This window comes from Phaeobacter sp. JH20_29, from assembly GCF_048056175.1.
In the GTDB taxonomy this organism is placed as follows: Bacteria; Pseudomonadota; Alphaproteobacteria; order Rhodobacterales; family Rhodobacteraceae; genus Phaeobacter; species Phaeobacter bryozoorum.
The window spans coordinates 113,932-227,018 of record NZ_JAYMWO010000001.1 but is presented as its reverse complement, the minus strand read 5'-3'; the positions used below and the strand labels follow the sequence as shown (position 1 = coordinate 227,018).

The window sequence follows — 113,087 nt, the reverse complement described above, 5'->3', positions numbered from 1 at the left end:
GAAACTCAAATTAAATAATGTATCATGAGGCCAGATATCTTGTCGGGCGGCGCTTTCCTGCGATAAGTCGCCTGATAATAAGGGGGAAATACGGTGGTTAAATCGGACAGGCTTTCACATTCCGGCGAACTGCGTGAAAGCAGTCGCCTTCAGGTATTCGATACCATCCGGGCCGCAGGGCAAATCGCACGAATCGATATCGCTCAGGCCACCCGCATCAGCCCCGCCACCGTCACGGCGATCACCGCCGAACTGCTGGCCGCAGGGCTGATCGAGGAAGTCAGCCCGGATACAGCGCGCGGTGCCAAACGCGGCCGCCCACGGGTCGCCCTCAAAATCTGCGGCAGCGCCCATCGGATCGCCGGGCTGAAATTGTCGCATCACGCCATCACGACCCTGATCACCGATTTCGAAGGCACAGAGTTGGTCAGCCACGAAATGCCCCTGCGTGGCGGTCAGATGTCGCCAGAGGCCCTTTGCGAGAAAATTGTCGAAGCCCTGGACCAGAGCTGCGCCAAGGGCGGGTTCACCCGCGCGCACATCTCCGGAGTTGGCATTGGCATGGCCGGCGTTATGGATGCCGAGCGCAATTTCATCTACTGGTCATCGTCGCTCAACGTGCGGAATATCGATCTAGGCAGCCTTCTTGGCAGCTATCTGAGCATGCCGGTGTTTATCGACAACGACGCCAATCTGGTCGCCAAGGCTGAGCATCTCTTCGGTGAAGGTGACACCCGCAGCAACTTTGTCGTGGTGACCGTCGAACATGGTGTCGGCATGGGCATCGTCATCGACAATCAGATCTATCGCGGCGCGCGGGGCTGCGGCGCAGAATTTGGCCATATCAAGGTGCAGCTCGAAGGCGCGCTGTGCCAATGCGGCCAGCGCGGCTGTCTGGAAGCTTACGTCGGCGACTACGCCCTGCTGCGCGAGGCGAATATCACCAGTGGCGTCGAACGGCACAAGGATCTCGCCTCGCTTTATGCTGCCGTCGGCGACGGCGACACCATGGCGCAATCCATCCTTGACCGCGCCGGGCGCATGTTTGCCATGGGACTGGCCAATATCGTCAATATATTCGACCCGCAGATGATCGTTTTGGCGGGTGCGCAGCTGGCCTTTGGCTACCTGTCCTCCGACAAAGTGGTGGAGGAAATGCGCCGCTGGGTGGTTCAGGTGGACGGCCCCCTGCCCGAAGTGCGCGTCCATGGCTGGGGCAACAAGATGTGGGCAAAAGGGGCCGCCGCCTATGCGATTGAAGAAGTCTCCGCACTGACCATCCGCGAAGTTGCCAGCCATGCGGGATAAACTCTCATATATCCTCGCGCCGATCTGGCTCCTGCCGCAGATCGCGCTGGCGGACATCCCCGAGCCTCCGGTGTTCCGCTCCCAACCAGTTCCCGCGCATGTCTATGATGGCGGTTGGGAGCATTTCGTGGGTGGGGGGCTCGCCTCGCTGGATTGCAACGACGATAAATTCCCTGATCTGGTGGCGGCGGGCGGCAGCAACCCGGTTCAGCTGATGATCAACCAGAGCGAGGCCCCAGGCGCCACGCTGCGGTTTGCATCCGCTACACCGGCCGCCCTCGCACAGACAGGCGTCACCGGCGTCTACCCGCTCGACATTGATGGTGACGGTATTCTCGATCTTGCCCTGTTGCGCGTTGGCGCGGATCAGCTGCTGCGTGGAACCGGAAACTGTCAGTTCGAACCCTTCGATGGTCTGGGGTTTACCAGTGGTGACCACTGGACCACCGCGTTTTCGGCCACCTGGGAGCCGGGCGCTCAGCTGCCGACGCTTGCCTTTGGCACCTATGTCGACCGAAGCGACCCCGAGGGTCCGTTTGAGGCCTGTGACGACACACAGCTGTATCGGCCCGATGGTGACCGCTACGGCCCGGCCATCCGGCTCCAGCCAGGGTACTGCGCGCTGTCCATGCTGTTCACCAATTGGCACCGAAGCGTTGGGGCAACCGCCCGCGGTCGGGCCGATCTTCGGATCAGCAACGACCGACATTACTATGTCCGGGGTGGGCAGGAGCAGATGTGGAAAATGACCACGCCGCCAAGGCTCTACCAACAGGACGACGGCTGGCTGCCCTTTCACCTCTGGGGGATGGGGATAGCGTCTCGCGATCTGAACGGTGACGGGTTTTCCGATGTCTACCTCACCTCGATGGGAGATCAGAAACTACAGCTGTTTGATCCAAGCGGCACCGGCCCCGCCTACCGCGATGTGACTTATGATTACGGCACCACCGCCCACCGCCCAACCAGCGGCGGTGACGGGCGACCATCCACCGGGTGGCACGCGGATTTTGGCGATGTGAACAACGATGGGCATGACGATATCTTTGTCACCAAGGGAAATGTCGAACAGATGCCCGATGCCGCCATGCGCGACCCGAATACCCTGTTGATCCAAGGGGCAGATGGGCGTTTTGCCGACATGGCCGCCGCTGCGGGTATTGCCAGCATGGAACGTTCTCGCGGCGCCGTGCTGCGCGATCTCAATCTCGATGGGCAGCTTGACCTTGCCGTGATCAACCGGCGCGCGCCAATGGAACTCTACCAGAACACCACCAGCCCATCCGGAAACTGGCTGAGCCTGTCACTCAAGGGCACTGCCCCGAACACGCAGGCTATTGGTGCCTTCGTCGAGCTGGACACAGGCATAAGGATACACACCCGCGAGGTCACTGTCGGCGGCGGCCATGCGGGCGGCTCGGCCGGGGATCTGCACTTCGGTCTGGGAGAGAGCGATGATCTGCGGTTGCGCATTATCTGGCCGGATGGGGAAACAACAATCTGGCAAGAAATCACGCCCAACCAGCATCTTACCCGAACACAATAGACCCCTGGACCGGTAGATTAGCGTTCCACCGGCAGGCCCGATGGAACGCTATCCGGCACCCCAAGCCGCCCCTTGGCTGCGGCGCTGTCGGTCAGCGCTTCCAGAAAGTCCACGAGATCGGCAATATCCCCGTCACTTAGCGCAATCGGATCCAGATCATTCGCCGCCGCGATACGCTCCAGCTCGACCGGATCATCCATGACGGCCCAATCCGACACCCCATCAAGACCGGGCAAGACCGCCTGGCTGCGATCATAAGACATCAGCGCCGCGACGGGATCCAGATGGTGACGCACAACAGCCTCCAAAGTGGCATAGGCGCCGTTATGCCCATAGGGCGCTGTCAGCGCGACATTGCGCAGCGACGGGGTGCGAAAGCGGTAAGCGTCATCCGGGTTTCCAGTCACCCGCAACCGCCCCTCGTCGCGGGCGTGGGTTTCAAATCGGGCGGCCTTGCCCGGACCAAGCTGCGGCATCGCGATTGCATGAAACCTATTGTCCGTCTGCAACCAGCCTGTATGGCACTGGCTGCATCCGGCGCCCCCGTAGAAAAGCTCCTGCCCCCTTGCTGCTGTGGTGGGTAGGGCCTCTCCATGCAGCTGAGCACGATCAAACGGGCTGTCATCAGCCTGCCATTCAAACCGGATAAACGCCGCCAGCATATTGCCGATATCGGTAAAGCGGATGGGTTCTGCCACTCCCAGGACCTCATCGAAACGCTGCCGATATTCGGGGATCTCTGCGACCCGGCCCGCGATGATATCCCATGCCCCACCGGGATGGCTCAGCTGACCCAGACGTACCGCGCGCGAGACATCATTTTCGCCGTAGTGGCCGGCCATCTCATCTGCCGAAAGCACCGGAAACATCGCCTGTGCGGCCAGCGCGGAATCGAATCCTGCGACCATGTCACCTTCCAGCGGCGTGCGGATACCCGGCCCATATGCGGGGTCAGCCTCCAGTCGGCCGTCGTGGAACATCACATCCATATCATCAGCGCCAAGATTCCAGAGCGCAGGCGCATTACGTGGAATACGCTGTTCAGGACGGTTGTCCGGATCCGCGCGCCGCTCAGGGCCAAGCGTGGTTGCGCCCTCGCCAAGCGACAGGGAGACGCCGTCACCTGTGCCAAACCGTGGATGATGGCAGCTAGCGCAGCTGATGTTGCGGTTGCCCGATAGAATGGGATCATAAAATAGCAGTTGGCCCAGCTCGACCTCTGCCTGTATCTGCGGGGCAAAGCTTGGCCGCGGCCCCAGATCCAAATTCATGGACTGTTCCTCAGCGCTACCAGCACAGGCGAAAGTCGCGTTCGTTATGCAGATCGCAATCGCGCCACACAGGCGATATCGACGCCGGTATTCAGCCATCTTGCTCCCTCTCCGCTACGGAAAATTTCAGCAGCAACTTCTGGCGATACGGATGACCGGGGTCCACCAGAACACTCGGGAAATGGGGCTGATTTACCGCATCCGGCAAACCCTGCGGCTCGATACAGACGGCAGAAAATGGTTCCAACCGCTGTCCATCCCGCGCGGCGCAGGAACTGTTCAGATGACTCGCCGTGTAAATCTGCGCACCCGGTTGATCTGAAAAAACCCGCATGACAACACCATTGGAGGCGCCAAGATGGGCTACCTCGCGCATATCACCCGAAGCGTTCGGGGGGAAATTCACATGGATATCCGTGCCAAGCCGCTCTGGATCCAGCGCGGCAAAGCTCCGGCCAGCGCGATAGTCAAATCTGGTGCCGCTAGTTGGTGCAACTTCGCCCGTAGGCACCCCATCCCGGCGCAGCGGCAGATAGCTCTCGGCGCTGCTGCGCAGGCGATGCTCCCAGATATCGCCCTTGATACCAAGCGTATAATAGTTGTGCTGCGCCAAACTAATCGGGGTGAGCCGGTCCACCGAAGCTGTCATATCATAGCTGACCGTTGTGCCGGACACCGCAATCCTAAGCCGGATATCGGCACCGCCCGGATAGCCGTTTTCACCATCCGCGGAGAAGTGGCGCAATTCAATCGCCCCGGCCCCCAGCCGCCGCATATCCCAGAACACCCGTCCAAGCCCCTGCGCGCCGCCGTGAAGTTGGTTGCTCCCTTCATTGGCATTAAGAGAAATCTCGCGACCCGCGAGATGGAAACCCGCCCCGCCAATCCGATTGGCCACCCGGCCAACAATCGCACCCAGATAATACGGATCCCCCAGATAGGCCGCCATATCGGCATATCCCAGCACCATGGGTTGCCAGGTTTCACCATCGCGCAGATCCAGCCAGGCCGTTATGGCGCCAAGGTTCATCACCCTTAGCCGCAGATGATCATTTTCCAGATCGAGCCAACGCAATCTCTCGTCAGCATCGTCCCGCAGATGCGAGTGCTGCTGTAAGGCTCTGGAGCGAGGCTGGCTGGATGATGGCATACAGGGGCGTCCTTTGGGTGCAGAACCCCGGAAGTCCTGGTGATGATATTTATTTCACCGATCAAATTAATACGCCAAACGGCGGCTGTCAATTCAACTGTTCGGCCGCATCACCAGCTCGGGATCGCTTGTTCAGCCTGGCTGCCGATCTGCATACCCCGTCTTGAGAACGCCCCAGCATGACTTTGTTTACGACAAAATCTTGCCACGAATTTGAATCAAATCTTAGGAAAGGCGGACGAGATCGCAGCCAGAAAATCGGCCAGCGACCCTGTCGACATAAATGTCGACACCGCGAGGCTGAAGATCGGGGTAAGGCATGAGCGACATTACGAATTTTGACCACCTGCGCGCGCCATCAGACAGCGGTCAGGCGGCAAAACCGCGCTTCGATATTTATGCAAGGATCGGAAAGCGCCTTCTTGATATGTCACTTGCGCTGGCTCTTCTGCCCGCCCTCGCCCCGGTTATCGCGCTCCTCTGGCTCATCAGCCGACGCGATGGCGGGCCAGGGCTCTTCGGTCATACTCGTATCGGCAAGGACGGAATACCCTTCACCTGCTGGAAAATCCGTACCATGATCCACGGCGCGGAGGATATTCTGGCCGAGCACCTCAAGTCGGACGCTCAAGCGGCCAGCGAATGGGCCCGCGACCGCAAGCTCAGCCGCGATCCACGGGTCACGGGCTTTGGCCTGTTCCTCCGCCGCAGCAGTCTTGATGAGCTGCCACAGATCTGGAACGTGCTGCGCGGTGATATGAGCTTTGTCGGGCCGCGCCCGATCGTGCGCTGCGAACTGCACAGATATGGTCCAGCCGCTTCTGCATATCTGAGCCAAAGACCGGGAATCACCGGGCTGTGGCAGGTATCAGGTCGCAACGATGTCAGCTATGCTGATCGGGTCTCCTTTGACGTTGATTACCTGAAGCGGCGGACATTCGGCTTTGATATCAAACTGATCCTGCTGACCGGCCGCTCAGTCATTGCGCGCACGGGACGGTAAACGGGCCATTAAGCCCTCTGCGGTAATGTTCAGCCAACGGCGATAGGGATCAGGGTCTGTACCAAGGGTGACAGCCGCAGCAGATTATGCTCCCTAACTGCAAAAGCGGGACCAACAGAATGCACGACAGCAATACCGATGCTTCGACACTCAGCCATATATCGCAGGGCCGCGGCCGCCTGGCGCTGATTGGCGTGTTCTGGTCCTTCGTCAACATCATGGTCAGCAACGGCTTGACCGTGGTTGTGTTCCTGGTGACCTCTCTATTGCTGGAGCCCGCCGATTTTGGCGCCGTGGCTCTGGCCACCTCGATCGTCATCTGGGTCATGACATTGGTGCCGCTGCCGCTTGGAGACGCCATCATTCAACGCAGCGACCTGAGGCAGAGCCATCTGGACAGCGCATTCTGGCTGACGATGGTGATCGCACTTGCCACTATTGCGATCCTGGTTCTCTGTGCGCCGATGATCGCGTCCTGGACCAAACTCGAGGCACTTGCGATCATATTGCCGGTGCTGTCGCTCCGTATCCTGTTTGTATCACTTGGAAATATTCCCGCGGCACTGGTGAACCGGCGGATGGAGTTTCGTCATATTGCGTTGCGGACAACCCTTGCAAATGGGCTGGGCGCGGCAGGTTGCCTGCTGCTCGTGTTGCAAGGATATGCCATCTGGGCACTGGTCTGGGCGCAGGTCATTACCGCGATTGTCGGCTGCGTCGTCTCCTACTGGGCCGCTGGCTGGCGCCCTGGGCTACAGCTCTCGAGGGCCGCTTTGACGGATCTGCGCGGCTTTACCCTGTTGACGATGGGTGGCCGGATGATCGAACCGACCAAGATCAACCAGATCCTGCTCGGGATCGTCGCCGGCCCAGCAGTGCTCGGCATCTTCTTTTTCGCCCGCAGAATGTGTGAAATCCTGCAGGAGCTTACCATTGGCACGCTCTTGCCTGTCACAAGGGTCCTATTTGCCAGTCTGCAAACTGAAAAAGAACAACGGCGGGAAGCGTTTATCCTCAGCAGCTTCGCCGCTGCAACCGCCGCCTTGCCGCTGTTCATCGGCTTCATCATTGTGGCCCCGACGGCGATACCCTTCGTCTTTGGCAGCAAATGGCTCGCTGCGATCTACCCGCTCCAGTGTTTTGCAATGCTCAGCCTGATGATGAGTATCGGCGTCATGCAGGCCTCTTTGCTCAGGTTCTCCGGTCATGCACGTTGGTGGTTCGGATTTGAATGTGTCGTCAGCCTGTCTGGATTTGCAGCGATCCTGCTGCTTGCCCCGGAGGGTCTGAACAGGATCATGTCCGCATTGGTTGGCATTTCCTTCTTGCTCTGGCCGGTCGCCACGCGCAAAACTCTGAAAACCCTCGAAATCTCGGCGACAACCTATATCTTCGATGCACTGCGCCCCGCGCTGATTTCTGTCTCAATGATGTCCATTGCGCTCTTCGCGCTACGTGAGTTGGGGCCGCCGATGTATGGCACCCCACAGCTTATGGCTCAACTTGCGGTCGCAATCCCCACCTATCTGATCATGATCCTCCTCGTGGGCGGCGACCGCTTGCAGCAAATCCTGGGAAAGATCCGCAACAGAAGAGATAGCAATCCAATTGAGCCTGGCGCTCACCAGTAGACGTTTCCACCGGCGACTGCCGTCAGCATTCTGATTTGCACCCGCATCTCAAGTCGCAGGCCTACCGGCGTTCGCAGCCAAACAATGATCCGCAGCACCTCTCCAGCGGACGCCAGTCATCTCATGACGCCATGTCGAGGTTTCGAGGAGCTAGGTCGTTCGGTGCGCGCAGCGGACAAAAGCCGGTACCATGGTCAAAGGCGATACAGTGCAGCATCGGACACTCAGGAAGCAGAGGCTGCCTTGCCGCCCAGAACGATGGAAACCGCCGAAAAAGCCGCGCGGTATTGAAGCAACACCCGCCCATCTGCTTTGACAGGCTTCCGGTTGGCACCGCTCCCACCGCAGGGATGCCAACAGACCGCGAGCCAGCTCAGGATCGTCGCCCCGTCAGGATCAAACATCCGCTGGTCGTTTGCACGCTGATGGGCAGCGGACAATGGATGCTCCAGACTGAATGATCTCAATCGGGTGCTGCACCACTACCCGGCATGATAGGGATCTGGATCGTCAAACCTGCTTTGCGCCGCCCCGCAACAAACCACTTCAATCAACCAGAGTTGGCGTTAGCGTGTCATGCTTGCGACCTCGCTGATTGCGGGAAACTCAGATCACGGAAACGCTGCCGGACTGCAAACCATCCAGCTCAGGAATGACCCAAAGATCCGACACGGGGCCATCACCGGCAGCAACAGCGGACATCAAAGACGAGAGCCACCACTCAAAGGAGTGGTGGCTCTCAAGCATTTGGCGGAGCTACTCTCGGACTCACCGGCCCCGCTTGGACACCCATTGACGCTCGCGCCTCCAGAGCAGTCTAAGTCAGCGCCCTAGGCCGCAGCCGTATAACTGTGGTGCTGCGCACCCTGCACGGGCTGGCGGCCAGCATCTCCAGTCTGAAAGGCTGTGACCAGCCGCGACAGATTGGTTGTCTCATGGTCCAGCGAACTGCAGGCGGCGGCGGTCTCCTCGCACATGGCGGCATTCTGCTGCTGGGCAGCTTCCAGTGTGCTCATCGCGCCATTCAACTCCGAAATGCCCCTGGATTGCTCGTCGGCCTGTTTGGCAATATCGCCAACATGTTCCGAAATGCTGCCAATGGCATTCATAATGGTCTCCAGAGAGGAATTGGTCCTGCCGACCAGATCCACGCCATGGGCCACCTGCGCTGCGGAGGCGGTAATCAGCTTCTTGATTTCTAGCGCCGATTCAGACGAACGCAGCGCAAGACTGCGGACTTCGGCGGCAACAACCGAGAACCCGCGGCCGGCTTCGCCAGCCCGCGCGGCTTCAACACCGGCGTTCAGGGCAAGCAGGTTTGTCTGAAACGCGATATCGTCAATCATACCGGTGATCCGGGTGATCTGCTCAGAGGTGGCGGCAATCGAATCCATCGCATCAACCGTCTCCCGGGCAACCGCGGAGCTGTTTGTTGCACTCTGATTCACGGATGTGACCAATGCCTCAGTTTCGCGCGCGCCGCTGGCGACATGCTGGACGTTCTGCGTGAGTTCGCTCAGCGACGCCGCAGTCTCTTCCAGCTGAAGCGCGGATTGTTCTGTGCGCTGCGACAGATCGTTGGTTGCCGAGGAAATCTCCGTCAAACCGGTATCGATCGAACGTGCCGAGTCATTGACCGAGGTGATCAGCTTGCTCAACTGTTCAACAGTATTGTTGAAGTCCTGGCGCAGCCCCTCATACTGGCTGGGCATTTCATCGTGGATTTTGACATCCAGCCGCCCGGAAGCCAGCTGTTGCAAATTCTGGGCAAGGGCCTGAACAACCGCCTGCTGCTGCTGCTGATCGCGCAGCTGATTTGCTTCCAGCTCCTCCTTGGATGCCAAACCCTGGCGCAGGGTCTCGATGGACAGGGCCATCGCCCCGATCTCATCTTTACGCTTTGGAATATCAACGGGTTGATGCACCTTCCCGGCGGTAAGATCCTTCATGACCCCAAGCATTCGCCCCAGGGGACGCCGGACAAGCGAGCGCACCGAGAAAAAGATGGTGGCCAGCGTCAGCGCCAGCAAGAGAACATTGGCGATCAGCTGTTCGTAGATGCTTGCCTTTACCGGGTTGACGAAGACATGGCGTGGCACATCCAAGACGACAACCCAGGTCTTGTTCATGCCGTAGGCGGTGAAAGGAAAGAACAGGCGTGTCGACCCATCAGCGCGATCCGAAACAATCTGCACCTCTCCGGTTTCGACAGCGGCCTGGAAATCTGCCACCTCTTCCCCTTCAAAGGCCTGAATCAGCATTTCCGGGTCAGGATGTGACAACCATTTGCCGCCCTGGCCCAGCAGCATCACACTGCCGCCTTCATAAACCGACAGCCCCCGGACAAAATCACCGAGATTATCGAGCACGATATCGACACCGGCAACACCGACGATCTGGCCCTGTGCATTCACAGGCACCGACACCGATGTCAGCAGGCGGTTTTCATTTGAGAGATAAGGTTCGGTGATGACGCTCTCGCCACTGTCGATCGGCAGGCGATACCACTCGGATGTGTCATTGGGATCAACGTTGAACGTCTCGAAATTCAGCCCGCCGGACTCCGCTTTGGTCCAGTAGGCGGCAAAGATACCATCGGCATTTCGTCCCTCTTCACCGGTAATGAAATCTTCGGTGGCGCCGTCCGGAATCGCTGACATCCAGGAAGAGAATACAAGATCATAGCGGCCGGGGACGCCTTCCATGATCTTGATCAGATCGGCGGTGGTTGCATCGCCATCTTCGATATATCCGGATAGCGCGCCGCCTAGCGCCGCCGCAGCTGAGGTCGCTTCGACCAGTTGAGACGACAGGCTTTGCGCGATATCTGAGGCTCGCTGCGACGCGCCCTCCAATACCCGCTCCCTGACCTGTGCAGATTCATTGAGGGCCGTAAATACGCTGAAGCAGAGCATCAGCCCGGTAATTGCAACCGTGGTCGCGGCAAGTAGCTTGCCTGATATTGTGTTGAACAGAGCTGGCATTCATATCTCCACTTGGAAGGCTCGTCTTGCACAACCTCTCGCATATTCGCCTGAACAAAGTGTTGACCCACCGCGCCGGGGGCAGTCCCCCAACCGGTTTACCCAGCAGTTTTCAATTAGATTGAAGATATATTTTAGGCCAGCCCCGAACGAGGACTGGCCGCCGCGCAGCAAAGCGAGAGACAGACCTCTAGATCGGGGCCGTCGCCGCCGACAACCACCGGCCCGCTGCATCGCTGACCAAGGGCGATAACCGCTGCAGCACATCCTGATGATACGTATTCAGCCAACAGCGTTCGTCCTCACTCAGATCTGCCGGGATCAACATGTCGGTTTGTATTGGTGCAAGCGTCATATTGCGAAAGCTGAGGAACCCATCACTTTCTTCAATAACCTCAAAGATGTTCTCAATCCGGATGCCAAAACGCCCGGCCTCGTAATAGCCCGGCTCGATCGACACAACCATGCCAGGCACCAGATCCACCGGATTATAGGGCTTGCCGATGCGTTGCGGGTGCTCGTGCACCGAGAGCCGATGTCCGATGCCATGACCGGTGCCATGGTCGTAATCCAAGCCGAGGTCCCAGAGCGGTCGCCGACAGATCGCATCTATATGATGGCCCTGCGTACCCCGGGGAAACCGCAGCGTGGCCAGCGCATGGAACGCGCGAAACACCGCCGTATACGCCCGGTCATAGCCGTCGGGGCGCATCCCGAAGGCATAGCTGCGCGTGGCATCGGTGGTCCCGGTGTCATACTGGCCGCCGCTGTCCAGCAGATAGGGATTCTGTGGCATTATCGGAGCATTACGCCCGTTGGTGGCCGCGTAGTGGCACATTGCAGCATTGCCTGCCGCGGCTGAGATCGTCTGAAAGCTCTCGGTCAGAAAACCCGGACGCGCCTGTCGGCAGGACAGGATCTGTGCTTCCGCCTCACGCTCGGTCACTGGCTCACCAGCCGCCGCGCGCGCAGGAACCGTCTGCGCCAACCAGGCCGAGAACTCGACCCAGGCCACCCCGTCTTCCAGATGGCAATCATGCAGACCGGCGATTTCGACCGGATTCTTAACGGATTTGGTCCGGGTCAATATACTGGCCACCGCAGCCGCAGTCGCCCCGGCGTCGGCAATAGTATGACGCACCGCAACCGGCGAAAAATCCGGATCAAACAGGATCCGTTCTCCGGCGTTGCATCGGCTTTGAAGAGCGCCAAGAAACTGCGAGACCGGCTGGGCGGTCGCGATGTCCGGCAGGTGATCCTTGACCTCATCATCCAGCTTGGCCGGATCAACGAACCAAGTGACCGTCCCGTTTCTCTCGGCAAGGAGAAAGGACTGCGGCATCGGGTTGAAGGCCACATCATCCCCGCGCACGTTCAGCAGCCAGGCAATATTGTCAGGTTGTGTCTCAACCAGACATGCGGCGCCCTGCTCGCTCAGATATGCTGCAAGATCCGCACATTTCTCGGCACTGCTCCGCCCGGCCCATTGCACCGGAAAAACGCTGATCCGCCCGGTCGGCGCTGGCGGCTGGTCCGACCAGATCGCATCCACCGGATTGTCGCCTTGCGGCAACATCGTCGCACTCGCCTGCACAGCGGATGCGGCAAACCGATCGAACCAGCCGGGTGGCAGGTGCATCGGGTCGAACCCGATCTGCCAGCCTGCCTGCGCAACCGCGCCCAGCCAGTGTTCCGGTGGCTGTTCAAAAATGTGAAGCCGCGAAAACAGCGGTCCTGAGCATTCATTTGCGACCTGCACGGTATAGCGGCCATCCACAAACACGGCGACGGTCTCAGCCGTGATGATGGCCATTCCAGCCGATCCGGTAAAACCTGTGACATAGGCAAGGCGTTCGTCATGGGGAGCCACATATTCCCCCTGATGCGCGTCAAACCGGGGCAGGATGAAGGCATCCAGATCGCGGGCACGCAGCTCGCGGCGCAGATCGGCAATGCGGGCAGCGGCAGGGGGCCCGCTCAACATGTCATCCATTTTGATTGATCTCTTCCGCAAGATGGCAGGCGACCTCGCCACGGTCGCCAAGAGGACGCAGGTGCGGGACATCCCGCCTGCAAATTTCCGAAGCGTGGACGCAGCGCACATGGAACGGGCACCCTGGCGGCACGTTCAGCGGCGACGGCAGCTCTCCCTCCAACCGGATCGCATCCCCTTTGTCATCGGGATCAAGCGACGGGGCCGCACTCAGCAACGCCTGTGAATACGGATGCGCCGGATTGGCAAACAGGCGCTCGCTGTCGCCGATTTCCACGATGCGGCCGAGATAGATCACTGCGACACGGTGGGAAACATGGCGCACCAGCCGCAAATCATGGGCGACAAACAGGATGGTCAGATCCAGCTGCTCCTGCAGCTCCAGCAGAAGATTCACCACCTGCGCCTGAACCGAGACATCCAGCGCCGATACCAGCTCATCGGCGATCAGCACCTCGGGCTCCACCGCCAGCGCACGGGCAATGGCAATCCGCTGACGCTGGCCACCGGAGAACTCATGCGGCAGTTTCTGCGCCGCATCTGCGGGCAGCCGCACCAAATCCAGCAGCTCCGCGACTCGTGTCGGGATCTCGTCGGAGGGGCGCATCTTATGGACCTGCAAGGCTTCGCTCAGGATCTGACCGCAGGTCATACGCGGGTTGAGCGACGAATAGGGATCCTGGAACATCATCTGCACGCGCCGGTTATAGCTGCGGTCGCTGCGCGCGCCGTCGGCGAATATATCCTGCCCATGGTGGCGAATGCTGCCACCCTGCGGCTCGTAAAGCCGGACGATGCAGCGCGCCAATGTCGATTTTCCGCACCCCGATTCTCCGACAACACCTAGGGTTTCTCCCTTCCTCAGCGCCAGGCTGACGCCGTTCAGCGCGCGTACGGCGCGACCGGGTTGCTTGCGCATCACATCAATCAGGCTGCGCGGCAGATGAAACGTCAGGCTGAGATTGTCGATCTCCATCACCGGATCAGTCATGCCACCTCTCCCTGGACCGCGGGAACCGGATTGAAACAGGCCGCGCGACGCCCGGCACTGATCGCCTCCAACGGCGGGCGCGCATTCAGGCAGGCCTCAGTCCGTGCGTCGCAACGGGGCGCATATGCGCAGCCTCGGGGGAGCATCTCCAGACTAGGTGGCGTACCGGGCACAGAGTAAAGCGGCGTCCGTGGCGGCACATCCTGTGGCACCGACTGCATCAATCCGGCCGTATAGGGATGGCGCGGCGTGCGCAGCACCTGCCGCACCGCCCCCTGCTCGACGATCCGCCCAGCATACATCACCGCAACATTCTCACAGGTCTGCGCAACGACCCCCAGATCATGAGTAACGAGGATCACGCCCATGTTCATCTCTTCAGACAGGCGCAGGATCAAATCAAGGATCTGCGCCTGAATGGTAACATCCAGCGCTGTGGTCGGTTCATCCGCCAACAAAAGCTTCGGCTGCGCCGCCAGCGCAATGGCAATCATCACCCGCTGCCGCATCCCGCCCGAAAACTGATGCGGATAATCCTGCAACCGAGAAGCAGCCGCCGGGATACCGACATGATCCAGCATCTCGACCGCCCGGTCCCGACGCGCCGCACGCGGCAGATCGGTATGTGCCTTCAGTGTCTCGGTCAGCTGCAGGCCCACGGTCAATAGCGGGTTGAGCGACGTCATCGGCTCCTGAAAGATCATTGCAACCTCACCGCCGCGCACCTGGCGCAGCTGCCGATCCGACAGGCGGGAAATATCCCGCCCCTGCCAGCGCACCTCGCCTGTGACCTCTCCATGGCGACGGGTCAGCCCCAGGATCGACCTGAGCGTGACGCTCTTCCCCGAGCCGCTTTCGCCGACAAGCCCCAGAACCTCACCCTGTCGCACATCAAAGCTGACATCGCGTACCGCAGGCAGCATCACACCGCCGCGTCGAAACGTCGTACAGAGGTTACGGACCTCAAGTATCGGCTGGGTCTCTTTCATGCTCATACTCTCTTTCCCCTTAACCGCGAGGCCGCAACAGATCGGCCAGCCCGTCGCCGATCAGCGAGAACCCGATCCCGGTCAGCACGATGGCGATGCCCGGCATCAGGCTGAGCCACCAGGCCGTGGTGATGAAATTGCGCCCTTCGGCAATCAGGACACCCCATTCAGCCTGCGGTGGCTGCGCCCCCAAACCGAGGTATCCAAGCGATGATCCCAGAAGAATGGCCAGCGACATATCGGTCATCCAGTAGACAATCACCGGGGTGATCGCATTGGGCAGCAGGTGGCGAAAGATCACGCGCCGGTCAGAATATCCCATGACAATTCCGGCCGCCGCATAGTCATTGCCCATCTGGGTGATCACCTCGGCGCGCATCAGCCGGGCATAATAGACCCAGCCCACCGCCGTGATGGCGATATACATATTGACAAGCCCCGGCCCCAGCACCGCAACAACCGCGATCACCAGGACCAAAAACGGGAAGGTAATGACGGCATCCACGACCCGACCAAAGATCATATCGGCAATGCCGCGATAATAGCCCACCAACGCACCAACCGTGACCCCGATCAGCATGGCAAAGACCGTGGCCAGAACGGCCATCTGCATATTCACTGAATAGGCAGAGATCACCCGGCTGAGGCTGTCGCGCCCCAGCATATCGGTGCCGAAAGGATGCGCCCAGCTCGGCGGCTGCCGCACCGCGTTATAATCGATGAAATTGGGATCATATGGGGCGAAGAGGCCCGGCGCGATGGCCAGCAGCGTAGAGGCTGCGATAATCGCGACACCGATCATGAACCCCGGTTTGCGCAGCGCGATCTTCCACCGGCTCTGCTGCGGTCGCGTCGCCTCGGGCGACAGAACTGTGGCATCGGTCATGTCAGACGCATCCTCGGGTCTAGGGCGCTCTGGATCAGATCGGTCATCAGGAACACGATCGACACCAGCACTGCAAATGTCAGGGTCAGCCCCTGGATCAGCGGATAATCACGGGCAAAGATTGCCTCCAGCATCAACCGGCCAACGCCCGGCACCGCAAACACCGTTTCGGTGACCAGGGTTCCGCTCATCAGGTTGCCGATAGACAGGCCAAGCAGCGTGACTGTGGAAATCAGCGCATTGCGCAACACATGCCGCCCCAGGATCTGCCAGGCCGACAGTCCCTTGGCACGGGCAAATTCAACATATTCCGCATCCACCACCTCAACGATGGCCGACCGCAGATTCCGCATGATGATCGCAGAGGTATAAAGCGCCACTGCCACCGATGGCAAAAACAGATGGTAGAGCCGCTCGGAAAAACTGTCGCCATAGCCCCCCACCGGGAACCAGCGCAGCTGCGCGGCTAGAAATGTCAGCAAGATCAATCCGATATAAAACACCGGCATGGACAGGCCGACCTGAAAGACGGTGCGGATCACCGCATCGGGCCAGCGCCCCCGGTTCAGTGCAGCAACAAAGGCCAGCGGCCCCGCGATCAGCACCGACAATGCCACGGCATAAACCGTAAGAAACAGGGTCGTCGGCAGGCGGCTGGCGATCACATCTATCACCGGCGCTCGCATCAGGATCGAGCGCCCCAGATCCCCCTGAACGGTATTGGACAGGAACTGCCAGAACTGGACCACCAGCGGCTGATTCAGTCCCAGCCGTTCGCGAATAGCGGCCAGATCTGCATCCGACGCGCGATCCCCCGCGATGGCGATTGCCGGGTCTCCGGGTAATAGGCGCACCAGAAGAAAGATGATGATCATGACCAGAAAAAAGGTCACGGCCATCAGCAACAGGCGCTTGAGAATATATTGAATAGTGGCCATTCCGGCATCCGTTCGTCTGCACCGCCAGCCCCAGGGCTGACGGCGCTTTTACATTGCAGGGCGAAACTGATCAGCGGCTGATCGACGCTTCCTCAAAGAGGTTGTTGCCCAGCGGTGTCTGCACGTAGCCGCTGACCTTCTTTGACAGGGCCACCGCAAACGGGGTCTCGTACATGAACAGCAGCGGCGCCGCCTCGGCATAGATCGACTGCATCTCGGCATATTGACCAGCACGCGCACCCGAATCCATTTCCGTTGCCGAGGCCTCAAACAGGCTGTTGAACTTCTCGTTCTCCCAACCTGTGCCAACGGCCTTCGCAGTGGGGAAGTAACCGAGCCAACCAGTGACCTGACTTGGGTCATTCACATCATTGACCCACCCATAGGTATGGATGTCAAATTCACCCGACCGGTTCTTCGCGCCACGGGTGGCATTGTCGACCTGCTCCACCTTAAGCTCGATGCCCAAAGGCGCCCACATCTGCTGAAGCGCTGCAAAAATGGTGCTGTCATCCGCCGATCCGGCCAGCGTCGTAAAGGTGATCTCGGTCCCGGGCTCAAGACCGGCCTCGGCAATCAAGGCCTTTGCCTTGTCCAGATCATAGCCATAAAGCGGATCAGTCGATGTCGCCAGCTGGGTCGCCGCCGCCATCAGAGGCGAGGTCATGGGCTTGCCGGCCCCCTGCAGCACCAACCCGATCAGGGCCTGTTTATTGGTGGCATAGTTCAGCGCCTGACGCACCCGCTCGTCCGCCAGCGGATTGGGCGATCCATCTGCCCGCGTCGGGCGGGTATTGATCGGCGAATAGATAATCCGGGTCGAGGGGAACAGATTCATATCGATGTTCGGATCCGCCTCCAGCTCGGCCACGCGCGAGAACGGGATGAATTCCGCCGCATCCATCTCACCGGCCTGCAGCTTCAGGATACGGGTGGCATCATCGGGGATAATCTCGAAATGCACACCGTCCAGATAGGGCAGCGGTTTGCCGTCCGAGCCAGTGCGCCAGTAGTGCTCATTGGCGCAGAAATCCATCGATGTGCCCTGCTCAAACCCGCAGAGATAGAAGGGGCCAGTGCCAACGCCCGCACTCTTTGCAGCAAAGATGGTGGCTGACTTCTCCTGATCCGTTGCGCCTTCGGCGGCCTCGAACGCGGCTTTGGACACGATGCCGGTGGTAAAGGTTGCCAGCATCGACAGGATCGTCGGATCCGGTGCCGAGAGGGTCAGGGTGATCTCGTTTCCATTATTGGCAACTGTATCCAATGTACCGAGGAGACCCGCCCACGGGCTCAGATCAGCATTGCGAGCACGATCCAGCGAAAACACCACGTCCTCTCCGGTCAGCGGTGTGCCATCGGAGAATTTGATCCCGTCGCGCAATGTCAGGGTCACCGTGGTGCCATCTTCAGAGACATTATATGTCTCGGCGAGGCCAGGAACGACCGAATTTCCGTCGTCGCTGGGGCGCAGCAACGTGTCGAACAGGCTGCCAACCATCCAGATATCCGGATTGCGATCCGCATAGATCGGGTCGATCAAGGTCGATCCGTCGTAACGGGCAAAGTTCAGCACGCCGCCGCGATCCTGCGCCAGCGCCGGTACGGTCAGTGCCGTGGTCAGGGCAGCTGCGGCCGCCACCAGTTTTCTTGTCATTTGTGAGATCCTCCCAGATCGATTCTCCGTCTCATGTGGAGAAGCATAGCGTGGGTTTTAAAATTACTAAAATTATTTTTAGCAAAAGTTCTGATTGCGGTAGAAATCTCCGGTAGCTCAACTGCAGATGGACGCCGAACTTGCCGCATCAGCCCCAAGGCCGGAGGGTAGAGATATGCGCATCTGCGCCTGATCCTTCAGCGGGCAGAGCTCTTCATCGGCATGGTGCTCACCCAAAGTTCAACCGCCTCTTCGTCGCTCAGAACGATCGAATAATGCGGCTTCGAGCAGTCATGGTGAACCGTATCCCCCGGCGACATGATATGCACCGAATCCCCCAGATGATATTCAAGCTGCCCCGAGATCAGGTAGCAGAACACCTCGCCCTCGTGGCACATCTTCTCCGAGACATGACCAGGTGGGCGGTGAATGATCGACGGGTAGCAGAGCGCGCCGGAAAACCCCGGCCCCAGCTTCTCATACAATCTTCCGTTGGTTCCCAGAGCGTAGGTCTGCCGGTTATCTTTATGAATATACTCTCTAAACTCTTCCTCAACACTCAACAGCTGCTCGACGCTGGTTTGCAGGGCGGCAGCGATGGACAACAGCGAGGACAGCGAGGGCGTGCTGATGCCCCGCTCAACCTGAGAAATGAATCCGGGCGTCAGTTCAGTGTCCTCGGCAACCTGCACCATTGTCATCCCCATCGCCTTGCGGCGGCGGCGGATCGCGTGTCCAAGCTGCTCGGAATTGTCCTTCTTGCGCGTTTTCTTGCTGGCGCCTGCCTTTATGGTCTCTGTCTTGCGCGTCTCTGAGGCGTCCATATCCGTATCCTGAAATTCCGGCAGCCCGACACCGCGCTGACCAAAGTGACCCATCCAACCAGCCGAACCTGTTTGGTCATGATCTGTGATGTGGGCTTCAGGAAAACATATACTAAAATTTATTGTAGTGCTACATCAGAAACAGGCGATCGATTGGCTTGACCGCCTTTCAGCCCGCCCCAAGCCCGCCGGAACCGTAGGAGACCGAGATGCGCAGCACTAGGACCGTACATGTCATTTCCGCCCATGCCGAGGGCGAAGTGGGTGATGTCATCGTCGGCGGCGTGGCACCGCCGCCGGGCGCCACACTCTGGGATCAGCGCACATTCATCGCGCAGGACCAGACCCTGCGCAACTTTGTCCTCAATGAACCCCGCGGCGGCGTGTTCCGGCACGTCAATTTGCTGGTGCCCCCCAAACATCCCGACGCCGACATGGGGTTTATCATTATGGAACCGGAATACACGCCGCCGATGTCCGGATCGAATTCGATCTGCGTTGCGACCGTGCTGCTGGATGGGGGCATTCTGCCCATGCAGGAACCGGAAACGCATCTGACGCTGGAAGCGCCAGGGGGGCTGGTCAAGGTGCGCGCCGAATGCAGAAATGGCAAAGCTGAGAGGATATTTGTCCGCAATGTTCCCAGTTTTGCAGGGGCAATTGGCGTTGCCTTGGATGTCCCGGGGATCGGTACGCTCTATGTGGATACGGCCTATGGCGGCGATAGTTTTGTGGTCGTACAGGCCGCCGATCTGGATCTGACCATCTGCGACGCAGAGGCCAAGGCCCTGGCACAGATCGGAACCTGCATTCTGGATGCGGCAAATGAGCAGCTGGGTTTCAGCCATCCAGACAATCCCGACTGGTCGCATATTTCCTTCTGTGCATTTTGCGGCCCGCTGGAGCGCACCGACATCGGGTGGCGCAGTCGCTCTGCCGTGGCCATCCAGCCCGGCAAGGTGGATCGTTCACCCACCGGAACCGCAGTATCGGCCCGGATGGCCCTGATGCTGGCCAAAGGGGAAATGACCGCAGATGAGGAGTTTGAGGCAGTGTCGATCATTGGCTCCAGTTTCAAGGGCCGGATCACCGACCAGACAACCGTCGGAGGCCAGCTCGCCATCATTCCGGAAATCAGTGGTCGTGGCTGGATCACGGGAATACATCAGCACATGCTGGACCCCGATGACCCCTGGCCCGGTGGCTACAGGCTGAGCGACACCTGGGGGGCGTGATGCCCTGCCCCTTGATCCGCGCGGCCCGGCAGGGCACACCCGAACAACAACCGCCAGATTGGCACCTGCGTAACCCCGACCCATGAGGCTCCCATGGCAGCCAAGCGCGCCATCTCCCGCAGCACCCTCCCCGACGTGATCGCCGCCGATTTGCGCGAGCGTATCCTGAGTGGTGAACTTGCCGAAGGTGAACCGATCCGCCAGGAGGCACTGGCAGAGGAGTACGATGTCTCGCGGATGCCCGTGCGCGAAGCTCTGAAACGGCTCGATGCCGAGGGGCTGGTGCTTTTTGCGAATAACCGCGGGGCAACAGTCACCAAACATTCGCTGCGCGAAATCGCGGAGATTTTTGATCTGCGCATCCTGGTCGAGGTCGATCTGTTCCGTCGCTCGATCCCTGCGATGACCAGCACTGACTTCGCAAGATGCAGCCAGATCCTGGATGAAATGGACGCCTCCTATGATGCTGATGACGTGGCAACCTGGGGCGCATTGAACCACCGCTACCACTCTGCGCTCTATGCTGCTGCCGAACGTAAGCTGACCAATGAGATGCTACAGGGGCTCAGCCTTCATTCCGACCGGTTTGTGCGCATGCATCTCAGCGTGATGAAACAGCGCGAACCCGCCAAGGCCGAGCATCGCGACCTCCTCGCACTGGCGCAGGCCCGCAATGTGGAGGCCGCCTGCGACGCCCTGACCCGACATATTTCCCGCACCAAGGAAGAGCTGCTGGCGCTGGTTGCGGAGAACCGCAGCTAATACCGCACGCCGCAGGGCATACAGCGCGAATTTTACTGGCGCGCCTGTTCATCTCTTGTGAGCGCCCATAAAACCAATATATTTAGTCAGGAATTAGCCGGGGTGCCCGAGTGCCCCTCTAGATAGACGGATTCATCACCCATGATGCCAGTGCAGACCTTGTCCCTGCCGCAGGTGACGGCCCCTGACCGGTTGCGCAGTACCCCCCTGCTCGATGAGCAGGAATATAATGCACTCAATACGTTGCGTCTTGCGGCGATGGGCTGCCGCGCCGCTGCGCGGACCGATCTGTTCGAAGCCTGCGCGCTGCTCTGTGTCGATGGAGAGGATGCCAGACGCACCTATGTCGATACTCTTGTGAAATGCCTGCCAGAGGCAATGCCACGTCGAATCAAATGGTTTCGCCCCGGCACGGCAGAGGTCTCCTTCGACGAAGCTTGGGTGATGCGCTGCCTGTCCTGTGTATCAGCAAAGGATTATGACAGCCTCGGTTTCTTGCTGCGGTCGCAAATCGACCCGGCGCGGCGGCGCTACATCGGATTTCTTCTGGGCCGTATTTCCGAGCAATTTCCTAAGTTTTAGAATCGTTCTAAAAACTCTTGCCATATGCACCGGGATGGCTATGTTGTGTGTCACAGCAAGCCAGCTTCCTGCCAGCCAGCTATTTTATGGAACAATGGGGAACATGATGACACAGACCGCTGCTGCACTCTCGACCGATGCCAAAACCGCAATCGCCGATGCTCTGAACCAATCCGTGGCAGAAACCGCTGTCACCACGATGTTGGCCCAGAATTTCCACTGGAACGTCAAGGGCATGGCATTCGGCCCGCTGCATGATCTGTTCCAGAAGATCTACGAAGATCACTTTCTGGGGCAGGACGACCTTGCCGAGCGCGTACGTGCACTGGATGCCCATGCCGAGGGCACATTGGCCGGGATGCTGAAACGCTCCAAAGTTGCCGAACACGACGGCCATGCGACCGATCAGGAAATGATCCGGATCATGATGGAAGCGCAGGAAACCCTCGCCGCGACCCTTGCAGGCTGCGGTGCGCTAGCCGCCGACCATGGTGATACGCTGACCGAGGATCTGTGCATTGCGCGCGGCCAGACCCATGAAAAATTTGCCTGGTTCCTGCGCTCGCATCTGGCGGGCTGACACGACAACGGCCGTGGGTGAACAACCCAGACTGGCAAAGCCACATAATCGCGGTCAGAGGATCTCCTCTGCCGCGATTTTTCGTTTTGCCAGTTTCTTGCGGTAGGCAAGGTCCCAATGCGTGTATTTTCCCAGCTGGCCCTGCTGCGCGGTCAGCATCCTGACAAACGCGCGCCTGTGGCTGTCTTTCTTCAACGCTTTGAACAGCGACTTCTGGGCCTTGGTCATCGAACAGCCGATGCAATGTCCCTCACGCTTGAATTTGCAGACATCAATGCAGGGGCTGGGAGTCTTGGGCATATCGAACCTTATGCGTTACCGGGCATCTTTGCCCACAAATGGGGCGAGACGGGTCACTCTGCAACCACAAAGACGAGTGTTTTTGTCAATTTCTCGACACCCCCACTCGCGCGCCAGTTCGATAGCGCCCTGACGCCGAACCAACCGGCCGTCAGAAGCGCACAGGGCACATCTAAATCTCGCTACAGTTATATGTCGACTTTGACAGCCACTCCGGGTTGATCTCGATGCCCCAGCCGGGCTGATCAGTGACCGTCGCCTGACCGTTGTCGATGCGGAATGGATCAGTGACAAACAGATCCCGCTGCCAGGGATAATAGTCATCGCCCTCGATAGAGAATTCCAGATAGCGCCCGGGCAGATCGACGGCGCGGAGCAAATGCATCGTGAACAGGGTAACCAGAGACAGGTTCGCACAATGCGGCGTGCAGGGCAGCCCCGCCGCCGCACCCAGCTGCGCAACCTGCATACTCCGCGTCATCCCGCCCAGATACAGGATATCCGGCTGGATGATGTCAACCGCGCGCATCTCGATCATACGACGCCAGACCTGCAAATCCCAATCCTGCTCACCGCCCGCCACATCCAGATCCAGCGCGCGGGTCACCTCCGCCGTCTGCTCCAGCATCCAATAGGGGCAGGGTTCCTCGAAATGCTCATACCCATGGTCCTGCAGGTGCTGGCCTACCTCAATGGCGCGTTTCGGGGAAAACCCGGAATTTCCATCAACCAGCAGGGAGACCCGATCTCCCAATGCTGCCCGGATCGTCGGAATGATCGTCTCCGTCCGCCCCGGCCATTCATCCCGGTCTTCGCCGCATTCGGCGCCGACCCGCACCTTGAATGCGTCAAACCCGTGGCTGTCACGCAGGGCCTTGAGCCGATCCGCCTCGTCCTGTGGTGTGATATCGCGCCGCATCGAAGAGGCATAGGCCCGGATCGGACCCGGCGACCCGCCCAGCAACACCGCCACTGGTTTTTCGGCCACCCGGCCGCGCCAATCCCACACCGCCGTATCAAAGCCCGCCATCGCACGCCGCAGATAGGTGCCCGGATATTTATGCTCGCGCAGCGGGATCTCGGTGATCACCGCCTCAAGCGCATCCATACCCCGGCCCAAGGCCCAGGGCGCCACCTGCCGATGAAGGATCTCGCAGGTCAGATCGCTGTTATAGGTCGAAACCTGCCCCCAACCCTGCTGGCCATCCTCCGAGGTAACCCGGACAAACCCCACCAAGGGCGTGCAGAATGTCTCGATCCGGCAAATGCGCGGCCCGATGTCCTGTTGTCCGCGATCATCCTGCAGCGGCACCGCACCCGAGGCTGAATAGGGCGTATTCATCCGGCCTCCAAAATAAGATCAGCCGCCCGATGGGCCAGCATCATAGTCGGAGCATTGGTATTGCCCGAGGTGATATTGGGAAAGACCGAGGCATCCACGACCCGCAGCCCGTCAAACCCGTGCAGCTTCAGCTTGGGGCAGACAACGGCGGTGCTTGCATCCGCCCCCATACGGCAGGTCCCGACCGGATGAAACACCGTGCCACAGCGTTCGCGGAAATCCGACAGGATGTCGGCATCTGCCATCTGCCGCAGATCAGGCCCCATTGGAGCCTCGATCAGCCGGGTCAATGCCGATGTGCCTGCCAACCTCTGGCAGAGCAGCCCCCCTGCGATAACCTGCGCGCGGTCTTCCTCAGTCGCGAGAGAGCCGGGCTGAATCAGCGGAGGGGCAGTTGGGTCGGCGCTGCGAATGTCGATCCGGCCCCTGCTGGTCGGACGGGCGGGTTGAAAGCCGATAATGAACCCGGCAAATGGATCCGGCTGGATCACCTCACGCTTGCCGTCAGGCGTAGTGGTATAGGTCACCGGATTGAAATAGAGCTGCTGGTCAGGGCGGCCCAGATGCGGCGCGCTGCGGAAAAACCCGCCGCATTGGTTCACCGACAGCGCCAGCGGGCCCCTGCGGCGTATCGCATACTGCAGGGCGGCGTGGAGCTTTCCGGTCAAGGGCGACAACACATTGTTAAGGGTCGGCTCTGTGGCGCGAAAATAATAGTTGATCCCCAGATGGTCCTGCAAATTGCCACCAACATGGGCCTGCTCCTGAACCACCTCGATCCCGTGCCTGCTCAGCAGATCCGCAGGACCGATCCCCGATTGCTGCAGCAGACAGGGCGAGGCAACAGCCCCGGCGGACAGGATGATCTCACGTCCGGCCGATATCGTCATCAATCTGCCGCGCCGCCGCAGCTGTACCGAAACGGCACGACGACCGTCAAAAATGATCCGTTCCACAAGCGCACCGGTCATCAAGGTCACATTCATCCGCTTTAGCGCGGGTGCCAGAAATGCCCGCGCCGAATGCATCCGGCGACCAGCGCTTGTGTTGATCCGATAGACCGCCGCGCCTTCGCCACCGGGATCGTTGATATTGCCGGTACTCGGCAGGTCCAGTTCAGCCGCCGCGGCAAAGAAATGCCGGTTCGCCGGGTGTATCTGGTCCGATACATCCTGCACATGCAGCGCACCGCTTCCCTGCCGCCGCCCATCGGGCGCCACTTGGGTTTCCATCGCCTTGTAGGACTGATGCACGGTCTCCCAGTTCCAGCCCGTCGCGCCCGCGGCCTCCCAATCGTCAAAATCCTGCGGCACCCCGCGGGCATAGACCAGAGCATTGATTGCGCCCGAACCACCAACCCCCTTGCCACGCGGCCAGTAGCCGCGCCGCCCCGCGAGCGTCGCCTCGGGTTCGCTTTCATATTTCCAGTTCACCGCAGGATCAAAAAACGTCTTGCCGTAGCCCAGAGGCAGCGCAATCCAGGGGGACCGCCCACGCCCGCCAGCCTCAAGGACAAGCACCTTATGGCGGCCGCAGCGGCTCAGCCGTTCCGCCAGCACACATCCCGCAGACCCTGCGCCAATAATAATGTAGTCAAATCGCGTCACTGCCTGACCGTCCGCAAAGTCTTTATCGTCAGATCGTGACAAAGCTGATCGCAAAGCGGAAACGAAAAATAGTTCGTCGCTACCTTAAAAAAATTCGCAGCATGGGTATTCTGCGCCTATGTACAGCGATCTTCCTCCGATGAATTGGCTCCGTGCCTTTGATGCCAGTGCGCGGCACGGCAGCTTCACCCTGGCGGCGGAGGAGCTGGGCCTCACACCTTCTGCGGTCAGCTATCAGGTTCGCGGGCTTGAGGCGCAGCTGGGCCACAAGCTGTTCCGCCGCGACCACAAGCTGCTCAGCCTCACACGGCTGGGACATGCCTATCTGCCCGTGGTGGCCAAGGCTTTTGCCGATATTGACGCGACCACCTGCAATCTCTTTGGCAAAGGGACCGAGCAGGAGGTGACCCTGCGCTGTCTCACGTCTCTGAACCTCCTGTGGCTGATGCCATTGCTGGGCGACTACAGAAAACAATATCCCGCCAGTCGGCTTCGGGTGTTGTCGTCATCATGGAGTGAGCTGTCGCAGGGCGAGTCGATAGATGTCGACATTCGCTATGGCGATGGCAGCTGGCGCGATGGCCCCGTCTTGCCGCTGCTCCAGAACACGGTCATTGCAGTGGCCACACCCAGCCTGCTAGGCACTTCCCCCTGCCCCGAATTGGACAGATTGCCACTGATCGAAATGACCGGCGTTGTCGACACCTGGCGCCATTTCTTTGCGCTGCACGCCCCCGGCGTTACAGTCCCCGAACCAGCCTACAAGGTCGACCAATCGCTGATTGCACTTGAACTGGCCAACCGTGGTCTGGGCGTTGCTCTGGTTGCTGATGTCTTTGCCCAGCCGTATCTTGAGCGCGGCACATTGCGCCGCGCCAGCGATATTGCCCTGTCGACCCAGCATGGCCATCATCTGGTGCTGCCCTCGGATCGAAACAGCCATCGGCCTGAGGTGAGCACGCTTGTCGACTGGTTGCAAACCCAGGCGCATCTAACTGCCGAACGTGTCGCCGCCGCGATTGCCACACCGCCTGCGGCGGGCTAGGGTCAGCGGGAAACAGACCACGCCGACAGGCCAGCCAAACCAGGCAATCCCGCGCCCTGATCACGAGAGATCTGGCGGCTGCGCTGCGCGGTAACTCCAGTCAACATATATGAATAGGTCGGAATGCTCACTGTTCTTGCAAATCGGACCTATCGTCACCTGCTGGCCGCTCAGGTCATTGCGCTGCTCGGCACCGGGCTGGCGACGGTCGCGCTTGGCCTGCTGGCATGGCAGATCGCAGGGGAGGACGCCGGCGTTGTTCTCGGCACGGCCCTCGCGATCAAGATGGTGGCCTATGTCGGCCTCGCTTCCATCGCGGCCGCCCTTGCCGATAGGCTGCCCCGGCGCACCATGCTGGTCTCGCTCGACCTGATCCGCGCCGGTGTGGCGCTCGCGCTGCCCTTTGTCACCGAGATCTGGCAGATCTATTGCCTCATTTTCCTGATGCAGGCCGCCTCTGCGGGCTTCACGCCGACGTTTCAGGCGACCATTCCCGATGTGCTGCCGGATGAGGCAGAATATACGCGCGCGCTCTCGCTGTCGCGGCTTGCCTATGATTTGGAAAGCCTGCTGTCGCCGGCACTTGCGGCTGCGCTGCTGACCGTGGTCAGTTTCCCGATGTTGTTTGCAGGCACGGTCATCGGTTTTCTGACCTCTGCCCTATTGGTGCTCTCCGTGCCGGTCCCATCATCCCAGCCTGGCAAGCCGCGCACGATCTGGGCCCGCACGACGCGTGGCATACGGCTCTATCTTGCGACGCCGCGACTGCGGGGCCTGCTGGCACTGAACCTTGTCGTTGCGGCGGCCTCCTCGATGGTCATCGTCAACACGGTTGTGTTGGTGAAAGGCAGCTTCGGCCTGCAGGAACCCGAGGTGGCCATTGCCCTTGCGGCCTTTGGCGGCGGGTCGATGCTGGCCGCGCTGCTGCTGCCACGGATGCTGGACCATATGCCGGACCGTCCGCCGATGCTGGCAGGCGGCGCCATCCTCACCTTCGGGCTCTTTCTCGGCCCATTGGCCAACAGCTTCCTGCTTCTAGTTGTTCTTTGGATGATACTTGGCTTTGGCTTCAGCCTGGCCCTGACGCCAACGGGGCGGTTGCTGCGACGCTCGGCAAATGCAGAAGATCGCCCGGCGCTCTTCGCCGCACAGTTTGCCCTCAGCCATGCTTGCTGGCTGGTGACCTATCCGCTGGCAGGGCAGATCGGCGCCCGCGCCGGTTTCAACACGACCTTTATGGTGCTCGGGCTGATTGCCGCCGTCGGTCTCTTGCTCGCTGCGAAGCTGTGGCACGGAAATGCCGATATGGTGGCGCATGATCACCCTGAACTGCCCGACGATCACCCGCATCTGGCCAAGCATGGCCATGGGCGACAGCACCGACATGCCGCGATTGGTGATGATCTCCATCCGCGCCGCTAGGCGATGAGTCTTATTGGCTTTGCGGATCCGATCTCTACGCCCTGTAGCGCGTGCTGCCAGAATACAGGCCGGATGCGACGGCGCTCTCTTCGCGATCCTGACACGGGTCTTTAGCGGCTCCGAGAAACGTCCCCCCAAAAAACCGCGACCGCAGCGGCGCAAAGGCGGCTGCGGTCACAGATGAATCGACACCTAAATCAGGATAGGCTTAGCCGGTGTTCTGCCAACCTTCCGGCTCATCAGCCCACATGTCCTGCTCCTCCCAGCCGTCACCGGACGTGTGTTGCTCAGCGGCATCGACCACCGCCTCCGGGGTCTCGGACCCGTCTCCTGCTACGGTGAAAATCGCCACCAGCTCCGCCAGCTTGGTCGCATCCCCGCGCAGCATATGGCTGGCGGCGGTGGATTGCTCCACCATCGCCGCATTCTGCTGGGTCACCTGATCCAGCTGCGACATGCCGATATTGATCTCATGCAGCCCGGTGGACTGAGCCGTCGCGCCATCGGCGATATCGGAGACCTGCTGCGAGATCTGCCCGACCTGTGCCACGATGCCGCTCAGCGCAGTGCCAGCCTTGCCGACGAGTTCGACGCCGTAGTCGACCTTCTTCGAGCTCTCGCTGATCAATGTCTTGATTTCCCGCGCCGCCTCGGATGTGCGCTGCGACAGGCCACGCACTTCGGAGGCAACAACCGCAAACCCACGACCCGCTTCGCCAGCGCGCGCCGCTTCGACACCGGCGTTCAAAGCCAGAAGATTGGTCTGGAACGCAATGTCATCAATCACGCTGATGATCTGCGCGATATGTTTGGAGCTCTCCTCGATTTCCGTCATCGCAGAGACCGCGCTGCTGACAACGCTGCCATTCTCGATCGCTTCGCTCTTTGCGGCCTGGGTGGTGGTCTCAACCGAACGCGCGCCCTCAGCTGCGGATTTCACACTGGCTGTCAGCTCATCCAGGGCAGCGGCAGTCTCCTCCAGCGTCGCCGCCTGGCTTTCGGTCCGCCGCGACAGATCATCGGAAGCCTGGCTGATCTCATCGGCGCCATTGCGAATGGAAGAGGCAACATCCACCATATCCATCACGGTTCTGCTCAAGGTCTCAACCGTCTGATTGAAATCCGCCTGCAACTGGGCGTAGCCCTCGGTCAGTTCTTCGTTGATCCGCGCCGAAAGGTCGCCCTGTGCAAGCCGGGCCAAACCCTGACCGATCGCCGTAACGGCAGCGGTCTGCTGCGCCTGATGGATCGCGCGCTCCTCCTCGGTAGCCTTGGACAGTTCCTCTTTCTCCACCAACCCGTCACGGAATACGGTCAATGCCTGTGCAATGCGGTAGATCTCGTCACTGGTGCGCTCAAATCCCTTGATCGGGCTCAGATCACCATCGGCGAGCCGCTCGGTGGTCCGGCTGATCGCGTTGAGCGGTCGCTGGACCAGGAAATGGGTCAGCAGCAGCGCCACCATCAGGAGCCCGCCCGCCACCATCAGCATCCGTTCGATATTGGCGCGAGCCTCGTCTACGGTCGCTGCAATGTCGGTGGCCATATAGGCAATTTCACCCCGGCTGCCCGAGCCAAGAAGCGAGGCACGGCTCGCGATCTGAAGCACCGCATTGGCGGTTGCATTGGCCGCTTTGGTCGCATCCGCATCCGCCGTGAGCGAGGCAATTCGGAAAACCGCCAGCCCCTGATCGGGTGCCGCCAGCGTGATGATCTCGTCGAGCTGCGCGGCCAGCCGTCCTTCGTCAAACGTCTTGTAGTCTGCAAGAGCGGCAGCGGCTCGCTCCATCGGTTCGGCAGCAGCGCGGGTCTGCACCAGACCCTGCGCGGTCACGACATCCAATGCTGCGACCTGGAAATTGCTGATCCAGGTATTGATCTCAAGCAATGTGTTGAGAAAACCGACCTCATTCGCAAGCAGACCCTGAATTGCCTTCTTGCTGTCGGTGCTGGCATCGTCAGCCGCCAATGTCACCTCAAACACCATGTCATCGACCGCAGTGGCCAGTTCTGTATCGCTGGACAGGCGCGCACTCAGCACCTCCTGACGCAGGGCACTGGACTGAGCACCCGCGCGCGAAACCGCCTTCTGCAGCACCGCAGCAGCATCACGGATGGCAAAGATCGGTACGACACCAGGCGCCTCGACCTCCAGCGTGTTGATCACCTCGTTCAGACGGCCATCCGATGCCTTGGCCAGATCGGTCAGGATCGACTGCATGGCACGGTCCTTGGTATCGCCGATGGCAAGGGCGATACCGGAAATCAGGTTGATTTCCGCACGCGCCTGCAACAGCGACTGCAGGGTGGCAAATTTCACCTCGACCAGATCGGTCAAAGTCGCATCGACTGCAGACATCGTCTGCTCACCGCCTTTGGTGAGGTTCGAATAGGCCTCCTTTGCCATCTCGGCGAGCGTGACCTGCATGGCGCTGCTCATTTCCTGCAGCTCGGCCGTCATCGCGATCACTGCCGCAGCATTCTTGAAAGCAATGGTACGGGCGTCAATGGAGGCATCCAGCGCCTCCTCGACCATAACCAGATCTGGTTTGAATTCATCACGGAGCACTTCGGGCAGCTGTTCCACCGCGCTATCAAGCGCGCGAACCGCCGTTGTCACATCGCTCTTGGCAAAGTCGAGCGCATTCAGCGTATCAGCCAGCATCACCGCAACCATCGCGTCCTTGGTTCGGGCCGCAGCTGCGGTCATCTGACCGCTCAGTTCCAGTTCAGGAAGCTTTTCCCCGGACAGGACATGCACATCTCCGGCCACCTGTTCAAACGCCCGCGTCACCGCATAGCCGATGGCACCCGAAGTACCGGCCATCGCCAGTAGGATAAGAAACATCTTGGCGCGAATACTGGACAACGGATTCCACCGCCGTGTCGCGCGTTTACGTGTCTGCTTCGTCATTATTCGCCCCATGAGTCCATTAAAACCACTCGGTTTTGCACAGAAATCCGGCAGAGGCCGGGTGATTGAGGCATCAGACATGCCTCAATCTGGCGCTTTTTTAGGATTCGCCGCCTGCCACGACAGGCTGGAAGCTGCCATCCTTGGCGATATGGGTCAGGAAGACGTCATCCATGCCCTGGTTGTCATCCGGACCAAAGCGCATGGTGACTCCGCCCAGATCCACCTCACTCAGCCCGGCGAAGGCCGCGAGATAGCTTTCACGGGTCAGCTCGGCACCTGCCTCTTCCAGAGCGCGGATGGCCAGACGACCTGTCAGATACCCTTCAAGTGTCACGAAACCCGGCTCGGCTGCGGCATCCACCGCCTTCAGTGCGGATTGGTACTGCGCCACGACTGGCAGCGAAGTGTCCCATGGGAACGGCACAACCTGGCTGATAATCACACCTTCACCGGCCTCGCCCAGTTCCTTCGCCAGCGCGTCGGACCCCACAAAGGAAATATTCACGAAGGTCGGATTGAACTTCAGCTTGCGCGCCAGCTTGATGAATTCGGCAACCGGCTTATAGGCGCCAACCATCACAACCGCATCCGGTTCGGCCTTGCGGATGGTCAGAAGCGCCTTCTTCACAGCGGTGGTATTGCGGGTATACGTGCCCTCGGCGGCGAGGGTCATGCCGCGTTTTTCCAGTGCCGCGGTAACGCCAGCCAGGCCTACGCGACCAAAACCATCATCCTGATAGAGCAGCGCGATGGAACTCATGTTCAGCTCATCCACCAGATGGGCAATCCAGGCTTCGGTTTCCGCCGCATATGTGGCACGGACGTTGAAGATGTTCCCGTGGCTTGCATCGCGCAGGAAACCAGCACCGGTGAAGGGGCCGATAAACGGCATGCCAGCCTCGGTCGCGATCGGCTGCGTTGCCGATGCGGTCGGGGTGCCAACAGCGCCGATCAGGCCAATATGCTGATCATCAGCAATCACCTGTTTGACCAGCGTGGCCGATCGGTCAGGTTCATAGCTGTCATCCATGCTGTCCAGAACGATGCTGCGTCCGTGAACACCACCCGCAGCATTCGCCTCGGCAAACGCGGCTTGCAGGCCAAGCTGCATCCCCTGCCCCAGCGCCGAAGCCGGACCATCAAGTGCGGCGACCTGTGCAAATCGAACTTCAGTCTCTGACACGCCCTGCTGAGCAAGTCCAAGCGTCGGCAGGGCCATGGCCAGTACCGCTGCGGTTGTTAGTTTTCTTAGCGACATCGTATACTCCACCTTTCAAAACACCGGCGCAGCTTGCCCTGAACCCGTTAACAAAGGCCCTCCGGGCGAAAATAACCCTGCGCAAAATATGCACAGCATTTTAACAACCGGTCGAAAAAACAGACCAAAGCGCCCAGACCATCGACCTCTTCCCGCGCGGCTGTTAGGTTGACAGCACCTTACTTCCGGTCAGCGCCCAGGACCTGCCATCGTGAAAATCCCTTTGTTCTTTGATGGCTATGATCTGAAAGCCTACGATGTCCCACACGGCCAAACCCTGTCGCAGCTGCGTGAGCGCCTGCGCTATGGCTATCGCCTGATGAAAGGCGCACAACCGCGAACCGGCTTCTACGTCGCCTTCACGAATCTTGCCAAAAGCCTTCGGCGTCTCGGTCACGATGTGGTGATAAATGACTTCGACTTTGCCCGCGGACATCCAGATCACCCGATCGGCCTGAGTGGATATCTGCCGCCGCTGGCCCGTTTTAGACTGCGCAACCCTGCCATTTACGGTCCCGGACGCGTGCCGGACAGCAGCGACCTTGCAGCGCTTCGCGAACAGGTGAACCTGAAAGTCGTGACCTACCCGTCAGCCTGGCCGATCCAGCTCAATCCGGCAGAGACACGCGCACAATTCGCGCCGATGTTCGTGGGCATCGACACCGATGCCTGGCCCGATATGTCGGGTCACAGCAAAAGCATTGATCTGCTATTCTACAACAAGGTCCGCTGGCATCGCGAAACCGCCCGCGAATGCGATCTGCTCCAGCCCCTGCGTGACATGCTGACCGCGCGCGGGCTCAGCTGGCGCGAACTGGACTACGGGCATCATACGCCCGCGCAGTACCGCGATCTGGTGAGCCGCAGCCGTGCGGTGCTTTTCTGCACCGAACACGAAACCCAAGGGCTGGCCTATCAGGAAGCCATGTCGGCGAATCTCCCGATCTTCGCCTGGGATGAGGGGGTGCTGGTCGACCCCTCACAGCGGATCCTGGCCCAGGGTGACGTCACCCCCAGTTCGGTGCCCTATTTCGATGACCGCTGCGGGATGCGGTTCCAGATCGACAATATGGAAGAACAGTTTGATCGCTTCTGGACGGCGCTGCCAAACTATCGCCCCCGCGATTACGTATTGGAGAACCTGTCTCTCCAGCGCGGCGGTGAGCGTTTTATGTCACTCTACGAGCCGCTCTTTGACGCGGCCTCATCTCTTCGGCCCGGTCTCACGCCTTTGGCCCGGAACGCCGATCCCGGCTGAAGCCAGCAACGCCGTCACATCATCGGCGGTCTGACGGAACATCGTATCGGGCAGCGCCGCGATCCGATTGCGACAGGCGGCGATCCGGTCCGGCGTCAGCTGCTGCAACAGCCCGACCAGCTCGGCGGCATCAGCACGGCGCAGGGTCCAGCCCTGCCCTGTCTCCTCAATCTTGCGGCCGGTCTGCGTCGTCGCCACGGCGATCACAGGACAGCCGTGCCAGCCGGCCTCATAAATGCGGTTCGGCAGCAGCAGATCCGAATTGCCACCGGCGCGGGCCTCGCCCGCCTGCCACAAATCCTGCGCCCAGACCACATCGCAGCCGCGGTAGCAGGCAGCCAGACCCTCCGGGTAGGCGTAGGCCCCGTGAAAGATGACATTGCCGAGCCCGGCGATCCGGTCATGGAAATCAGGCAAGACATGGTCGTGGATCTTGCCGTGAACATGCACCTCGATCGCCGCCCCCATTTGCTGCGCCACCCTCAGCAGCAGCTCAAAGCTCGGTCGGCAGCGTATGGCGCCGATCCAACCCAGCCGCAACGGCCCGGATGCCGCGCCATGAAAACCTCCCGCGACGGGTCGTGACAAGCGGTCCGGCACGACCATCTTGTTCTCCACCAGTTGCCAGGGGCCATCAAAACCCTGTACCGGCACGAAATACCCTTCGTGGAAACCGGGCGAGGACAGCCACAGCACCTTCGCCGCCGCGATCAGCCGCCGCTCGACCCAGCGGGCGATCCGGGGTTTCAGGCCGCTGCCTTCGAACAGCGAATGGATATCCAGTACCTCATAGGCAAGCGGCGCCGCGCTGCCGCTCCGCCGCCGCAGCGCGGCGGCCAGCGCCAGCATATCGAGATTGCGCGCCACCAGCAGATCGGCCTGCTGCACCAATGGCCGCAGCCGTGGGTCACGCAACGCAGTGGAGAGCGCCAGACGCCCCCGGCGCAACAACCCGTGTTGACCAATCTCGCCCAGATCAATGTTCTGCCAGCTCACCTGCGGCAACGGCCCCTTGCGCGATGACACCGAGATCACCTCATGCCCAAGCGCCTGAAAAGACTCCAGCCGTCTCAGCTGGGCCACGTCAGTCAGATCGGAGGCAAAACAGAGCAACTGCGCCATATGTCAGCCACGGATCCGCTGCGGCGACGGCTCTTGATCCTTTGCTCCGCCGTAGATCTGCGGCTGTGGCAGGGCAAAACATCCAGCCAGCACGCCCAGGTGCAGCAGCCCCCGCAACAGCCAGAAATTCCGGCGCGGCTCGACAGGCAGGACAGGCAGGGTCGCAACGACACAATAGGCAACCTTGGCCAACGCCGCCCCAGCCAGTTTTGTCCGTGCCAGCAGCCCCGATGCGCTGGCCGCATAGCTCTGCCCCATGCGGAACCGCCGTTTTGCCAACCAGCCCAGATGCAACCGATCCGACGCAACCACCTCAAAGACGGCCGCATCGGCCGAGATCGCAAACTGCGCGCCCAGATGTGAGAGCGCAAAGAAATAGGCGGTATCCTCGCCGCCGCTCGTGCCGCGGGAGAGATCAAACTCCAGCCCCTCCCAGGGGCGACCGGAAAACCGCATCAGCGCATTGCAGCTATGGGCGGTCTGTAACTGCACCCCACCGCCATTGCCGGCACGCAGTTCCGGCCAGTTGCTGTGCCAGTCCTGATCAACCATCCATTGCGGCGCCTGCTGCGGGTAACGTGCGATGGCCGGCCCTGAAATCACATCCGCGCCGGTCTCCATGGCGCGGCGTATCAGCTGTTCGATCCAGTCGGGCGGAACCACCTCATCATCATCGACAAAGGCAACCCAATCCGACCGCCGCTTGCGCGCCATGGCCAGACAGGCGTTGCGGGCCAGAGAGATATTGCGTGCCGGCGCGTGGACATAGCTGACCGGCCACGAGGTCGCGCAGCCGCGCACCCAGTGGTCCGCCGACGGCGAGGTATCATTGTCCGCCACGATGATATCTATCGTATAGCCCTGAGGTGCGCGCAAAGCGGCCAGGCTCTCCAATGTGTCCACCACGCTGCGGCGCCGATAGGTGCAGAGTAATATCGAAATCCGTTCGCTCATCGCTTCACCCTGCGCCCCGCGGCACCCGCCAGGACCGATTGAACAGAATGCCGCGCCATCGCCCGCACCAGACCAAGCGCCCAGCCCATGTGCATCAGCACCAGAGCCACCCCGGACCAGATCCCGGCACCCCCCAGCCGCAGACAGGCGATGCCCGTCACCACAATCACCACAGTCAGGTAAACCAGCGGCCAGATCAGAGCCAAGGGCCAGAAGGGTGCCGCGACCAGTGCCAGTCCACATAGGATGAGATTGGCAACCGGCACCATCTGCCGCAACCGCGGTCGCATCCGATGTTTGATCAATGTTGCCGCACGGCCTGCGCCATAGTTCTGATATTGCCGCCATAGCGCGGCAGGCGTGCTGCGCATCACATAGCCAAGCCGCACATCACCGGCCAGCCAGATACGCCCTCCGGCCGCCAGCAACCGCCAATCCAGCTCAGCATCCTCATTGTGGCTGAAACTCGCATCATAACCGCCAACCCGGCGGAACCAGTGCAGATCCATCAGCGCGTGATGCCCGTGATCCACATAGCCCGAGGTCCGACCTCCCCGATGTGCCGCACCACCCGATCCGAAGGGCGTATCCACGACCCAGGCCGCCGCCTTGCCGAATTCACTGCGACCTTCGGACTGCATCGCCACCACGACCGCCGCACGATCATCGTTCTCCCGCAGCGCCGCGCACAGGGCGGTTGCATAATTCGCCGGATAGATCGCATGGGCATCACAGCGCAGCAGCACATCAAACCCGCCGCCAAATTCAGCAACCGCCCGATTGATGCCTGCGGACTGAATCCGGTCCGGATTATGCAGCACATGTATCTTGATCGGCGCTGTCTCGGCCAAGCTCTCGACGATGGCCACCGTGTCATCATCGCTGCCCCCATCCGCCACCACCAGCGCAGACCGATCTGGATCGCGCAGCAGCGGGTCGCGCAGCAGGCTTTCGAGACAGGGACGGATCGCAGCCGCTTCATTCAGGGTCGGGATCACCACCAGCACCCGCACATCAATGCCCCTGGGTGCAGCGCTGGCGCCCTCCCTACCTCTCTGACCGCTCATGCCCATGGTCTTTGTTCCATTCCGTGTTATGGACCTGTCTAAAGGATCCGATTATGTTGCGACAGATTGATTTTTGCGCGCAGTCTGATGAACTTGGCACTGCCACCTACTTGCCACCCCTGCGGCGTCGCGCAGCGCAGGGCGGGCCGTGGGCAAACCAATAACGATGGGGTCAACCAACGTGTCCACGCCTAAGACGTCCTTTGCCGCGGATGACGGCCAGGAGGTGCTCGATCTCGGCGCCATTTTTGCAATCATCTGGCGCGGCCGCTGGGTCATCGCTGCCTGTGTCCTGCTCGGTCTGTTTCTGGGCATCTGGCGAGCCTATCTCGCCGCCACTCCGCTCTACGGTGCCGAGGTACAGCTGGTGCTGGACACCCGCGACGAAAAAGTGGTCGATATCGAAAGCGTGGTCAGCAGCCTTTCCGCCACGGATGAGGTGATCCGAACCGAGGTTCACATCCTTGGCGGTCGGGAACTGGCGGGTCAGGTCGTCGACCGGCTGAATCTTGTTTCCGACCCGGAATTCAACATGATGCTGCGCGATCCCGGCCTCAATCCTGTCCAGACGCTGAAAGATCTGATCAAGGGACTCCTCGGGATGCCCGTCTATGACACGACCATTCCGCCAGATCCGGCCTTTGTCCGCGAAAAGGTGATCCAGACGCTGCTCGCCAACATGCGGGTGGTGAACATCCCGGACACCTATATTTTCTCGATCTGGGTGCTGAGCGAGAACCCCTTCAAGGCGGCTGATATCGCCAATGCCTTCGCCGACACCTATGTCGAAAATCAGGTGGCGGTGAAGCTGAACGTCACCGAACAGGCCACCGGCTGGCTGGCGGACCGGGTGACCGAGCTGCGCGGCCAGCTGGAAGCAAACGAACGGCGGGTTGCCGACATCCGGGCGCAGGCCGATGTGACCAGCCCCGCACAGTTGATCGGGCTGGAGAACCGCCTGATTTCCCTGCGCAGCGCGCTGACCGAGCGGGCCGAGGATGTCGCCGCGCAACGGGCCAAACAATCCGAACTGAGCAGCCTGCAAACAGCCGAGGAGCAGCGCGCCGCCGCCCGCCGCTACGGCTATAGCGCGCTTCTGGCGCGCGCTGATGATCCGCTGGCTGGCTGGCGCGCGGTTCTGGCGCAAGTCGCTCGTGATCTGCGCGAAGCCGAAGCCAAGGAACAGGCAATCCGCCGCTCGATGGCCGATCTGGAGATCACCATCGCCACCCAGAGCGATGCGCTGACCGAAGTTGTGCAGGCCGAACGCGACGCCGAAGCCAGCCGTCTGCTGTTTGAAAACTTCCAGAACCGGCTGCGTGAAACCTCCATGCAGATCGGCCTGCAACGCGCCGACAGCCGGGTGATCTCGCGCGCCTTCCCCCCGGACCAGCCTGCCCTGCCCAACAAGGGCCGGATCCTTATCCTGTCGGTCTTCCTTGGCGGGTTTCTCGGCACTGTTCTCGTTGTCGTGTTGCAGCTCTCCCGGGCGCGCCTGCATTCCCCAGCGCAGATCGCAGGCCTGACGTCCGTGCCTGTGATTGCGGTGCTGGACCAGTTTTCGCAGAAAATCCGGCCCGAACAGGCCGGCGCGCTTGGCCCGCAGACCCGCGATGGCGAGGCTGTTCGCAATCTGCGCACCACGCTGCTGATGGCGCGGGGAGATGTCCCGCCGCAGGTGGTTGTCTTTACCTCCGCCGAAAGCGGCGATGGCAAGTCGACGCTGTCGGCGGCCATGGCACATAATATGGCGCAGATCGGTAAATCGGTCCTGCTGATCGACGGCGACCTGCGCCGCCATTCCCTGTCTGACCCGCTGGCCAGTGGCAACAGCAAGCCGGGGCTCTTTGATGTCCTCACCGGGCAATGTGATCTGGCAGCGGCGGTGCTTCCCGGTGCGCTGGGGCAGGCCGATATCCTGCCTGCCGGCACCGTAACCGGCAGTGCCGCGGATCTGCTCAGCCAGGGCGGGCTGACCGAGCTTGTGTCGGTGGCGCGCAATCACTGGGACATCATCATTTTTGACACCCCGCCCATCTCCGTTGTGCCCGATGCGCGGATCATCGGCCTGCATGCGGACCTTCTGATCCTGCTGGCGCAATGGAACACCACCCGGCAATCGGTCTTTACCAATGCCCTACGGCAGCTGGAACAGGGCGGGCGCAGTCCCGACGGCATTGTGCTGACCAAGGTCAAAGGCACCGCTCAGCCGCTCTACGGGGCAACCAGACGGTCGCGCGACCGCTATTACCACAGCTGAGAGAGCCGATGCAGCTGTCCCCCCTTTTGCGCAAAGCCAGGATAGCCGGTCGCCGCTGCCTCGGCCGACCTGTGCTGAATTATCAGGTGCTGGGTGAGCGCTGTTCCGGCACCAATTTTCTCGACCAGTTGATCCAGCAGAACTTCGCCGCTGCACGTCCGCGCTATGACATGTGGAAACATGCCTTCCCGAACCTCATCGCGCTGCCGCCGGATGTGCTCTATATCGTGATCTTTCGCGATCCGTTCCAATGGCTCGAAAGCATGTATGGCAAGCCGTGGCACAGCCTGCCAGCGCTGCGTGATCTGCCGTTTTCGCAGTTTATCCGCGCCGAATGGCGCAGCGAGATCGACGTGCCGGCGTGGTTTGACCTGCCAAAGACCAGCCCCTGCAAAGGTCAGCCGCTGAACCAGGATCTGCATCCGATCACCGGCGCGCCCTTTGCCAATCTGCTGGCGTTGCGTCGCGCCAAGGCAGAGGCGCTGCTGTCCCTGCCCCGGCGCGGTGCACGGGTGATCTACACCACCCATGCTGCCATCAGTCGGCGCCCCGAAGACATCATTGCGCGCATCGCAGGCGAAAGCCCGGTGCCCCCGAACAGGCGCTTGCAGGTCCCGCAGGGACACTATGGCTGGTCATGGTCCGACCGTGATGTAAAACCCAAGACCCCCGGCCACCTGATCACGCCGGAAGACCGCACCTGGATTCTCAGCCAGCTTGACCCCGCACTGGAGGCCGCAATGGGGCTACCCCTCGATCCGGCGCCGGATGAGAACCAGAACGCAGGCTAGACCCCAAAAGTACACTCAGATCCGGGGTGGCACATCCCGCCAGCGCCCCAGCGCTCGGCCGGCATAGATCCAGGCCATCGCGATCAGCATGTGCCGGATCGAATGCTCGTTGTAGATCACGTTATCCGACAGCGCCGCGACCAGATTGATCAGCACATAGAAGAGATAATACCCCGAGGTCACGCTACCATCCTGCAAATACCAGCGAAAACAGCGCAACACGACGGCGATCAGCAGGCCAAAGAACGTCACCGCCCCAAGGAGCCCATTGCCCACCATCAGTTCGATATAGCTGTTATGAAACCAATAGAGTCCCTCGTCGACATAGGCCTCAATATAAAGCCGTGCGTAAGATGGCACCGACCAATACGCCCCAAACCCAACGCCGCCAATCGGCGCTTTGGCGATTTCTTCCAGACCAAAGGCCCAGATCACCGTGCGCCCGGTCAAGGTACTGTCCTTGCCCAGCCGCTCTAGCAGCAGCCCCAAAGCGTCAATGCCTGAGATATAGATCGCGAGCGGCACCAGGAACAGCACCATCAGCCAAAACAGCAGCGCCACCCGCCGCGCTGTCCCGCCCCAGCGACGGATCCACAGCACCGGCACATAGATCGCCAGAATGGCAAAGGTCACATAGGCCCCCGCCGATTGGGCCATGCCCAGCACCGGGATCATCAGCGCCGCCGCCAGAATACCCAGGATCGAAAGCCGCCAGTAGAACCCCAGCGTCACCAGCCCATGCGCTGCATTCACCGTCGCCTTGGCGAGGGAGTTCTTGTGCATATAGATACCCTTCAGCGCCCCGTTTGGATGAAAGGCCGGAGCAAGGAAGGTCACGACGGAATTCAGATATGACAGCGCCACGCCGACCGCCGAGGTCAGGCTGACAACAATCATCGTATGATGCGCCGGAATGGCAGAGGCGATACGCACGGCAATCAGCGTTGTCATCGTCAGCTGGAAACTACGATAGGCGGTGACCGGCGGGTTGATGCTCCACAGGGTGGAGGCCATTGCAATCACGCAGGGCATCAGCACCGGCCACGCCTGCCAGAGAATGGCAGCGCTCTGGCGCCAGTCCCGCAGATACCACAGGATCGTCAGCACATAGAGCGCCATCCAGCCGGGCGACTGGAACCCAAGCCGATAGACCACCCCGGTGCCCGACATGGCCGCTAGGATCAGATAACCCATGCGCAGATGGCCACGGGTCAACCACCAGCGACCAGCTCCGCGCCGCAGCACAGACAGCTTCGGCTGCCCGATGTCTTGCGGTGGTTCAACCGTGAGTGTCATGTCGTCCCATATGCCGCCTCAAACGCTCGCCATTATCCCTCGCTACCTGCTCCCCCTCCGCCAATCCAGCCGCGCGCCCAGCCGCGACGCCCGCCCGCGTCTCTGCGGCAACACCGCAGCTCTGCTCCCCTGGGGGTCGAACCGTCGGCACCATCCACAGGGCAGACCTGCCCAGGGCATCACTCACCTCCGCATCAATGCGCCTGCGCGAGGCGGCGCAGCACAGGCGCGCCCAGATCGGCGCCGCCGCGGCGCTGAGGTCCAGTTCGCCTGCGCTGTCTGTCGGCAGGCTCATCCCCCCTGCCCTGCCGTCACGGCCCAGTCGCCAGCGCTGCGGACGACACCACAGGCGCGAGATCCCGGCCACCAGCTTCAGCTCCAGCCGGTTGCGCAGGACGGATAACACCCATGGCCAATGATCGCGGCACATCGCGGCGTGCCAGGCGGCGCGGCCCAGCCGACCGCTGCGAACCTCCCGCGCCAGTTCCAGCTGTGCCTGACGCCGCAGAAGTGCCTGCCGACGAATGCCCGCGTGGAGCGTCAGCTCCTCGCGCCTATCCTGCGCAACCAGACCATCCAGCGCATGGATCTGTGCCGCCAGATCCTCGGGCACGTTGCGATACGAAACCGACGCCGGGTGCCGACGATAGAGATAGGCCGCCATCGGCAGCACCCACATCGTCGCACCCGCCAGCAGAAGACGCAGATAAAGGTCATGATCCTCGCCGATCCGCAGCGCGGGGTCGTAACGCAGATCGCGAAGAAGTTGATTTCTGATCAATGGCTTAAGGTATCCGATGTGACTGATGCCCTGAGGGTCAACCCCGCTCAGAACCAGATCCTTCAACGTCAGCGCGCGGGCGTGCTGCGGCGCATGACCACCCAGAATCGTTTCTCCCCGCACCATAGGTCGCTCTGAAAACAGGATCAGGTCATCAGCGACCACATCGGCCCCCAGATCCCGCGCCGCTGCCAGCATCAACTCCAATCGCCGGGGATGCTGGCTGTCGTCACTGTCGCAGATCGCCACCCAGTCCCCGCGTGCAAGGCCGAGCGCATCATTACGTGCCCGAGCCGGACCGCCGCAGTGCGGCCGCCGTTGCGCCCGTATGCGCGGATCCTTGGCCGCAGCCGCACGGATCACCGCCCAGCTGTCATCGTCGGAGGCGTCATCAATGATGATCAGCTCCAGATCCGCCATGGTCTGTGCCAGTACCGCCCGGATCGCCAGCGGCAGATGAGCGGCGGCATTGCGGGTGGCCATAATCACCGAGATCTGCGGGCGCGGCTCAGCCATCCCGGCGGCCCTGCGGCGGCATCAGATCAGAGACCACAGCCCCGCGCGCTTTGATATGCGCGGCGGCCGGGATCCGCCAGGCCGCCGATAGCCCGGCCTCGTCACCATAGGTCACAGTCAGCACACGGCGCGAGGCCCGATAACACAGATCCGCCCATAGACTGCTATGGCCACCATCGGCGCCGGGGTCCGGGACAACGACATGTTGACCCTCTCCCTGCGGCGGCAGCCCATCGGCAGGGCCGATCAGATGGACCCGCTCCGCCGCAGCCTCACCGGCCTGTCCAGCTTGGCCGCCGCCCTGCCCCCTGCCAATACTGCGCATCTTCGCCCAGGCGATCTGCACCAGTCGAAACCCCAGCGCAGGATGCCGCAGGATCTGGCGCAGCGCCGCCCCAAACCGCCGCTGTTTCAGCGTCTCTGCCAGCGTCTCAAAGGCCAGACGGTCTTGAAGCACTTGCCGCCTCTCTTCTATAATATGTTTTAATTCAATATGTTGTGATGCACTCAATTGACCCGGCAACGCCTCCATCGCAGCAAGCGCCGCAAGAATCTGCCGTCGGGTCGATCGATGTGACAGGGAATGCGGATGTCGCCGGTAAAGGTAAAGCGCCTCCGGCAGCAGCCACATACGCGTTCCTTGCAACAGCAATCGCAGATAGAAATCCTGATCCTCTCCAATCGTTAGCGCCTCATCATAACGCAAGGCCGCCAGCGCCTGACGGCGGATCAGGGGCTTCAGATAGCCTAGCTGCGCACCAGACGTGCCCGGTTCCGGCACCCGCAGCATATCCGCAGGCCCGATCTGTCGCGGCACCTCCGGCGCATCACTGCCAAGAACGCTGCGCGGACCAGCCAGCGGCTCCGTCGCGAAATGCACCATGTCATCCGCAACCGCATCCGCATCCAGCGCCTCTGCCGCGGCCAGCAGGCGCCGCAACCGGTCCGGGTGCATTATGTCATCGGAATCGCAGATTGCCAGCCAATCGCCACGGGCCGCCGCCAGCGCCCGATTGCGGGCGGCAGCAGGACCGCTGGGTGTTTCATGCAGCAGCACCCGCACGCGGGGGTCCTGGCGTGCAACCTCTCGCAGGATATCCACCGATCCGTCACTGGACCCGTCGTCGGCCACGATCAACTCCCAGTCGGCATGGGTCTGCGACGCCACCGACCGCAGCGCGTCCGGCAAATATGGCGCGCCCTGATGATTGGCCATGATGATCGAAATCATCCGCCCCTGCCCTGCCGGTTCCTGCATGATGCTGCCCACTCTTCTCCCGGCATATCTAGCATGTCCCCGCAGGGTGAGGCCAGATGCCGGGCAGCGGCGTTTGACGGAATGCACGGGGTCATTTCCCGTGGCACAGCCGATCCGAGGTGCTAAGACTGGCGCTCAATACCGCCGCAATCACCACGCCGACAGGAAAGACCCGCCATGACCACGCCCCCCCTTGCGCCATCCGGTAACAGCGCGGCACAGGCTGGTCCAACGCTGGTGGGTATTGGCGCACAGAAATGCGCCTCCACCTTCATTCACGCGGCCCTCGGTGCCCATCCTGATGCCGCCGTATCGGATCCCAAGGAACTGGATTTCTTCAGCGCCTATTTCGATCGCGGCTATCAATGGTATCGCAGCCATTTCAGCCATGGCGCGGACAAGACGGTGAGATTTGAGGCATCGCCCTCATATTTCTATGACCCGCGCTGCCCCGACCGGCTGAATGCCTTTGATCCGAACATCAAGGTGATCTGCCTGCTGCGCGATCCGGTCACCCGCGCCTATTCCAACCACCTGCATGAGGTGATCAAGGGCCATATTCCTCCCCTGCCCTTCCACGACGGGCTGGCGAACAATCCGGCCTATCTGGAGCAGGGGTTCTACAGCCGCCATCTGGGGCGCTGGCTCGACACCCTCGGCCATGATCGCGTGTTGGTACTGCTGGCAGAGGAAATCAGCGCCGATCCGGTCGCGGCTGCCCAGACGGTCTATCGTTTTGCCGGGCTCGACGACAGCCACAGCTCTCCGGTGCTGCATGAGCGACGAAACGAAAGCGACCGCGCCCGGCTCCCTGCACTTCGCAGCCTGCTTCGTGCTGGTGGTGATCAACTGCGCAAAGCCGGGCTGGAGGATAGCCTGGCCCGGCTAAAATCCACCAAGCCGGTTTCCGCAGTGCTGCGTGCCAACAGGCAGAACATGCGTGATGTGGTGCCGCCCCTGCGCGACAGCGATATCGCAGACCTGCGCAGCTGTTTCGCGGAGGATCTGCGCCAACTTCCCGCCCTGCTGGGCCGTGACAGCCTGCCCTGGGAGAGCTGGGCTGCGGTCACACGGTAGGCCACCAATGTACACATATGTCTAGAACAGGATCGCATCCTGAGCTATCAGCAGATCCAGTGTCAGCGCATCCGCCCGGTCATCGATCACCGCAACATTCACCCAGCCATCTTCGCCCTCGGCCTGCAACAGATCGCGCGTACCACGCCCACGCTCACCATCAAGCCAGCGCAGCTGATCCGCACCATCCAGATTGAACCGCGTCAGATCCAGAACGTCCCCTTGGGACAGGGAGAAATCATTGACCCGGTCCGGCGTCCCGCCCTGGCGGAAGATAAAAACATCCGCGCCGCCCCCGCCGCGCAGCTGATCACGACCGATCCCACCGTCAAGCTGATCGTCACCCCCGCCGCCCGCCAGACGATCCCGACCGCGACCACCAAACAGGAAATCATCTCCGTCCTTGCCGCGCAGAATGTCCCGCCCCTTGTCACCATAGAGGTGATCCGAACCACGATTGCCCACCAGCTGATCCGCACCATCGCCACCGTGGATCAGATCTGCACCAGCGCCGCCGAATAGATCCTCTGCCTGCTCCGTGCCACGCTGTTCGCTGTCGAACTCCGGCTCGGCGGGATCTTCCTGTCCCGGCAGGGACACATCCGCAATCACCGCGACCAGCGGCGGCGCATCCGGGTCAGGTGTTCCGGCCCAAGCAGTTTGATTGTCGGACACCGCCCAAAGGTCAGCAAAGCTCTTGACCGCCCCGGAGTACCAAAGCCCACCCGGCATATCAGCCCCACTGAGATCGGCGCGCACCTCTCCATCTACGCGGAAAATCGCGCTGGTGCCGGTCAATTCGATTTCATAGGTATGCAGCCCCTCGGCGGCATCGAACCCAAGATCAACGACCAGCGGCCCCGCGGGGCCATCGGCCAGCCGCACGCGGCTGCCATCCTCCGCCTCCATATGGATGCTCAATTGAACCTGACGGGTATTGGCGCCAACGAATTCAAAATCGAACTCCAGCCAGCGATCGTTCCGATAGTCCTGCTGATAGAGGAACATCCCAAAGACCGTGCCATCCTGCATCTGCGGCGCCTGTGCAGTCCAGCTCCAGATGCCGGTCTCATGGGCCGCTTCGGACTGGATTTCACCACCGGTGAAAAGCCGCTCTCCAACGCCATTATCCGATGTCAGATGCAGCTCAACCGCGCCGTCACTGTTGATCTGGACATTATCCTGTGACCACGTGGTGTCGCGCGACTGACCGGCATTCCATGTCGACACCAGCCAGTCGTCGCTGTCACGCATCTCGCCGGGGACCCGCAGGTCCAGCGCCGGTGTCGTTGCTGCCTGCGCGCTGTCTGTTGATGCCATGTCAATCACTCCAAACCTTGGTGCCGCGGAAAACGGCCATGCCTTTGGTTTGGTTGTCGGGGCGAACGATGGCAGGATTGTGCCTTAATTATCGCCCATTAATGCCCCATTCAGACAGTTTAACGCAAACTCAAGACCAGTTTTAGAGGGTTGCTTTTTAGTCGAATTGCGCAGCACGCAAGAGCCACCGCAGCGACAGCCAAGAAGTCACCGGACAGCACATCCCCAATGCGCCAACGAACGTCATCTCACCAGCACCTGCGGCGTGGCGGGTGTCCCCGCAGGGACAATGATAATGCTCTGCTCCCTTCAGCAGCGCGGCGAGCATGATCAATGACAATCCACCCATCTGAAGCCTGGCTCAAAAAAAGGCCGTCCCCGCAGGGACAGCCTCATTGATACCGTCGTGTCGGCCAGCTCAGCGCTAGGTCTGATCCCCGTCCAGAGCATCAAAGAAAGCCGTGATCGCGGCCTCAAGCCGACGCTGGTCAACCGCCGAGAAATCACGCTCCATCGCCATTTCAATCCGCCCGTCCCGCGCCAGACATCGCACCGTCCCCGCAGGGACAGAACAGCGCAGCGTGGTCTTGGCCATGCCGGCGCGCTGGCTGGTGCTGGCCTCCCTAACATCCGATGCAGGGGCCTTGAGCGCCTGCCGCAACACGGCCAGCTCTTCCTCAGCGCTGGAAAAACTCCGCTCCCTTAGGCGTTGCCGCAGCGGCTCAAGCGTGGCCGGGTTCTCCAGCAGGTGCTTCTTCAGATCCAGCCCTAATGCACGGGGGATCGCCTCGGCATAGGACAGCTCTTCTCCAATCAGTTCCAGCAGCTCTGCAAAGTGGCGAATGTAGCTGCGCTTCTGACGCCCGGCTGAGGCATAAAGCAGCGCAACAGAGTCTTCTACAGAGTCTGAATCCGTCTCTGGATCCTGCGAAAAGGAGAGCGCGAGCTGCGCCATTTCGGCAAAGGAAATATCCCGGCGCACCAGGTTTTCGTCAACCATTCGCCGGTACAGACCCTGTAGCGTCTCGCCCCGCGCCACCAGTCCGGCCGGGATCAGGCGGAACTGTTCCTCTCCCGTTTCCTCGTAAAGCGCGCGATAGGCCGACAGTCGCCGGAAGCCCTGTACCAGCTGATACCCCTCGCCGTCCTCTTCCACCCGGATCGGGTTGGACAGACCAAGATCGCGGATCGACTCCTTCAACTCCTCCAGCTCAGGATCCCGGTTGACGGCGCGATCGCGGATCAGCTTGCTGGTCGAAATCAAATCCAGCGGGATCCGATCGACCACCAGACCAAGGGTCTTCAGCCGGACGAATTCATGCGCCAGGCGATCGTTCTCTGCCCGGATATTCTGCTCGACCTCCGCCCGTGTCCGCAGCGCTTCGGCGTTTTCGCTGATGGCGGTGGCCATCGGGCCACGGCGCGCCTCGCCTGAACGGAACGCCGATTTCGTCTCAAGCGCGGGGGCGCCGGGGTGCGGGTCCACCGGGGCAGGGGAGGCTGCCTCGGGCGTGGCGGGGGTGGGATCCGACGGAAAATCGATGTCGAACATTCTGCGCTTGCTCATGCCTCATCCTCCAGCTGGGCCCATGCGGTCAGGGCGTTGCCCTTGAACTCCATATAGGCCTGGTCAAAAGACGCGCGCGCCCGTCGCCAGGTCTCGCGCGTCATATCCCGGTAGTCGATTTCGTAAATCGAGCTGAGGAAGCGCCCGGATTGTTCCACCGCTCGGGTCATCTCAATCGGGTGTTCCGTCATCCGGTCGCCAAAGACCTTGACGAAGGCATCGCGCATGGCGCGGTGCAGGTCATTGCCGGATTCATAGCGGGTGAGCAGAAACCGGACCTCCTGAAACACCTTCGGCAGGCTGAACGTCCCCGCAGGGACAACCCCGTTGAACGCCGAGAGATCCTCAAGCGCCTCGGAGAGCTGGCCGATGAACGAGGTGGTGGAGTCATACTCCCAATATCCGGGACCTGACGGGATATAGAGCATATCGGCGGCGAAGACCGCATTCATAGACTGATAGCCAATTGCCGGCGGGCAGTCGAAGATCATCATGTCGTAATCGTCCGACGGCAGCTGATCGAGATAACGCGACACCGCTGCAAAGAAGGACCATTCCGGATTGAGGTGGCGATACTGCGCCGATGCAAATTCGACAAAGGCGGCATTGGCGCAGCTGGGGATCACATCAATGGTGGGCCAGCTCGTCGGTTTCACAAAATCGCTGATCCGAAGATCCTGCAAGCCCATGCCGGTGATCGCTTCTGGCAGGCGCCGCTCGGGCAGGGCGGCCCCGGACTCGGCGCCGCGCGCACTGGCGTTCATCCGCTCGGTCTCACGCACGAGGTCCCGCGCCATGATGCCCCAGACCGTATAATCTTCGGTCACATCGCTCAGCCCCATCGAATGGGACAGGGTGGCCTGCGGATCGAAGTCAACACAGAGCACACGATAACCGTCCAAGGCGGCGGCATGGGCAAAATGCAGCGCTACGGTCGATTTGCCGGCACCCCCCTTGAAGTTGGAAATGGCCACCCGCAAGGCCCGCTTGCCCGCCGGTCGCTCCGGCATCAGCGATTTGCGGTTCACTTTCAGCCGACGGCGCAGCTCGTTGATTTCCTCAAGCGAATACCAACGCTGACGCCCGTCTTCCTCGACATGGCCCTGGGGCAGGCTGGGATCGGCCGCCAGCCGTCCACGCAGGGTGGACTGGTTCACCTTGAAGATCAGCTCGGCCACCTCCCAGCTAGAGAAGCGCCTCAGCGTCTTTTCCATCTTGGGAGAGAAGGTCTGCTGCCGGATCCAACTCTGCATTTTCAGGGATTGTGCCTGCATATTCGCCAGGTCTTGATGGGTAAACATCTCTGCTCCTCGATCTCTGTAGTGCGGCCTTATTCACCAAGCGGACGCTTTTTCTACCTAGAAACTCGTTTACGCCGAATTTGCAAAAAACGCAAAACCTATTATCGTAGGAATAAGCGTCCTGTCCCCGTGGGGACGTCGACAGGAATAGCGCGGCAATACCCTTTGTTTATCGGGCGATTGCGATTCGGTCGGGCTCCCGCGCCGCCGATGGGTTTTCTGGATACTCGACCCTGATATAGGGGGACGCGCCCAGAGCTGCCCCTGCATATTGGGGGACATTTTTCGATCAATAGGGGACAGCCTGTCTGTCACCCAATACCATGAATACCTATTTTTGATTCAAAAATGGAATTGGAACAGCCCCTCGGGCAACAGCGCTCTTGACAGAATCGTATCGCTGGACGCAAATCAGATAAACCAACCAAAGAACGTTGAGTTCGGATCAAAAGGACCCTGAGTTGCGACGCAGCGCAACCCACGGGCCACCCGGTCCGACAATGAACCCAACAGGATCTCGTGGCAAACATGAGACGACAGAGGCAGCCATCCACCATCGGATGGAGACAAGAGGGCAGCCATGCTTGCCAGCAAACCCGTCGGGCGTCAGGCCGCGGCACTGAAATACGATATCCTCACCGCAATGGGGACCTATGCCCTGTCTCTGGAGAAGGGGCCGCAGCGACTGGTTCTGCGGTTCATGACGCTGATGACCGCGCGCTACAACTGGCAACGCAATGAGCTGGCAGTCGGCCAGCGCGAGATTGCCCGCATGTGGTCCGTCGACGAACGCACGGTGAAACGCGAGATGGCCAAGCTGCGCGCACTCGGCTGGTTGGTGGTGAAACGGCAGGGCGCGCGGGGGCGGGTAACGGAATACGGTTTTGATCTGGAGCGGATCCTAGACGACACCCGCAGCTGCTGGGCCGCTGTCGGACCAGATTTCGATCACCGGATGCGTGGCAGCGATGAGCCGGAGAAAAACGTGGTGCCGCTGATGACCGGCACAACCGCGCCCGCACCTGATATCAGCGACGGTAGCGAGTGGAGCCTCGCGAAGGCGGTCCTGCACCAGGAAGACCCGGCCATTTACGCTGCCTGGATACAGGCGCTGACGCGGGAGAGCAGGGCAGGGGGCCGTCTGATCCTACGCGCGCCAAGTCGGTTTCACGGAAATTACGTCACCTCACATCTGCAGGAGCGGCTGCTGGCGGCCTGTCACGATATTGACGGGGATGTGGAGCAGCTGACCATCCTGTCCTAGATGCCTGTGAACCGGACCGGCAGGCACATGGAAAAGCCCCCAAGGCGGCACCTGGGGGCTCTTTGATCTTGCTGGGCGGGTGATTATAGCCGCTGCGGGATCCGGTCCTCAAACCGTTTGAAGGCGAGGGTGATCAGCCCGGCGATCACCATGTAGACAAGCGCCAGTAGCAGCAGCGGCTCATAGACGATAAACGTGTCAGACCGCACCCGCGAGGAAACCGCGTAGATGTCCAGAACCGTGATCGTGGCCACCAACGGTGTCGCCTTCAGCTGAAGGATGGTTTCGCCCCCAAGCGTTGGCAGGACGTTGCGCACCGCCTGTGGCAGCCAGATCCGGCGGAACATGGTGCCGCGTGGCATACCGTAGGCCTTGGCGGCCTCCAGCTGGCCCTTGGCAACGCCTGAGAAGGCCCCGCGCATCACCTCGCCCTCATAGCCTGCATAAGACAGGGTCAGGGCAAGCACCGCATATGGCCAGGCTTGCCGCAGATAGGGCCACAGTTCGCTGGACCGGATCCACGGGAACTGCGGGAACAGCGATCCCAGCCCATAATAGAGCAGCCATATCTGCAACAGCAGCGGCGTGCCGCGAATGATGGTGCAAAAAACCCGTGCGGGAACCGACAGATACCAGGGGCCAACCGCCTGGGCGAGGCCAAGCGGTACCGCCAGCGCAAATCCGAGGATACTGGTTACCACAAGGATCCAGATTGTCGTCCAGAGCCCTTGGAGCGCGAGCGGCGCATAGGCTGGAATCCAGTCCCAGCGCAGGGAAACCGCGCACCAGACAATGAGGCCTGCGAATAGCGCCATGAGGACAAGCCGGTGAGGCTGCATCAGAGGTTTCAGCACACTCATTGGCGGGTCTCCCGCAGGGAGGGCTGCCCACGTCTGGCCCAACGTTCAATCCAGTTGAAAATCACGCCAGAGCAGAGGGTTACCATCAGGTAAAGCGCCCCAGCCGCGAGGAAGAAGGTGAAATAGGCCCGCGTACTGCTGGCGGCCTGCCGGGTTTCCAAGGTCAGCTCGGCAAAGCCAACGATGGCCAGCAGGGCGGTGTCCTTGGTCGCGATCAGCCACAGGTTGGCCAGCCCCGGCGTTGCAAAACTCATCATGGCCGGGATGGTAACCCGGCGCATGGTCATGAAAGCGGGCATGCCATACGACCGGGCGGCCTCAATCTGGCCCGGCGGTACCGCCTTGATGGCGCCGCGCAGGACTTCGGTCGCATAGGCACCCTGCACGATGCCAAGCACCCAGATGCCTGCCACAACGCCGCTGATTTCGACCCGGCCATAGCCGAGGCCGGCGGCCAGCCTGTTGATCAGATCGGTGCCGACATAATAGAGGATCAGGATCAGCACCAGTTCGGGAACGGCGCGGATCACGGTGGTGTAAATGGCGAGCAGATCCCGCAGGATCGGCCCGCCATAGAGTTTTCCATAGGCCCCGAAAAGCCCGATAATCAGCCCCATGCCAAATGCGCCAAAAGCGATCTGAAGCGAATTGGCGAGGCCCCGTAACAGGTTGCCCCCCCATCCCGGCGGCGAGAGCGACAACAGCTGCGCGCTCTCGGCCAGACCAAACAGGTCGAGGAGTCCGGTCACGTTATGTCCTTACTCGGAGTAGATGCTGGTCGTGAAATACTTCGAGGTGATATCGGCATGGGTGCCATCGGCCAGGATAGCGGCGATCCCCTTGTTCAGGGCTGCCAGAACATCGGCGTCGCCTTTGCGCACGCCCGCGCCGACGCCTTTGCCGAGGATCGCCTCGTCATTGGCCACCGCGCCCTTGATCTCACAGCAGCTGCCCGCGTCCGAGCCGACAAAATCGGCCATGGCGATGCTATCGGCCTGGGTGGCGTCGATACGGCCGGCAAACAGATCCTGATTGGCCTCGTCCTGGGTCTGGTAGACGCGCAGTTCGGAATCTTTGAAGTATTCCTGCGCATAGGTCTGGTGAATTGTAGAGGCCTGAATGCCGATCACCTTGCCCGCCAGCGAGTCCGGGGTCGGCTCGATGTCCATGGATTTGTCGGCGACAATCACGGCCGGGGTGTTGTAGTAGGGGTCGGAGAAATCAATTGTTTTCAACCGCTCTTCGGTGATCGACATGGAGGCCATGATGGCGTCGATCTGCTGGCCGGTGAGGGAGGGTATGATGCCATCCCAGGCAACCGGCGTGATCACGCAGTCCAGTTCGGCGGCAGCGCAGACGGCATTGATAATGTCGATTTCCCAGCCCACCCACTGGCCGGATGAATCCAGCGAGGCAAAAGGCGGATAGGGTTCTGCGGCGACACCGATCTTCACCGGTTCGGCCTGGGCAATTGCCCCGCTAGCCGCCAGCAGAGTCGCAGCAAGAGCTGTGCGTTTGAGGTTTGATTTCATGGACATGACTGTCTCCCTGTTTTGTTATTTGTTTGTTCGAATGGCGAAATCATCCGACTGAGCTGAGGAACTGTTTGAGCCGCTCCGACTTTGGATTGCCGAAGACTTCGGCCGGCGGGCCCTGCTCTTCGATGCGGCCCTCAAAGAGATAGACAACATGGTTGGCAACCTCGCGGGCGAACTTCATCTCATGGGTGACCAGCAGCATGGTGCGCCCTTCGGCCGCCAGATTGCGGATGACCGCCAGCACTTCGCCCACCAATTCGGGGTCCAATGCGGATGTCGGCTCGTCAAACAGCATCACGCTGGGATCCACGGCAAGGGCGCGGGCGATGGCGGCGCGCTGCTGCTGGCCGCCGGACAGAAAAGCGGGAAAGGCATCCGCCTTGTCACCAAGCCCGACGCGGGCGAGCAGCTCATGGGCGCGGGTGATGGCCTGCGACCGGGGCACTTTCAGCACATGAACCGGCACTTCGATCACGTTTTCCAGCAGTGTGCGATGGGTCCACAGGTTGAACTGCTGAAAGACCATCGCCAGCCGGGTGCGGATACGTTCGATCTGGCGGCGGTCAGCGGGGCTTCCATCGGGGCGCATGGCGATGGTTTCGCCCGCGATGACGATTTCGCCGGAATTGGGTGTTTCCAGAAAATTGATACAGCGCAGCATGGTGGATTTGCCGGACCCGCTGCCACCGATAATCGCCACCACATCGCCCTGTCGGGCGGTCAGGGAGACACCCTTCAAGACCTCCAGAGACCCAAAGGATTTGTGCAGGTCGCTCACCCGGATCGCCTCGGTCCGTTCCGTGGCCCGGATGTTCGCGGCACCGGCATCCGACGCGGGGACTGGGGCTGTTGAATGCGGGGCAGGGCCAGCGGCAGCCGGATCGGGCATTTTCTATTGTCCTCATATTTCGGCTTGTAGTAAGGCTGACTTGGCGTAATTATGCAAGTGTATAATTACTGCATCCCAGCAACCATTCAGCCATTGGAGAGCCCGTGTCAGGTGAACGCCGGAAGTTTAAGCGTGCGACCGCAGAGGAGCGCAAGGACGCGCTGATTGCCGCAACGCTGGAGCTGGTGGCCGAAAAAGGCGTGCGCGGTGCCACCGTGCGCGACATAGCCGAGCGGGCGAATGTGACCCAGGGGCTGATCCGACACTATTTCTCCTCCAAGGAAGAGCTGATGACCGCGGCCTATGAACACCATATGGTCACCATCAGCGATCTCACCTATGCGCCGATCGCCGGGATCGAAGGCGACGCCCGGTCGCGTTTGGCGGGGTTCGTCGTGTCCTCGCTGCGCCCGCCCGTTGTCGAGCCGACCGCCGTGGCGCTTTGGGCTGGGTTTTTGAACAAGGTGCAGCAGGATCCCGACATGCGGCAGATCCACCAGCGCACCTATGATTATTTCCGCGACAAGCTGGGCGAGCTGATCGCCGCCGCGCTGGACGAGGCAGGGCGGCCGGTGGATACGGCGCGGCTGCATCATCTTGCGGTGGCCTGCAACGCGGTGATCGACGGGCTATGGATGGAGGGCGGTGCCTTGCCGGAGGCCTTTGACGAGGGGGAATTGCCTGCCATCGGATTGGAATCCGTCAGTGCAATTCTGGGACTGAATTTGCAGCATAAGGCGGAAGAGCCATGAGAATGACCGATGTGACCAAGCGGCTTGCGGGGCTTGGCGGGGCCAAATGGGCTGTGCATCTGACTGCGAGGGAGATGATCGCCGCGGGGGCCGATATCATCGAAATGACCATCGGCGAACCTGACGTGCCACCCCCGGATGTGCTGATGCGTACCGCCAGCACTGCGATGGTGTCTGGCCGGACCGGTTATTCGGACGGACGTGGTGAAGCGAACCTGCGCCAGGCGCTTGCTGCGCGTTATAGCGCCAGCACGGGGCGGCCTATAGGGCCGGATAACGTCCTGTGTTTTCCCGGCACGCAGACCGCGCTTTATGCGGTGCTGATGGGTGTGGCCCAGCACGGGGACGAGGTTCTGGTCGGCGATCCGATGTATGCCACCTACGAAGGAGTAATCCGGGCAAGCGGTGCCGATATGGTGCCCGTAGCGCTTCGGGCCGAGCATGGTTTTCGGATGCAGGCCGATGATATCGCCGAGAAAATCACGCCGCGCAGTCGCGCTATTCTGCTGACGACACCGCATAATCCGACCGGGTCAATTCTGACTGTTGAGGACCTTGATGCGATTGGACGACTGGCCGAGGCGCATGATCTCTGGATCATCTCTGATGAGGTCTACGAACAGCTGGTGTTTGAAGCGGCGGAGTTTGTCTCGCCGCTGGCGCGGGCGGCCTTCTCGGAGCGGGTGATTGTTGTCTCCTCGATTTCCAAATCCCATGCCGCACCCGGATTCCGCAGTGGCTGGTGCATTGCCAGTAAAGCCTTCTGCGACGGCTTGCTGCCGCTGTCGGAAACAATGCTGTTTGGTAACCAGCCCTTCATCGCGGATATGACCGAGGAGGCCGTGCGCGACGGATCACCGGTGGCCGCGGGAATGCGCAGGCGATTTGCCATACGTGCGGCGAAACTGGCAGAGCGGCTGCACCGCGACACGGCATTGCGGGTTCACAGCCCGCAGGCCGGAATGTTTGCGATGATTGACATCTCGGCCACCGGTATGGATGGCGATGCCTATGCGCAGGATCTGCTCAGACGGGGTGGGGTTGCGGTGATGCCGGGATCCTCATTTGGTGACAGTCTGCGGAGCTGGGTCCGGGTGGCGTTGACGATTGAGGATGAGGCATTTGACCGCGCGCTGACGCGGATCGTTGATCATGCCAGCCAGCGATCGGCGGAGGTGGCATGAGCAGGTCCGTCCAAGACGCGGCACCGCACACTGTCGGCGAAGCGCTGGTTGAGGCGCTGGCAACACGGGGCGTGCGCCATGTTTTCGGCATTCCCGGTGTGCATACGGTAGAGCTTTACCGTGGGCTGGCGCACTCAGACCTGCGCCATATCACACCGCGTCACGAGCAGGGGGCCGGGTTCATGGCCGATGGCTATGCGCGGGTTTCCGGCCGACCGGGTGTGGCCTTTGTGATCACCGGACCGGGGCTGACCAATACGCTGACGCCGATGGCGCAGGCGCGGGCGGATTCGGTGCCGATGCTGGTGATATCCGGGGTCAACGCGAGCGGCTCTCTCGGTCAGGGGCTGGGCCATCTGCACGAGCTGCCGGATCAACATGCGCTGGCGCAGCTGGTTGCGCTGAGGTCGGAGCATGTGGCGGCGCCGGAGGGTCTGGCGCGGGCGCTCGATCAGGTTTTTGCACCGGTTGACGGCAGCGCGTTGTCACGCCCGGGTCCGACCCATCTGCAGGTTCCGCTGGATGTTGCAGGGGCGGCGGCGGTCCAAACCGGCCAGTCGTCGGCAACTGATGTGAACAGGGCAGGGCCGTCCGCCGCGGATCTGGCCGCAATCAAGCAGCGCCTGTCGACAGCACAGCGCCCGGTGATCCTGGCAGGCGGAGGCGCGCGGTTCTGCGCCGATCAGTTGCGCCAGCTGGCGCAGCATCTGGGCGCGCCGGTGATCCAGACCGTTAATGCGCGTGGGGTGCTGTTTGACCATCCGCTGTCGGTGCCCGCAAGCCCCAGCCTCGCCTCGGTGCGGGGGCTGATCGAGACGGCGGATATGGTGCTGGCGCTGGGAACCGAGCTGGGGCCGACCGATTACGATATGTATGCCACCGGAGTGATGCCACAGATGCCGGGGTTGATCCGGGTTGATCTCTGCGCTGAGCAGTTGGCCCGACACCCGGCTGAGCTGGCGATCCATGCGGATGTGGCGGATGTTCTTTCTGCGGTTCTCGCCGATCTGCCGTCAGTTGCCAGCCCCTCCGGCGACTGGGGCCTCACACAGGCGGGTCTGACCCGCGCGGCAGCCTGGGAGGAAATCGGCGAGGGTTACCGCGCGCAGGTCGAGGTGCTGAATGCGCTGCGCGCAGCAGTTCCGGGGGCAATCATCGTTGGCGATTCTGCGCAACCGATCTATGCGGGCAATCTCTACTACGATCATGACCGCCCAGGGGGCTGGTTCAATGCGGCCACCGGCTATGGAGCGCTTGGTTATGCCATTCCGGCCGCGATCGGCGCCGCCGTTGCGGCACCGCAGACGCCGGTTATCTGCATCGTCGGCGATGGTGGCGCGCAGTTTTCCCTGCCCGAGATCATGACAGCCGTGGATGAAGCCTTGCCGATCACGTTCGTCGTCTGGAACAACCACGGCTATCAGGAAATTGCCCGCTCGATGCAGGAGGTCGGCGTGGCTGCGGTGGGCTGTGATCCGACACCGCCGGATTTCGCTGCGGCGGCGCGGTCCTTCGGGATCTTGCATCGGGCGGTTTCCGCCGATCCGCAAGAGGTTGCCGCGGCCATCAAAGACCGCGCCGCGCAGGCAGGCCCCAGCATCATTGAGATCATCACGCCCAAATACGTGCCGACACAGGCTACAAAGGACTGAGACATGACAAACCCAACATATGAATTCTCCCGTGCCATCACCCGCCGTCCCGCGTCCAGTATCACCGACGGCCTGCGGGCCGAGGATATAGGCACGCCCGATCTGGACCGGATGCTGGCCGCTCATGCCGATTATGTTGCCGCACTGAAAAGCACGGGCGCCGAGGTGATCGAGCTGCCGCCCCTTGAGGCCTTTCCCGATGCGGTGTTTGTTGAGGACACCGCCCTCTGCCTGCCCAAGGGCGCGGTTCTGATGCGCCCCGGCGCGCCGTCGCGTCTGGGGGAGGTGGCCGAGATGGCACCGACCCTGCGGCAATGCTACGGCGAGCTGCGCGAAATCAACGGTCCCGGCTTCATCGAAGGCGGCGACATTCTTGTGACGGACCGCGAAATCCTTGTCGGTCGTTCAGCGCGGACCGATGCGGCCGGCGTGGCGGAACTGGCAGAGATCGTGTCTGACTGGGGCCACAGCCTGCGCGAGGTTTTCACGCCAGAGGGCGTGCTGCATTTCAAGACCGACTGTTCGCTGATGGACGGTGAGACCATCCTTGCCACCAAACGGCTGGACGCATCGGGCTGTTTTGAAGGCTACCGCGTGCTGCATGTCGCCGAGGGCGAAGAGGCTGCGGCCAATGCCATCCGCTACAACAAACTGGTGATCATGGCGGCAGGTTTCCCGCGCACCGCCGAGATGCTGGATCGCGAAGGCTATGAGGTTGTTCAGATCAGCAATACCGAGTGCGCCAAGCTGGATGGCGGCATGTCCTGCCTTTCGCTGCGCTTCTGAACTGGCCCAAAGGGTGGATCTCTCCCGGTTTCGGGAGGGATCTGGCCACATGAGGTTGAAACCTGGCGCCGCCGCCCCTTATGAAAGGCAATCGGGCAGACAAAGACCATTGAGGCGGCGGTATGAGCGGGACAGAACGGATTTGCGTGATCGGGCTTGGCTATGTCGGTCTGCCGCTGGCGGTGGAATTTGGCCGATCGCGCCCGGTAGTGGGCTTTGACATCAGCGACGACCGGATTGCGGCGCTGCGCGCAGGGCAGGACAATACCCGCGAGATCAGCGCCGAGGCGCTGGCGGCTGCGTCGCATCTGACATTGACCAGCGACCCGGCAGAGATTGCCGATTGCACGATCTTTATCGTCACCGTTCCAACACCGATCGACAGCAGCCGTCGCCCGGATCTGACGCCACTGCTGCGGGCGTCTGAAACGGTTGGTGGCGTGCTCAAACCCGGCGATCTGGTGATCTATGAATCCACGGTCTATCCCGGCGCCACCGAGGAGGACTGCGTCCCGGTTCTGGAGCGCGTGTCCGGGCTGACATTCAATCGCGATTTCTTTGCAGGCTACAGCCCCGAGCGGATCAATCCCGGCGATAAGACGCGGCGTCTGCCGGATATCGTCAAGGTGACCTCCGGCTCAACGCCTGAAATTGCGGCGCGTGTCGATGCGCTCTACCGGGAGATCGTGACGGCGGGCACCCATCAGGCCGAGAGCATCCGCGTCGCCGAAGCTGCCAAGGTGATCGAGAACAGCCAGCGCGATATCAACATCGCTCTGATCAATGAGCTGGCCAAGATTTTCAACCGCATGGATATTGATACCGAAGCAGTGCTGCGTGCTGCCGGAACCAAGTGGAACTTCCTTAACTTTCGTCCGGGTCTGGTCGGGGGCCATTGTATTGGGGTCGACCCCTATTACCTGACCCACAAGGCAGAGCAGCTGGGCTATCACCCCGAGATCCTGTTGGCAGGGCGGCGGCTGAATGACGGCATGGGAGCCTATGTGGCGAGCCAGATGGTCAAATCCATGCTGAAACGCAAGATGGCCATTGCCGATGCGCGGGTCCTTGTGATGGGGTTGACCTTCAAGGAAAACTGCCCCGATCTGCGCAATACACGGGTTATTGACGTGGTGCGCTGCCTTGAGGAATACGGTCTGACGGTGGATGTGCATGACCCCCATGCCGATCCAGATGAGGCGCGGCAGGAATACGGCGTCAATCTGGTGACAACTCCGCAGCCAGGGGCCTATGACGGTTTGGTTCTGGCGGTGGCCCATCAGGAATTCCGCGATATGGGGGCCGCGCAGATCCGGGCCTTGGGTCGGGACCATGCGCTGCTGTACGATCTGAAGTATGTGCTGACGCCGGACCAGTCCGACCTGCGGCTCTGACCGGCCGATCAGGCTCTGAAGCGGGCTATTTCGGGACCTTTGGCAATTTGCCGCCGCGCCAATAGGCGCCGGTGTCTTCCCGCAGGGTCTCGTAGGTGCGGAACCTGTCCTGCGCCGCCTCTCCTCCGGCATCGACCAGATGGGTCAGCAGACAATCAAGCACTGCCATCGCGCCGCCATAGCCACCAAAAGGATGCAGCGTATTGTCGGCCACCAGCAGCAGGTGGTCGGGCTGCAATCCGGGCGCGATTACCTCGCTATCTGAGATGAGGATCAGCGTCGCGCCTTTGTTGCGGGCCTGTCTCAGCGCTTGCAGTGTCTCCGATGAATATGGCGCGAAGGTCATGGCAATCAGGCAGTCCCCGGCGCCGATATCCATCAGCTCGTCCACGGCGGTGCCCATGTGGCGGGGCACCAGATCAAGCCCCGGCAAGGCCATTCGTCCGACGTAGTGGAAGTAATAGGCCAATGCGTAACTGGCGCGGGTTGCAGTAACATAGCATCGTCGCGCCGAGGTCAGCGCCGCAACGATGGCCGCAGTGCGCCCGGGGGTCATCAGGCGCAGCGAGCGGGCGACGATGTTCACCTCATTGCGGGCGATGCGGCCATGGCGGGTGGTTTCGGGGGCCTGTTCCAGCCGATCGAGCCAGCCAAGGCCCAATCCGCCCTCACGCTCGGTTGTCAGCGCGGCCCGAAAGGGCGCGCGCAACGCCTCGAAACTGTCAAATCCAAGATGTGCGGCCAGTCGCACCAGAGAATTCGCGCTGACCCCTGCCTTGGTCGCCGAGACACGGATCGGATCAAGACCAAAGTCGCCGGGGGTGTCGATGATGTATTTCGCCGCCGCCGAGAGGGCGGGGGGCAGGCTGTCGATCTCGGTCTTCAGCTGGTCGAGCAGGCGATGGGTCTGTCGGGGATCAAGATGCGGGTCCATGGCCCCAGTTCAGACCGTTTGCGCGAAAAGATGCAAGATGGAACATATGTTCTGCCCCTGCCTTTGAGACCGGAGGGTCAGGCAGGGGCAAAAACGGATGGTGGATCAGGCCGAGACCTGTTGCAGATCCGGCGTCTCGCTCGGGGTGATTGAGCCGTCCTCGCCAACCATGATCAGCTCACCATGGGACAGCTGGTCGAGCCCCTTGCAGGCCACCAGCATCAGGATGTTCTTTTCCCGCGCGACAATCGCCATATGGCTAAGCCAGCCGCCCACCTCGCTGAGGACAGCGCCGGAGCGCTGGACATAAGGAAGCCAGGCCGGGTTGATCATGCGACATGCCAGGATGTCGCCGTCCTGAAACCCGTCAAAGACCTCCGGGCCGATGGCGGTTTCGTCTTCAACCCAGAATACGCGGGCCTCCACGGTGCCGCTGCCGGCGACACAGGTGCCGCCCAGATGCCCATCAGCGGACCCCGCCTGCACGCCGAGCGAGAGCAGCTCGCAGTCACGCAGGGTGAGGCTGACATCGGTTGGCGCCGAGGCCTTGCGCAGATCTTCGACGTGTTTGCGGCTGGCGGCGTGCTCTTTCAGCAGCTCAGGTTGGGTCCAGTCGCCGGTCATGATCTCTTCCATGGTCAGGTAGAAGATCAGATCCTCCAGCTCGGTGTCGATCCCCAGGGCCAGCAACGCCCGGCGCAGCTCCGCCAGAACCCGCAGTGCCTCGTGTTTGGCCTGTTCCTTGAGGTCCTGATAGGCGATCGCAAGCTCTAGCGTGTCGCGCAGATCTTCCGGCAGGTTTGCCGGAGTGGCCACGGTGCCGCTGATCGGCTCAACCGAACTGTCGAGCAGGGAGGCCAGCAGGCCGGGTGCTTCGCTATAGCGGGGTGCCGACAGTTCGTAATCAAAGATCGAGCGATGCCCCATCAGCAACTGCGCATGGGTTTCTGCATTGGCACCGATACAGGAGGCCAGCAGGCTGGACGGGGCGTGGGGCAGTTCGGCGTGCATCAGATGGGCGCGCAGGGCCGGATCGCCTGCGGCGGCGGCGCTGGCTTCGCCCATGGTAAAGCCTGCGACAATATTCACCTTCTCCGCCTCGACATAGATGTCGGTGACAAAGAGATCGCGCAGGGTCGCAATCGCCTCGAGCTGTTTCTGGCGGGGCAGGGCGGTGTAGTCCACAGCCTGCCAGAACGCCAGCTGATCGGTGAGCTGGGGCAGCACTTCCTCGCGCATGCGGGTGATCATCGGGCGGGCCTGCCTGCGCAGCTGCTTGGCCTTGGCGGCGGTCAGTTTCAGCGTCATCTGCTCTTTTAGGCCGACATCGACGTAGGTCTTGCCAAAGAGGTTCACCAGATGACCCGCCCGGCCTTCCGGCAGGTTATAGGGGACGCTCAAGGCGCGGCAGGCCAGATCGACGCTGCCGCCCGGCGCCCAGAGGCTGCCCATCAGCGAGAAAGACAGCGGGGTCGGGCGCGGCAGCACTTCGGACATCTCATCCTGTTCCAGCAGCGGCTTGTCCGGATCCACCCCGGCGTAATGGTCCAGCAGATCGCGCCATTCCTGAAGCCGGATCCGCTCAGCTTCGGTTCCAAGCGACAGGGTGGTGATGTCGCGGCTTTGCACGATCTGGAACTGGCCGTTTGCATAGGCCCATTCCACATCCTGCGGGCAGCCAAAGGTCTCCTCGATCTGGCGGCCAAGCGCCAGCAGCGGCGCCATGTCCAGCGTCTGGTCCTGATCTTCCGCCGCTGGCAAGCCCGAATAGCGGCCAAAGCGCAAGGACGTCGGGGTGACGCGGCCAGAGACCAGATCCTCGCCGCAGCCTTCGACCCATTCGATCATGCACATGCCGGGGGCCATCGGATCCTGGGTGAAGAGAACGCCGGCGTAGTCTGCCTGCACCATTTCCTGCACTACAATGTTGCCCTGATCGGTGCTGTCGCCCTCGCCCGAATAGCTGGCGGCGCGCTCGGACGAGAAGCTGGTCACAACTTCATCCAAGGCGGCGCGCATGGTCTGCGCGGTGACGTCCAGCACGGATTCGAACACTCCAGCAAAACTCTGGTCAGCGCCATCTTCGTTGCTGGCCGAGGAGCGCACGGCGACCGGCTTGCCGCCAGCCAGCCGATAAACATATGCGGCAAATGCGTCTTTTCGGGCGTCGGGCATCTCGCGATAATCGTGAATTGCATCGGAGCGCAAGACCACGCCGCCCGGCACCGGTAGCCCTGCGTTTTTGAGAATGGACAGGCGCAGGGCCTTGTTGCCGGCGTGCTCCAGCTCCTCGGTGTAGCCCATCGGGATCACACCGCGCGGCAGTTTGGCGAGGCGGCGCTTGTGGGCGCGCAGCGACAGCGCCTCAGCCAGTTTGCGGTGCATGCCGGTGACATAGGCGCGCTGCATCAGCAAGAGCGTCAGGCTGAAGCAGAGATAGGCATTGGCGGCGCCCGAGAGGCTGAACACCATGGCAAAGAGCGCGGGCATGCCCAGCACCATCCACAGGGTTTTCTGGCGCTTGGTCTTGGCCACGGCCCACAGCAGATAGATGGCGGCGAGGGCGCAGAACAGCACCGGCATGATGAACAGAGGATCGGGCGCTCCGAGATCCGCCATCCACAGGAACGGGGTCTGAAGGCTGACGCTGGCCTCTTGCGCGGCGGAGACGCCCAGCATCATCACCGGCAGGAACAGCAGCGCGGTGAGGTTCTTCATCGGCGTCAGGCCCTTGTCCTTGTAGAACGCCTGCACCGCGCGCGCCTTGCGCACCGGGTCATGGGCCAGTTTTTCCTTCAGCGCCTTCATCTCATCGGCGGTCTCACTGGTGGTGATCTGGTCGCGTTCAGATTTCAACGCCACTGGCAGGATCATGATCCGGGTGATCAGGGAGAGGGCGAGCAGACCCAGCAGGATATGGCTGCGCTCATGCACCCAGAGCAGCGCGGCGGCCAGCGCCGAGATCGCCTTGTCCCAGAGGCCGCTTTGCTGATCGGCAAGCCAGGCCTGCACATGAGGCTTCGGCTTGGGGGCTACAAAATACTCCCATGGCAGGGTGTAGCGGCCACGGAAATTGAACCCTTTCTGCGACAGCTCCAGCCCCAAAACCTGGCTCATGAAACAGCTGCGACGGTCGTAGCAGGCCGCCAGCGTTGGTTTGGTCGGATCAAGTTCACTGATGCGCTGCATCAGATCGGCGGTTGTCATCTTGCGGATCGGAATGTTCACCGCGCCGGGAAGGTGGCCCGCCTCAAAATCCCCGGGGTAGCGGGTATCGACGATCTGCAGGTCCTCGGTGTTCATCAACTCGGTGAAATCCGCAGTGCTGAGCAGCACATCACGACCGGGATATTCCGGAATGGCACGCAGGTCAGAGAGGGATTTCACGTCCTTGTCAGAGAACGCGCGCCCTTCGACAATCCATTTCTCGATTCCGCCGGCGATGAAGCTGCAGTCGATGCCCATCGCCGCCAGCTTGGCACAGGTTTCCGAGCTGCGGTTGCCGTTATGGCAGAACAGCACGACCTTCTGGCCGGGTTTGACCGGCTGGCTCTCGACGAAGTCCGGAAAACGGATATGGGTCGCGCCGGGCAGGGTGCCCATGGCGTTTTCGCCGGTTTCGCGGATGTCGTAGAACAATGTGTTGCCATCCTCCAACGCGGCGGCGGCGTCGGCTGTCGACATCGCAAGCGGATGATCTGACTGGCGCGCAAAACTTGTCTCTTTCAGCGCCGCGTCCTTGATCTTGGTTCCGTCAAACTGCGCCGGCCGCATGAGGGTTGCCTGCAGGCGCGCCTGCTCCGCCGCCCGCTGGCTGCTGAACTGCCAGTAATTCATAACGGCCAGTGTCAGCGCCGCCAGCACCAGACCGGTGATCAATCGGACCGGGTAACGTGTTGCCACCGCAGAGCTCTTCGGCTTCAGACCAAGCTTCGCCGCAACCACCGCGCCGAGACCCGACATCATCGCGATCGCCACGGCCAGCACCTGCGACAGGGATGATACCGATCCGATCACCAGTTCCGGTGAGGGAATGGCCCAGGCAGCAGCGGGGGCGAAGCCGGAAAAAAGGGCGGCCGCAAGCAATAGGCGGGGAACGGGTCTGCGGGAAATTATGTGGTTTTTGATCACGGGAGGTCCTGCCGGGCTTCTGCCCGATCTTCAAATTTATGATGAATTTTATAAAAGAGCGCTGAAATCGTTACTGAAACGTTAATATTCATGCCACGCTCTGAGGCGAGCCGTAAAATTATTTATACTATTTCAGGGCCACTTAACCAAATTTTCTCACTATTCAGGGTAAACAGATGCGCGAGACCACCGATCGGGCAGCGCCTGGATTCAGACTGGAGACGATGATGCATACCGCTTCGAAACATCATAATAAGCCAGCCGGCATGGGCCGCCTGTGGTTGGTATTCTGTGTCTGTCTGATGGCGCTGCTGGCGCCGATGACAGCACGCGCCGAAATAACCCTGACGTTTGGGACCTATGCCGCGGATAAACCGACGGTAACGGTTAAGAAATACCGCCCCTTCCTGACGTTCCTGTCGAACCGACTGGGCGAGGTGCTGGGCGAAAAAGTTGTCATTCGGATGACAGTTGCCAAGGAATATCAAGAGGGTATCGACCAGCTCGCCAATGGCGAGGTGGATTTCGCGCGTTTCGGTCCGGCCTCTTATGTGCATGTGATGAAACAGAACCCCGACATCAGGATCGTTGCCATGGAATCCAAGAAGGGGCGCAAGCGTTTTAAGGGTGTGATCGTCGTGCATCGCGACAGCACCATCACTCAACTGTCGGATCTTGCGGGGCTCAGCTTTGCCTTCGGGGATGAGTTGTCGACGATCGGGCGCTACCTCGCCCAAAGCCAGCTGCTTGAGGCCGGGATCGACAGCGGTGATCTGCATACCTATGAGTACCTCGGCCGCCACGATCTGGTGGGGGAGGCAGTTGGCGCCGGAAAATTCACGGCAGGTGCCCTGAAAGAGAGCACCTACAAGAAACTGATCGCCAAAGGGGTGCCGATTCGGATCTTGGCGAGCTTTGATAATGTGACAAAACCCTGGCTTGCATCCTCGACCCTCTCGGAGGAGGTGCTGCTGGCCATGCGGGAGATCATGCTGTCGTCAGAAAATGAAGAGATCGTGCGCCGAGTGTCCAAAAACGGCTTTCTTCAGGGGGCCGACTCCGACTACGACCTGATCCGCGATGCGATGGAGCAGAGCCAGGCATTTTAGCGTCGTCACCGAGGTCTCCTATGAAACGTACGGGCATACTCTTTCAGATCGTCTTGTCATTGTCGCTGGCTGCCCTGCTGGTGGCGGTGGCGATCGGCGATGTTGCGCGTCGCTACGAGACCCGCAACCTGCAGGACCAATTGAAAGAGCAGGCTGAGCTGACCATCTCGTTGCTGAGCGGGCTGATGCTTGAATCGATCATCGTCGAAGATGTGCCGGTGCTGGAAACCGGATTGACCGAGGCGATTACCCGCAATCCCAAACTCCTGAAGATCCAGATCCAGGATAGCGCGGGTACTCCGATCGCGGAGGCGGGCCGTACGGATCAGGTGGGGCCGGATGACTTTGTGATGTATGACCGCCCGATCACGCTCGACGGGTTCGATTTTGGCAATATGGTTGTTCACTGGTCTACCCGTGAGGGGCAGGCAATGGTTCAGCACAAGGTCAGCCAGACCATCATGTGGACGGTGGTGGCCGTGGCAGTGCTGTCCATTCTGGTGCTGATACTGGTGAGCGTGCTGGCATTGCGCCCATTGCAGATCATTCACCAGCGCATGTCGGATGCGATCGCCGGCTTGTCGAACCGGCAGGCCCGGCTGCCCTGGTTTGCCTCGCGCGAGTTTCGGGCCTTGGATTTCTCCGTCGGTGTGCTTGAGGATACCTTTGAAGAGCGGGACGAGCGTGAGTACGCATTGGATGAGGCGCGGAAATCGGCTGATATCGCCAACCGGGCCAAATCCGAATTTCTGGCCAATATGTCCCATGAAATCCGCACTCCGATGAATGGCGTCATCGGCATGGCGGAACTGATCCTGGAGACGGATCTGGACGAAGACCAGACCATGTATGCCGAGACGATTGCCAAGTCTGGCTCGGCGCTGCTGACGATCATCAACGACATTCTGAATTATTCGAAGATCGAGGCGGGCAAGATGGAGCTGGACCGCGCGCCCTTCAACTTGCAGACCGCAATTGAGGACGTCGTGACACTGTTGTCGCCCAAAGCCGCAGAGAAGAATGTCGAGGTGACACTTCGCTATGATCCGAACCTGCCGGAATGTTACGACGGCGACGTTGGTCGTATCCGCCAGATCCTGACCAATGTGGCGGGTAACGCGGTGAAGTTCACCGGCAGCGGCTATGTGTATATCGAGGTCTCAGGCGAGTCTGAGGATGGCTACACGGATCTGCGTATTTCGGTCACCGATACCGGCACCGGCATACCGGAGGACCGGCTGGACCTGATTTTCAATGCCTTTGAGCAGGCCGACGGAGCCGCGACCCGCAATTATGAGGGCACCGGACTGGGCCTTGCGATATCCACGCGCTTGCTTGCGCTGATGGGCGGTCGGATCTCTGTGCGGTCGGAACTGGGCAAGGGCTCGGTGTTCACCATTGAGCTGCCACTGCGGATCCGGCCCAACCAGCCGAAGCCTGCTCAGGATGAGCGGGATTTCAAGGGGCTGCGGGCACTGGTTGTTGATGATCTGGAACTCAACAGGATTATTCTGACTGAGCGGTTGGCGACCTGGGGGGTGAAAAGCATCGCCGCCGGATCGGCCCATCAGGCGCTGGAGATTCTGCTGGATGCACGCCACGACGGTGTGCGTTTCGACGTCATTCTGCAAGATTTCCAGATGCCGGGGATGGATGGGAAAGAGCTGGCAGAGCGGATCCGAGATATCCCGGAATATCGCGATCTGCCGATCGTTATCCTGTCCTCGGTTGAAAATACGCTGGATCGGGCAGCACGCGAACATCTGGGTCGCTGCGAAGTTGCGCTGAAGCCACTGCGTGCAGCGCAGCTCCAGTCGGTTATGAGTCGGGTGCTCGAGATACCCGCCGATGCGCCTCAGGACACGGTTGTGCCACCGGTCGCGGATGATATGGAGGCCATACCGCAGGTGAAACTGCTGCTGGCGGAGGACAATCGAACCAACCAGCTCGTCGTATCACGCATGTTGAAGGCGGCTCCCATCGAGGTCTTGATCGCCGCGAATGGTGAGGAGGCGGTGACCATGTTTGCGGAACACCAGCCGGATATCGTGCTGATGGATATGATGATGCCGGTCAAAGACGGGATAGATGCGACGGCTGAAATCCGTCAGCTCGAACGGGAGCAGGGGATGCGCCGCTGTCCGGTCGTCGCGTTGACGGCAAATGCCCTGCAGTCCCACCGCGAGGAATGCCTTGCCGCAGGCATGGATGACTTCCTGAGCAAACCGATCAATAAGAAGGCCCTGCTTGGAGCGGTAAGCAAATGGGTGGAATGCGGCCCGTTGCTGAAGACCGGAACCTGACGCCACCTGATGGCACCGGGCGCCAGCCGACAGAACCGCCGCGATCAGGCAATAACCCCATGGTTGACGGCGACCGATTGCTGATCCGGCCTGCGGTGTTTGCTGATGAGGGTTTCCTGGCGCATCTTCCTGGTGCTGCGGCGTTGCCTCAGGCTCGGCTGAAGAGCTGTTTGAGGCTCGAGAGGGCAAACAGGCTCGCGGCGAGGCAGACAATTGTCGGCCCGGTGGGCGTGTCGAACATGAACGCCAGTTGCAATCCGCCCAACGCCGAGATCGCGCCCGTGATGGCTGCAATCACCGTCATGCGTTCCGGTGTCGCGGCAAACGGGCGCGCGGTGGCGGCCGGGATGATCAGCATGGCTGCAATCAGCAGAACTCCGACAACCTTGATCGCTACGGCGACCACAACCGCCAGCGCCAGGGTCAGCACCAGTTGTTCGCGGCGCGGATCAATGCCTGCGGCGTAGGCCAGATCCGGGTTCAAGGTCGCGGTCAGCAAGGCGGACCAACGCCACCACAACAGGGCCACAACAAGGATCGCGCCGCCCCAGATGATCATGAGATCCTGACCATTGACCGCAAGGATATCGCCGAAGAGATAGGCCATCAGATCCAGCCGTACACCATGCAGGAAAGAGACGGCCACAAGACCAAATGCCAGCGATGAATGAGCGAGCACCCCGAGCAGCGTGTCAACGGCATAGCCCCGACCGCTGAGGGTTGAGACAACCGTCGCCATGATCAGTGCCATGGCAAGGACGCCGACAAAAATCGACGTGTCGAAGCTGAGCGCAATTGCGATGCCGAGGATGGACGCGTGGGCCGTGGCATCACCAAAATACGCCATCCGTCGCCAGACCACGAAACAGCCCAAAGGGGCCGCCGCAAGGGCAACACCTACGCCTGCAAAAGCGGCGCGGATCAGAAAGCTGTCGAAGATTGTCATGACTGTTGTCTCACCAGATCGGGCGTTGCAGGTTGCGGGTCATGCGCGTGATCATGACCGCAGCTGTGATCATGGGAATGATTGTGTTCGTGCCGGTATAGCGCCAGAGCGCCCTGTGTGCCGGTGCCGAACAGCGCCCGGTATTCCGGGGCGGAGGCGACATGCGCAGGCGCGCCTTCGCAACAGATATGACCGTTGAGGCAGATCACCCGGTCCGATGCGGCCATAACCACGTGTAATTCGTGACTGACCATCAGAATGGCGCAGCCCAGATCGCGGCGCAGCTGTTCAATCTGCTGGTAGAAGGCGGCTGATCCGGGCTGGTCCAGCCCCTGCGTGGCCTCATCAAGGATCAACAGCTGTGGATCGCACAGCAGGGCGCGCGCCAGCAGAACTCGCTGGAACTGACCTCCCGAAAGACCGGTCATCTGGCGTTTCATCAGCTGCCCGGCGCCCGCTTGCTCCAGCGCTGTTCGTGCTGCGGCGTCGGTCACGGGGCTGGGCAGGCTCAGGAAGCGGCGCACTGTCAGCGGGAGCGTCGGGTCGATATGCAGTTTTTGCGGCACATAGCCGATCCGAAGTCCCGGTGCCTTTGACACGGTGCCGCGGGTGGGACTCAGCGCGCCGATGATGGTGCGCAAAAAGGTCGATTTGCCGGAACCATTGGGGCCAACGATCGTGACAATCTCTCCGGGGTTAATGGCAAAGTCGACGTTGTGCAGCACGGGGTTTGCATTGTGGCGTACGGTGACGCCGTCCAGATTGACCAGTGTCATTGCGCGTCGTCCTGCTGGCATTTGGGGCACAGGCCCTCGGCCTCCATCACCGTCCGTTCGATCAGGAATCCTGCCTCGCGGGCGGCAGTTCCCAGACGACCGTTGGTGGTTTGCGAGGGGGCTTCGGCAACCGCGTTGCAGGTGCGGCAGATCATGAAGACCGGCGCGTGATCGTCGCCGGGATGGCTACAGGCCACAAAGGCGTTGAGTCGTTCGATCTTGTGCACAAAGCCGTTCTTCACCAGAAAATCCAAGGCGCGATAGGCGATTGGTGGCTGTGATCCAAGCCCTTCGTCGCGCAGGATGTCGAGCAGATCATAGGCGCCCATGGCGCGATGGGCCTGGAGCAGGATTTCCAGCACGCGGCGGCGTACCGGGGTGAATTGCAGGCCATGTGCACGGCAATGGGCATCTGCAACGGCGATACCGTCGTTTATGCAATGGCTGTGGTCGTGCGCATGAAATCCGATGGGGTCCATCTGAGGCTCCGTTGGGCGGTCTCTCTTTCGGGGTTGATATGTTATGTTATGACGTTTATCAACCGCCGTAATGTTATACAATTACATGAGGCCATCATGGGACATCTCCGCTATCTTGCAATTGCCGCAACTGTCTGTACCACAGCGACGACAGCTCTCGCCGAGGTTCCGACGGTCGCGGCTGATATCACGCCAGTCCATGGCCTCGTCTCGCGGGTGATGCAGGGGGTTGGTGCCCCTGAGCTTGTGGTGCCGCCCGGCGCTTCGCCGCATAGCCACGCGATGCGCCCCTCGGAAGCGCGGGCATTGGATCAGGCGAATCTGGTGTTCTGGGTTGGCCCGAGGCTGACCCCATGGTTGGAGGGGCCTATCGCGACGCTGGCCTCTGACGCCACGGTTATTTCCCTGCTTGAGGCTGACACAACGCGGCAGCTGACGGTGCGTGACACAGTTCAGTTCGGGCGCGGTGATCACGATGAGCACGCAGAAGAACACTCCGATGACCATCATGAGGGGCATGGGGATGACCACAATGATGCCCATCACGATGAGGAGGGGCACGACGATCACAGCCACAGGCACGAGCCGGGAAGCCTGGATCCGCATGCCTGGTTGATGGCGGAGAACGGCAGCGCCTGGTTGCAGGTCATCGCCGAGGCCCTGGCTGAAGCCGATCCCGACAATGAAGCGCTATACCTGCGGAACGCCACAGAGGGGCAGGCTGAAATTGCGGCGGCGACCGCTGAAATCTCCGCCAAACTGACCCCGGTTGCGGGCAAGCCGTTTGTGGTTTTTCACGATGCTTATCAGTATTTTGAAACCGGGTTCGGTGTTCAGGCCGCCGGTGCGATCTCGCTCAGCGATGCCTCTGATCCAAGCCCGGCGCGGATCGCGGAGATTCGCGCGACGGTCCAAGAGATGAAAGTGCAATGTGTGCTGTCAGAGCCGCAGTTTAACCCGGGCCTGGTTGCGACGGTTCTGGACGGTACGGAGGCGCGCACAGCTGTTGTTGATCCACTGGGTGTAACGCTGGATCTTGGCCCGGATTTCTATCCGAAGCTTCTGACATCTGTCGGGGCGGCCATCGCCAGCTGCTATTGATCAGCAGCTGGCGATCTTGAGCCCGAGCGTTCGGCCAACAGATGGATCAGCGTGGCCCCTGTTTCGTAATAGGCGCCACGCAAACCTGCGAAGGGCAACCGGTGATGGTGGCTCAATGGGACTGGCAGCTGGGATGGGTCTTCACCAATCAGCGCGTCTGCCATGCGTCTGCCAAAGAGCGTGCCGGGACCGATGCCCCGGCCCGAATATCCAAAACAGGCAAACCCTTGACCAAGATCTATAATCTTGGGGATGTGCTCCGTTGTCATGGCGATTTTGCCTGCCCATTGCGTCTCGAGCGGGTAGTCTGCAAGAGCAGGGAACATGCGCGCCAGTTTGCGCCGCAGCCAGTTGCTGTGCACACGGCCGGCTGGGTGTGAGAGTTCCCCCATGCCGCCGATGATCAGTCTCCCCGCACGGTCGCGGCGCCAGGAAGACATGATCAGACCCGTGTCCCAGCAGCCTTCGCCGTGCGGCAGGATCTCGTTGGCCAAATCATCGGGCAGCGGCGCTGTTGCCGCCTGAAAATAGCTGACCGGAATAGACGCCGGTGCTGCGTAGCCCGCGATGGGTTGCGGATAGGCATTGGTCGCCATGATCAGATGTCTGGCGCGCACCGTGCCACCGGGCGTCGCGACGAGCCAGCCAGTGGCGTGACGGTCAAGAGTCACGACCGGAGACTGGGCGTGCAGACGGGCCCCCTGGGCCATCGCGGCGCGGGCCAATCCGATGGCATAGGCCAGCGGTTGAATCGTGCCGGCACGGGGGTCGAACAACGCGCCATGGACCGCGTTGCTGCCGACCCGAGCAATTGCTTCGCTGCGCGACAGCAATCTGACCGGAGCGCCAATCGCAGCCAGCTGTCGGTGGCGATTGTGAAGATCCTTCAACCCAGAGGGCGCATGGGCGCAATGCAACGTTCCATTATGGACCGGTTCACAGTCGATCTGATGGGTCTTGATCAGATCAAAGACAGCTGCGGGCGCTGCTGCCAGCAGCTCCGAAAGCCGCGCGCCAGCCACAGTTCCCAGTGCGGCGTTGATCTCTTCTGGCGGCAGCCAGAGACCGGCGTTGACCAGCCCGACATTCCGCCCGGATCCGCCTGCGCCAAAGCTATCGGCCTCCAGCAGGCAGACATCAGCACCCATCTCTGCTGCGCGCAAAGCGGCGGAGCATCCGGTGTAGCCGCCGCCGATGACAACGAGATCGGCCGAAACCTCGCCGGTCAAAGCGGGGGCCGAGAGCACCTCGCGGGTGGTTTCCTGCCAGAGGCTGCGACCCGGCTCGTGCGTCATGACCGACGGCCTTCAACCTCGGGAGACGTCGTCTCGATTGTCTGGTGCTGCACTTGCGCCTCCCTCCTTGGCGTGACGGGTGTCGGACACCGTTTGCTGATGGCCTGTCACCCTTCGGGCATACCGCAGCGACTGGCCTCTGCCGAGAGAAATCAGCAGAGGGCACACGGTTTACCGTGAGATTTCATTCGGCATATGTTTGCCCGTGTGCGCACCGCCCACGTCCTCGGGTGCGACGGACACGGATTTAACGATAGCATGGCACTGTGTCCCAACCGCGAGGTTCAGCGCAACGGCAGATCGTCGGGTGACCCGCGCCAACAGGGCGCCGGCGGGCGTCTGCAATGATATCATAATACCCGGTCCCCCGCCGCTGCGCAGGGCGGTGATCCGGCCCGGAAGAATGTTCAGCGCAGACAGGCCGATGGGGCGCTCACGCGAGAGGATCACCTCGTGTGCCGATATTCGCACACGCACGGTTTGACCCGGCGGATGTGGCACCTGCGGCAGGAACAGCGCAATGCCACCGGCATTCAGTTCGCTCAGCCCATCTGGATGGTGCTGCTCAACGACGGCCTGAAGGATAGCGCCCGCGCCGCGCACGCCGGTCGGCATGATGGCCGGATCAGCGAGGACAACATCGGCAGGACCAACGCGACTGCATGTTCCATCCTGCAGGGCGACCACTGTCGTTGCCAGGCGGGCAACCTCGGCAACGGAATGAGTCACATAGAGTATCGGCACCGAGAATTCGTCGCGCAGCCGCTCAAGATAGGGCAGGATCTCTGCCTTTCGCGCCTCGTCCAACGCGGCAAGAGGCTCATCCGCCAGTATCATGTCCGGTGCGGCCAGCAATGCACGGCCAATGGCCACGCGCTGTTTCTCGCCCCCGGAGAGATGTGTCGGGTGGCGTTTCAGCAGCCCGCCCAGCCCTAGCATGTCGACCACGGTGTCAAATGGCGCTGCCTTACGGTTCTTGCCGATAAACCGTTGACCGTAAGAGAGGTTTTTTGCCACCGTCATATGCGGGAAGAGCCGGGCATCCTGAAAGATATAACCGATGCGGCGCCGATGAGGCGGGATGTTGATGTCGGCACCGGTGTCCAGAACAATGCGATCCTTTACGCGGATCTTGCCAGTGGCCGGTTTCAAAAGACCTGCGACCGCGTTGGTGACGGTCGTTTTCCCGGCGCCTGAGCGGCCAAACAGGACGGTCACCCCGGCTGGCGCTGCAAAATCGACATCAACGGCAAGTTGCCCCAGTTGATGGGTGAGCTTGACCTCTAGCATGTGGCGCCCCGCACACGTTTTGCCACCCGTCGCGCCAGCCATTCGGAGGCCAGCAAAGCTGCCATGGCGATGACAACGGAGACGATCACCAGACGCAGCGCGGCATTTTCACCGCCAGGAACCTGCAGGAAGGCGTAGATCGCCGAGGGAATGGTCCGCGTCTGGCCGGGGATGTTGGAGACGAAGGTGATTGTTGCTCCAAACTCGCCCATCGCCTTGGCAAAGCCAAGCACAGCACCCGCAAGCACGCCGGGCAGGATCAGGGGCAGAGTGATGGTCACGAAAACCCAGAACCGCGATGCGCCAAGCGTTGCAGCGGCCTGTTCCAATCTTGGATCTACGGCCTCCAGCGACAGGCGCATGGCGCGCACCATCAGCGGGAACCCCATGATCGCGGCGGCGAGCGCAGCGCCGGTCCAGCGAAAGGCAAATGTGATCCCGACCGCATTCAAGGCCGTGCCGACCGGGCTGGGGCCGCTGAACACAATCAACAGAATGTAGCCGGTCACCACCGGTGGCAGGATCAGAGGCAGATGGACCACCCCGTTCAGCAGGGCCTTGCCCCGAAACTGCCCGCGCGCCAGCGCCAGCGCCACCATCAGCCCCACAGGAAGCGACAGCAGGGTTGCCCAGAACGACACTTTCAAGGACAGGGCGACCGCCTGCCATTCCTCGGGACCAAGCCACTGCATGTCGAAGGATCACTCCACTAGAACGGTGAAACCTTGCCCGACAAAGATGTCTTTCGCAATCGGGCTGCTTAAGAAGTTGAGGAAATCCATGGCCTTCTGCCCATTGTGGGTTGCCGCGGCAGGGTAGACTATCGGCCCGTGGCTGTCTGCGGGGAACCGGTCAACGACGCTAACGTCGCTCACTCCGACAATGTCGGAGCCGTAGACGATGCCAAGCCCGGCCGCTCCACGGCGGACAAGCGCCAGGGCTGCCCGAACATTGTCTGTCTGGGCAATATGTGGGTGCAATTGATCCCAGAGCCCGAGGTGCTGCAACGCGGATTTGCCGTAGATGCCTGCTGGCACTGCATCAACCAACGCCATCGCCAGCGGGCGATCCTGGACCTGTTCCAGAAGCCCTGACCCGTCGTTCAGTGACAGCGCGTCACTCTTTTGTTGTGCGGCGGCGGGTGCAATCAGGAGCAGAGAGTTGCCGAGCAGATCGAACCGGGTATCCGCAGCAATCAGGTCTTGGCTCTGGGCCCAATCCATCCAGGCTGCGTTGGCAGAAATGAAGACATCCGCCGGTGCACCATATTGCAGCTGCCGGGCCAGAAGGGAGGACCCGGCCAGGGACAGATCAACGGCGATGCCGGTTTGCTCCTCATAGACCTGCGATATCTGCTCCAGCGCGGTTTTGAGACTGGCTGCGCCAAAGATGGTCAACCGATCGGCCAATGCTGCCCGGGGCAGCACGAAGGTGAGGGCAAGGGAAAGGCAAGCAACGCACCGAATTATCCACGATCCCAGACCCTTGGGCAGGGTGAACTGCTGGTTGTGTTGCACGGTAGATCCTGTCGTCGGATGACACATTGGATCATAGCGGCTCATCCGGGCAGGCTGCAAGGCGCAAGAGGGTTGGTAAAGCCACAACCCATGACCAAAAAGAAGGGTCCGAAACTAGCGGACCCTTCCTGAAATTTCTGGCGATTGCGGACACGGGACACAGGCGTGTTGCCCGTCCCTTTCTGCCTTAGAACAGCGTCACTGCGCCAACATCTGCCGCAGGCTTGGCAGCCGGTGCCGGACGTGCCGCGACCCGTTCCTGTTCGCCCAGACGCCGATCATCCTTCACCTGTGTCTGCTGTGCAGCACCCGAAACAGCGTGGAAGCGGACCCGTCGTGCCGAGGTTCCACCGACGCTGGAGGAGACAACAGCGATGCCCTCATCCCTCAGAAAGCGCTGGACAAAATCCGCATTTGAGGCCCCGATATCGGAGAGGTTGGCCGACATCTTGGCGCCGCCAAAGACCTTTGCCTTCAGGTTTTCGCGGCGAGCGCCCTTTTTCATGATGCCGTTGATCAGCAGTTCCATCGCGTGGATCCCATAGCGGGCATTGACGCTATCGCTGGCCGTCGAGGAGGCCAGCAGGAAATGGTTCATGCCGCCGACGCCCACTTGGTCATCGTAGATACATGCCGCGATACAGGACCCAAGCACGGTAGAGAAGACCACGGTTGGTGATGTCGATACGCGATACTCGCCCTGTAGGACGGTCACCGTGGTGGAGTTAGCAAATACGCTCAAGGTGATTTCCTTCCCAGTTATCTGTCAGGTCTTGCAAGCCTGAATCAATGTTCCGGCCATTCGCGCAAGCGAGACCTGTTGCTGCGCGGCGCCCATTTCCCAGGCGACACGTGGCATCCCGTAGACGACGCTGCTTTTTTCGTCCTGAGCAAAGGTTTTCGCCCCAGCTTTGCGCAGTTCAAGCAGCCCTTGCGCCCCATCTTGGCCCATACCGGTTAAGATTGTCGCAACAACGCTCTTTGCCATCGGGACTGCGGACATAAAAAGCGCATCAACCGACGGCATGTGACCCGAAATCGGCGGGCCTTCCTTGAAGCGTGTGCGATAGGGTTTGCGAGGGGTGAGCCCCATGTGGCGGGGCTGCCCTGCGGCCACATATACATGGCCGGGCGACAAGTTCATATTGTCATCCGCAGACAGCACCTTTGCCGGACAGATGCGATCCAGAAGCGAGACCAGCCCGCGCCCAAAATTCTTGCCGGTGTGCTGAACAATCAATGTTGGCGGACAGTTCAGCGGAAATCCGACCAATACGCTGCGCAGGGCTTCGACACCGCCGGTGGATGAACCGATGAGGATGATCTTGTCGCTGCCGGGGCCTGCGGCAGCGGCAGTGCCCTTTTGCATGGGAGAGGCCTGATCCCGTCGCGGGGCCTTGACCATCATGTCGAAGTAGCGGGCAAAATCACGCGGATTGTCGGATTTTGTGAGTTCGAAGATCCCGGCACCCACATCGAGCAGGGGGGATGAGCTGCGCGCCGGCGTCGATGTCTGGCTGTCCATCACAGATACCCAACGGATATCCAGCGCAGAGAACAGGGCCAGCATCATTTCGAATTCGGGCAGTTTGGTGAACCCATCTTCGACAAAGGCGAATGTGGGTTGCCCGGCTTCCGCCTGATTATAGGCCATCATCAGATTATTGGCCAAGAGCACTTGGAGGCCAGGATAGGTGGCCTCCATGTGGTGTTGTATGGTCTGCGCAAAACGCCGGTCCGTGGTGATGATCAATAGGCTCTGTGACAATGCTCATTCCGCTTGTTGCGTTCGGACAAGGGCCGAAGTGTTTCAGATGTAGGGGCGCCCGGTCCAACTGCGGTCCGGGCGCCTTCCGCAGGATCAGAAATCCTGCCAGATGTCCCTGGCCGCGTTGCCATTGGTGCTGGCAGCTGCCGGTGCCGGTTGCGGTGTGACCGCCTCCATATCCCAGTCGTCGCCATGGGCGCTGGGGGCAGAGGGCGCCTCGTCAGGAGCTTCGTCAAACGCCATGGTTTGCGGCTTCTGCATCGCTCCGGTCTGGCCTTCAGTCGATTTTGGCATGGGGGCTGTATTGCCGCGGGATTGAGCTGCGCCCGCCGCGACCCGGAAATGGGCGACCAGCTGGGCCAGCTTGGTGGCATCGGCATTGAGCATATGCCCGGCGGCAGTGGCCTCTTCGACCATGGCGGCGTTCTGCTGGGTGACCTGGTCAAGCTGGGTCACGCCGGTGTTGATCTCATGCAGACCGGTCGACTGTTCGCTGGCACCGGTTGCGATGCCCGAAACCAGTTTCGAGATATGACCGACCCGCTCGACGATGCTTTGCAGCGCATCGCCGGTTTTGCCCACCAGATCAACGCCCCGCTCCACCTGCTTGGTGCTGTCGCCGATCAGCGTCTTGATCTCCATCGCCGCATCCGAGGACCGCTGCGCCAGGGCGCGCACCTCGCTGGCGACCACGGCAAAGCCCTTGCCCGCCTCGCCGGCCCGCGCGGCCTCGACACCGGCATTCAGCGCCAGGAGGTTGGTCTGGAAGGCGATGTCGTCAATCACCCCGATGATCTGCGAAATATGGGTCGAGGACTGCTCGATCTCGGTCATTGCGGAGACGGCGCTCTGCACCACGGTGCCACTGGTTTCGGCCTCTTGTTTGGCTTCCTGCATGATGCTTTCGACACTGCGGGCGCCTTCGGCGGCGGATTTCACGCTGGCCGTCATCTCGTCCAGGGCGGCGGCGGTTTCCTCCAGCGTGGCGGCCTGGCTTTCGGTGCGGTTGGACAGGTCGTCGGAGGCCTGGCTGATCTCATTGGCGCCGTTGCGGATGCTTTCGGCGGTGTCGATCACCTGGGTCACAGTGGCGCTCAGCGTTTCCGCTGTGCGGTTGAAATTCTCCCGCAGCTTCTCGTGATGCGCCGGGAACGGATCGCTGATCGGCTGGGAGAAATCGCCACCGGCAAGACGCACCAGGCCGGAGCTCAGCTGTTCGACGACGATTTCCTGTTGCCGCTGCAGTTCCGCGCGCTCCAGTTCCGCCGAGCGAGCCTGTTTCAGATCATCCTGCAGGCTGATCAACTGCTTGCCGATATCGCCGATTTCATCGTTTTGATTCGCTTCCGGGATCGGTGATTCGAGATTCCCGGACGCAACCTCTTCGATTCGACCGCAGATCCGGTTGATCGGTTTGGTGATTGAGCGCGCAAACAGCCAGCCGAATACAGACATACCTGCGGCACAGGCCAGCGAGATCAACAGCAGACGATTGCGATCGCGGTTTACGGGGGCAAACAGCTCTGCGCGGTCCTGTTCGGCCACGATCGCCCAGTTGGCCTGCGGCAGGCCTACGGGCTCAGAGTAGGCGACTACAGCACTGCCGGTCAAACCAGTTGTGTTGGCATAGAAGCCTGAATTGCCAGCGAGGGCGTCAGACAGGTGCTCGGCTGTGTCCAGTTCGTCAAGAACCTTGTGATGGTCGTCATGGCGCGATTTGGTGCGGACTTTCATATCCTGACCGACGATGAACACATTCAGCGTTTCGGTCATCTCGCTTGCCGGGTTTACGATATTCGTCAGCATCTCGACGGGCACTTGCAACGCCAGGACACCCTGAAGTTTTCCTGCACCATCGAACACTGGAGTCGCAACAAATGCGGCCGGATCGCCGTTGCTGGGCGCATAGCCTTCGAGATCGGCAAAGATCACGGTTCCCGCCGATGCCTTGATGGCCGAGCGGAATGCCTTGCCCAGACCTGATGCGGCATAGGCGCCATCAACCAGATTGGAGGCATAGTCCGCTTCCTTCGTCACGGAATAAACGATGTCGCCTGCCGGGTTGATCAAGAAGACGTCGTAATACCCCTTGTTCTGCAGAACGGCAGTCAGTGACGGATGAAAACGGGCATGGTGCATGTGATAGGGCGAATCGCCGACCCCCCGGTTAAGGAGGTGTTTTTCGCCGGCTTTGTTCGGGTTGGCGTCAACATAGGCGTTCCGCAGAACCTTTTGTGCGTCACCTTCGATCCCGTCCCAGGTCATGGTGAACCACTCCAGCGCGGTGGCCGTCGACGGAATGGTGGCCAAGGTCGACGCATCGGCCTCGATACCCTCCATCAGCGCACGCAGGGCAACACGGCGATCCTCTGTCATCGCGTGGAATTGTTGTTCGGCGTGTTTCATCGCCGCATTTTGCAGCGCAACCGAGCTGATCGTGACGAAAGCCGCCGTTATCAGCACACCGAACCCCACAATGAAGAGGGGCAACTTATACGCCAGACGCAAGGTGGGAATAATTTTCATCGGACACTCCATTCACAGGCACAAGAAGAGGATGGTGGCCTCTGCTTTCCCTTCTTGATGCCTGCTAGGAGTTAATTTCGAGCTTACGAGCGGTTGGTTTTTCACGGCAATTTCCCGGTAAAACTCCACAGCCGGGGCACCGCCGGAGTCCGTATAATTATATTACCCTACGCTGCTGTTGTTTTTGTGGCGGTACGCCCGGCGGAAAAATTCAGACGATTTGCAGCCGGTAAAATTTTGCGAAATTGCAGTTGGTTTTTACCGCCAAATCCTCGCTAATTCCGGGCCCCGGGGCGCCGGTCCGGCAATCAAATATTAAGGCCCGGCGTCTACTCCTACCGTATCGACTTGAAACCTGTCGCCGAATACGGGGGTGCGAATCGCTGACCATGACGACGGAAACGCAAAAACACATCTTGGACCTGCCCAATGCTTTCTCGGATCTTGATCCGCTGATTTCATTCTTGCGCGGGGCGCGCACTCAGGCAGTGGAGATTGATTGCAGCAGTGTGGCGGTCATGCCGTCACGCTGCCTGCAGCTTCTGCTGAGCGCAGAACAGCAATGGCGATCGGAGGGGCTGGGGTTCTCAGTCTCTAAGATCACTGAAGGGTGCCGGAAATCGCTCACTCTTTTGGGGCTCGAGCCCAACCGATTTGAAGACGAGGAAACAGCATGAAGACGAAAGTTCTGGCAATCGACGATTCCCGCACGATCCGGAATCTCCTGGCCGCCGCTCTTGAAGAGGCCGGTTTTGAATACCATTGCGCGGTGGATGGCCGCGAAGGTGTGGACATGTATGCCGACGTGGCTCCGGATGTGGTGATTACCGACATCAACATGCCAAACCTCGACGGGTTCGGCGTCATCGAAGAGCTGCGCGGGGAAGGCATCAATTCCAAGGTTCCAATCCTGGTCCTGACCACCGAGAGCGCGCCCGAACTGAAGGCCCGCGCCCGCGGTGCCGGCGCGACCGGATGGATCACCAAACCATTCGACGACGCATCCCTGATTTTCGCGCTGAAACGCGTCACCGGGGCCGCAGCCTAAGATGGCCGGGTCGATACAGGACACATTCTTCGAGGAGTGCGAAGAGCTCCTCGAAGCAATGGATGAGGGTTTGACCGCTATCGAAGGAGGCGATCATGACCCTGAGGTGGTCAATGCTGTCTTCCGGGCGGTTCATTCGATCAAAGGGGGGGCGGGCGCATTTGGCTTGGATGAGCTGGTGGCCTTTGCCCATAAATTCGAAACCGTCTTTGACGAAGTGCGGGCCAACCGGCTTGGTCTTGATACCAAGCTGATCCAGCTGTTGCTGCGCTCCAGCGATCATCTCTCTGATCTCGTTTCGACCGCGCGCGATGGTGGCAGCACCGATGAGGCCCATCACGATGTGCTCATCGCGGCTCTCGAGGAATATATCGATGAGGATGAAGAAGAGGTGGTTTTCCAGCCCATGGGGTTGGGCGGTGCCTTTGAGATGTCGCCAATCGAGGTGGAGAAAGAGCGGGTTTACTCGATCCGTTTCCATCCATTGAAAGACATGTACGGGACCGGTAACGAGCCTTACTTCCTGTTCCAGACGCTAGCTGATCTGGGCACGCTGGAGGTGGCGCTTGACGAGAGCGAGTTGCCAGGTTTCGATGCTCTGGATACCGACGAGAGCTATCTTATCTGGGCCTTGACGCTCACCACAACAGAGCCAAAGTCTGCAATCGAGTCTGTGTTTGAATTTGTCGAAGGGCTGTGCGAGCTGTCCATCGAATCCGACATGGATGAAGAAGACGAGGCCAATGCTCTGGCTGCACTGGAGGCTGCATTTGGTGCCGCTCCAGAGGAAGGCGGTGATCAGGTGGCTGCCCCTTTTGAACCGCCGGTCTCAGCTCCAGAACCGGAGGCTGTGGCGGCCCCGGTGGCCGCGAAAGCGGCTGCGCCAAAAGCTGAGGCCGCGAAGTCCGAGCAGCGTGGGCCAAATCCAACGCTGCGGGTCGACCTGGAACGCGTCGATCGTCTGATCAACGCCGTCGGCGAATTGATCATTAACCATTCGATGTTGGCACAGCAAATTGCCAACCTTGATGTTGCGGATCTGCGGGACGTCGAGACCGAACTGGAGGGCTTTAAAAATCTTGCCCGCGATATCCAGGAAGGTGTCATGTCTATTCGCGCGCAACCCGTCAAACCGCTGTTTCAGCGTATGGCGCGGATTGTTCGTGAGGCCTCAGCCGCAACTGGAAAAACGGCTAAGCTGATCACCGAGGGTGAGAATACCGAGGTCGACAAGACGGTCATCGAGCGACTCTCCGATCCGTTGACCCATATCTTGCGGAACGCGGTCGATCACGGTGTCGAAAAGCCCGACGATCGCGAAGCTGCGGGTAAGAGCCGCAGTGGCGAGATCCGTCTGTCAGCCTCTCACCGGTCCGGTAGTGTCTGTATCGAGATCAAGGACGATGGTGCCGGCGTTAATCGCCCGCGGGTGAAGCAGATCGCGATCGACAAAGGTCTCATTCCAGAGAATGCGGACCTGACCGACAGCGAGATCGACAACCTGTTGTTCTTGCCTGGTTTCTCCACAGCCAAGGAGATTTCCAATCTCTCCGGGCGTGGTGTTGGCATGGATGTGGTCAAAAACGCTGTCACGGCTTTGGGCGGGCGGATCAATATTGCCTCTACCCCGGGCAAGGGGTCGGTCTTCACCATCATCCTGCCCCTGACACTTGCAGTCATGGATGGAATGGTTGTTTCGGTCGCCGACCAAACGATGGTTGTCCCGATCACGTCCATTGTCGAAACAATGCGCGGCAGTGATGACATGGTCAACAATCTGGGGGCCGATGGCACGCTGCTGTCGATCAGGGGTAACTTCGTCCCTGTTTGCGATGTGGGCGGGGCGCTTGGATTGTCCAAGGCCGACCAGGATCAGCCACCGGGCGTCTATCTTCTGGTAGAAACGGAGACTGGTCAGCGCAGTGCCTTGGCCGTGGACGATATTCACGATCAACGCCAGGTGGTCATCAAAAGCCTCGATGGCGTTTGCGGGAATATTCCCGGCGTCGCCGCTGCCACCATTCTTGGTGACGGTAAGATCGCTATGATCCTTGATCCTGAAAGTATTCTTGCGGCTTCGCCTTCTGCAGCCGCTTTCGACACAGAGCGGAGAATAAGCAATGCAATCGCAAGCTGAAGCCAAATATGAAGATTCAGAAGTCAAACACGCCCAGCACAGCGAATTTGTCAGTTTCACCGTTGCTGGTCAGGCGTTCTGTCTGAAAATCACGCAGATCCGGGAAATCCGTCGCTGGTCTCCGGTGACGATCCTGCCTCATGCGCCCGCAGATGTCTTGGGCGTGATGAACCTACGCGGCGCGGTGATCCCGATCTACGATCTGTCCGCGCGGTTTGGGCTGCAGCAGACCGAAGCGAGCGAGCGAAACGTCGTGATCGTTGTCTCGGTGCACGGCAAGCCGGTTGGTCTGCTGGCAGAGTCCGTATCGGAGATCATCTCGATCAACCCGGATGATATCCAGGACACCCCGCCGGTGGATAGTCGCAACACGATGGACTACATCCAAGGGATTATTTCGCACGATGAAACCATGGTGCGGATCATCAATCTGGATGCGGTCATCACTGTACCGGAACAGGTGATCTCGTGACCATTGCCAATCCCATTGATTCTCGTGCGGATGGTTTCACCCTGTCTGATCAGGATTTCGAAGCCATCGCCGATTTCGCGCACAAGCACTTTGGGCTGGCCATGTCCAGCAGCAAGAAACCCTTGGTTTCTTCTCGCTTGGCGCGGCGGTTGCGCAAGCTCAACTATACCGATTTCAAATCCTACCTGAAGGAGTTGAACGGACCAAATGCGGATGTCGAGCGCAGCGAGCTGCTGTCTCTGCTGACGACAAATGTGACGCAGTTCTTTCGAGAGCCGCATCACTTTGACACTTTGCGCGACGACGTGCTGCCGCCGCTCCTGGAAAAGGCGCGTCGCGGAGATCGGGTGCGAATTTGGTCGGCAGGGTGTTCGAACGGGCAGGAACCCTACACCATCGCGATGGTGCTAAAGGAACTGTGCCCGGATGTTGAGAAACTGGATGTCAAAATCCTTGGCACCGATATCGATCCTGTTGTTGTCCGCAAGGCGTCGTCGGCACGCTACTCTGCTGAAGAGCTGTCGCAGATCCCGCAGAAATACAGCGGCTACTATAAGATCGAAGGGCAAGATGGTGCGATCCGCGAAGATCTGCGTGCCCTGCTGACATTTGGTGTGCTCAACCTGATCGAACCCTTTCCGTTCAAAGGAAAGTTTGACGCCATCTTCTGTCGAAACGTGGCCATCTACTTCGACACCCCGACCCAGCAAAAGGTCTGGCACGCCTTTCAGCGCAGTCTCAATCCGGGAGGCTATCTGTTTATCGGCCACTCGGAACGTATGTCCGGCCCTGCGGCATCGGCGCTGCAGACCGTCGGGATCACCACTTACTTAAACTCTCCTGCCGGTGGGAACACCTGAGCAGTCCGGCAAAAAAAGAGAAAATGAGGAACTAAAAATGAGCTTGAAAGACTCTCTGCGTGTGATGGTCGTTGACGATATGTCTACCAGCCGAGGCATCCTGACCCAATGTCTGGACGAGCTTGGCGTGAGTAACTACATGGTTGAAAACAACGGGCAATCTGCGTTTCAGAAGCTCGTGACCAATCCGGTTCACCTAGTGCTGTCCGACTACAACATGCCGGGCATGGATGGGCTTGGCCTGCTGAAAGCGCTGCGTGAGCACCGCGTGACACAACGTGTCGGCTTTATCCTCGTCACGGGCAAACCGACACCGGAGATCGTTGAAGTCGGTCGTCGCCTGGCGATGAATAACATCATTCGCAAGCCGTTCACCGTTGCCACTATGAAGCAGGCAATCGAGCAAGTGGTTGGCCGCCTATGAACATGCAGTCGACACCACCGCCAAAGGGTCACACGGTGAGTGATCTTTGCGATGTGTCACGCGCGGAAATGCAGCGGTTGCAAACCCAGGTGCAGGCGCTTGAAGATACGGTGCTTACAATCTTTGAGCGTGGGACGCCTCCAACCCGCGAAGAGCGGCAATCTCTGCAGGATTTCGATCTTGTCGTGCAGACGCTTGCGGCCCTGGGAAAGTTCTATGCGGAACTACAGAAGCTTGCGAAGGAAACCGGCGGTATCAATCTCAACGATAGCAGCGCCGTGGTGACATTGCACAAACTGCGTGACCGGCTCCGCGATCCGGCCAGCGCATCTCAGAAGTGAGACCCTCTGCACCGCCCATCGGGCGGTGCAGTCATATCTTGGGTCGTGCGCATGCCTGGTCGCTGGCGTATCTGCCGCATGTTTCGACTGATGTTATGTCAGGCGGTGGCGTAGCGCGGGCAGGCGCGTCAGGATCAACCCGTCCAGCATCAGCAGCGCCAGAAGAGCCAGCCCCGCCATCGGAAAGGCAATGCATACGGCAATCCCGACCAGTCCTGCGCCTTTCCAGAGAGGCAGTTCCTTGGGCATCGGCGGGGCGGAGAGACGGCCTGATTTGGCAGGACGACGCTTCCACCAGAGCACCACGGCACTGGCACATAAAAACAGGATGCAGAGGCAAACCAGCGTATTTGCCAGAACGCTCCACAGCCCCAACGTGCCCATATGGAGGGCAATCCCGACGGCCATCGCCTTTCCGGGCCAAGAATAATCGGCAAATCGGACATCCACCAGAATCTTGCCGGTGTAGCGGTCGACATGGACAGTCCGGTCAGAGGTGGGGTTGATACTGTCGGTGCTCATGGAATCGCGGCTCAGGGTCCAGACACCGGTATCGCCGCGTGCAATGCTGAGCTGATATCGTCCGCCAAATCCGATCTGGCGCGCCAGGGCGTCAACGCTGTCGATGTCGACAGTTGCACCGATAACACCGCTGATGCCCGCAGCTCCCCCTGAAGCTGGCATCGGCGTCTGCTCAAGTGCCCAGGGAACCTCGCGGCGGGTGTGGTCCATGCTGGCATGGGTATCGCCGGACAGGGGGACGTTATCCCATTTCTCCGCCGGAAACTGGCTCCAGGCCTGAACCATTTTCCCACCCCAGAGTCCGGCCCAGGCAAGGCCTGAAACCAGAAACAGTGCAAGAAAAAGCGAAATCCAGAAACCGACCACCCCGTGCAGAGATCTCCACGTCGTCCGGCCGCGTCCCCGGCTCGGCAGCAATGCGTGGCGCCAGCCCAGATTTCGGGGCCACCACATGTATAGGCCGGTCGCGATCAGCAGCATGGTCAGAGAGGCAGCGGTTTCCAGGATGCGGTCGCCAGTGACGCCGAGCATCAGATCGCTATGCAGACTGTCGGCGAAATCATACCATCCGCTGCGGCGCGGGAAGGTTTCGATGACCGTGGCCGTATAGGGGTCAACCGCAACCATCACTGCGTCACCGTCGTGATCGATGCGAAAGAGCGCGGCGAGGTCGGCCCCTCGGGGGGCCACATATGTTTTCAAGATGCCATCAGGCAGGATTGCCTGCGCGGCATCGGCCTGCGCCGAAAGTGGCAGGGCGTGGGCTTGGGCAGTGACGGGGGTACGTTCGCCATCGCGCCCGTCAACCCAGGCGATCCACAGCATGGCCAGCCCGGTTAGCGCGAGTGTTGCGAGAAACGGAATGACGAACAGACCGGTGTAGAAATGCCACCGCCAGGCAGCAAAATAGAGTTTCTGCGTGCGGCCCTGCGGCTGCACGGGGGAATGGGGCAGGGTCATAGGTTGGCTCCAGGCCTTTTTTCGCTGCCGGTGTGGCAGCGCATAGTTTGCAATTGACGTCAGAGAAGGAAGGTCAATGGCGCTGGAGGGGCCCGGGTGCGATGTGCCGGACCACGCGGGCGGTCTCGGCGCAGCGGTTTGACGACGGCTGCGCGTGTTCTCGGACGCTGTACCAAGCTCAGGCCGGGCGTTTCTGGATGGCTCGGCATCAGGGCCGCAGCGGTCAGTCGGCAGGCCTCACATTTTGCAAGAGCACCGTGATCTGGGTCCGTGCTGTCACCACAGAGATCGCTTAATGTGCCGCCTGCGGCGACAAAGGCGGCATAGTCGGGCGAGTCAACGGCGCGGTCATAGCGATGTTCAAATCCGGTGCCGACCATGGCCAGCACAAGCGCTAGCATCATGGCCAGCCGTGGCAGGATATGTACCGCGAATCGCATGTGTGGTGTGTTACTTCGACTGCGGCGTGATGGCGAGTGCTTCTGCTGTATTACTAAGGTTTGTGAGCAAAATCATTGCACTAGGTTGGTGCAGTCCCGACGATGGTGTCGCGCTAGGTGTCCGTCGCCGGTCGTCGGGTGGAGACCAGGGCCCGTCCGAAGAGCAACGCGAAGCCGAAGAAGGCGATGCACCACGCGATTGCCGAGATCAGATAGAGCTCATGCGCGATATCGGACCCGCTGTTCGCCACGAGCCGCGCGAAGGTGGCTATTATGATCGCCAACAGGAGCAGTCGGGTGCCTGCTCCTGCGACCAGTGGGCGGCCGGTATGTCCGAGCGTGGCACGGATCATGACGGCCAGCGTCATTATGCCAATAGCCCCGGCCATCCACAGATGCTGGGCGGATGCGGGATCCAGCGGCAGCCGCAGCAGCCGGATCGAGGCCATCAGGAGGGCGCCGACGGGGATCATTGCATAAGCCAGATGCAGAATGCCCAGCAGTGGCTCCGCTCCTGTGTGATGTCCCTGCCAGCGGACCAGTCGCAGCATCTGCGCAACACCAAAGATGGCCAGCGCCGCTGCGGCTGCGATGTGATCTGGTACAGCAACCCATATGGCCAAGGTCGGCAGGCTGAGTGCCAATGCGATTTTGTCCAGAGATTGCATTGGATCCGCAGGACGCACATCAGCCCCCTGTTTGACCAACCAGTTCCGGGTGAAACTGGGGATGATACGTCCGCCGATCAGGCAGATCATTCCAATCGCGTTGGCCAGTCCCAGACGCAGCCCCAACCCCTGTGCGGGATAGCCGCCCGCAGCCGTTTCCAGATGCAGCAGAATCAGCGCCAATGCGTGTATTGCCAGCAATAGAAGGATGACGAGGTTGCGCCAGTTCTTTCCTGCGATGATCTCGCGCAGGACCACGGCGCCAAGCATGAGTGGAAAACTCACATCGACCAGAGTGACGGTCCAGACCGGAAGAAATGCGCCACATAGCGTCACGAGACGTCCCGCCATCCACAACAGAACCAGTGCCAGCAGTGGTCCTCCGGTGAGCGGAGCGCGACCGGTCCAGTTTGGCACGGCGGTAAGCAGAAAGCCCGCGAGAACGGCGCTGAGGTAACCAAAGAGAAAAGTCTTCGCGTGCCAGGATACAGGATCAAGCCTGAGCGGTAGGGTCAGCGTGCCGCCGAGCAGCCCGATCCAGGCGATCATCGCCAGTCCTGCCCAAAGCGTCGCAAGCAGGAAAAACGGCCGGAAACCATAGGAGAGTATCGGCGGGGTGCGCAATGTCGTTGTGGTATTTCCGGCATCTGCCTTGGTGGTCACGGCCATGGGTCAGCTCCGCTGGTATTCGGGTAACAGGTTCAAGATTGCGGCACTTCGGCGCTGTCCATAAGGCGTCGGATATGTCCGGCAAAGGCGTAGGTGGCGGGCAGGGCGATTACCGCACCTATGATGATCGACGGGGATATGCCCAGAACGGGCAGACCCAGCCAGCTGGTGATCAGAGCAGCGAAATATACGTTCAGTGCCATCGCACCGGCGCCAAACGGGTAGAGTGTGACGGCTATGCGCAAGCGCGACCAACCGGCTCGCGCAGTCATCGCCGCATCACCAGCATGTGCACCGCCGCAAGCGCCATAACCAAGGCGATGCAGGCCAGTGCAAACCAGAATTCGGCAGTTGCCGATTGCGCCTGCGGAACAGGCCGGTCAAAGCCCTTGGCTATGGCGGGCGAAGCGACGGTCGCGGCGCAGGATAGGATGAGCAAGATACGGCGCATGTCAGGTCTCCTGTGTGAGTGTTCGGTAAATGTCGGGCAGCGCGCGGGTCAGCCGTGTGGGATCCGACAGCAGTGAAAACCCGCCGCGTCCGAAAATTCGGGCAAACCAGTCCTGACCGTCTTCGTCGATGATGATGCCGTGCAGGCGCTGGCCTGCGCGCCGGGCTGTCCGAACGGCCATGCGGCTGTCTTCGATGCCGTGCTGGCCTTCGTAATGGTCCAGATCGTTGGGTTTGCCATCGGTGAGGATAATCAGCAGCTTACGGCTGGACGGCTCCGTTGCCAACTGCGCGCTGACGTGGCGGATTGCGGCGCCAAGCCGTGTATAATGGCCCGGTTGCAACGCGCCGATATTGGCGGTGACGTCCTCAGACATCGGCGTATCGAACCCCTTGCAGCGGGTCAGGAAAACGCGATCGCGGCGGAGAGAGGAGAACCCCCAGATCGCCAATCGGTCGCCGGCCACGTCGATCCCGAACGCCAGCGCCGCCATGGCATTACGCGCAATCTCAATCACGCTGCTGTCCGCAATTGCGGCCTCGGTGGAACGCGATGTGTCGATCAGAAAGGCGACCGATAAATCCCGCTGTTGCTGGCGTGTGTTCTGCCAGAGCCGGTCACTGCCGCGCCCTGTTGCGGCCAGCTCGGCGCGGGCGCTGATCACCGCATCGAGATCCAGCTCGGCGCCGTCGATCTGGCGCGGTTGCAGGATCCGGCGTGGACGCAGGGCCTCGAACTGGCGACGGACGCTGCGGATCTGGCGCGGATCGGGGCGGAAGGGACGTGTGGTGTCAGGCTGCGCTGCGGCCTCCAGCACGCGGCAATGATCCGCCATCTCGCTTTGGCTACGATGGTTCCATTCGGGATAGGTGAATTCAGCGCTCAACCGTTCGTGTTCGGCATCTGCGGGCGACAGGTCCAAATGCAGTCGAAGCCGCGAGGCAAGGCGACGGTCGTGTTTGGTCAGAGTTATCAGATCCTGATCCTCGGCGGCTTTCTGGGCATTGTCCGGATCGTCGTCATCAACGCTGCGGTTGATGTTCATGGATTCGACCCAGGACAGGATTGATTCGAATCGGTGCAGGATGAAGCTGTCCTTGCGACGGGCCTGCTCCTGGTCTGCACGCACGCCGAGCTTGCGTTGGCTCATGGTGGCGGCGGCCAGTGGTGTCCTTTGGTCATCAGGATCGGCCGCAGCCGAGGCGGAACTCTCGGGGGAGGAATAGCGCAGCCAGATCGGCACCGGAGCGAAGGGCATGTATCTTTGGGACCTGCTGCTGTCTCTTGAGGGAGTGAATTCGCCCCAGTCGGCCGCCATGGCCCAAGGATCCAACGACAAGGCGGCGACGATCTGCTCTGCCACTGCGCGTTCGGCCGTATGCAACGGTCGTGATTGGCGTTGTGTCACACATAGAGCGGCCATCCGGAGATAGGCGGGCCGCAGGCCCGGACAATGTTGGGCAGCCCGCCTGCTGGCGGCAATGTTGGCCCGGATCCGGGCCATGTCCAGCGCCTGCGCAGGCATGTCGGCGCGCGGGTGCAGTTCTGCTGGATCGGTTGCCGCCGCCAGCGCAACAAGCCAGAAATAGGCGGCCCGGTTCAGATCGTAGCTGGGAAAGCAGGCGATCACCGGCGGCAGGGCCAGCCGGGTGCCGTCATAGCAGGGGATATATTCACGCAGCCGGTCAGCGGCGATCCGATGGCCGAAGGAGCGACGATGCTGCGCGACGGTAGCGGGGGTTTCGACCAATTCCACAGAGGCAGTTCCCCCCAAGGCGCGAAACAGGACGGCAAGGCTGCGCCGCAGGTCCTGCAACCGGCAGGCCGCAGCAGATAGCATTTCACCATCCGTTGCGACCTCACCGGCGAGATTGCTGGCCATATCGTGCCAGAGGTTGCCAACAGTTTCCTCCGGCTCCATCAGGTCGAGCAATTTCATGGCGCTACCCGTAGATCGTGGCGATCAGATCGCGCAGCGCTTGTTTGATATCCTCTTCATCGGTGAGGGGCTCGATGATCGCGGCGTCCAGTGCCGCTTCTATCGCCATGCCGCTTTGGATCAGGCTGGCGGTGTAGATCAGCAGCCGGGTCGAGACACCTTCCTCAAGATCCATGCCCGACAGCGACCGGATGTGCCCGGCCAGCCGGACCAGAGGCTGAACACGGGACGGATCCAGGCCGCTTTCCTGCACAACGATGGCGATTTCCGCCTGCGGGTGCGGGAAGTCGAAGCTGGCTGAGAGAAAGCGCTGACGTGTTGAGGGTTTGAGACGCTTCAGCACGTTCTGGTAGCCCGGATTGTAGGAAGCGACCAGCATGAAGCCTGGCGGTGCCACCAGCTCTTCTCCGGTGCGGTCGATCATCAGCCTGCGGCGGTTGTCTGTCAGAGGGTGCAGCACAACTGTCACATCCTTGCGCGCCTCGACGACCTCATCGAGATAGCAGATCCCGCCTTCTCGGACAGCCCGGGTCAGTGGTCCGTCGACCCACTGGGTGTCGCCGCCCTTCAGCAGGTAGCGGCCAATCAGGTCGGCGGCCGAGAGGTCATCGTGGCAGGCCACAGTGTATAGCGGACGGCCGAGCCGGGCAGCCATATGTTCGACGAAACGTGTTTTGCCGCAGCCGGTTGGCCCCTTTAGCAGAAGGGGGAGACCCTGGCTGTATGCGGTTTCGAACAGGGTGCATTCGCCTGCAATTTCAGAGTAGTGCGGGATCGCGCAGGGGGTTTGCATATTCATGGCTATTCTCCTGCGATGGTGCTGGTCTCATGGACCGGGCCCGGTGCGATCAGCTCGTCCCGACGCACCACGAGCAGCGCATAGATGAACAGGAGGGCGCCAATCACAACGGCGGCCCCGGCGCCAAACCGCATCAGGTAGAAAATCGCCAAACTATCCTGAACATCCATGTAGTAGTCGCCAATGACGCGCTGCATATGGGTCTGGATGGTGCCAGCAAAGGTGAGGACGAAGGTCATGAAGGCCATGCCGCCGGTCATCAGCCAGAAGCTCGCCATGTTCAGGACCTGGTTATAGGGTGCCCGTCCACGCAGCATCGGCATGGCATAGGTGAAGACCGCGAGATTCAGCGCCACATAGGCCCCGTAGAAGGACAGATGCCCATGTGCAGCAGTGATCTGAGTGCCGTGGCTGTAGAAGTTGACACCATGCAGGGTATGAAGGAACCCCCAGACACCGGCGCCAAAGAACGCCACGGTGCTCGATCCCAGCGACCACAGAAGCGCGGCCTTGTTGGGGTGGTTCTTGCGCCCCTTCCAGACCATCACAAAGGCAAAGGACATCATCAGGAAGAAGGGGATCACCTCAAAGGTGGAGAAGATCGAGCCGATCCACTGCCAGTAGCCGGGCAGGCCAATCCAGTAGAAGTGATGTCCGGTGCCGAGAATGCCCGAGAACAGCGCGGTGGCAACGATGACATAGAGCCATTTTTCGACCACCTCACGATCCACGCCCGTCAGCTTGAGCAGCAGGAAGGCCAGAATCGCCGCCATAACCAGTTCCCAGGTCGCTTCGACCCAGAGATGGACGACGAACCACCAGTACATTTTGTCGAGGGACAGGTTCTCGGGGTTGATAAACGCAAAGACCCAGAGCAGCGACAGCAGCCACAGGCCCATCAGGAGCACGTTGGTAATGGCGGTTTTCTTGCCCGCGAGCACGGTCATCGACACATTGAACAGGAAGATCAGCGCGGCCACGAGGATGCCGAATTTCACCCAGAGCGGTTGCTCCAGAAATTCGCGCCCTCCGTGGATGCCCACCAGATAGGAGCCAACAGCGCCAAGTGTGCCGATCATCAGGATGGCAAGTTGCAGATAGGCAAGTTTAACCGAGAAGATCTCCCGTTCGGATTCCTCAGGGATCAGGAAATAGGCAGCGCCAAAGAACCCAAGCAACAGCCAGACGATCAGCGCGTTGGTGTGGATCATGCGAATGATGTTGAACGGCAGAAGCTCGGACAGGAAATTAGGGGCGACATAGATCCAGCCTGCCAATAGCCCGCCGATCACCTGAATTCCGAACAGCGCCAGAGCGCAGATGAAATAGGCCTGAGCGACCTTCTGAGATTGATATTTCATTGTGTCTCTCCCTTAGCCCGCGTCATTGGGTGGCCAGCCCTGAGTGTCGGTCTGATCGGCCCATCGCAGAAATTCGGCCAGGCCCCGGATCTCTTCGTCGGTGAGTTGGAAATACGGCATCTGACGGCGACCCTCGACACCGCTGGGCTGGCTCTCCATCCAGTTCTTCAGTGTCTCGAAGGCCTCTTCCGGTTCGTCCTGAACGCCCCAGCGGGTCATGACATTGCCGACTTCGGGGGCAAAATAGGCACCTTCGCCGTGCAGCGTGTGACAGTTGATGCAGGAGTGACGCTCCCAGACACGTTTGCCGAGGCTGACCTCTTCGGTCAGGGGCATTCCTGCGGTCGAGGTGGTCACGACGTAGCGGTGGCTGTGCACGGTCATGCCAATAAACACGACGACGAAGAAGATTGACCCTCCGTAGAACACATTGCGCGCCCGCGACTTGGTCAGAAATTCAGCCATGGCTTGGCCCTTTCCGGCAGTTGCTGATCATCCGGTGATAGCGCGCGGCGCAGCGGCAAAGGTTGCGCAAGCGCAAGGTTCGGCGCGATTGCGGCTGTTAGCGTGATATCGAAGAGAGGACAGGCTTGTGAAATTGCCACCAAAACTGGATGACCCTGACCTGCCGCTTGACGTGCTGCTGACCACCTGGCCGGAAACACTGCGGGTTTTCATGGATCATGGCATGTTGTGCGTCGGCTGCATGGTCAGCCCATTTCATTCGGTTGCAGAGGCCTGCGCCGAATATCACCTTAACGAGGATATGTTTCGCCTCGAACTGGCTGAGGCAGTTCGCTTGGCTCGCGGCGACCGGGGTTAAGTCGGTTCCTGCGGCCAGCGATGACGCTAGGCAGGCAAGCCGACCCGCCGCGCGATCAGGGATCGCTGAGCAGCATCAGTCGATGCGGATCACAGATTGTGATCTTCTTGCGTTTACTGCTGACCATGCCGTCTTTTTCCCAGGCACTCAGCAGGCGGCTGACCGTGTGCAGCGTGGTGCCGGTCAGTTCAGATACATCCTGGCGGGTGATCGGAAATCCGATCTCGATGCCCTCGGCCACCTTGACACCGGATTGATTGATCAGCCGCAGCAGCGCACGGGCGATGCGCTGTTCGACATGCTGGGTCGACATTTCCATGATGCGGGTGTTCATCTCACCCACCCGGGCGCCGACAGTTTTATATGTCTCAGTTGCAAAGCCCGGGTAGTCAGCGGTGAAGCTGTTCCACAGCGAGGTCGGCCATGACAGGATCAGCGCCTCACTGGCGGTCACAGCCGTTGCAGGGTAGCGGTCCTGTCCCAATGCCTTGGCGATACCGAAGAGCTGCCCGGATGGGATGTGGAGAGAGGTGACCTGATCGCCGTCGCTGGTGATCCTGACGACGCGGATGGTGCCGTCCAGAAGCAGGTAGAAGCGATCAGCAGGCGCCCCTTCTTCAAAGATGGTCTCTCCGGGTCCGAGGCCGCGGCTGCTTGCCTGATCAAGAATTCTGCGGATCTGGATATCCTCCAGCTGCGAGAAGGGCGGCAGCGGTCGAAGCAGGCTTTCATGTAGGTGGCGCACGGCATCTCCGAACAAGGAACTGGTTCATCCTATCGCGATATCGCGGTGATGGTCACCCATGTCTTTAGTCTGTTGCCGCTCTCGCAGCCAAAAAGCCGCGCCGTCTTTGCGCTGCCGCAAAGTTCTGTCGGGTGTGACGAGCTAGATTAATCGCGACACCAAGACCTGCGGGATGCGCTGTCTTCCGGCTGCATCGGCGCAGGAAAGGACGCCTCCGCCCCTGAGCGGCCGGAGACCCCTATTCCACTCACAACGCCCGCCGATTTTGGGCTGATCGAATGATAAGGAGAGTGACAATGACCAAACGCTTCAATCCCGGACTTGCACCCACAAGCCGTCGCAACGTTTTGCGTGGGACAGTTCTGGCGAGTGCTGCGGCCCTGACCGGCGGACTGGCATCCGCGGCGAATGGTGCAGCCCGTCGGGCCGCTGTTCCGCCACTGCGCGGCGCGGCGCCGCGGTTCATTCAGGCCGAAGCACAGGCTCAGGCCGAGGCGGCGCCGGTTGATCTCTCCGGCTATACCCGCGTCAAACAGGAGCTGGTTGCACCTCCCTTTGCCCCCAAGCACGAGCAGGTCGCAACCGGTGGTCCGAAGATCGTCGAGATCGAGTTGATCACAGAAGAGCGACTGATGGTTGTGGATGAGGATACCGGCGCCGAAATCTGGGCGTTGACCTACAACGGGTCGGTCCCCGGTCCGCTGATTATCGTGCATGAAGGCGACTACGTCGAACTCACTTTGCGCAATCCGACCGATAGCCAGATGGAGCACAATATCGACTTCCATGCCTCGACAGGGGCGTTGGGCGGAGGCGGTCTGACCCATGTCTTCCCCGGCGAAGAAACCGTCTTGCGCTGGAAGGCAACCAAGGCCGGCTGCTTCACCTATCACTGTGCGCCGGGCGGCGCGATGATCCCCTATCATGTCACGCATGGTATGAATGGTGCGATTATGGTGCTGCCGCGCGATGGTCTGAAAGACGGTGAGGGTAACCCGCTGCGCTATGACAGTATCGCCTATATCGGCGAGCAGGATTACTATCTGCCGATGGATGAAAACGGCGATTACCGGACCTACGACCTGGCCGGTGACGACTACGCCGACAGTATCGAAGCGATGCGCACTCTGGTGCCGACCCATTCCGTGTTCAATGGTGCGGTTGGCGCGCTGACGGGTGAAAACGCCTTGCGGGCCAAGGTCGGTGAGACCGTTCTGATGATCCACAATCAGGCCAATCGCGACTCGCGTCCGCACCTGATTGGTGGGCATGGCAACTATGTGTGGGAAACAGGGTCGTTCACAGATGCGCCGCTGACTGGCATCGAGAGCTGGTTCGTGCGCGGCGGAAGTGCCATGGCGGCGATGTATACCTTCGAACAACCCGGCGTTTATGCCTATGTGAACCACAATCTGATCGAGGCGGTTCTACTGGGCGCCACAGCGCATTTTGTGGTCGATGGGGCCTGGAACAATGCGCTGATGGAACAGGTGGTTGCTCCCCGCAGCTTTGAAACCTGAACAGTTGCGCCACCAGCGCTTGCAGAAGGAAAGCCCACATGACTGCCGCCATTTCGCACGATACCGGGAACCGGATAGCCCTGCTGGGTCTTGGCCTGGCTGTGGCGGCAGCGCTGATCTGGGCGCTTGGACAATATCTCCCTCGCGGGCCCATCGGGTCGGCGGGGGAGAGTGTCCATCCAGAGCTGGTTCTGGCCGCCATGGAGCCAGATGCTGGGCGCGGACTTTATGTCATGAGACATGAAGTCACCGTCGCCGAGTGGAACCGCTGTCACGCAGATGGGATGTGCAGCCTAGAGCTGCGCACTCGCGCCAATCAGGATGCAAAGACAATGCCTGCAACGGGAGTGAGCCATGTTGATGTGAGCCAGTATCTGGCGTGGATCAATGCGGGCAGTGATGGCGGCTATCGCCTGCCAAGTGTTGCGGAATGGGCCTATCTCGCGGAGCCGGTACTCCCAGCCGAGCCTGAACCGATCTTTAGCGATCCCGATCTTAGCTGGGCTTCGGCCTATCTCCTTGGTGAGCAGCGCAGCCGGACGCTGCGCCCCCAGGGCAGTTATGCAACTTCGCCTGATGGTGTTGTCGATCTGGATGGCAACGTATGGGAATGGACGCAGGACTGCTATGCCGGCGAGTCCGGGGCCAGCCCCGATCGTTGTCCGGCTTATTTCGTTGCGGGCGAGCATCTGGCGGCAGTTCCGTTTCTTGTCCGCGATCCCGCTCGTGGGGGCTGTGCAGTAGGGTCACCCCCGGCGCATCTGGGCGTGAGACTTGTCCGTGATACGCCCATCTGAGGTTATTCTGCCCTAACTGCCGCAGTGATGAATCCTTGCAGGTTTGCGCGCATACGCCGGATCGGAACCCTGTCCAGGACACTGCGATAGGCGCTGCCTTCGATTAGATCGACAATCATCTGCGCCGTGCCTTCCGGATCGAGATCGCGGCGCATGTCACCTGTGGACATACCGCGTTCGATTACCTTGGCGAGGGCTGCAACCAGCGCGTTTCGATTGTCCAGAAACAACCGAGCGATATCGGGTTTGCGGATGGCCTCGCTGGTGATCTCCAGACCCAGAATAACGTTTTCAGGCACTGCGAGATATTTGGCATAGGATTTTACAAAACTGTCGAGCAGTTTAAGCGGCGGGCGCGCTTGGGTGAGCGCGTCGATAAACGGCGAGAGTTCCTGTCGTTCCAGTGCAGCGATTTCGACCAGCACATCATGTTTGCCGGGGAAATGATTATAGAGATTACCGAGGCTGACGCCGGCGCGCGTCGCGATATCGCGGACACCGGTCTGGTGATAGCCGGTTTCAAGAAAACATCTGACTGCCGCCTCAAGGATCTGCTGCCGCCGTTTGGCGGTGGTCTCGGTCCGGGTGAGTTTGGGCTTGCCGTCTGACATCAGTGTCCTGAGGTGAATGCTCTGTCGCGCAGCTGTGCGGCTCTGCGGTCTGCGGAGAGATGTAGCCCCCGCGCAACAGGCTGACAAGGTCGAGGCCCTAAGGGGTCTATTGCCGCCGCGCAGTTTGGCTGGGCGAATGCCCGAACCGTCCCTTGTAGTCGCGCGCAAAACGGCCCAGGTGAGAAAACCCGTTGGAAAATGCAGCGGTGGTGACGTCGGGTGTGTCGCGCTGCGCCATCAGTTGATAGTGGGCCGCATCCAGTCGCGCATTGCGCAGTACCCGCATCGGGCTCTGCCCAAAAGCGCGGCGAAAGCCCTTTTGAAGGGTGCGGACATTCATGCCCGCATGTTCCGCAATGTCGGTCAGCTGTATTGGGTTGCTGAGATTGGCGTGGATGAAGTCCATCGCCGCGCGAACGCCTGGTGGCAGGGACCCGTGGTCAGCCCGTTCAATGATGTGGGAGATATTGCTGGGCAGCCGCGTCAATAGCTCTCGCGCCAGATCCTGTTCCACCCGGATATCCGAACCACGCAAACGCCCCTGGAACAAAATGCCGACTTCTGCCGCCTGAACGCAGGCACAGACCATCTGCCGCAGCCGCCGCCCGCCAGGAGCAAGCAGATCGACGCGGCTGGCAAAACGGATTGGCCCCGGCAGTTCCGCTCCGATCAGTTGCCGCGCAACCGTTTCAAGGTAATTCCGGTCGATCTGAAGCAGCAGCTTGCGGCAATCGGCGCTCCACCGCATCAAAGCGTCCCGATCGGGATTGAGCACCGTTGCAGTGGTTACGTCGGCCAGGATCTCGGCGCCGCGATGCCGGACGCTGGCCTGGCCGCAAAGCGGGATCTGCAACAGGTAGAACGAGTCCAACATACCGGGGTCAATAGTCACATCGGCGCCGTAGTGCAGGTAATTGATCGAGCAGTGACGCCCGGCTGCGTGATTATGGCGGACCGCGAGATCCTGATGCCGTTTGGCGAAATCCAGCCGGTGATCGCAGAATTTCTGCCCCACCCGGTGGCGTGCCTCGTCCAGATCCCCGGTGCGCAGCAGCGGATGATTGCTCAAATGCTCAACTGTGTCCGGGTTGGCTCGGATGGCCATCTTGCCTCCAGATCAGAGGACTGCAGCTTAGATTGCCCCGGAGATATTTCAAGCCTCAACCATCCAGCCATCAATTGGGTTCGTTTTCTGGATAATCGAATGTGCGACGCTGGTGCAGTCTGGCGGCCTTAGATCAATTTCAGGGAGGAGACCTCATGGAAAAAGGGATCACCAAGGCAAAAGACGGTATTCGCGGCATGTCCTGGACCGTTGTCGGGCAGACCTATGTGCCCAAGTTGCTCAGCACCGATGCCTTCATATGGGATGCGGTTCTGCCGGCCGACACCTTTGTACCGCCGCACATCCATCCAACCCAGGACGAATGGATCAGTGTCCTGTCGGGGGAGCTTGAGGTGGAATTTTCGGGCGATGTGCATAAGGCGGGGCCGGGGGATACAGTGCGTATGCCCAAGGGCGAAGCACATGCGATATTCAACCGCTCCGGTGCTGAGGCGCATTGTATTTTCGGCGTCGCGCCCGCGCGCAAACTGTTCGACCTGTTCATTGAGCTGGACGGTGTGACCGACCCGGGGGAGCTGGTGCGTCTCTCTGCGCTGCATGAGGTCGATTTTCTGCCACCCCCGGCTGACGCATGAGCAATCCGGAGCGCGGGTGGGGCGGTGCCACCGTCCAACCCCGTTCTGGCAGGAAACACACCGGCCTGCTGGGAGGCAGGTGAGGGACAGAACGGTTCATCGCAGATTGGATCGAGAGGGGAGAACAGGATATGACAACACGCAAAACAGTTGCGGTTATCGGCGGCGGTGTCAGTGGTCTGGCTGCGGCCAAAGCCTTTGATGAACGCGGCCACCGGGTGATCGGTTATGAACGCAGCCATGATTTCGGCGGTGTCTGGGAGCTGTCGCGGTCATACCCGGATGTGCAGACACAGTCGCCGAAGGATCTATATTGCTACACCGATCATCCGATGCCCGCAGATTACCCGGAATGGCCGAAAGGTCCGCAGGTTCATGCCTATCTGCATTCTTACGCGCAGAAACACCGGCTGGCGCGACTGTTCCGGCTCAACACTTCCGTTACGGCGATGGAGCGGCGTCAGGATGGGCAGCCCGGCTGGACCCTGACCCTGGAGGCCGCCGGGAAGAGCTGGCAACAGGATTTCGATTTTGTTGCGGTCTGTACGGGTCAGTTTTCGGAAAAGAACATCATCACCCATCCCGGTCAGGACGCATTCATCGCCCGTGGCGGACAGGTGATACATTCATCTGATTATACGGATCCCGGCATGATTGTGGGCAAACATGTGGTGGTGCTGGGCGGCTCTAAATCGGCCACCGATATTGCTGTCAATGCGGCCAAGAGTGGGGCGAGATCTGTTCGGCTGGTCTATCGGGAGAATGTCTGGCGGGTGCCCTATTATGTCGGCGGCATCAACTTCAAGAAACTGCTATATATGCGGGCGCAGGAGCAGCAGTTCAATCAATGGGGTAAGTCGCCTTTTCAACGCGGTATCGCCGCGCTGCTGAAGCCTCTGGTCTGGGCCAATTTTCGCGGTTTGGAGACCCTGCTGAAGCTGCAACTGGGTCTGAAGAAGCACAATATGGTCCCCACCACGCCAATTGAAAAAGAGGTGTCCTGCTCGGTCCCGATTGTGACTCCAGGTCTGTTTGAGGCGTTGAACGATGGCAGTATCAAGCCCGTTATCGGCACGTTTGAGAGTTATCAGGAGGAAGGTTTGCGGCTGAGCACCGGCGAGGTGGTGCCATGTGATGTGGCGGTGCTGGCGGTTGGCTGGAAGCTGGGTGTACCCTATCTGGCGCAGGAGTATCGTGACAAGCTGATCGAAGACGATGGGCAGTATCGCGTTTATCGCCTGTCGGTGAACCCGGATCTGCCCGATATGGGGTTTGTTGGTTTCAACTCCAGCTTTTGCACGGTCCTGTCGGCCGAGATGATTGCCAATTGGCTGGTTCGCTATGCCGATGGCAAACTGGCTCACCAGCCCAGCCGGGCGGAGATGGAGCAGAATATCGAGATGATGCTGGACTGGCGCCGCCGGGAGCGACCTGCGGCGCAGGTCTATGGCGGCCTGTGCTCAGCACCGTTTCATTTCAAACACTTCGACGAGCTTTTGGCCGACATGGGAGCACAGCTGCGCAAGCGCAAGAATCCCCTGGTCGAGCAATTCTCGCCCCCGGATGCGGCGGCTTATGGGCAGTTTCTGGCCTCGGCCCCGCAGTATCAGGCCGGCTAACGCTGCCAGATCGGGAAATAGGCTGGCGTCCAGGGCGGCGCTCACGGCTGCGTCCTGGACGCCGGGTTTCACAGCGCCTAAGCCTGCACGCCGCCCAGTCGGGCGCTGGTGTCTTCGCCCGCGTCGCCGCCTGCCATTCGCGCAAAGGCGGCGCGCCAGCCTGCGGCGAGATCAGCGAGATCGGCCAGGCTGGCGGCCTCTCCGGCTGTGATCTTGCGAGTCAGCCTCGCATGGGTCACGCGGTGTACGGTCCATTCGGGATGGCGCCGTTCGATAAGCCTGATCTCGTCGTGCGTCTGTGCCGCCCCCGGCTCAAGGACGCGGTAGTACCATCCGGTGCGGCCGGTCTTCTGGAACAGGTAGGGCATCCGCTTGTTCTGAGTATAGAGACCGAGTTTCCAGCAGGGCTGTCTGCCCTGGCTGATCTGAACGACAGCACTTCCCAGGCGCAGGATGTCTCCGATGCAGAGGGTGTCCTCAGTCAGCCCGTAACTGGCGATGTTTTCGCCAAAAGCTGCCGGAACCGCTGTCGGAGGCAGCTCGGCCTCGTCCTGCCACAGGCGGTAGTGCTCGCTGGCGTAGTGGTGGATTGCCTTGTCCGCTCCACCATGCACCGTCAGATCGGCCTGCGAGTCGCCGGTGAAGCCGTTGATGTCGATCATCTGAGATCCGGCGACTGGGGACTTGCGAATGGCGGTTGGCGGTTTGTCGGCCCATGGGCTGTGGACAGCGCCATGAAAAATGCCCGCGATCGGGGCGGATAGGTCAGGTCGTGTCATCTGAAAGCGCCTTATGTTCAACACATATTAAATCTCGATCGCCGGGCTGCAGCGGAAGCTGCAACAGGGTGCAATACCCATCGGCAGGGCCTGCGTCGTGATAGGCGCAGGTCCTGCACAGGCCAAAGGGGCGCCCGCCACGGGCTTCCAAAGCCGCACGCAGGGTCGCGCTGAGCGCCTCTTCCAACGCGGCGGTTTCCACGTCCTGCATTGCGGTCAATGCGCCGCCGATGACCGAAGGCGCTTCGGCCAGTGCCTGCCCCTCAGCTGTCACGCCGTAAGAAATCGAACGCTGATCGCCAGTTTTTGGCTCTTCGCGCACGAACCCTTTTCGGGCGAGTGTCTTGAGCGTTTGCGACATGGTGCCGCGTGTGGTGCCCAGATAATCGGCCACATGCGAGGGCGCCCGTGAGTAGCGATTGGCGCGCGCGAGGTAGTCCAGCGCCGCTGTTTGGGCCGGATTCAGGCTGTCAGACCATCCCCCGGCGGCGTCGAGACGGGCCAGACGATTGATGAGCGCGCGGATGCGGTGGTGTGATGTCATGAACAATTGGTATCGACTCGAAATCAAGACTGCAATAACTCTTATTTGGTAGCGAGTCGCTACGAACTAAGATGGAGACGAAAATGACACGATTTCTAGTGACGGCTGCGATCCTGGGCCTCGGTGCGGCGGGCGCGACCGGCGCGTTCGCCGATGGCGATCATGCCGTGCATCAGCAGGGCGCTATTATCTCGGCATCCGATGCGGGGAAGACGGCATCCTTTGATATTCTTGCGGCTCATGCGCACCGCAAGGGGAACACTGTCACCTTCCACATGACGACAAATGGCAGCGCTGGCGCGGATACGCCCGAAGCAGTCGGTTCGGTCGGCGGGGCTGAGGTTTTCTCCTATGTTTGGCCGACCTCGCTTGACCCGGCTGCCGTCGGGTTTGAGGCAGGCAGCGGAATACTCGCGCTGGCTGCAACCAGTCACCCGGACTTTGACGACACGCCATTGGTGGATGAAAACAACGACGGCGATACCGGCAACGACGGTCTCCTGTGGCACAGTCATTGGGTGGTTCTGACCCCGACCGAAGCCTGCGGGCCGGGCGCGTTGGCGGTGCGTGACATTCCAGAAGGCGCCACCCCGCAGCTGCCGGCCACCTGGCCGGGGCTTCCGATCTATCTGGATAGCCCGGGATTTACGCCCCTGTTCAACGGGCCGGAAGTGACCGTGACGGTCGGATTTCGCAGCGATGTGACTCTGGCTGATGTGGCGTATGATGGTGTTACGTCGGCCCTGCGCGTCAATGCAAATGTGCATGCGCCGCTGCTCTGCGTGGTGGATGTTTTCGATATTGCATCGGGCGACCTGACCCTGCCGGGAAAAATCAACTGAACGCAAATGGCGCGGCACATGTGCCGCGCTACCTCATGCTCATGAACTATCGGTGCTGGGATCGTGATTTGAGGCGTTTCAATAGATTTCGGAACGGTTGCCCCGGCCGATGTTGGCTCGGCAGGGGCCGGAGGTGATGAATACGATCTCTCACCAACGCATTTGGATTTGCCATTCAATTCGAAAACCACTCATATTCAGGTGAACTGACTTAACCCCCGGCCCCACGAATGGCGGCGCATCATGTCCAGACGACACTACGACCTGCCGCCGCTAACCACATTGGCGGCCTTTGAAACCGCAGCCCGGCACCTGAGCTTCAAAAATGCGGCGCAGGAACTGTCTGTGACACCCGGAGCGGTCAGCCACCAGATCAAGGCTCTCGAAGGCGAGCTGGGTGTGGCGTTGTTCCAGCGGAAACATCGCGGTGTCGAGCTGACGCGCGAAGGTCAGGCGCTGTTTGAGACTTTGGCCACATCGTTCCGGCAGATCTCGCGGCAATTGTCTAAGACCCGTCAGATGGGCGAGGAAGATGCCGTGACCGTCGGATCGACGACGGCGGTCGCAGCCCTTTGGCTGTCGCCGGTGATCATCCGATTTTGGCGTGATCATCCGGATTTGAACATTCACCAGATCACCCAGGATCGACCATTTCACGACACGCGGGAGTTCGATTTCTTTATCAGGTATGGGCGTGATCCCGACGCTACGCTGGCCCATACGGCGATCTATCGGGATCAACTTGTCCCGGTTGCCCGGCCGGATATCGCCGAAGGACTGGCGGGCTCATCGCTACAGGATCTGGCAGCGCAGCGGCTGATCCATCTGCACAACGTCAGTCAGAGCTGGACCACCTGGGCCGACTGGTTCCACGAGTTGGGTCATCGGGGCGACATTTCGGTTGGCACCCGCGTGACAAGCTATTCAGTGGCGTTGCAAATTGCCCGTAAGGGGGCGGGCGTCGCGCTTGGCTGGAAGCGGCTTATCCAGCCGATGCTCGACAGCAAGAAGCTTGCCATTGTCGGCAATCAGAGCGTTCCGGCACCGCAAGAGTTCTATCTGGTGGGTCTGCCGGATGATGAACTGTCGCCGAATGCCCGCAAGTTGAAAGCCTGGATCCTGTCGGAGGCAAGCCGCAGTTCGGTTTAGTCAGGCTCATTCATGAATGAGGTTTTCCCCTATTGAGCGGAATTGATCCGATCCTCCAATAGGGAAAAGCTCACGCCATGGAGAGTTCGATGAACACGCATACCCCCCTGTCGTCCGTGCTGACCGAGGTAAACACGGCAAACGGCCTGCCAAATGAACACTATGTTGACCCCCGCGTCTTCGATGAGGAAAAGCGCGCGGTTCTTTTTGCCAATTGGTCAGGAATTGGGTTTGGCAAGGATATTCCGGAACCAGGCGATGCCAAACCGGTCGACTTTCTTGGTATGCCGCTGCTGCTGGTGCGCGACCGAAACGGTGACATCGGCGTGTTTCAAAACACCTGCCGCCACCGGGGTATGATCCTGGTGGACAAGCCACAGAAAATCCGCGGGGCCATACGTTGCCCCTATCACAGCTGGTGCTACGGGCTCGACGGGGCATTGCGTGCGACCCCGCATATCGGTGGTCCCGGGCAGAGTACCCATGACGATGTCGACATCAGCAAGCTTGGCCTGATCCGCGTCCGGGCGCATATCTGGCGAGATGTGATTTTTGTGAATGTCGATGGAGAGGCGCCCGAGTTCGCCGAAGCCCATGCCGCATTGCTGGACCGCTGGCGCGAATTTGAGACACCGATTTACCACGGTGGCGAAGGGTCATCGCTGAAGCTGGAGGTGGCAACCAACTGGAAGCTGGCGGTCGAAAACTACTGCGAGAGCTATCATCTGCCGTGGGTTCACCCCGGGCTTAACAGCTATTCGCGGTTGGAAGACCACTACAACATTGAAGAGCGGGGAAAATACTCGGGTCAGGGCACGCTGGTCTATCGCCAACTGACCGACGAAGCCGGTGCGAAACTGCCGGATTTCGACGGGCTGAGTGATCAATGGGATGAGGGTGCGGAATATGTCGCGGTCTATCCCAACGTTCTGTTGGGGGTGCAGCGTGACCATAGTTTCGCGATTGTTCTGGAGCCGAAGGACTGCGGGCATACGGTCGAGCATATCGAGCTTTACTATGCCAGAAGCGAGCGGGACACGCCGGAACTTGATGGTTTGCGTGCCTCTAATGCGCAGCTGTGGAAGACCGTCTTCGAGGAAGATATCTTTGTGGTGGAGGGCATGCAGAAGGGGCGTCACGGCGTGTTGTTCGATGGCGGCCGGTTCTCTCCGGTGATGGATGGGCCAACTCATAACTTCCATCACTGGGTGGCGACCGAGGTTCAGAAAGGTCGTGCAAAATGAGCGAGTTCCTGAGCCACCATGGAACGCGATGAGCTTGATTGCGCCCTGTTGCAGGCGCATGCCGCAGATGATGGCGCGGCTCTCGTGCGGCTCTATTCACTCGCCGCCGATTATGCAGAGGCGGCCGACGATATCGACAGGGCCTGTTTTTACCTCACGCATGCCTTTGTCTTTGCTCTGGAACTCGGCGCGCCCGAAGCCGATCCGCTGAATGCGCGGCTTGCGGCACGGGGGCGCGTGCAGCGCCTCAGCTTCTGACATGTCACAGACGGGTATTTGTGCTGAAAAACCGGCTGGCATGGTGACCTGTGCGACCGGCCACAGGCACCAAGAGGTTCAACCGATAGCGGAGGCAGTGTGGATCGCTGCTCCGTTAAGATAGGCTCTTGAAGGGAGCAAAGATGCGTAGAGAAGCACAGGCAGTTGTCATCGGTGGAGGGGTTATTGGGTGTTCAATCCTCTACCACTTGACCAAACTGGGATGGTCAGATGTGGTGCTGCTGGAGCGGAACGAGTTGACGTCCGGGTCCACTTGGCACGCGGCGGCAAATATCCACGGGTTGCATGACAGCACCAATATCAGCCGTATCCAGCACTATACGATGTCTCTCTACAAGGAACTGGAAGCTGAGACCGGACAGAGCTGCGGCGTGTTTCAGCCTGGGTCCCTCTATTTGGCGCAGACAGTGGAACGTGAACACCAGCTGAGGTTGCAGGCCGCAAAGGCCAAGCTCTATGGGATGAATTTCTACGAGATCAGCATCGAGGAGGCCAGGCGCCTGAACCCGCTGGTCAATTACGATGGCATCCGCTGTGTTATGTATGAACCCGATGGTGGCAATGTGGATCCCTCTGGCGTGACGAATGCCTATGCCGTCGGGGCGCGCCAGCGGGGCGCCGAAATCCATCGTTTCACCCCTGTGACGGCGACCGAGCAGCAAGACGATGGCAGCTGGATTGTTAAGACGCCCAAAGGAGATATCCGCACGCCTTGGGTGGTGAATGCGGCAGGGCTCTGGGGCCGCGAGGTCGCGGCGCTGGCGGGGATCGAGCTGCCGTTGCAGCCAACTGAGCATCAGTATTTCGTTACCGAGACCATGGCTGCCGTGGCCGCGCATGGGACCCGCCTGCCATCCGTCAGTGACCGGGACGGTGAGTATTATCTGCGGCAAGAAGGGCAGGGGCTGCTGGTTGGCGCCTATGAAAAGGATATGAAGTTCTGGGCCGAGGAGGGCACGCCGCTCGACTTTGCACATGATCTCTTTCCAGATGATCTGGAGCGGATCGAAGAGAACATGATGAACGCCATCGAACGCCTGCCTGCGGTTGGTGACGCTGGCATCAAGCGTGTCATCAATGGTCCGATGATCTGGTCGCCGGACGCCAATGTCCTGATGGGGCCGGTGCCCGAAATTGATGGATATTTCTGCTGCAATGGCATTATTCCGGGTTTCTCGCAGTCCGGCGGTATGGGGCTGATGGCGGCGCAATGGATCATTGAGGGTGAGACCCAATATGATATGTTCGCCTGGGACATGGCGCGATTTGGCAGTTGGGCGACCAAAGATTTCACCAAGGCGCGGGTGCGGGATCAATATGCCCATCGCTTTGCCATCCATTTTCCCAATGAAGAACGCAGCGCTGGTCGCCCGGCACGCACGCGGCCGATATATGAGCAACAGGCGGAAATGGGCGCGGTCTTTGGCCTCAACGCCGGTTGGGAACATCCCCTCTGGTTTGCAGAAGCGCCCGGCGCCAAGGATACCAATGGGTTCACCCGCCAGAACTGGTGGGGACCCGTTGGCGATGAGTGCAGAATGCTGCGGTCCCGTGCGGGCATTATCGACATATCCAACTTTGCCAAATACCGGTGTGCGGGGCCCGGGGCCGAAGAATGGCTGAACGCGGTCTTTGCCAATGCGATGCCAAATGCGGTGGGACGGTCCTGCCTCACGCCGCTGATTTCGAAACGCGGTGGGATTGCCGGGGATTTCACGGTGACCCGTGTTTCTGAGGATGAGTTCTGGATCATCGGATCCGGCATGGCCGAGCGCTATCACAAGCGATTCTTCAAGGAGGTTCCGCTGCCAGAAGGCACTATGTTCGTGTCGCTGACAGACGAGATCTGCGGTTTCAATGTCGCGGGGCCGAAATCACGTGAGATGCTGCAACGCCTGACAAATACCTCCCTCTCGACCGATGAGTTTCCGTTCATGCGTTCGGCCTGGATTGATCTTGCCGGGATTCAGGTGCTTGCACTGCGGGTTTCTTTCACCGGCGATCTGGGATGGGAGCTGCATTGCAGGCGCGAAGATCAGCCGCGTCTCTACTCGGCGCTCCTGGCTGCTGGTGAGGAGTTCGGCGCAGGTCCTGTCGGGAGTCGGGCGTTGATGTCCTTGCGGATCGAAAAAGGTTACGGCTCTTGGAGCCGGGAATATAGCCCGGAATACTGGCCGCAGGAGGTCGGGCTGGACCGGCTTTGCAAGTTGCAAAAAGACTTCCTGAACAAAGCTGCCGCAGAAAAGGTCCTCGAGAACCCGGCACGTGAACGGATGGTTCTGCTGCATCTGGATGAGGCCGGAACGGCAGCTTCCAATGCTGATGCGACCGGCGGAGAGCCTATTTTCAAGGATGGTAAGGGGATCGGCCGCGTAACCTCGGGCACCTATGGATATAGCGTGGGCATGTCGCTGGCGCTTGGCTTTGTTCGAGAGGCAATGCCCGGTGATGCGGTGGAGGTCATGGTCCTGGGGCGTCCACACCGGGCGGTCATTCTGGAGCGACCGCCGTTCGACGCAGATGGTGCCATTCTGCGGGGCTAGCGTTCAGGAGAACGAATAAAGGAGGCCATATGGCCTCCTTTATCGTGGTGTCTTGTGTTCCTCGCGACGGATCAGAGAAGGTCGCGGACCTTCTCCAGCAGTGCGGCGTTCACGGCGACGCCTTCAGACGCGGCGCGTGTGCGGCAGCCACGACGACCATCGCCCGGCAGCCGTGCGCCATCCTGATCATGGATTGATGCGATCAGGTCGGTCAGCCGGTCGTGGAATGCGCCGCCCGAGGTCGCTGCCGGATCGATCGCAATGAAGAACTGGCCGGTTTTTGGTGGCCCACCCGCGGTGCCAGAGAAGGGGCTGGCGACGGAGCCGAGGGTCGCGCCGGTCATGGCAGCCGCCATCAGTTCAACAGTCAAGGCGATGCCGACGCCCTTGTATCCGCCGGAAGGAACCATTGACCCCTTGAGCCCGGCCTCGGGATTGGTGGTTGGTTGCCCGTCAGCATTCAGCACCCAGCCTTCGGGAACCGCTTTGCCCTCCCGGGCGTGTTTCATCACTTCGCTCTTGGCGATTGTGCTGGCGGACTGGTCGATCAGCAGCGCGGCATTCCCGTCTGCGTCCGGGGCCGCGATCGAGAAGGGGTTGGTGCCGACAACCGGCTTCGCACCGCCGGAGGGCGCGATCGAGGCGGGCGCATTGGTGAAACCGATGCCAAGCAATCCTGCCTGCGCCAGCCGTTGCGTGTGAACTCCGAGGACACCGCAGTTGTAGGAGTTGTTCACCGCCAGAACCGCAACCCCCATCTCGCGGGCCAGCGGGATCAGTTTTTCAAAGCCGAGATCAATGGCGCTATGGGCAAAACCGGTCGCTGCGTCCACGGTGACAACCGCCGGGCGGGGCTGATCCACAACCGGCTTTGCCTGACCATCCACCTTTCCACATTCGACATGCTGGGCATAGATCGGGATATAGGCCAGCCCGTGCGAGGCGACGCCATCGGCTTCGGTCATGGCGGTTGCAACAGCAAGGGGGCGGGCGTTGGCTTCGGAGGTGCCGACCTTGACCAACACGCGGAAGGCCAGGTCTTCGATTTCGGCAAGGGTCAGGGTTTCGGTTGCGGTCATATCGGGCTTTCTGTTTTTCAGTCTTCGGGTCAATGCCGGGCTGACCGGCAGTCGATGGGTGGATCAGTCGTTGTCGCTGAGGCCGGCCCCGGCGCCGCGCAGGCGGCTTTCCTCGGTCGCCGGGGCAAAGGTGCGATGGGCAAACTTGCCCAGCTGGTCCCAGCTTGCGTTGGAGACGCTTGCGCGCATCACCGGTTCTTGCTGGCCGGTCATCTCCGCAGGGGCGGAGAATACCATCCGTTCCGCCAGCCGGCTGTGCAGCGCCTCGCTGGAGCCCTGCACGCAGAGCCGCTTGCCATCGGTGGCCAGGCGCGCGCCCTGCCATTCGGCGGCAACCGGTCGGCCCAGTCGCAAGGCCGCGCCGCCCATGAAGGGCACCGCCAGCAAGGGAAAATTGACGTTTTCCATCGTGATCTTGCCACGCTCCAGCAGGCGCACGGCACAATCGCTGAGTGCTGCACCGGCGATCAAGGGGCTCATCCGGCGGGCAGGGGCGTGCCAGACCTCGGCCCGCAGCGAAACGGGCGATACGTCAATCGAGGGAATGCGATCATTCATCGTCAGCAGATCTGCCAGCATCTCGGTGCCGGGAAACCCAAAAGACGAAAGCCAGCGCGTGCCCTTGGCGGCCTCTTCTGCCAATCCCCAGGACAGGCCTGCGCCACGGGCGGCGCGCTTGCTCATGGCCTCGATTTCATTCAACGAATGGCTCATGCCAGCCCCTCTTCCAGTTCGGGGAATACCCAGAATTCCGCGTTCTCAACGGTGAGTTCGGTGGGCAGCGGAGCATTGCCATACATGCAAATCCGCACCCAACGATCTGACCGGGGATCAAATTTCGTCGCGCCAAAGAATGCCAGCTTGCAGCGCAGCATATCGATCGGCAGGACCTGATCGGAAATCGTGTTGTCACGGATTTCCGCGTAGGGCGCGCGGCCGACGATCTGAACACGGCGCAGAACATGGCGGTGTTCGGAATGGCGCAACAGGAAATCTGCAACCTGCGCCTCGTCTGGCCAGTGGGCCAGAGCCTGGTACAACATCGCGGCATCTCGACCCGGTGCCAGCGGCTGCTCATATTCTTCGATGGGCTCCTCAAAGCGCTCACCCAGACGGGGTTCGAGCTTTTCCTCCGAAACATACCAGGCGCGTGCCTTGTTCTCTGGGGCCTGCCAGTTTGTGTCGATGGCCCAAGCGTATACGTCCCGCAGGATCTTGCGAAGATCGCCAATGGTCATAGCACCCGCAATGCGAAAGGTTGCGGTGTTATCTGCTGACATATCTTCGGCGAAGCCATCGACAAGCCCGCCGTAGGGCTCCAGCATCAGCGACGCGATCCATTCCTGACCCTCGAGCGAGAGCGTCTCTTCGGCCCAGCGGTAGAGGGCATCCCAGGGCTTCGGACCGGCCAGCGTCTGGATTTCCAGGTAGCTGGTCACCTGATCAGCGTCGGCGCGCAGCGCGCTCAGTTTCTGGATCTGAATCGGATGCTGTGACTGCCAATCTGCAATTGTCAGCTTGCTGCGTGCCACCAGAGAGCGGAACACAGCGATATCGTCGGGATGCGCTTCCTCGATATTGCGCACCGCCTGGATCGCCTTTTCGCGCGCCGCGACCCAGTTGTTGAATAGCACCGGGTGGTTGAGCAGAAACGGCGCCATTCCAAGGCCGGTGGAATTGCCGATCCCCATGGACCGGGCCAGATCCGGAGCCAGTTTTGCGGCGGTGGTGCCCTCAGCCTTGGCGCGACAATCGGCCATATGCTGGACCAGATCGGTGACAAACCAGCGGGTCAGGTAGACCGATAGCATCTCAACCTGGAACGGCGCACGGAATTCGGGGCGTTCCGCGATCATCTCGCGGTCAGCCGCACCCAGTTTGCCGGACCCGTAGACCGCCGTTGTCCGCATCAGATAGCCGACGGCGTCGATCTGCTCTGCGGAGGGCTGCTGGCCAGAGGCCAATGCGCCGACCACATGTTCCCAGAGGCGCACCGACCGGTTGGCACGGGATACAGAAAGCTCCGACCCGGACACACGTCCGGCTTCTTGCACGGGGATATTCTGTGACAGCCGGGCGATATCCGCGTCAGAAGGAATACCGTCAAATAGTGTGAAAGTGGCGTCCCAGGCCTCTGCAATCACTCGGTCGGAGCGTTTTTCAGGCGGCAGGTCGTGGGCAAAGGCGACCAGGGAATATGCGCGCTCCGGCCCATATGCGGTGTAGACTGCATGGCCCTGACCGCTGTCGTCTATGTCAAATGCGGTCTGTTCAAATCGCCAGCCTTCGCGCGCCAGACGACGGGTCAGCACCCGCATGAATGACAGGCGCGACTGGTGCATAGAGCCAAGGCGTGCCAGACGCATGACGGTGTTCGGTTCACGGCAGAGAATGTCGGTCATTCGGATTGGCCTTTGTAATCAGGTCGTTAGTCGTATCCCGTATGATCTGAACAGGTCGGGCAGTTTGGATGGGTGGGCCGGGCGCCAGCAGCGCCCGGCAGCTATTCAGTTCTCTTTGCCTTTTGCCAATGTGATGCGCAGAGCATCCCAGAGCGATGGCAGAAGAATAAGCGACACCGGAACCGCGGTGACCACGATGAAGCTCTGTAGTTTTGATACGCCACCGGAACCGACGGAGATCAAAATGACCGCCATCACACCCATGGCGATGCCCCAGAAAACACGTACGGCGATGCTTGGGGTGTCGCCGTTGGTCATTGTAGCGGAAATCACGTAGCTCATCGAATCTCCGGTCGTGGCCACAAAGATCGTGGTCAGGATCAAGAACAGGATTGAGATCAAGAAACCCATCGGCAGATTGTTCGTGATTGCCAGTAGTGCCGCAGGCAGGTTGAAGCCTTCGAAAGCTGCGGAGATGGTGCCGGGCTCAGCCAGTTCCATCGCAATGCCCGTGCCCCCGATGATGGTGAACCAGAAGTTGGTCACGATGGGTGCGATGATCGACAGCATGATGATGATGGACCGGATCGACCGTCCGCGTGACACGCGGGCAATGAACATTGCCATCAGTGGCCCGTAGCCCATGAACCAGCCCCAGAAGAACACGGTCCACCATCCCAGCCAGCCGGGAGCGCCGAATATGCCTGCATCACCGCGATAGAGCGCCATCTGGAAGAAGTTGCCCAGATAGGTCGTAAAACCTGAGAAGAACGATCCGAAGATGAAACCGGTAGGCCCGGCAATGAGCACATAGACCAGCAACACGGCGGCCAGGATCACATTGATCTTGGACAGCATCTGGATGCCGCGCGACAGGCCGGTCATCGCCGAGATCGTGTAGAGTGCCACCAATGCGCCGATCACCACGAACTGAGTGGCAAAAACGTCCGGGATGCCGAAGAGATCGGAGAGACCATAGCTCACCTGAAGCCCAAGAAAGCCGATCGGACCGACGGTACCCGCTACCACGGCGATGATCGATGATGCGTCGGCGATCACCCCGATGGGGCCGTTGATAGCCTTGTCCTTGAACACCGGATAGAGCAGCGTCCGGGGGGCCAGCGGCAGGCCCTTTTCATAGTGATAATGCATCAGCATGACCGTGGAAAGCGAACCGAGGATCGCCCATGCCAGAAACCCCCAATGCATGAAGCTTTGTGCGATAGCGGGGGTAACGGCGGCTTCGCTACCGCCTTCGGCCCCGTAGAGGGGAGGCGAGTAGAGGAAATGCGCAATCGGCTCCCCGGCAGCCCAGAACACGCCACCACCAGCAAGCAGAGTACACATGACCATGGATCCCCACTGGAACGTGGTGAATTCAGGCGCGGCCAGCCCGCCGAGAATAGCGCGCCCACCGGGCAGGACGCAGAGCAGCAAACCGATCAGAAAGGTCGCAAGCAGTAGAATTTGCCAGTACAGGCCAAAATAGGTCGCCGAGATGTTGAACCCCCAGTCGACCAGTGCCGACAGCCCGTCAAGATTGACCAGTGCTGCGGCACAGAATAGCGCGATAAAACCGCCTGAAAGCAGAAATAGCGGCTTGTTGATCCGGCTCTCCTGCGGTGTTGTCTCCATAGATGTCTCTGACATCTTTCCCTCCCATTGGTTGGCCCGCGCACTGGTCGGGCCGATATTTCTGTCTATCCCGGTCTTTAATCCCCCGATTTCGGACCGAAATTCTCTTCAAAGAAGCGATACCAGTTGCCTCCCATGACAGCTGATACCTCGTCGTTGTTCATGCCGACCTTGCGCAGCCCGTCTTCGATATTTCCGAAGTCGCGGTTGTCTTCGAACCAGCTGGGCATTGGCGGGAAACCCGGCGCGGATTTGGAGCCTTCGCCGTAGTCGATCTCCTTGGTCCAGCGACCCACACGCATCCATTCGACGACGCTGTCCGGCTGGTCCTGGCAAAGGTCAGTGCCGATCCCGAGATGTTCAACGCCGAATTTCTCGGCGGTTCGGGCAATCATCTCGCA

The 113,087-nt window shown here is 60.6% G+C and carries 99 protein-coding genes (1 of these 99 running past the window's edge); 40 read left to right on the top strand and 59 right to left on the bottom strand.

Annotated elements, in window-relative coordinates; all coding sequences use genetic code 11:
- Positions 1-93 precede the first annotated feature (93 nt).
- Together VWZ85_RS01045 and VWZ85_RS01040 are read left to right on the top strand one after the other, a co-directional pair.
- A complete protein-coding gene (locus VWZ85_RS01045) occupies positions 94-1,308 on the top strand; it encodes an ROK family transcriptional regulator (protein WP_340547578.1) in 1,215 nt (404 codons plus the stop codon).
- Positions 1,298-2,854, top strand: coding sequence for a CRTAC1 family protein (locus VWZ85_RS01040; RefSeq protein WP_416586528.1), 1,557 nt, complete (start codon positions 1,298-1,300; stop codon positions 2,852-2,854). Before VWZ85_RS01045 ends, VWZ85_RS01040 begins: the two co-directional genes overlap by 11 nt.
- A 17-nt stretch (positions 2,855-2,871) precedes the next feature.
- Here VWZ85_RS01040 and VWZ85_RS01035 read toward each other — a convergent pair whose 3' ends face one another.
- Together VWZ85_RS01035 and VWZ85_RS01030 are read right to left on the bottom strand one after the other, a co-directional pair.
- A complete protein-coding gene (locus tag VWZ85_RS01035; protein ID WP_416586524.1) occupies positions 2,872-4,125 on the bottom strand; it encodes a cytochrome-c peroxidase in 1,254 nt (417 codons plus the stop codon).
- Between the two features lie 91 nt (positions 4,126-4,216).
- The gene (locus VWZ85_RS01030) at positions 4,217-5,275 is read right to left on the bottom strand and encodes an aldose epimerase family protein (protein ID WP_416586521.1); all 1,059 of its coding nucleotides are present in this window, start codon (positions 5,273-5,275) and stop codon (positions 4,217-4,219) included.
- Positions 5,276-5,594: 319 nt separating this feature from the next.
- Between VWZ85_RS01030 and VWZ85_RS01025 the strand changes: the two genes are divergently transcribed.
- Positions 5,595-6,278 (top strand): sugar transferase, encoded by a 684-nt coding sequence (locus VWZ85_RS01025; protein WP_416586518.1) that lies wholly within the window; start codon positions 5,595-5,597, stop codon positions 6,276-6,278.
- A gap of 86 nt (positions 6,279-6,364) precedes the next feature.
- Complete coding sequence (locus VWZ85_RS01020; protein WP_416541809.1) at positions 6,365-7,909, top strand: lipopolysaccharide biosynthesis protein; 1,545 nt, start codon at positions 6,365-6,367, stop codon at positions 7,907-7,909.
- 830 nt (positions 7,910-8,739) lie between these two features.
- Here the strand turns inward: VWZ85_RS01020 and VWZ85_RS01015 are convergent.
- The 8 genes from VWZ85_RS01015 to VWZ85_RS00980 all read right to left on the bottom strand — a co-directional run bounded on the left by VWZ85_RS01015 (position 8,740) and on the right by VWZ85_RS00980 (position 19,171).
- Positions 8,740-10,893, bottom strand: coding sequence for a methyl-accepting chemotaxis protein (locus VWZ85_RS01015; protein WP_416586516.1), 2,154 nt, complete (start codon positions 10,891-10,893; stop codon positions 8,740-8,742).
- Between the two features lie 190 nt (positions 10,894-11,083).
- Entirely contained in the window at positions 11,084-12,886 is a 1,803-nt protein-coding gene (locus tag VWZ85_RS01010) for an aminopeptidase P family protein (protein ID WP_416586514.1), read from the bottom strand.
- Entirely contained in the window at positions 12,879-13,877 is a 999-nt protein-coding gene (locus VWZ85_RS01005) for an ABC transporter ATP-binding protein (RefSeq protein ID WP_416586511.1), read from the bottom strand. The genes VWZ85_RS01010 and VWZ85_RS01005 overlap by 8 nt, the downstream gene beginning before the upstream one ends.
- Positions 13,874-14,872 (bottom strand): ABC transporter ATP-binding protein, encoded by a 999-nt coding sequence (locus tag VWZ85_RS01000; protein ID WP_374015656.1) that lies wholly within the window; start codon positions 14,870-14,872, stop codon positions 13,874-13,876. Before VWZ85_RS01000 ends, VWZ85_RS01005 begins: the two co-directional genes overlap by 4 nt.
- A 13-nt stretch (positions 14,873-14,885) precedes the next feature.
- On the bottom strand, positions 14,886-15,752 hold the full coding sequence (locus tag VWZ85_RS00995) for an ABC transporter permease (protein ID WP_340547568.1): 867 nt from the start codon (positions 15,750-15,752) through the stop codon (positions 14,886-14,888).
- Complete coding sequence (locus tag VWZ85_RS00990) at positions 15,749-16,690, bottom strand: ABC transporter permease (protein WP_340547567.1); 942 nt, start codon at positions 16,688-16,690, stop codon at positions 15,749-15,751. The genes VWZ85_RS00995 and VWZ85_RS00990 overlap by 4 nt, the downstream gene beginning before the upstream one ends.
- 70 nt (positions 16,691-16,760) lie before the next feature.
- Entirely contained in the window at positions 16,761-18,347 is a 1,587-nt protein-coding gene (locus VWZ85_RS00985; protein WP_416586508.1) for an ABC transporter substrate-binding protein, read from the bottom strand.
- A gap of 197 nt (positions 18,348-18,544) precedes the next feature.
- The gene (locus VWZ85_RS00980; protein ID WP_340547565.1) at positions 18,545-19,171 is read right to left on the bottom strand and encodes a helix-turn-helix domain-containing protein; all 627 of its coding nucleotides are present in this window, start codon (positions 19,169-19,171) and stop codon (positions 18,545-18,547) included.
- 209 nt (positions 19,172-19,380) lie between these two features.
- Here VWZ85_RS00980 and VWZ85_RS00975 point away from each other — a divergent pair, with 209 nt between their 5' ends.
- The 4 genes from VWZ85_RS00975 to VWZ85_RS00960 all read left to right on the top strand — a co-directional run bounded on the left by VWZ85_RS00975 (position 19,381) and on the right by VWZ85_RS00960 (position 22,330).
- The gene (locus VWZ85_RS00975; protein WP_416539664.1) at positions 19,381-20,406 is read left to right on the top strand and encodes a trans-3-hydroxy-L-proline dehydratase; all 1,026 of its coding nucleotides are present in this window, start codon (positions 19,381-19,383) and stop codon (positions 20,404-20,406) included.
- Between the two features lie 93 nt (positions 20,407-20,499).
- Positions 20,500-21,168, top strand: coding sequence for a GntR family transcriptional regulator (locus VWZ85_RS00970; protein ID WP_340547563.1), 669 nt, complete (start codon positions 20,500-20,502; stop codon positions 21,166-21,168).
- A 141-nt stretch (positions 21,169-21,309) separates the two neighbouring features.
- Positions 21,310-21,750 (top strand): hypothetical protein, encoded by a 441-nt coding sequence (locus VWZ85_RS00965; protein WP_416586505.1) that lies wholly within the window; start codon positions 21,310-21,312, stop codon positions 21,748-21,750.
- A gap of 106 nt (positions 21,751-21,856) precedes the next feature.
- Entirely contained in the window at positions 21,857-22,330 is a 474-nt protein-coding gene (locus tag VWZ85_RS00960; RefSeq protein WP_340547561.1) for a Dps family protein, read from the top strand.
- Positions 22,331-22,384: 54 nt separating this feature from the next.
- Here VWZ85_RS00960 and VWZ85_RS00955 read toward each other — a convergent pair whose 3' ends face one another.
- From VWZ85_RS00955 to VWZ85_RS00945, 3 genes are all read right to left on the bottom strand, one after another.
- On the bottom strand, positions 22,385-22,630 hold the full coding sequence (locus VWZ85_RS00955; RefSeq protein WP_340547560.1) for a DUF1289 domain-containing protein: 246 nt from the start codon (positions 22,628-22,630) through the stop codon (positions 22,385-22,387).
- Between the two features lie 172 nt (positions 22,631-22,802).
- Positions 22,803-23,972, bottom strand: a complete 1,170-nt coding sequence (locus tag VWZ85_RS00950; RefSeq protein ID WP_340547559.1) for a mandelate racemase/muconate lactonizing enzyme family protein — start codon at positions 23,970-23,972, stop codon at positions 22,803-22,805.
- Entirely contained in the window at positions 23,969-25,579 is a 1,611-nt protein-coding gene (locus VWZ85_RS00945; RefSeq protein WP_416586503.1) for a GMC family oxidoreductase, read from the bottom strand. Before VWZ85_RS00945 ends, VWZ85_RS00950 begins: the two co-directional genes overlap by 4 nt.
- Positions 25,580-25,718: 139 nt before the next feature.
- Between VWZ85_RS00945 and VWZ85_RS00940 the strand changes: the two genes are divergently transcribed.
- Together VWZ85_RS00940 and VWZ85_RS00935 are read left to right on the top strand one after the other, a co-directional pair.
- The gene (locus VWZ85_RS00940; protein WP_416541802.1) at positions 25,719-26,624 is read left to right on the top strand and encodes a LysR substrate-binding domain-containing protein; all 906 of its coding nucleotides are present in this window, start codon (positions 25,719-25,721) and stop codon (positions 26,622-26,624) included.
- Between the two features lie 123 nt (positions 26,625-26,747).
- A complete protein-coding gene (locus tag VWZ85_RS00935) occupies positions 26,748-28,046 on the top strand; it encodes an MFS transporter (RefSeq protein ID WP_416586501.1) in 1,299 nt (432 codons plus the stop codon).
- Between the two features lie 208 nt (positions 28,047-28,254).
- Here VWZ85_RS00935 and VWZ85_RS00930 read toward each other — a convergent pair whose 3' ends face one another.
- Positions 28,255-30,960 carry a methyl-accepting chemotaxis protein gene (locus VWZ85_RS00930; protein ID WP_416541800.1) on the bottom strand — a complete coding sequence of 902 codons (2,706 nt, stop codon included), beginning with the start codon at positions 30,958-30,960 and terminating at the stop codon, positions 28,255-28,257.
- 100 nt (positions 30,961-31,060) lie between these two features.
- Complete coding sequence (locus VWZ85_RS00925; protein WP_416553852.1) at positions 31,061-32,221, bottom strand: ABC transporter substrate-binding protein; 1,161 nt, start codon at positions 32,219-32,221, stop codon at positions 31,061-31,063.
- A 211-nt stretch (positions 32,222-32,432) separates the two neighbouring features.
- Between VWZ85_RS00925 and VWZ85_RS00920 the strand changes: the two genes are divergently transcribed.
- Entirely contained in the window at positions 32,433-33,479 is a 1,047-nt protein-coding gene (locus VWZ85_RS00920) for a glycosyltransferase (protein ID WP_416586497.1), read from the top strand.
- On the opposite strand, the gene VWZ85_RS00915 is transcribed toward VWZ85_RS00920, so the two are convergent.
- The 3 genes from VWZ85_RS00915 to VWZ85_RS00905 are packed head-to-tail and all read right to left on the bottom strand — an operon-like array spanning position 33,426 to position 36,622.
- Positions 33,426-34,601, bottom strand: a complete 1,176-nt coding sequence (locus VWZ85_RS00915) for a glycosyltransferase family 1 protein (RefSeq protein WP_416586494.1) — start codon at positions 34,599-34,601, stop codon at positions 33,426-33,428. The two genes, VWZ85_RS00920 and VWZ85_RS00915, sit on opposite strands and share 54 nt — an antisense overlap.
- A gap of 3 nt (positions 34,602-34,604) precedes the next feature.
- Complete coding sequence (locus VWZ85_RS00910) at positions 34,605-35,555, bottom strand: glycosyltransferase family 2 protein (protein ID WP_416586492.1); 951 nt, start codon at positions 35,553-35,555, stop codon at positions 34,605-34,607.
- Entirely contained in the window at positions 35,552-36,622 is a 1,071-nt protein-coding gene (locus VWZ85_RS00905; protein WP_416586488.1) for a glycosyltransferase family 2 protein, read from the bottom strand. Before VWZ85_RS00905 ends, VWZ85_RS00910 begins: the two co-directional genes overlap by 4 nt.
- Before the next feature lie 181 nt (positions 36,623-36,803).
- On the opposite strand from VWZ85_RS00905, the gene VWZ85_RS00900 reads away from it, so the two are divergent.
- Both VWZ85_RS00900 and VWZ85_RS00895 read left to right on the top strand, forming a co-directional pair.
- The gene (locus VWZ85_RS00900) at positions 36,804-38,882 is read left to right on the top strand and encodes a GumC family protein (protein ID WP_416544885.1); all 2,079 of its coding nucleotides are present in this window, start codon (positions 36,804-36,806) and stop codon (positions 38,880-38,882) included.
- An 8-nt stretch (positions 38,883-38,890) separates the two neighbouring features.
- Positions 38,891-39,673 (top strand): hypothetical protein, encoded by a 783-nt coding sequence (locus VWZ85_RS00895; protein ID WP_416586484.1) that lies wholly within the window; start codon positions 38,891-38,893, stop codon positions 39,671-39,673.
- A 15-nt stretch (positions 39,674-39,688) separates the two neighbouring features.
- On the opposite strand, the gene VWZ85_RS00890 is transcribed toward VWZ85_RS00895, so the two are convergent.
- Genes VWZ85_RS00890 through VWZ85_RS00880 form a run of 3 tightly spaced genes read right to left on the bottom strand, consistent with a single transcriptional unit; the run spans position 39,689 to position 43,524 of the window.
- On the bottom strand, positions 39,689-40,969 hold the full coding sequence (locus tag VWZ85_RS00890; RefSeq protein WP_416586482.1) for an O-antigen ligase family protein: 1,281 nt from the start codon (positions 40,967-40,969) through the stop codon (positions 39,689-39,691).
- Positions 40,953-42,266, bottom strand: a complete 1,314-nt coding sequence (locus tag VWZ85_RS00885) for a glycosyltransferase family 2 protein (RefSeq protein ID WP_416586479.1) — start codon at positions 42,264-42,266, stop codon at positions 40,953-40,955. Before VWZ85_RS00885 ends, VWZ85_RS00890 begins: the two co-directional genes overlap by 17 nt.
- Positions 42,259-43,524 (bottom strand): glycosyltransferase family 2 protein, encoded by a 1,266-nt coding sequence (locus tag VWZ85_RS00880; RefSeq protein ID WP_416586476.1) that lies wholly within the window; start codon positions 43,522-43,524, stop codon positions 42,259-42,261. Before VWZ85_RS00880 ends, VWZ85_RS00885 begins: the two co-directional genes overlap by 8 nt.
- Before the next feature lie 177 nt (positions 43,525-43,701).
- Here VWZ85_RS00880 and VWZ85_RS00875 point away from each other — a divergent pair, with 177 nt between their 5' ends.
- The gene (locus VWZ85_RS00875) at positions 43,702-44,601 is read left to right on the top strand and encodes a sulfotransferase domain-containing protein (protein ID WP_416586473.1); all 900 of its coding nucleotides are present in this window, start codon (positions 43,702-43,704) and stop codon (positions 44,599-44,601) included.
- 21 nt (positions 44,602-44,622) lie between these two features.
- On the opposite strand, the gene VWZ85_RS00870 is transcribed toward VWZ85_RS00875, so the two are convergent.
- From VWZ85_RS00870 to VWZ85_RS00860, 3 genes are all read right to left on the bottom strand, one after another.
- On the bottom strand, positions 44,623-45,921 hold the full coding sequence (locus VWZ85_RS00870) for a family 16 glycosylhydrolase (RefSeq protein WP_416586470.1): 1,299 nt from the start codon (positions 45,919-45,921) through the stop codon (positions 44,623-44,625).
- A 424-nt stretch (positions 45,922-46,345) separates the two neighbouring features.
- Positions 46,346-47,488, bottom strand: coding sequence for a ParB/RepB/Spo0J family partition protein (locus tag VWZ85_RS00865; RefSeq protein WP_416586467.1), 1,143 nt, complete (start codon positions 47,486-47,488; stop codon positions 46,346-46,348).
- Positions 47,485-48,789, bottom strand: a complete 1,305-nt coding sequence (locus VWZ85_RS00860; protein ID WP_416535361.1) for an AAA family ATPase — start codon at positions 48,787-48,789, stop codon at positions 47,485-47,487. Before VWZ85_RS00860 ends, VWZ85_RS00865 begins: the two co-directional genes overlap by 4 nt.
- A 580-nt stretch (positions 48,790-49,369) precedes the next feature.
- On the opposite strand from VWZ85_RS00860, the gene VWZ85_RS00855 reads away from it, so the two are divergent.
- Entirely contained in the window at positions 49,370-50,053 is a 684-nt protein-coding gene (locus VWZ85_RS00855) for a DnaA N-terminal domain-containing protein (protein WP_416535360.1), read from the top strand.
- An 83-nt stretch (positions 50,054-50,136) separates the two neighbouring features.
- Here VWZ85_RS00855 and VWZ85_RS00850 read toward each other — a convergent pair whose 3' ends face one another.
- From VWZ85_RS00850 to VWZ85_RS00835, 4 genes are read right to left on the bottom strand one after another with little or no spacing between them, the layout of a single operon-like run.
- Positions 50,137-50,913 carry an ABC transporter permease gene (locus VWZ85_RS00850; protein ID WP_416586464.1) on the bottom strand — a complete coding sequence of 259 codons (777 nt, stop codon included), beginning with the start codon at positions 50,911-50,913 and terminating at the stop codon, positions 50,137-50,139.
- Entirely contained in the window at positions 50,910-51,662 is a 753-nt protein-coding gene (locus VWZ85_RS00845; protein ID WP_340547739.1) for an ABC transporter permease, read from the bottom strand. Before VWZ85_RS00845 ends, VWZ85_RS00850 begins: the two co-directional genes overlap by 4 nt.
- A 9-nt stretch (positions 51,663-51,671) precedes the next feature.
- Positions 51,672-52,451, bottom strand: coding sequence for a transporter substrate-binding domain-containing protein (locus tag VWZ85_RS00840; protein WP_340547738.1), 780 nt, complete (start codon positions 52,449-52,451; stop codon positions 51,672-51,674).
- Between the two features lie 43 nt (positions 52,452-52,494).
- Positions 52,495-53,340: an ABC transporter ATP-binding protein gene (locus tag VWZ85_RS00835; protein ID WP_416586461.1), complete on the bottom strand. Its 846-nt coding sequence runs from the start codon at positions 53,338-53,340 to the stop codon at positions 52,495-52,497.
- Between the two features lie 104 nt (positions 53,341-53,444).
- On the opposite strand from VWZ85_RS00835, the gene VWZ85_RS00830 reads away from it, so the two are divergent.
- From VWZ85_RS00830 to tviB, 5 genes are all read left to right on the top strand, one after another.
- Complete coding sequence (locus VWZ85_RS00830) at positions 53,445-54,092, top strand: TetR/AcrR family transcriptional regulator (protein WP_340547736.1); 648 nt, start codon at positions 53,445-53,447, stop codon at positions 54,090-54,092.
- Complete coding sequence (locus VWZ85_RS00825) at positions 54,089-55,276, top strand: pyridoxal phosphate-dependent aminotransferase (RefSeq protein ID WP_416586458.1); 1,188 nt, start codon at positions 54,089-54,091, stop codon at positions 55,274-55,276. The genes VWZ85_RS00830 and VWZ85_RS00825 overlap by 4 nt, the downstream gene beginning before the upstream one ends.
- The gene (locus VWZ85_RS00820; RefSeq protein WP_416586455.1) at positions 55,273-56,928 is read left to right on the top strand and encodes a 5-guanidino-2-oxopentanoate decarboxylase; all 1,656 of its coding nucleotides are present in this window, start codon (positions 55,273-55,275) and stop codon (positions 56,926-56,928) included. The genes VWZ85_RS00825 and VWZ85_RS00820 overlap by 4 nt, the downstream gene beginning before the upstream one ends.
- 3 nt (positions 56,929-56,931) lie before the next feature.
- Positions 56,932-57,714, top strand: a complete 783-nt coding sequence (locus VWZ85_RS00815; protein ID WP_416586452.1) for a dimethylarginine dimethylaminohydrolase family protein — start codon at positions 56,932-56,934, stop codon at positions 57,712-57,714.
- 122 nt (positions 57,715-57,836) lie between these two features.
- Complete coding sequence (gene tviB, locus VWZ85_RS00810) at positions 57,837-59,108, top strand: Vi polysaccharide biosynthesis UDP-N-acetylglucosamine C-6 dehydrogenase TviB (protein ID WP_416586450.1); 1,272 nt, start codon at positions 57,837-57,839, stop codon at positions 59,106-59,108.
- Positions 59,109-59,133: 25 nt separating this feature from the next.
- Here tviB and VWZ85_RS00805 read toward each other — a convergent pair whose 3' ends face one another.
- Entirely contained in the window at positions 59,134-60,042 is a 909-nt protein-coding gene (locus VWZ85_RS00805; protein WP_416586447.1) for a MurR/RpiR family transcriptional regulator, read from the bottom strand.
- 105 nt (positions 60,043-60,147) lie between these two features.
- The gene (locus VWZ85_RS00800; RefSeq protein ID WP_416586531.1) at positions 60,148-64,008 is read right to left on the bottom strand and encodes a PEP/pyruvate-binding domain-containing protein; all 3,861 of its coding nucleotides are present in this window, start codon (positions 64,006-64,008) and stop codon (positions 60,148-60,150) included.
- 431 nt (positions 64,009-64,439) lie between these two features.
- On the opposite strand from VWZ85_RS00800, the gene VWZ85_RS00795 reads away from it, so the two are divergent.
- Complete coding sequence (locus tag VWZ85_RS00795; RefSeq protein ID WP_416548366.1) at positions 64,440-65,282, top strand: PhnD/SsuA/transferrin family substrate-binding protein; 843 nt, start codon at positions 64,440-64,442, stop codon at positions 65,280-65,282.
- A 20-nt stretch (positions 65,283-65,302) separates the two neighbouring features.
- Positions 65,303-67,585, top strand: coding sequence for a response regulator (locus VWZ85_RS00790; RefSeq protein WP_416586444.1), 2,283 nt, complete (start codon positions 65,303-65,305; stop codon positions 67,583-67,585).
- Positions 67,586-67,733: 148 nt separating this feature from the next.
- Here the strand turns inward: VWZ85_RS00790 and VWZ85_RS00785 are convergent, their stop codons facing one another.
- The 3 genes from VWZ85_RS00785 to VWZ85_RS00775 are packed head-to-tail and all read right to left on the bottom strand — an operon-like array spanning position 67,734 to position 69,786.
- Positions 67,734-68,531 carry a metal ABC transporter permease gene (locus VWZ85_RS00785; protein WP_340547728.1) on the bottom strand — a complete coding sequence of 266 codons (798 nt, stop codon included), beginning with the start codon at positions 68,529-68,531 and terminating at the stop codon, positions 67,734-67,736.
- Complete coding sequence (locus VWZ85_RS00780) at positions 68,528-69,307, bottom strand: metal ABC transporter ATP-binding protein (RefSeq protein ID WP_340547727.1); 780 nt, start codon at positions 69,305-69,307, stop codon at positions 68,528-68,530. The genes VWZ85_RS00785 and VWZ85_RS00780 overlap by 4 nt, the downstream gene beginning before the upstream one ends.
- A complete protein-coding gene (locus VWZ85_RS00775; protein WP_340547726.1) occupies positions 69,304-69,786 on the bottom strand; it encodes a Fur family transcriptional regulator in 483 nt (160 codons plus the stop codon). The genes VWZ85_RS00780 and VWZ85_RS00775 overlap by 4 nt, the downstream gene beginning before the upstream one ends.
- Before the next feature lie 96 nt (positions 69,787-69,882).
- Between VWZ85_RS00775 and VWZ85_RS00770 the strand changes: the two genes are divergently transcribed.
- The gene (locus tag VWZ85_RS00770; protein ID WP_416586441.1) at positions 69,883-70,887 is read left to right on the top strand and encodes a zinc ABC transporter substrate-binding protein; all 1,005 of its coding nucleotides are present in this window, start codon (positions 69,883-69,885) and stop codon (positions 70,885-70,887) included.
- Here VWZ85_RS00770 and VWZ85_RS00765 read toward each other — a convergent pair.
- From VWZ85_RS00765 to VWZ85_RS00735, 7 genes are all read right to left on the bottom strand, one after another.
- A complete protein-coding gene (locus VWZ85_RS00765; protein WP_416586438.1) occupies positions 70,881-72,182 on the bottom strand; it encodes an NAD(P)/FAD-dependent oxidoreductase in 1,302 nt (433 codons plus the stop codon). The two genes, VWZ85_RS00770 and VWZ85_RS00765, sit on opposite strands and share 7 nt — an antisense overlap.
- A 171-nt stretch (positions 72,183-72,353) precedes the next feature.
- The gene (modC, locus tag VWZ85_RS00760; protein WP_416586436.1) at positions 72,354-73,472 is read right to left on the bottom strand and encodes a molybdenum ABC transporter ATP-binding protein; all 1,119 of its coding nucleotides are present in this window, start codon (positions 73,470-73,472) and stop codon (positions 72,354-72,356) included.
- The gene (gene modB / locus VWZ85_RS00755; protein WP_416586434.1) at positions 73,466-74,164 is read right to left on the bottom strand and encodes a molybdate ABC transporter permease subunit; all 699 of its coding nucleotides are present in this window, start codon (positions 74,162-74,164) and stop codon (positions 73,466-73,468) included. Before modB ends, modC begins: the two co-directional genes overlap by 7 nt.
- 9 nt (positions 74,165-74,173) lie before the next feature.
- Positions 74,174-74,941 carry a molybdate ABC transporter substrate-binding protein gene (modA, locus tag VWZ85_RS00750; protein ID WP_416595402.1) on the bottom strand — a complete coding sequence of 256 codons (768 nt, stop codon included), beginning with the start codon at positions 74,939-74,941 and terminating at the stop codon, positions 74,174-74,176.
- 235 nt (positions 74,942-75,176) lie between these two features.
- Positions 75,177-75,731, bottom strand: a complete 555-nt coding sequence (locus VWZ85_RS00745; RefSeq protein ID WP_340547720.1) for a chemotaxis protein CheD — start codon at positions 75,729-75,731, stop codon at positions 75,177-75,179.
- A gap of 24 nt (positions 75,732-75,755) precedes the next feature.
- Positions 75,756-76,694: a CheB methylesterase domain-containing protein gene (locus VWZ85_RS00740; RefSeq protein WP_340547745.1), complete on the bottom strand. Its 939-nt coding sequence runs from the start codon at positions 76,692-76,694 to the stop codon at positions 75,756-75,758.
- Positions 76,695-76,850: 156 nt separating this feature from the next.
- On the bottom strand, positions 76,851-79,283 hold the full coding sequence (locus VWZ85_RS00735) for a methyl-accepting chemotaxis protein (protein ID WP_416586430.1): 2,433 nt from the start codon (positions 79,281-79,283) through the stop codon (positions 76,851-76,853).
- Between the two features lie 389 nt (positions 79,284-79,672).
- On the opposite strand from VWZ85_RS00735, the gene VWZ85_RS00730 reads away from it, so the two are divergent.
- Genes VWZ85_RS00730 through VWZ85_RS00700 form a run of 7 tightly spaced genes read left to right on the top strand, consistent with a single transcriptional unit; the run spans position 79,673 to position 84,565 of the window.
- Entirely contained in the window at positions 79,673-79,960 is a 288-nt protein-coding gene (locus VWZ85_RS00730; protein ID WP_340547718.1) for an STAS domain-containing protein, read from the top strand.
- The gene (locus VWZ85_RS00725) at positions 79,957-80,331 is read left to right on the top strand and encodes a response regulator (RefSeq protein WP_340547717.1); all 375 of its coding nucleotides are present in this window, start codon (positions 79,957-79,959) and stop codon (positions 80,329-80,331) included. The genes VWZ85_RS00730 and VWZ85_RS00725 overlap by 4 nt, the downstream gene beginning before the upstream one ends.
- 1 nt (position 80,332) lies before the next feature.
- On the top strand, positions 80,333-82,468 hold the full coding sequence (locus tag VWZ85_RS00720; protein WP_416535507.1) for a chemotaxis protein CheA: 2,136 nt from the start codon (positions 80,333-80,335) through the stop codon (positions 82,466-82,468).
- Positions 82,452-82,940, top strand: coding sequence for a chemotaxis protein CheW (locus VWZ85_RS00715; protein ID WP_340547715.1), 489 nt, complete (start codon positions 82,452-82,454; stop codon positions 82,938-82,940). Before VWZ85_RS00720 ends, VWZ85_RS00715 begins: the two co-directional genes overlap by 17 nt.
- The gene (locus tag VWZ85_RS00710) at positions 82,937-83,800 is read left to right on the top strand and encodes a CheR family methyltransferase (protein WP_340547714.1); all 864 of its coding nucleotides are present in this window, start codon (positions 82,937-82,939) and stop codon (positions 83,798-83,800) included. Before VWZ85_RS00715 ends, VWZ85_RS00710 begins: the two co-directional genes overlap by 4 nt.
- 37 nt (positions 83,801-83,837) lie before the next feature.
- On the top strand, positions 83,838-84,224 hold the full coding sequence (locus tag VWZ85_RS00705; RefSeq protein ID WP_340547713.1) for a response regulator: 387 nt from the start codon (positions 83,838-83,840) through the stop codon (positions 84,222-84,224).
- Positions 84,225-84,259: 35 nt separating this feature from the next.
- Entirely contained in the window at positions 84,260-84,565 is a 306-nt protein-coding gene (locus VWZ85_RS00700; RefSeq protein ID WP_340547712.1) for a hypothetical protein, read from the top strand.
- Between the two features lie 93 nt (positions 84,566-84,658).
- Here VWZ85_RS00700 and VWZ85_RS00695 read toward each other — a convergent pair whose 3' ends face one another.
- The 9 genes from VWZ85_RS00695 to VWZ85_RS00655 form a co-directional block, all read right to left on the bottom strand.
- Positions 84,659-86,047, bottom strand: a complete 1,389-nt coding sequence (locus VWZ85_RS00695) for a PepSY-associated TM helix domain-containing protein (RefSeq protein WP_416586428.1) — start codon at positions 86,045-86,047, stop codon at positions 84,659-84,661.
- Between the two features lie 59 nt (positions 86,048-86,106).
- Complete coding sequence (locus tag VWZ85_RS00690) at positions 86,107-86,487, bottom strand: DUF2946 family protein (RefSeq protein WP_416586426.1); 381 nt, start codon at positions 86,485-86,487, stop codon at positions 86,107-86,109.
- A 113-nt stretch (positions 86,488-86,600) separates the two neighbouring features.
- Positions 86,601-87,824, bottom strand: a complete 1,224-nt coding sequence (locus VWZ85_RS00685) for an NnrS family protein (RefSeq protein ID WP_416586424.1) — start codon at positions 87,822-87,824, stop codon at positions 86,601-86,603.
- Between the two features lie 32 nt (positions 87,825-87,856).
- Complete coding sequence (locus tag VWZ85_RS00680; RefSeq protein WP_416535503.1) at positions 87,857-88,027, bottom strand: NnrT protein; 171 nt, start codon at positions 88,025-88,027, stop codon at positions 87,857-87,859.
- A gap of 65 nt (positions 88,028-88,092) precedes the next feature.
- The gene (locus tag VWZ85_RS00675) at positions 88,093-88,275 is read right to left on the bottom strand and encodes a protein NnrT (protein WP_416538079.1); all 183 of its coding nucleotides are present in this window, start codon (positions 88,273-88,275) and stop codon (positions 88,093-88,095) included.
- 1 nt (position 88,276) lies between these two features.
- Positions 88,277-90,214: a nitric oxide reductase activation protein NorD gene (locus tag VWZ85_RS00670; RefSeq protein WP_416586422.1), complete on the bottom strand. Its 1,938-nt coding sequence runs from the start codon at positions 90,212-90,214 to the stop codon at positions 88,277-88,279.
- Between the two features lie 4 nt (positions 90,215-90,218).
- Complete coding sequence (locus VWZ85_RS00665) at positions 90,219-91,013, bottom strand: CbbQ/NirQ/NorQ/GpvN family protein (protein WP_416535500.1); 795 nt, start codon at positions 91,011-91,013, stop codon at positions 90,219-90,221.
- Positions 91,014-91,015: 2 nt separating this feature from the next.
- Positions 91,016-92,374 carry a cbb3-type cytochrome c oxidase subunit I gene (locus tag VWZ85_RS00660; protein ID WP_340547704.1) on the bottom strand — a complete coding sequence of 453 codons (1,359 nt, stop codon included), beginning with the start codon at positions 92,372-92,374 and terminating at the stop codon, positions 91,016-91,018.
- 12 nt (positions 92,375-92,386) lie between these two features.
- Positions 92,387-92,839, bottom strand: a complete 453-nt coding sequence (locus tag VWZ85_RS00655) for a c-type cytochrome (protein ID WP_340547703.1) — start codon at positions 92,837-92,839, stop codon at positions 92,387-92,389.
- A 133-nt stretch (positions 92,840-92,972) separates the two neighbouring features.
- Between VWZ85_RS00655 and VWZ85_RS00650 the strand changes: the two genes are divergently transcribed.
- Positions 92,973-93,197 carry a DUF1858 domain-containing protein gene (locus VWZ85_RS00650; RefSeq protein ID WP_340547744.1) on the top strand — a complete coding sequence of 75 codons (225 nt, stop codon included), beginning with the start codon at positions 92,973-92,975 and terminating at the stop codon, positions 93,195-93,197.
- A gap of 55 nt (positions 93,198-93,252) precedes the next feature.
- Here the strand turns inward: VWZ85_RS00650 and VWZ85_RS00645 are convergent, their stop codons facing one another.
- The gene (locus VWZ85_RS00645) at positions 93,253-93,942 is read right to left on the bottom strand and encodes a Crp/Fnr family transcriptional regulator (RefSeq protein ID WP_416535498.1); all 690 of its coding nucleotides are present in this window, start codon (positions 93,940-93,942) and stop codon (positions 93,253-93,255) included.
- Between the two features lie 296 nt (positions 93,943-94,238).
- Between VWZ85_RS00645 and nirK the strand changes: the two genes are divergently transcribed.
- Positions 94,239-95,462 carry a copper-containing nitrite reductase gene (gene nirK / locus VWZ85_RS00640; protein WP_340547701.1) on the top strand — a complete coding sequence of 408 codons (1,224 nt, stop codon included), beginning with the start codon at positions 94,239-94,241 and terminating at the stop codon, positions 95,460-95,462.
- A gap of 38 nt (positions 95,463-95,500) precedes the next feature.
- The gene (locus VWZ85_RS00635) at positions 95,501-96,259 is read left to right on the top strand and encodes a formylglycine-generating enzyme family protein (RefSeq protein ID WP_416586418.1); all 759 of its coding nucleotides are present in this window, start codon (positions 95,501-95,503) and stop codon (positions 96,257-96,259) included.
- Positions 96,260-96,261: 2 nt separating this feature from the next.
- Here VWZ85_RS00635 and VWZ85_RS00630 read toward each other — a convergent pair whose 3' ends face one another.
- Entirely contained in the window at positions 96,262-96,870 is a 609-nt protein-coding gene (locus VWZ85_RS00630) for a TetR/AcrR family transcriptional regulator (RefSeq protein WP_416535496.1), read from the bottom strand.
- 106 nt (positions 96,871-96,976) lie between these two features.
- On the bottom strand, positions 96,977-97,975 hold the full coding sequence (locus VWZ85_RS00625) for an AraC family transcriptional regulator (RefSeq protein ID WP_416595399.1): 999 nt from the start codon (positions 97,973-97,975) through the stop codon (positions 96,977-96,979).
- Between the two features lie 155 nt (positions 97,976-98,130).
- Here VWZ85_RS00625 and VWZ85_RS00620 point away from each other — a divergent pair, with 155 nt between their 5' ends.
- Positions 98,131-98,571 (top strand): cupin domain-containing protein, encoded by a 441-nt coding sequence (locus VWZ85_RS00620; RefSeq protein ID WP_416535494.1) that lies wholly within the window; start codon positions 98,131-98,133, stop codon positions 98,569-98,571.
- A 131-nt stretch (positions 98,572-98,702) separates the two neighbouring features.
- Positions 98,703-100,190 carry a flavin-containing monooxygenase gene (locus VWZ85_RS00615; protein ID WP_416586413.1) on the top strand — a complete coding sequence of 496 codons (1,488 nt, stop codon included), beginning with the start codon at positions 98,703-98,705 and terminating at the stop codon, positions 100,188-100,190.
- Between the two features lie 77 nt (positions 100,191-100,267).
- Here VWZ85_RS00615 and VWZ85_RS00610 read toward each other — a convergent pair whose 3' ends face one another.
- Together VWZ85_RS00610 and VWZ85_RS00605 are read right to left on the bottom strand one after the other, a co-directional pair.
- A complete protein-coding gene (locus tag VWZ85_RS00610; protein WP_416586410.1) occupies positions 100,268-100,969 on the bottom strand; it encodes an MOSC domain-containing protein in 702 nt (233 codons plus the stop codon).
- A complete protein-coding gene (locus VWZ85_RS00605; protein WP_416538070.1) occupies positions 100,956-101,513 on the bottom strand; it encodes a MarR family winged helix-turn-helix transcriptional regulator in 558 nt (185 codons plus the stop codon). The genes VWZ85_RS00610 and VWZ85_RS00605 overlap by 14 nt, the downstream gene beginning before the upstream one ends.
- An 83-nt stretch (positions 101,514-101,596) precedes the next feature.
- On the opposite strand from VWZ85_RS00605, the gene VWZ85_RS00600 reads away from it, so the two are divergent.
- The 5 genes from VWZ85_RS00600 to VWZ85_RS00580 all read left to right on the top strand — a co-directional run bounded on the left by VWZ85_RS00600 (position 101,597) and on the right by VWZ85_RS00580 (position 107,570).
- The gene (locus VWZ85_RS00600) at positions 101,597-102,355 is read left to right on the top strand and encodes a hypothetical protein (protein ID WP_416541762.1); all 759 of its coding nucleotides are present in this window, start codon (positions 101,597-101,599) and stop codon (positions 102,353-102,355) included.
- Between the two features lie 243 nt (positions 102,356-102,598).
- Positions 102,599-103,504, top strand: coding sequence for a LysR substrate-binding domain-containing protein (locus VWZ85_RS00595; RefSeq protein ID WP_340547692.1), 906 nt, complete (start codon positions 102,599-102,601; stop codon positions 103,502-103,504).
- A gap of 89 nt (positions 103,505-103,593) precedes the next feature.
- On the top strand, positions 103,594-104,748 hold the full coding sequence (locus tag VWZ85_RS00590) for an aromatic ring-hydroxylating oxygenase subunit alpha (RefSeq protein ID WP_416535488.1): 1,155 nt from the start codon (positions 103,594-103,596) through the stop codon (positions 104,746-104,748).
- Between the two features lie 18 nt (positions 104,749-104,766).
- Positions 104,767-105,006, top strand: coding sequence for a hypothetical protein (locus VWZ85_RS00585; RefSeq protein WP_416586408.1), 240 nt, complete (start codon positions 104,767-104,769; stop codon positions 105,004-105,006).
- A 143-nt stretch (positions 105,007-105,149) separates the two neighbouring features.
- A complete protein-coding gene (locus VWZ85_RS00580; RefSeq protein WP_416586404.1) occupies positions 105,150-107,570 on the top strand; it encodes a GcvT family protein in 2,421 nt (806 codons plus the stop codon).
- 71 nt (positions 107,571-107,641) lie between these two features.
- Here the strand turns inward: VWZ85_RS00580 and VWZ85_RS00575 are convergent, their stop codons facing one another.
- The 5 genes from VWZ85_RS00575 to VWZ85_RS00555 all read right to left on the bottom strand — a co-directional run.
- Positions 107,642-108,649, bottom strand: coding sequence for an Ldh family oxidoreductase (locus VWZ85_RS00575; RefSeq protein WP_416586401.1), 1,008 nt, complete (start codon positions 108,647-108,649; stop codon positions 107,642-107,644).
- A 63-nt stretch (positions 108,650-108,712) separates the two neighbouring features.
- Positions 108,713-109,363: a DUF3726 domain-containing protein gene (locus VWZ85_RS00570; protein ID WP_416535484.1), complete on the bottom strand. Its 651-nt coding sequence runs from the start codon at positions 109,361-109,363 to the stop codon at positions 108,713-108,715.
- Positions 109,360-111,051: a hypothetical protein gene (locus tag VWZ85_RS00565; protein WP_340547686.1), complete on the bottom strand. Its 1,692-nt coding sequence runs from the start codon at positions 111,049-111,051 to the stop codon at positions 109,360-109,362. The genes VWZ85_RS00570 and VWZ85_RS00565 overlap by 4 nt, the downstream gene beginning before the upstream one ends.
- A gap of 105 nt (positions 111,052-111,156) precedes the next feature.
- Positions 111,157-112,701, bottom strand: coding sequence for a BCCT family transporter (locus VWZ85_RS00560; RefSeq protein ID WP_340547685.1), 1,545 nt, complete (start codon positions 112,699-112,701; stop codon positions 111,157-111,159).
- Positions 112,702-112,763: 62 nt separating this feature from the next.
- A protein-coding gene (locus VWZ85_RS00555; protein ID WP_416548981.1) for a membrane dipeptidase crosses the window boundary here: on the bottom strand, positions 112,764-113,087 show its 3' portion. It continues 666 nt past the right edge of the window; 324 of the gene's 990 nt are visible here — the last part of the coding sequence; the start codon falls outside the window, past its right edge — the gene reads right to left on this strand; it ends in the stop codon at positions 112,764-112,766.

What these genes read in the sequence shown, in the direction of transcription:
- VWZ85_RS00960 (WP_340547561.1), top strand. Translation starts at nt 21,857, where the DNA reads ATGACACAGACCGCTGCTGCACTCTCGACCGATGCCAAAACCGCAATC.
- VWZ85_RS01015 (WP_416586516.1), bottom strand. Translation starts at nt 10,893, where the DNA reads ATGCCAGCTCTGTTCAACACAATATCAGGCAAGCTACTTGCCGCGACC.
- VWZ85_RS00795 (WP_416548366.1), top strand. Translation starts at nt 64,440, where the DNA reads ATGGGCCGCCTGTGGTTGGTATTCTGTGTCTGTCTGATGGCGCTGCTG.
- VWZ85_RS00575 (WP_416586401.1), bottom strand. Translation starts at nt 108,649, where the DNA reads ATGACCGCAACCGAAACCCTGACCCTTGCCGAAATCGAAGACCTGGCC.
- VWZ85_RS01020 (WP_416541809.1), top strand. Translation starts at nt 6,365, where the DNA reads ATGCTCCCTAACTGCAAAAGCGGGACCAACAGAATGCACGACAGCAAT.
- VWZ85_RS00690 (WP_416586426.1), bottom strand. Translation starts at nt 86,487, where the DNA reads ATGCGATTCGCGGTACATATCCTGCCACGGCTGGCCATGATGCTAGCG.
- VWZ85_RS01000 (WP_374015656.1), bottom strand. Translation starts at nt 14,872, where the DNA reads ATGAGCATGAAAGAGACCCAGCCGATACTTGAGGTCCGTAACCTCTGT.
- VWZ85_RS00590 (WP_416535488.1), top strand. Translation starts at nt 103,594, where the DNA reads ATGAACACGCATACCCCCCTGTCGTCCGTGCTGACCGAGGTAAACACG.
- VWZ85_RS00680 (WP_416535503.1), bottom strand. Translation starts at nt 88,027, where the DNA reads ATGGCACTGAACGTATATTTCGCTGCTCTGATCACCAGCTGGCTGGGT.
- VWZ85_RS00955 (WP_340547560.1), bottom strand. Translation starts at nt 22,630, where the DNA reads ATGCCCAAGACTCCCAGCCCCTGCATTGATGTCTGCAAATTCAAGCGT.
- VWZ85_RS00635 (WP_416586418.1), top strand. Translation starts at nt 95,501, where the DNA reads ATGACTGCCGCCATTTCGCACGATACCGGGAACCGGATAGCCCTGCTG.
- VWZ85_RS00820 (WP_416586455.1), top strand. Translation starts at nt 55,273, where the DNA reads ATGAGCAGGTCCGTCCAAGACGCGGCACCGCACACTGTCGGCGAAGCG.
- VWZ85_RS00730 (WP_340547718.1), top strand. Translation starts at nt 79,673, where the DNA reads ATGACGACGGAAACGCAAAAACACATCTTGGACCTGCCCAATGCTTTC.
- VWZ85_RS00805 (WP_416586447.1), bottom strand. Translation starts at nt 60,042, where the DNA reads ATGGACCCGCATCTTGATCCCCGACAGACCCATCGCCTGCTCGACCAG.
- VWZ85_RS00585 (WP_416586408.1), top strand. Translation starts at nt 104,767, where the DNA reads ATGGAACGCGATGAGCTTGATTGCGCCCTGTTGCAGGCGCATGCCGCA.
- nirK (WP_340547701.1), top strand. Translation starts at nt 94,239, where the DNA reads ATGACCAAACGCTTCAATCCCGGACTTGCACCCACAAGCCGTCGCAAC.
- VWZ85_RS00815 (WP_416586452.1), top strand. Translation starts at nt 56,932, where the DNA reads ATGACAAACCCAACATATGAATTCTCCCGTGCCATCACCCGCCGTCCC.
- VWZ85_RS00935 (WP_416586501.1), top strand. Translation starts at nt 26,748, where the DNA reads ATGCTCACTGTTCTTGCAAATCGGACCTATCGTCACCTGCTGGCCGCT.
- VWZ85_RS00790 (WP_416586444.1), top strand. Translation starts at nt 65,303, where the DNA reads ATGAAACGTACGGGCATACTCTTTCAGATCGTCTTGTCATTGTCGCTG.
- VWZ85_RS00865 (WP_416586467.1), bottom strand. Translation starts at nt 47,488, where the DNA reads ATGAGCAAGCGCAGAATGTTCGACATCGATTTTCCGTCGGATCCCACC.
- modB (WP_416586434.1), bottom strand. Translation starts at nt 74,164, where the DNA reads ATGCAGTGGCTTGGTCCCGAGGAATGGCAGGCGGTCGCCCTGTCCTTG.
- VWZ85_RS00990 (WP_340547567.1), bottom strand. Translation starts at nt 16,690, where the DNA reads ATGGCCACTATTCAATATATTCTCAAGCGCCTGTTGCTGATGGCCGTG.
- VWZ85_RS00655 (WP_340547703.1), bottom strand. Translation starts at nt 92,839, where the DNA reads ATGGCTGAATTTCTGACCAAGTCGCGGGCGCGCAATGTGTTCTACGGA.
- VWZ85_RS00565 (WP_340547686.1), bottom strand. Translation starts at nt 111,051, where the DNA reads ATGACCGACATTCTCTGCCGTGAACCGAACACCGTCATGCGTCTGGCA.
- VWZ85_RS00875 (WP_416586473.1), top strand. Translation starts at nt 43,702, where the DNA reads ATGACCACGCCCCCCCTTGCGCCATCCGGTAACAGCGCGGCACAGGCT.
- VWZ85_RS00915 (WP_416586494.1), bottom strand. Translation starts at nt 34,601, where the DNA reads ATGGCGCAGTTGCTCTGTTTTGCCTCCGATCTGACTGACGTGGCCCAG.
- VWZ85_RS00675 (WP_416538079.1), bottom strand. Translation starts at nt 88,275, where the DNA reads ATGCGCCGTATCTTGCTCATCCTATCCTGCGCCGCGACCGTCGCTTCG.
- VWZ85_RS00835 (WP_416586461.1), bottom strand. Translation starts at nt 53,340, where the DNA reads ATGCCCGATCCGGCTGCCGCTGGCCCTGCCCCGCATTCAACAGCCCCA.
- VWZ85_RS00735 (WP_416586430.1), bottom strand. Translation starts at nt 79,283, where the DNA reads ATGAAAATTATTCCCACCTTGCGTCTGGCGTATAAGTTGCCCCTCTTC.
- VWZ85_RS00940 (WP_416541802.1), top strand. Translation starts at nt 25,719, where the DNA reads ATGAATTGGCTCCGTGCCTTTGATGCCAGTGCGCGGCACGGCAGCTTC.
- VWZ85_RS01005 (WP_416586511.1), bottom strand. Translation starts at nt 13,877, where the DNA reads ATGACTGATCCGGTGATGGAGATCGACAATCTCAGCCTGACGTTTCAT.
- VWZ85_RS00610 (WP_416586410.1), bottom strand. Translation starts at nt 100,969, where the DNA reads ATGACACGACCTGACCTATCCGCCCCGATCGCGGGCATTTTTCATGGC.
- VWZ85_RS00720 (WP_416535507.1), top strand. Translation starts at nt 80,333, where the DNA reads ATGGCCGGGTCGATACAGGACACATTCTTCGAGGAGTGCGAAGAGCTC.
- VWZ85_RS00880 (WP_416586476.1), bottom strand. Translation starts at nt 43,524, where the DNA reads ATGCAGGAACCGGCAGGGCAGGGGCGGATGATTTCGATCATCATGGCC.
- VWZ85_RS00600 (WP_416541762.1), top strand. Translation starts at nt 101,597, where the DNA reads ATGACACGATTTCTAGTGACGGCTGCGATCCTGGGCCTCGGTGCGGCG.
- VWZ85_RS00695 (WP_416586428.1), bottom strand. Translation starts at nt 86,047, where the DNA reads ATGACCCTGCCCCATTCCCCCGTGCAGCCGCAGGGCCGCACGCAGAAA.
- VWZ85_RS01030 (WP_416586521.1), bottom strand. Translation starts at nt 5,275, where the DNA reads ATGCCATCATCCAGCCAGCCTCGCTCCAGAGCCTTACAGCAGCACTCG.
- VWZ85_RS00715 (WP_340547715.1), top strand. Translation starts at nt 82,452, where the DNA reads ATGCAATCGCAAGCTGAAGCCAAATATGAAGATTCAGAAGTCAAACAC.
- VWZ85_RS00630 (WP_416535496.1), bottom strand. Translation starts at nt 96,870, where the DNA reads ATGTCAGACGGCAAGCCCAAACTCACCCGGACCGAGACCACCGCCAAA.
- VWZ85_RS00975 (WP_416539664.1), top strand. Translation starts at nt 19,381, where the DNA reads ATGCGCAGCACTAGGACCGTACATGTCATTTCCGCCCATGCCGAGGGC.
- VWZ85_RS00665 (WP_416535500.1), bottom strand. Translation starts at nt 91,013, where the DNA reads ATGAATATGCAAACCCCCTGCGCGATCCCGCACTACTCTGAAATTGCA.
- VWZ85_RS00775 (WP_340547726.1), bottom strand. Translation starts at nt 69,786, where the DNA reads ATGGACCCCATCGGATTTCATGCGCACGACCACAGCCATTGCATAAAC.
- VWZ85_RS01010 (WP_416586514.1), bottom strand. Translation starts at nt 12,886, where the DNA reads ATGGATGACATGTTGAGCGGGCCCCCTGCCGCTGCCCGCATTGCCGAT.
- VWZ85_RS00785 (WP_340547728.1), bottom strand. Translation starts at nt 68,531, where the DNA reads ATGACAATCTTCGACAGCTTTCTGATCCGCGCCGCTTTTGCAGGCGTA.
- VWZ85_RS00765 (WP_416586438.1), bottom strand. Translation starts at nt 72,182, where the DNA reads ATGACGCACGAGCCGGGTCGCAGCCTCTGGCAGGAAACCACCCGCGAG.
- VWZ85_RS00885 (WP_416586479.1), bottom strand. Translation starts at nt 42,266, where the DNA reads ATGGCTGAGCCGCGCCCGCAGATCTCGGTGATTATGGCCACCCGCAAT.
- VWZ85_RS00895 (WP_416586484.1), top strand. Translation starts at nt 38,891, where the DNA reads ATGCAGCTGTCCCCCCTTTTGCGCAAAGCCAGGATAGCCGGTCGCCGC.
- VWZ85_RS00615 (WP_416586413.1), top strand. Translation starts at nt 98,703, where the DNA reads ATGACAACACGCAAAACAGTTGCGGTTATCGGCGGCGGTGTCAGTGGT.
- VWZ85_RS00595 (WP_340547692.1), top strand. Translation starts at nt 102,599, where the DNA reads ATGTCCAGACGACACTACGACCTGCCGCCGCTAACCACATTGGCGGCC.
- VWZ85_RS00965 (WP_416586505.1), top strand. Translation starts at nt 21,310, where the DNA reads ATGATGCCAGTGCAGACCTTGTCCCTGCCGCAGGTGACGGCCCCTGAC.
- VWZ85_RS00625 (WP_416595399.1), bottom strand. Translation starts at nt 97,975, where the DNA reads ATGGCCATCCGAGCCAACCCGGACACAGTTGAGCATTTGAGCAATCAT.
- VWZ85_RS00850 (WP_416586464.1), bottom strand. Translation starts at nt 50,913, where the DNA reads ATGAGTGTGCTGAAACCTCTGATGCAGCCTCACCGGCTTGTCCTCATG.
- VWZ85_RS00910 (WP_416586492.1), bottom strand. Translation starts at nt 35,555, where the DNA reads ATGAGCGAACGGATTTCGATATTACTCTGCACCTATCGGCGCCGCAGC.
- VWZ85_RS00825 (WP_416586458.1), top strand. Translation starts at nt 54,089, where the DNA reads ATGAGAATGACCGATGTGACCAAGCGGCTTGCGGGGCTTGGCGGGGCC.
- VWZ85_RS00670 (WP_416586422.1), bottom strand. Translation starts at nt 90,214, where the DNA reads ATGAAATTGCTCGACCTGATGGAGCCGGAGGAAACTGTTGGCAACCTC.
- VWZ85_RS00685 (WP_416586424.1), bottom strand. Translation starts at nt 87,824, where the DNA reads ATGGCCGTGACCACCAAGGCAGATGCCGGAAATACCACAACGACATTG.
- VWZ85_RS00580 (WP_416586404.1), top strand. Translation starts at nt 105,150, where the DNA reads ATGCGTAGAGAAGCACAGGCAGTTGTCATCGGTGGAGGGGTTATTGGG.
- VWZ85_RS00800 (WP_416586531.1), bottom strand. Translation starts at nt 64,008, where the DNA reads ATGATGTCGGGTCTCGGCGCGGTGGTTGCGGCGAAGCTTGGTCTGAAG.
- VWZ85_RS00905 (WP_416586488.1), bottom strand. Translation starts at nt 36,622, where the DNA reads ATGAGCGGTCAGAGAGGTAGGGAGGGCGCCAGCGCTGCACCCAGGGGC.
- VWZ85_RS00855 (WP_416535360.1), top strand. Translation starts at nt 49,370, where the DNA reads ATGCTTGCCAGCAAACCCGTCGGGCGTCAGGCCGCGGCACTGAAATAC.
- VWZ85_RS00925 (WP_416553852.1), bottom strand. Translation starts at nt 32,221, where the DNA reads ATGTCGCTAAGAAAACTAACAACCGCAGCGGTACTGGCCATGGCCCTG.
- VWZ85_RS01040 (WP_416586528.1), top strand. Translation starts at nt 1,298, where the DNA reads ATGCGGGATAAACTCTCATATATCCTCGCGCCGATCTGGCTCCTGCCG.
- VWZ85_RS00725 (WP_340547717.1), top strand. Translation starts at nt 79,957, where the DNA reads ATGAAGACGAAAGTTCTGGCAATCGACGATTCCCGCACGATCCGGAAT.
- VWZ85_RS00980 (WP_340547565.1), bottom strand. Translation starts at nt 19,171, where the DNA reads ATGGACGCCTCAGAGACGCGCAAGACAGAGACCATAAAGGCAGGCGCC.
- VWZ85_RS00560 (WP_340547685.1), bottom strand. Translation starts at nt 112,701, where the DNA reads ATGTCAGAGACATCTATGGAGACAACACCGCAGGAGAGCCGGATCAAC.
- VWZ85_RS00740 (WP_340547745.1), bottom strand. Translation starts at nt 76,694, where the DNA reads ATGGAGGCCACCTATCCTGGCCTCCAAGTGCTCTTGGCCAATAATCTG.
- tviB (WP_416586450.1), top strand. Translation starts at nt 57,837, where the DNA reads ATGAGCGGGACAGAACGGATTTGCGTGATCGGGCTTGGCTATGTCGGT.
- VWZ85_RS00705 (WP_340547713.1), top strand. Translation starts at nt 83,838, where the DNA reads ATGAGCTTGAAAGACTCTCTGCGTGTGATGGTCGTTGACGATATGTCT.
- VWZ85_RS01025 (WP_416586518.1), top strand. Translation starts at nt 5,595, where the DNA reads ATGAGCGACATTACGAATTTTGACCACCTGCGCGCGCCATCAGACAGC.
- VWZ85_RS00770 (WP_416586441.1), top strand. Translation starts at nt 69,883, where the DNA reads ATGGGACATCTCCGCTATCTTGCAATTGCCGCAACTGTCTGTACCACA.
- VWZ85_RS00950 (WP_340547559.1), bottom strand. Translation starts at nt 23,972, where the DNA reads ATGAATACGCCCTATTCAGCCTCGGGTGCGGTGCCGCTGCAGGATGAT.
- VWZ85_RS00570 (WP_416535484.1), bottom strand. Translation starts at nt 109,363, where the DNA reads ATGAGCCATTCGTTGAATGAAATCGAGGCCATGAGCAAGCGCGCCGCC.
- VWZ85_RS00930 (WP_416541800.1), bottom strand. Translation starts at nt 30,960, where the DNA reads ATGACGAAGCAGACACGTAAACGCGCGACACGGCGGTGGAATCCGTTG.
- VWZ85_RS00870 (WP_416586470.1), bottom strand. Translation starts at nt 45,921, where the DNA reads ATGGCATCAACAGACAGCGCGCAGGCAGCAACGACACCGGCGCTGGAC.
- VWZ85_RS00985 (WP_416586508.1), bottom strand. Translation starts at nt 18,347, where the DNA reads ATGACAAGAAAACTGGTGGCGGCCGCAGCTGCCCTGACCACGGCACTG.
- VWZ85_RS00780 (WP_340547727.1), bottom strand. Translation starts at nt 69,307, where the DNA reads ATGACACTGGTCAATCTGGACGGCGTCACCGTACGCCACAATGCAAAC.
- VWZ85_RS00995 (WP_340547568.1), bottom strand. Translation starts at nt 15,752, where the DNA reads ATGACCGATGCCACAGTTCTGTCGCCCGAGGCGACGCGACCGCAGCAG.
- VWZ85_RS00890 (WP_416586482.1), bottom strand. Translation starts at nt 40,969, where the DNA reads ATGACACTCACGGTTGAACCACCGCAAGACATCGGGCAGCCGAAGCTG.
- VWZ85_RS00860 (WP_416535361.1), bottom strand. Translation starts at nt 48,789, where the DNA reads ATGTTTACCCATCAAGACCTGGCGAATATGCAGGCACAATCCCTGAAA.
- VWZ85_RS00620 (WP_416535494.1), top strand. Translation starts at nt 98,131, where the DNA reads ATGGAAAAAGGGATCACCAAGGCAAAAGACGGTATTCGCGGCATGTCC.
- VWZ85_RS00970 (WP_340547563.1), top strand. Translation starts at nt 20,500, where the DNA reads ATGGCAGCCAAGCGCGCCATCTCCCGCAGCACCCTCCCCGACGTGATC.
- VWZ85_RS00605 (WP_416538070.1), bottom strand. Translation starts at nt 101,513, where the DNA reads ATGACATCACACCACCGCATCCGCGCGCTCATCAATCGTCTGGCCCGT.
- VWZ85_RS00840 (WP_340547738.1), bottom strand. Translation starts at nt 52,451, where the DNA reads ATGTCCATGAAATCAAACCTCAAACGCACAGCTCTTGCTGCGACTCTG.
- modC (WP_416586436.1), bottom strand. Translation starts at nt 73,472, where the DNA reads ATGCTAGAGGTCAAGCTCACCCATCAACTGGGGCAACTTGCCGTTGAT.
- VWZ85_RS01035 (WP_416586524.1), bottom strand. Translation starts at nt 4,125, where the DNA reads ATGAATTTGGATCTGGGGCCGCGGCCAAGCTTTGCCCCGCAGATACAG.
- VWZ85_RS00660 (WP_340547704.1), bottom strand. Translation starts at nt 92,374, where the DNA reads ATGAAATATCAATCTCAGAAGGTCGCTCAGGCCTATTTCATCTGCGCT.